100 protein-coding genes and 1 pseudogene (2 of these 101 cut by a window edge) are annotated in these 115343 nt (G+C 46.5%); 29 read left to right on the forward strand and 72 right to left on the reverse strand.

Annotation, left to right across the window (positions count from 1 at the left end; translation table 11 throughout):
* The 8 genes and pseudogenes from ACETMN_RS32200 to ACETMN_RS32235 form a co-directional block, all read right to left on the reverse strand.
* A pseudogene (locus tag ACETMN_RS32200) lies at nucleotides 1-38 on the reverse strand (carbohydrate-binding protein) (its annotated part extends 208 nt beyond the left edge of the window); the annotation flags it as partial.
* Between the two features lie 342 nt (nucleotides 39-380).
* Complete coding sequence (locus ACETMN_RS32205) at nucleotides 381-1445, reverse strand: pectinesterase family protein (protein WP_091012440.1); 1065 nt, start codon at nucleotides 1443-1445, stop codon at nucleotides 381-383.
* Nucleotides 1442-2554: a glycoside hydrolase family 105 protein gene (locus tag ACETMN_RS32210; protein WP_091012439.1), complete on the reverse strand. Its 1113-nt coding sequence runs from the start codon at nucleotides 2552-2554 to the stop codon at nucleotides 1442-1444. The genes ACETMN_RS32205 and ACETMN_RS32210 overlap by 4 nt, the downstream gene beginning before the upstream one ends.
* Before the next feature lie 71 nt (nucleotides 2555-2625).
* Nucleotides 2626-3594 carry a LacI family DNA-binding transcriptional regulator gene (locus ACETMN_RS32215; RefSeq protein WP_179198390.1) on the reverse strand — a complete coding sequence of 323 codons (969 nt, stop codon included), beginning with the start codon at nucleotides 3592-3594 and terminating at the stop codon, nucleotides 2626-2628.
* 39 nt (nucleotides 3595-3633) lie between these two features.
* Nucleotides 3634-5229 carry an extracellular solute-binding protein gene (locus ACETMN_RS32220; RefSeq protein WP_411735569.1) on the reverse strand — a complete coding sequence of 532 codons (1596 nt, stop codon included), beginning with the start codon at nucleotides 5227-5229 and terminating at the stop codon, nucleotides 3634-3636.
* A gap of 68 nt (nucleotides 5230-5297) precedes the next feature.
* Entirely contained in the window at nucleotides 5298-6179 is an 882-nt protein-coding gene (locus ACETMN_RS32225) for a carbohydrate ABC transporter permease (RefSeq protein WP_036612222.1), read from the reverse strand.
* 29 nt (nucleotides 6180-6208) lie between these two features.
* A complete protein-coding gene (locus tag ACETMN_RS32230; protein ID WP_036612224.1) occupies nucleotides 6209-7126 on the reverse strand; it encodes an ABC transporter permease in 918 nt (305 codons plus the stop codon).
* A 356-nt stretch (nucleotides 7127-7482) separates the two neighbouring features.
* Nucleotides 7483-8307 carry an AraC family transcriptional regulator gene (locus ACETMN_RS32235; RefSeq protein ID WP_091012434.1) on the reverse strand — a complete coding sequence of 275 codons (825 nt, stop codon included), beginning with the start codon at nucleotides 8305-8307 and terminating at the stop codon, nucleotides 7483-7485.
* A 96-nt stretch (nucleotides 8308-8403) separates the two neighbouring features.
* Here ACETMN_RS32235 and ACETMN_RS32240 point away from each other — a divergent pair, with 96 nt between their 5' ends.
* Nucleotides 8404-9630 carry an MFS transporter gene (locus ACETMN_RS32240; RefSeq protein WP_091012433.1) on the forward strand — a complete coding sequence of 409 codons (1227 nt, stop codon included), beginning with the start codon at nucleotides 8404-8406 and terminating at the stop codon, nucleotides 9628-9630.
* Between the two features lie 75 nt (nucleotides 9631-9705).
* The gene (locus ACETMN_RS32245; RefSeq protein WP_091012431.1) at nucleotides 9706-10488 is read left to right on the forward strand and encodes an ABC transporter ATP-binding protein; all 783 of its coding nucleotides are present in this window, start codon (nucleotides 9706-9708) and stop codon (nucleotides 10486-10488) included.
* Nucleotides 10489-10677: 189 nt separating this feature from the next.
* Here ACETMN_RS32245 and ACETMN_RS32250 read toward each other — a convergent pair whose 3' ends face one another.
* From ACETMN_RS32250 to ACETMN_RS32275, 6 genes are all read right to left on the reverse strand, one after another.
* Nucleotides 10678-11406, reverse strand: a complete 729-nt coding sequence (locus tag ACETMN_RS32250; RefSeq protein WP_091012430.1) for a class I SAM-dependent DNA methyltransferase — start codon at nucleotides 11404-11406, stop codon at nucleotides 10678-10680.
* A gap of 154 nt (nucleotides 11407-11560) precedes the next feature.
* Nucleotides 11561-12856 (reverse strand): glycosyltransferase family 2 protein, encoded by a 1296-nt coding sequence (locus ACETMN_RS32255; protein WP_091012428.1) that lies wholly within the window; start codon nucleotides 12854-12856, stop codon nucleotides 11561-11563.
* Nucleotides 12849-12992, reverse strand: a complete 144-nt coding sequence (locus ACETMN_RS32260) for a hypothetical protein (RefSeq protein ID WP_181155516.1) — start codon at nucleotides 12990-12992, stop codon at nucleotides 12849-12851. Before ACETMN_RS32260 ends, ACETMN_RS32255 begins: the two co-directional genes overlap by 8 nt.
* 18 nt (nucleotides 12993-13010) lie before the next feature.
* Nucleotides 13011-13886, reverse strand: a complete 876-nt coding sequence (locus ACETMN_RS32265) for a diguanylate cyclase domain-containing protein (RefSeq protein WP_411735570.1) — start codon at nucleotides 13884-13886, stop codon at nucleotides 13011-13013.
* 128 nt (nucleotides 13887-14014) lie between these two features.
* The gene (locus ACETMN_RS32270) at nucleotides 14015-15121 is read right to left on the reverse strand and encodes a glycosyl hydrolase family 8 (RefSeq protein WP_105600462.1); all 1107 of its coding nucleotides are present in this window, start codon (nucleotides 15119-15121) and stop codon (nucleotides 14015-14017) included.
* 84 nt (nucleotides 15122-15205) lie between these two features.
* Nucleotides 15206-15646, reverse strand: a complete 441-nt coding sequence (locus ACETMN_RS32275) for a MarR family winged helix-turn-helix transcriptional regulator (protein ID WP_411736452.1) — start codon at nucleotides 15644-15646, stop codon at nucleotides 15206-15208.
* Between the two features lie 224 nt (nucleotides 15647-15870).
* On the opposite strand from ACETMN_RS32275, the gene ACETMN_RS32280 reads away from it, so the two are divergent.
* The gene (locus ACETMN_RS32280) at nucleotides 15871-16311 is read left to right on the forward strand and encodes a GNAT family N-acetyltransferase (protein ID WP_091012423.1); all 441 of its coding nucleotides are present in this window, start codon (nucleotides 15871-15873) and stop codon (nucleotides 16309-16311) included.
* Between the two features lie 176 nt (nucleotides 16312-16487).
* Here ACETMN_RS32280 and rlmN read toward each other — a convergent pair whose 3' ends face one another.
* The 3 genes from rlmN to greA all read right to left on the reverse strand — a co-directional run bounded on the left by rlmN (nucleotide 16488) and on the right by greA (nucleotide 19876).
* Nucleotides 16488-17582 (reverse strand): 23S rRNA (adenine(2503)-C(2))-methyltransferase RlmN, encoded by a 1095-nt coding sequence (rlmN, locus tag ACETMN_RS32285; protein WP_091012421.1) that lies wholly within the window; start codon nucleotides 17580-17582, stop codon nucleotides 16488-16490.
* A gap of 179 nt (nucleotides 17583-17761) precedes the next feature.
* Nucleotides 17762-19117, reverse strand: coding sequence for a sodium-dependent transporter (locus ACETMN_RS32290; protein WP_076329216.1), 1356 nt, complete (start codon nucleotides 19115-19117; stop codon nucleotides 17762-17764).
* Nucleotides 19118-19399: 282 nt separating this feature from the next.
* On the reverse strand, nucleotides 19400-19876 hold the full coding sequence (greA, locus tag ACETMN_RS32295) for a transcription elongation factor GreA (protein ID WP_047840913.1): 477 nt from the start codon (nucleotides 19874-19876) through the stop codon (nucleotides 19400-19402).
* Between the two features lie 290 nt (nucleotides 19877-20166).
* Between greA and ACETMN_RS32300 the strand changes: the two genes are divergently transcribed.
* Nucleotides 20167-21039: an arylamine N-acetyltransferase family protein gene (locus tag ACETMN_RS32300; RefSeq protein WP_091012419.1), complete on the forward strand. Its 873-nt coding sequence runs from the start codon at nucleotides 20167-20169 to the stop codon at nucleotides 21037-21039.
* A 163-nt stretch (nucleotides 21040-21202) separates the two neighbouring features.
* On the forward strand, nucleotides 21203-21886 hold the full coding sequence (locus ACETMN_RS32305; RefSeq protein WP_411735571.1) for a 4'-phosphopantetheinyl transferase family protein: 684 nt from the start codon (nucleotides 21203-21205) through the stop codon (nucleotides 21884-21886).
* A gap of 167 nt (nucleotides 21887-22053) precedes the next feature.
* On the opposite strand, the gene ACETMN_RS32310 is transcribed toward ACETMN_RS32305, so the two are convergent.
* Together ACETMN_RS32310 and ACETMN_RS32315 are read right to left on the reverse strand one after the other, a co-directional pair.
* Nucleotides 22054-22800, reverse strand: coding sequence for a Bax inhibitor-1/YccA family membrane protein (locus ACETMN_RS32310; protein WP_091012415.1), 747 nt, complete (start codon nucleotides 22798-22800; stop codon nucleotides 22054-22056).
* A gap of 206 nt (nucleotides 22801-23006) precedes the next feature.
* A complete protein-coding gene (locus ACETMN_RS32315) occupies nucleotides 23007-23363 on the reverse strand; it encodes a nucleotide excision repair endonuclease (RefSeq protein WP_076213814.1) in 357 nt (118 codons plus the stop codon).
* A 673-nt stretch (nucleotides 23364-24036) separates the two neighbouring features.
* On the opposite strand from ACETMN_RS32315, the gene ACETMN_RS32320 reads away from it, so the two are divergent.
* From ACETMN_RS32320 to ACETMN_RS32330, 3 genes are read left to right on the forward strand one after another with little or no spacing between them, the layout of a single operon-like run.
* Complete coding sequence (locus ACETMN_RS32320) at nucleotides 24037-25488, forward strand: PLP-dependent aminotransferase family protein (protein ID WP_411735572.1); 1452 nt, start codon at nucleotides 24037-24039, stop codon at nucleotides 25486-25488.
* 12 nt (nucleotides 25489-25500) lie between these two features.
* Nucleotides 25501-26421: a D-alanine--D-alanine ligase gene (locus ACETMN_RS32325; RefSeq protein WP_091012412.1), complete on the forward strand. Its 921-nt coding sequence runs from the start codon at nucleotides 25501-25503 to the stop codon at nucleotides 26419-26421.
* Nucleotides 26418-26876: an N-acetyltransferase family protein gene (locus ACETMN_RS32330; protein WP_411735573.1), complete on the forward strand. Its 459-nt coding sequence runs from the start codon at nucleotides 26418-26420 to the stop codon at nucleotides 26874-26876. The genes ACETMN_RS32325 and ACETMN_RS32330 overlap by 4 nt, the downstream gene beginning before the upstream one ends.
* A 226-nt stretch (nucleotides 26877-27102) precedes the next feature.
* On the opposite strand, the gene ACETMN_RS32335 is transcribed toward ACETMN_RS32330, so the two are convergent.
* The 4 genes from ACETMN_RS32335 to ACETMN_RS32350 all read right to left on the reverse strand — a co-directional run bounded on the left by ACETMN_RS32335 (nucleotide 27103) and on the right by ACETMN_RS32350 (nucleotide 31260).
* Nucleotides 27103-28566 carry a GNAT family N-acetyltransferase gene (locus ACETMN_RS32335; RefSeq protein ID WP_091012410.1) on the reverse strand — a complete coding sequence of 488 codons (1464 nt, stop codon included), beginning with the start codon at nucleotides 28564-28566 and terminating at the stop codon, nucleotides 27103-27105.
* Between the two features lie 244 nt (nucleotides 28567-28810).
* Nucleotides 28811-30319, reverse strand: coding sequence for a copper amine oxidase N-terminal domain-containing protein (locus tag ACETMN_RS32340; RefSeq protein ID WP_091012409.1), 1509 nt, complete (start codon nucleotides 30317-30319; stop codon nucleotides 28811-28813).
* A 208-nt stretch (nucleotides 30320-30527) separates the two neighbouring features.
* Complete coding sequence (locus ACETMN_RS32345; RefSeq protein WP_411735574.1) at nucleotides 30528-30656, reverse strand: hypothetical protein; 129 nt, start codon at nucleotides 30654-30656, stop codon at nucleotides 30528-30530.
* Nucleotides 30657-30792: 136 nt separating this feature from the next.
* Nucleotides 30793-31260, reverse strand: a complete 468-nt coding sequence (locus ACETMN_RS32350) for a YfbM family protein (protein WP_091012407.1) — start codon at nucleotides 31258-31260, stop codon at nucleotides 30793-30795.
* 96 nt (nucleotides 31261-31356) lie between these two features.
* Here ACETMN_RS32350 and ACETMN_RS32355 point away from each other — a divergent pair, with 96 nt between their 5' ends.
* Nucleotides 31357-31821 carry a DUF4385 domain-containing protein gene (locus ACETMN_RS32355; RefSeq protein ID WP_047840920.1) on the forward strand — a complete coding sequence of 155 codons (465 nt, stop codon included), beginning with the start codon at nucleotides 31357-31359 and terminating at the stop codon, nucleotides 31819-31821.
* A gap of 104 nt (nucleotides 31822-31925) precedes the next feature.
* Nucleotides 31926-33233 (forward strand): VWA domain-containing protein, encoded by a 1308-nt coding sequence (locus tag ACETMN_RS32360; RefSeq protein ID WP_091012406.1) that lies wholly within the window; start codon nucleotides 31926-31928, stop codon nucleotides 33231-33233.
* Nucleotides 33234-33255: 22 nt separating this feature from the next.
* Here ACETMN_RS32360 and ACETMN_RS32365 read toward each other — a convergent pair whose 3' ends face one another.
* A complete protein-coding gene (locus ACETMN_RS32365) occupies nucleotides 33256-34071 on the reverse strand; it encodes an SDR family NAD(P)-dependent oxidoreductase (protein WP_091012404.1) in 816 nt (271 codons plus the stop codon).
* 245 nt (nucleotides 34072-34316) lie between these two features.
* Between ACETMN_RS32365 and ACETMN_RS32370 the strand changes: the two genes are divergently transcribed.
* Complete coding sequence (locus ACETMN_RS32370; protein WP_091012402.1) at nucleotides 34317-34976, forward strand: TetR/AcrR family transcriptional regulator; 660 nt, start codon at nucleotides 34317-34319, stop codon at nucleotides 34974-34976.
* Between the two features lie 151 nt (nucleotides 34977-35127).
* On the opposite strand, the gene ACETMN_RS32375 is transcribed toward ACETMN_RS32370, so the two are convergent.
* The 5 genes from ACETMN_RS32375 to ACETMN_RS32395 all read right to left on the reverse strand — a co-directional run bounded on the left by ACETMN_RS32375 (nucleotide 35128) and on the right by ACETMN_RS32395 (nucleotide 38383).
* Entirely contained in the window at nucleotides 35128-36171 is a 1044-nt protein-coding gene (locus tag ACETMN_RS32375) for an LLM class flavin-dependent oxidoreductase (protein WP_091012401.1), read from the reverse strand.
* 155 nt (nucleotides 36172-36326) lie between these two features.
* Nucleotides 36327-36713 carry a retropepsin-like aspartic protease gene (locus ACETMN_RS32380; protein WP_341129712.1) on the reverse strand — a complete coding sequence of 129 codons (387 nt, stop codon included), beginning with the start codon at nucleotides 36711-36713 and terminating at the stop codon, nucleotides 36327-36329.
* The gene (locus tag ACETMN_RS32385; RefSeq protein ID WP_074092774.1) at nucleotides 36710-36967 is read right to left on the reverse strand and encodes a hypothetical protein; all 258 of its coding nucleotides are present in this window, start codon (nucleotides 36965-36967) and stop codon (nucleotides 36710-36712) included. The genes ACETMN_RS32380 and ACETMN_RS32385 overlap by 4 nt, the downstream gene beginning before the upstream one ends.
* A gap of 109 nt (nucleotides 36968-37076) precedes the next feature.
* Nucleotides 37077-37889: a class I SAM-dependent methyltransferase gene (locus tag ACETMN_RS32390; protein WP_411735575.1), complete on the reverse strand. Its 813-nt coding sequence runs from the start codon at nucleotides 37887-37889 to the stop codon at nucleotides 37077-37079.
* Nucleotides 37890-38041: 152 nt separating this feature from the next.
* Nucleotides 38042-38383, reverse strand: a complete 342-nt coding sequence (locus ACETMN_RS32395) for a zinc ribbon domain-containing protein YjdM (protein ID WP_017691576.1) — start codon at nucleotides 38381-38383, stop codon at nucleotides 38042-38044.
* A 236-nt stretch (nucleotides 38384-38619) separates the two neighbouring features.
* Between ACETMN_RS32395 and ACETMN_RS32400 the strand changes: the two genes are divergently transcribed.
* Nucleotides 38620-39771, forward strand: coding sequence for a VanZ family protein (locus ACETMN_RS32400; protein WP_091012398.1), 1152 nt, complete (start codon nucleotides 38620-38622; stop codon nucleotides 39769-39771).
* A 166-nt stretch (nucleotides 39772-39937) separates the two neighbouring features.
* On the opposite strand, the gene ACETMN_RS32405 is transcribed toward ACETMN_RS32400, so the two are convergent.
* The 7 genes from ACETMN_RS32405 to ACETMN_RS32435 all read right to left on the reverse strand — a co-directional run bounded on the left by ACETMN_RS32405 (nucleotide 39938) and on the right by ACETMN_RS32435 (nucleotide 47219).
* Entirely contained in the window at nucleotides 39938-41395 is a 1458-nt protein-coding gene (locus ACETMN_RS32405) for a carboxylesterase/lipase family protein (RefSeq protein WP_091012396.1), read from the reverse strand.
* 279 nt (nucleotides 41396-41674) lie between these two features.
* Nucleotides 41675-42769: a metallophosphoesterase family protein gene (locus ACETMN_RS32410; protein ID WP_411735576.1), complete on the reverse strand. Its 1095-nt coding sequence runs from the start codon at nucleotides 42767-42769 to the stop codon at nucleotides 41675-41677.
* Entirely contained in the window at nucleotides 42769-43107 is a 339-nt protein-coding gene (locus tag ACETMN_RS32415; RefSeq protein WP_083684565.1) for a DMT family transporter, read from the reverse strand. Before ACETMN_RS32415 ends, ACETMN_RS32410 begins: the two co-directional genes overlap by 1 nt.
* Complete coding sequence (locus ACETMN_RS32420; RefSeq protein ID WP_256974900.1) at nucleotides 43104-43874, reverse strand: HAD family hydrolase; 771 nt, start codon at nucleotides 43872-43874, stop codon at nucleotides 43104-43106. The genes ACETMN_RS32415 and ACETMN_RS32420 overlap by 4 nt, the downstream gene beginning before the upstream one ends.
* A gap of 153 nt (nucleotides 43875-44027) precedes the next feature.
* Entirely contained in the window at nucleotides 44028-45401 is a 1374-nt protein-coding gene (locus ACETMN_RS32425; protein ID WP_091012393.1) for an ABC transporter substrate-binding protein, read from the reverse strand.
* A 37-nt stretch (nucleotides 45402-45438) separates the two neighbouring features.
* On the reverse strand, nucleotides 45439-46284 hold the full coding sequence (locus ACETMN_RS32430) for a carbohydrate ABC transporter permease (RefSeq protein WP_223199815.1): 846 nt from the start codon (nucleotides 46282-46284) through the stop codon (nucleotides 45439-45441).
* Between the two features lie 59 nt (nucleotides 46285-46343).
* The gene (locus tag ACETMN_RS32435; RefSeq protein ID WP_036671737.1) at nucleotides 46344-47219 is read right to left on the reverse strand and encodes a carbohydrate ABC transporter permease; all 876 of its coding nucleotides are present in this window, start codon (nucleotides 47217-47219) and stop codon (nucleotides 46344-46346) included.
* Between the two features lie 198 nt (nucleotides 47220-47417).
* Between ACETMN_RS32435 and ACETMN_RS32440 the strand changes: the two genes are divergently transcribed.
* A complete protein-coding gene (locus ACETMN_RS32440) occupies nucleotides 47418-47990 on the forward strand; it encodes a GbsR/MarR family transcriptional regulator (protein WP_091012392.1) in 573 nt (190 codons plus the stop codon).
* Between the two features lie 240 nt (nucleotides 47991-48230).
* On the opposite strand, the gene ACETMN_RS32445 is transcribed toward ACETMN_RS32440, so the two are convergent.
* The 3 genes from ACETMN_RS32445 to ACETMN_RS32455 form a co-directional block, all read right to left on the reverse strand.
* Nucleotides 48231-52259: an S-layer homology domain-containing protein gene (locus tag ACETMN_RS32445; RefSeq protein WP_091012390.1), complete on the reverse strand. Its 4029-nt coding sequence runs from the start codon at nucleotides 52257-52259 to the stop codon at nucleotides 48231-48233.
* Nucleotides 52260-52637: 378 nt separating this feature from the next.
* Nucleotides 52638-53795: a glycerate kinase gene (locus ACETMN_RS32450; protein ID WP_411735577.1), complete on the reverse strand. Its 1158-nt coding sequence runs from the start codon at nucleotides 53793-53795 to the stop codon at nucleotides 52638-52640.
* A gap of 3 nt (nucleotides 53796-53798) precedes the next feature.
* Nucleotides 53799-54233 (reverse strand): Lrp/AsnC family transcriptional regulator, encoded by a 435-nt coding sequence (locus tag ACETMN_RS32455; RefSeq protein WP_091012387.1) that lies wholly within the window; start codon nucleotides 54231-54233, stop codon nucleotides 53799-53801.
* 161 nt (nucleotides 54234-54394) lie between these two features.
* Between ACETMN_RS32455 and ACETMN_RS32460 the strand changes: the two genes are divergently transcribed.
* Complete coding sequence (locus tag ACETMN_RS32460) at nucleotides 54395-54862, forward strand: VOC family protein (protein WP_105600498.1); 468 nt, start codon at nucleotides 54395-54397, stop codon at nucleotides 54860-54862.
* Nucleotides 54863-54951: 89 nt separating this feature from the next.
* Here ACETMN_RS32460 and ACETMN_RS32465 read toward each other — a convergent pair whose 3' ends face one another.
* On the reverse strand, nucleotides 54952-55506 hold the full coding sequence (locus ACETMN_RS32465) for a hypothetical protein (RefSeq protein ID WP_036671746.1): 555 nt from the start codon (nucleotides 55504-55506) through the stop codon (nucleotides 54952-54954).
* 96 nt (nucleotides 55507-55602) lie between these two features.
* Here ACETMN_RS32465 and ACETMN_RS32470 point away from each other — a divergent pair, with 96 nt between their 5' ends.
* Entirely contained in the window at nucleotides 55603-56520 is a 918-nt protein-coding gene (locus ACETMN_RS32470) for a phosphatidate cytidylyltransferase (RefSeq protein WP_091012384.1), read from the forward strand.
* 107 nt (nucleotides 56521-56627) lie between these two features.
* Here the strand turns inward: ACETMN_RS32470 and ACETMN_RS32475 are convergent, their stop codons facing one another.
* Together ACETMN_RS32475 and ACETMN_RS32480 are read right to left on the reverse strand one after the other, a co-directional pair.
* Entirely contained in the window at nucleotides 56628-57203 is a 576-nt protein-coding gene (locus ACETMN_RS32475) for a hypothetical protein (RefSeq protein ID WP_105600502.1), read from the reverse strand.
* 407 nt (nucleotides 57204-57610) lie between these two features.
* The gene (locus ACETMN_RS32480) at nucleotides 57611-57988 is read right to left on the reverse strand and encodes a LysM peptidoglycan-binding domain-containing protein (protein WP_179198387.1); all 378 of its coding nucleotides are present in this window, start codon (nucleotides 57986-57988) and stop codon (nucleotides 57611-57613) included.
* A 304-nt stretch (nucleotides 57989-58292) separates the two neighbouring features.
* Between ACETMN_RS32480 and ACETMN_RS32485 the strand changes: the two genes are divergently transcribed.
* The 3 genes from ACETMN_RS32485 to ACETMN_RS32495 all read left to right on the forward strand — a co-directional run bounded on the left by ACETMN_RS32485 (nucleotide 58293) and on the right by ACETMN_RS32495 (nucleotide 60765).
* Complete coding sequence (locus tag ACETMN_RS32485) at nucleotides 58293-59345, forward strand: bifunctional transcriptional activator/DNA repair enzyme AdaA (protein ID WP_091012379.1); 1053 nt, start codon at nucleotides 58293-58295, stop codon at nucleotides 59343-59345.
* A gap of 77 nt (nucleotides 59346-59422) precedes the next feature.
* Complete coding sequence (locus ACETMN_RS32490) at nucleotides 59423-60196, forward strand: isocitrate lyase/phosphoenolpyruvate mutase family protein (protein ID WP_091012377.1); 774 nt, start codon at nucleotides 59423-59425, stop codon at nucleotides 60194-60196.
* 50 nt (nucleotides 60197-60246) lie between these two features.
* On the forward strand, nucleotides 60247-60765 hold the full coding sequence (locus ACETMN_RS32495; RefSeq protein WP_192135362.1) for a hypothetical protein: 519 nt from the start codon (nucleotides 60247-60249) through the stop codon (nucleotides 60763-60765).
* A gap of 119 nt (nucleotides 60766-60884) precedes the next feature.
* Here ACETMN_RS32495 and ACETMN_RS32500 read toward each other — a convergent pair whose 3' ends face one another.
* The 7 genes from ACETMN_RS32500 to ACETMN_RS32530 all read right to left on the reverse strand — a co-directional run bounded on the left by ACETMN_RS32500 (nucleotide 60885) and on the right by ACETMN_RS32530 (nucleotide 66955).
* Nucleotides 60885-61583, reverse strand: coding sequence for a hypothetical protein (locus ACETMN_RS32500; RefSeq protein ID WP_192135364.1), 699 nt, complete (start codon nucleotides 61581-61583; stop codon nucleotides 60885-60887).
* Nucleotides 61580-62455, reverse strand: coding sequence for an ATP-binding cassette domain-containing protein (locus ACETMN_RS32505; RefSeq protein WP_411735578.1), 876 nt, complete (start codon nucleotides 62453-62455; stop codon nucleotides 61580-61582). Before ACETMN_RS32505 ends, ACETMN_RS32500 begins: the two co-directional genes overlap by 4 nt.
* Nucleotides 62452-62832, reverse strand: a complete 381-nt coding sequence (locus ACETMN_RS32510) for a GntR family transcriptional regulator (RefSeq protein ID WP_036611682.1) — start codon at nucleotides 62830-62832, stop codon at nucleotides 62452-62454. Before ACETMN_RS32510 ends, ACETMN_RS32505 begins: the two co-directional genes overlap by 4 nt.
* Before the next feature lie 99 nt (nucleotides 62833-62931).
* Entirely contained in the window at nucleotides 62932-63102 is a 171-nt protein-coding gene (locus tag ACETMN_RS32515; protein WP_074092797.1) for an aspartyl-phosphate phosphatase Spo0E family protein, read from the reverse strand.
* Nucleotides 63103-63344: 242 nt separating this feature from the next.
* Nucleotides 63345-64727: a transcriptional regulator gene (locus ACETMN_RS32520; protein WP_091012369.1), complete on the reverse strand. Its 1383-nt coding sequence runs from the start codon at nucleotides 64725-64727 to the stop codon at nucleotides 63345-63347.
* Nucleotides 64728-64999: 272 nt separating this feature from the next.
* A complete protein-coding gene (locus ACETMN_RS32525; RefSeq protein WP_076213731.1) occupies nucleotides 65000-65917 on the reverse strand; it encodes an aldo/keto reductase family oxidoreductase in 918 nt (305 codons plus the stop codon).
* A 147-nt stretch (nucleotides 65918-66064) separates the two neighbouring features.
* Nucleotides 66065-66955: a diacylglycerol/lipid kinase family protein gene (locus tag ACETMN_RS32530; RefSeq protein ID WP_091012367.1), complete on the reverse strand. Its 891-nt coding sequence runs from the start codon at nucleotides 66953-66955 to the stop codon at nucleotides 66065-66067.
* Between the two features lie 381 nt (nucleotides 66956-67336).
* Between ACETMN_RS32530 and ACETMN_RS32535 the strand changes: the two genes are divergently transcribed.
* The 3 genes from ACETMN_RS32535 to ACETMN_RS32545 all read left to right on the forward strand — a co-directional run bounded on the left by ACETMN_RS32535 (nucleotide 67337) and on the right by ACETMN_RS32545 (nucleotide 71991).
* Nucleotides 67337-68854 carry a leucine-rich repeat domain-containing protein gene (locus ACETMN_RS32535; RefSeq protein ID WP_179198386.1) on the forward strand — a complete coding sequence of 506 codons (1518 nt, stop codon included), beginning with the start codon at nucleotides 67337-67339 and terminating at the stop codon, nucleotides 68852-68854.
* A gap of 308 nt (nucleotides 68855-69162) precedes the next feature.
* Complete coding sequence (locus ACETMN_RS32540; RefSeq protein WP_091012363.1) at nucleotides 69163-70503, forward strand: glycoside hydrolase family 30 protein; 1341 nt, start codon at nucleotides 69163-69165, stop codon at nucleotides 70501-70503.
* A gap of 318 nt (nucleotides 70504-70821) precedes the next feature.
* On the forward strand, nucleotides 70822-71991 hold the full coding sequence (locus ACETMN_RS32545) for an MFS transporter (RefSeq protein WP_411735579.1): 1170 nt from the start codon (nucleotides 70822-70824) through the stop codon (nucleotides 71989-71991).
* Between the two features lie 184 nt (nucleotides 71992-72175).
* Here ACETMN_RS32545 and ACETMN_RS32550 read toward each other — a convergent pair whose 3' ends face one another.
* Entirely contained in the window at nucleotides 72176-73138 is a 963-nt protein-coding gene (locus ACETMN_RS32550) for an endo-1,4-beta-xylanase (protein ID WP_091012361.1), read from the reverse strand.
* Between the two features lie 426 nt (nucleotides 73139-73564).
* On the opposite strand from ACETMN_RS32550, the gene ACETMN_RS32555 reads away from it, so the two are divergent.
* The gene (locus ACETMN_RS32555; protein WP_411736453.1) at nucleotides 73565-75694 is read left to right on the forward strand and encodes a 5'-nucleotidase C-terminal domain-containing protein; all 2130 of its coding nucleotides are present in this window, start codon (nucleotides 73565-73567) and stop codon (nucleotides 75692-75694) included.
* Between the two features lie 138 nt (nucleotides 75695-75832).
* On the opposite strand, the gene ACETMN_RS32560 is transcribed toward ACETMN_RS32555, so the two are convergent.
* Nucleotides 75833-76519 (reverse strand): hypothetical protein, encoded by a 687-nt coding sequence (locus ACETMN_RS32560; RefSeq protein WP_411735580.1) that lies wholly within the window; start codon nucleotides 76517-76519, stop codon nucleotides 75833-75835.
* 45 nt (nucleotides 76520-76564) lie between these two features.
* Entirely contained in the window at nucleotides 76565-77503 is a 939-nt protein-coding gene (locus ACETMN_RS32565) for a macrolide 2'-phosphotransferase (protein WP_411735581.1), read from the reverse strand.
* 430 nt (nucleotides 77504-77933) lie between these two features.
* Here ACETMN_RS32565 and ACETMN_RS32570 point away from each other — a divergent pair, with 430 nt between their 5' ends.
* Both ACETMN_RS32570 and ACETMN_RS32575 read left to right on the forward strand, forming a co-directional pair.
* Nucleotides 77934-78290: a hypothetical protein gene (locus ACETMN_RS32570; RefSeq protein ID WP_411735582.1), complete on the forward strand. Its 357-nt coding sequence runs from the start codon at nucleotides 77934-77936 to the stop codon at nucleotides 78288-78290.
* Between the two features lie 248 nt (nucleotides 78291-78538).
* Complete coding sequence (locus ACETMN_RS32575) at nucleotides 78539-79984, forward strand: DEAD/DEAH box helicase (protein ID WP_411735583.1); 1446 nt, start codon at nucleotides 78539-78541, stop codon at nucleotides 79982-79984.
* 79 nt (nucleotides 79985-80063) lie between these two features.
* Here the strand turns inward: ACETMN_RS32575 and ACETMN_RS32580 are convergent, their stop codons facing one another.
* Nucleotides 80064-81476: a DKNYY domain-containing protein gene (locus tag ACETMN_RS32580; RefSeq protein ID WP_411735584.1), complete on the reverse strand. Its 1413-nt coding sequence runs from the start codon at nucleotides 81474-81476 to the stop codon at nucleotides 80064-80066.
* A gap of 245 nt (nucleotides 81477-81721) precedes the next feature.
* On the opposite strand from ACETMN_RS32580, the gene ACETMN_RS32585 reads away from it, so the two are divergent.
* Entirely contained in the window at nucleotides 81722-83590 is a 1869-nt protein-coding gene (locus tag ACETMN_RS32585) for an AbfB domain-containing protein (protein WP_411735585.1), read from the forward strand.
* 177 nt (nucleotides 83591-83767) lie between these two features.
* Here ACETMN_RS32585 and ACETMN_RS32590 read toward each other — a convergent pair whose 3' ends face one another.
* The 5 genes from ACETMN_RS32590 to ACETMN_RS32610 form a co-directional block, all read right to left on the reverse strand.
* Nucleotides 83768-90862, reverse strand: a complete 7095-nt coding sequence (locus ACETMN_RS32590; RefSeq protein WP_411735586.1) for an InlB B-repeat-containing protein — start codon at nucleotides 90860-90862, stop codon at nucleotides 83768-83770.
* A gap of 514 nt (nucleotides 90863-91376) precedes the next feature.
* On the reverse strand, nucleotides 91377-92186 hold the full coding sequence (gene minD / locus ACETMN_RS32595) for a septum site-determining protein MinD (protein WP_091012343.1): 810 nt from the start codon (nucleotides 92184-92186) through the stop codon (nucleotides 91377-91379).
* A gap of 409 nt (nucleotides 92187-92595) precedes the next feature.
* Nucleotides 92596-93294, reverse strand: coding sequence for a response regulator transcription factor (locus tag ACETMN_RS32600; protein WP_091012342.1), 699 nt, complete (start codon nucleotides 93292-93294; stop codon nucleotides 92596-92598).
* 4 nt (nucleotides 93295-93298) lie between these two features.
* Nucleotides 93299-95443 carry an ATP-binding protein gene (locus ACETMN_RS32605; protein ID WP_411735587.1) on the reverse strand — a complete coding sequence of 715 codons (2145 nt, stop codon included), beginning with the start codon at nucleotides 95441-95443 and terminating at the stop codon, nucleotides 93299-93301.
* Between the two features lie 267 nt (nucleotides 95444-95710).
* On the reverse strand, nucleotides 95711-96286 hold the full coding sequence (locus ACETMN_RS32610) for a hypothetical protein (protein ID WP_143786450.1): 576 nt from the start codon (nucleotides 96284-96286) through the stop codon (nucleotides 95711-95713).
* Between the two features lie 245 nt (nucleotides 96287-96531).
* On the opposite strand from ACETMN_RS32610, the gene ACETMN_RS32615 reads away from it, so the two are divergent.
* The gene (locus ACETMN_RS32615; protein ID WP_091012336.1) at nucleotides 96532-97392 is read left to right on the forward strand and encodes a GNAT family N-acetyltransferase; all 861 of its coding nucleotides are present in this window, start codon (nucleotides 96532-96534) and stop codon (nucleotides 97390-97392) included.
* A 49-nt stretch (nucleotides 97393-97441) separates the two neighbouring features.
* Here ACETMN_RS32615 and ACETMN_RS32620 read toward each other — a convergent pair whose 3' ends face one another.
* From ACETMN_RS32620 to ACETMN_RS32635, 4 genes are all read right to left on the reverse strand, one after another.
* Nucleotides 97442-97996, reverse strand: a complete 555-nt coding sequence (locus ACETMN_RS32620; protein ID WP_256974896.1) for a hypothetical protein — start codon at nucleotides 97994-97996, stop codon at nucleotides 97442-97444.
* 184 nt (nucleotides 97997-98180) lie between these two features.
* Nucleotides 98181-98450, reverse strand: a complete 270-nt coding sequence (locus ACETMN_RS32625; RefSeq protein ID WP_091012335.1) for a CD3324 family protein — start codon at nucleotides 98448-98450, stop codon at nucleotides 98181-98183.
* Nucleotides 98451-98721: 271 nt separating this feature from the next.
* Nucleotides 98722-99645: an oxidoreductase gene (locus ACETMN_RS32630; RefSeq protein ID WP_091012333.1), complete on the reverse strand. Its 924-nt coding sequence runs from the start codon at nucleotides 99643-99645 to the stop codon at nucleotides 98722-98724.
* A gap of 60 nt (nucleotides 99646-99705) precedes the next feature.
* Nucleotides 99706-100614, reverse strand: a complete 909-nt coding sequence (locus ACETMN_RS32635) for a helix-turn-helix transcriptional regulator (protein WP_411735588.1) — start codon at nucleotides 100612-100614, stop codon at nucleotides 99706-99708.
* A 69-nt stretch (nucleotides 100615-100683) separates the two neighbouring features.
* Here ACETMN_RS32635 and ACETMN_RS32640 point away from each other — a divergent pair, with 69 nt between their 5' ends.
* Nucleotides 100684-101250 carry a dihydrofolate reductase family protein gene (locus tag ACETMN_RS32640; protein ID WP_091012329.1) on the forward strand — a complete coding sequence of 189 codons (567 nt, stop codon included), beginning with the start codon at nucleotides 100684-100686 and terminating at the stop codon, nucleotides 101248-101250.
* A gap of 118 nt (nucleotides 101251-101368) precedes the next feature.
* Here the strand turns inward: ACETMN_RS32640 and ACETMN_RS32645 are convergent, their stop codons facing one another.
* The 5 genes from ACETMN_RS32645 to ACETMN_RS32665 all read right to left on the reverse strand — a co-directional run bounded on the left by ACETMN_RS32645 (nucleotide 101369) and on the right by ACETMN_RS32665 (nucleotide 108738).
* Nucleotides 101369-102493 (reverse strand): SGNH/GDSL hydrolase family protein, encoded by a 1125-nt coding sequence (locus ACETMN_RS32645; protein WP_091012327.1) that lies wholly within the window; start codon nucleotides 102491-102493, stop codon nucleotides 101369-101371.
* Nucleotides 102494-102557: 64 nt separating this feature from the next.
* Nucleotides 102558-102884 (reverse strand): DUF4180 domain-containing protein, encoded by a 327-nt coding sequence (locus ACETMN_RS32650; RefSeq protein WP_091012326.1) that lies wholly within the window; start codon nucleotides 102882-102884, stop codon nucleotides 102558-102560.
* 68 nt (nucleotides 102885-102952) lie between these two features.
* Nucleotides 102953-104284 carry an ATP-binding protein gene (locus ACETMN_RS32655; RefSeq protein ID WP_411735589.1) on the reverse strand — a complete coding sequence of 444 codons (1332 nt, stop codon included), beginning with the start codon at nucleotides 104282-104284 and terminating at the stop codon, nucleotides 102953-102955.
* Nucleotides 104285-104439: 155 nt separating this feature from the next.
* Nucleotides 104440-107577 carry an ATP-binding protein gene (locus ACETMN_RS32660; RefSeq protein ID WP_411735590.1) on the reverse strand — a complete coding sequence of 1046 codons (3138 nt, stop codon included), beginning with the start codon at nucleotides 107575-107577 and terminating at the stop codon, nucleotides 104440-104442.
* A gap of 3 nt (nucleotides 107578-107580) precedes the next feature.
* Nucleotides 107581-108738 carry a response regulator gene (locus ACETMN_RS32665; RefSeq protein ID WP_411735591.1) on the reverse strand — a complete coding sequence of 386 codons (1158 nt, stop codon included), beginning with the start codon at nucleotides 108736-108738 and terminating at the stop codon, nucleotides 107581-107583.
* A gap of 177 nt (nucleotides 108739-108915) precedes the next feature.
* Between ACETMN_RS32665 and ACETMN_RS32670 the strand changes: the two genes are divergently transcribed.
* Nucleotides 108916-109413, forward strand: coding sequence for a DinB family protein (locus ACETMN_RS32670; protein ID WP_091012319.1), 498 nt, complete (start codon nucleotides 108916-108918; stop codon nucleotides 109411-109413).
* A gap of 248 nt (nucleotides 109414-109661) precedes the next feature.
* Entirely contained in the window at nucleotides 109662-110732 is a 1071-nt protein-coding gene (locus ACETMN_RS32675) for an SDR family oxidoreductase (protein ID WP_411735592.1), read from the forward strand.
* Nucleotides 110733-110791: 59 nt separating this feature from the next.
* On the opposite strand, the gene ACETMN_RS32680 is transcribed toward ACETMN_RS32675, so the two are convergent.
* From ACETMN_RS32680 to ACETMN_RS32700, 5 genes are all read right to left on the reverse strand, one after another.
* Nucleotides 110792-111166, reverse strand: a complete 375-nt coding sequence (locus tag ACETMN_RS32680) for a winged helix-turn-helix transcriptional regulator (RefSeq protein ID WP_047840975.1) — start codon at nucleotides 111164-111166, stop codon at nucleotides 110792-110794.
* Nucleotides 111167-111197: 31 nt separating this feature from the next.
* Nucleotides 111198-111617, reverse strand: coding sequence for a MarR family winged helix-turn-helix transcriptional regulator (locus tag ACETMN_RS32685; protein ID WP_411735593.1), 420 nt, complete (start codon nucleotides 111615-111617; stop codon nucleotides 111198-111200).
* A 66-nt stretch (nucleotides 111618-111683) separates the two neighbouring features.
* A complete protein-coding gene (locus tag ACETMN_RS32690; protein WP_091012312.1) occupies nucleotides 111684-112418 on the reverse strand; it encodes an SDR family NAD(P)-dependent oxidoreductase in 735 nt (244 codons plus the stop codon).
* A gap of 354 nt (nucleotides 112419-112772) precedes the next feature.
* Nucleotides 112773-113738 carry an SMI1/KNR4 family protein gene (locus tag ACETMN_RS32695; RefSeq protein WP_411735594.1) on the reverse strand — a complete coding sequence of 322 codons (966 nt, stop codon included), beginning with the start codon at nucleotides 113736-113738 and terminating at the stop codon, nucleotides 112773-112775.
* A 214-nt stretch (nucleotides 113739-113952) separates the two neighbouring features.
* Nucleotides 113953-115343, reverse strand: partial view of a rhamnogalacturonan lyase B N-terminal domain-containing protein gene (locus ACETMN_RS32700; RefSeq protein ID WP_411735595.1) — the 3' portion only. Its footprint extends 235 nt past the window's final position; only the last 1391 of its 1626 coding nucleotides appear in the window; the start codon falls outside the window, past its right edge; the stop codon is at nucleotides 113953-113955.

The raw sequence follows: 115343 nt of genomic DNA on the forward strand, positions 1-115343 counted from the left end.
TTCAAGCAAAATCCCTCCTGTACTAAGGATACGTTCACCTTGCAAACAAAACTTCAATAGTCCACCTGCATCTGATCTGTGATCGATTAGAGCCAGCCTCATTCAGCCATCTGATGTTGCGTGTCACTTCACTCCCTTCCCTTACCAAAATGGACCTTCCCTCTCGTGTTCTTTTTTTGCAGGTACCATCCAAATTTTACAGGGAATTTACAGATCCTCACCCTGTATTTAATCAGTAAAATGCAAAAGAGATAAGGGATAAAATAGTTCTATTGGGGGCGAAAAATGTAATATAGCGCACAAAAAAGGTTTTCGTTCAACTCCTTAGGAGAATTGAAAGAAAACCCTTGTTAGATATTGCGCAGAGAAGAGGACGTATCTTACTGCCGCTGCTCCCCTCTCCCTTCAAAAGGCTGCCATCCATCCACGCCGGACAGAATCAGAGGTACAGTGTACTCGGCCGCTTCCTGTTCGGTCAGCATCTTGGCCCAAGGCACACGATCAGCAGCACATCCGGCACCAGGACCGGCACTGTTATATTCCGCATACTGAACGGTCTGCTCTGCATCTGTCTTGTTCCAGTTATGCCATCCCTCTCGCTTCACATGAGCGCCGATCCAGCAGTTCAGAAAACATACTTTGGCATGATGACGCCACGGTCTGCCCAGATACACCGACTGCGGCGGAGCATTGCTTGTCAGATCACAGTCCAGAAATACATAGCCGTAACGCACATCCTCTGGCGTAGATGCTGCGGTAATCCAACCGTTCACTTGCCCCTCCGCAGCCTCCGCTTCAGTCAGACGATTCTTCGTAAAGATCTCGCAGCCCTTAAATACCACCGTAGCCGAGCCAAAAATAAAATCGATATCGCCTTCGATGTAACAGTCCTCGAAATACTGCCGCAGTCTACGCCGCTCGGCACCATCGCGTGGCCCGCCAAAGTAACTGCGATCCATGGGCTGCTCCGGCAGCGGGCCGGTGAAAATCGTATCTTGGTGACCGATCAAACGACAGCGACGAAAGGCCGCCCGGTCTCCATCTACGTAAACGGCCAGCGCCTGACCAACCTCCTTGCCCGGCCCGGCAGCATTTACGAAGGAAATCCCCTCTGCCGTGAAATCATCGGCACCAATGAAGGCTGTATAGGAATGAAACGTATGATATGGCGACCCATCCGGGAACTTCTTGAGTGCATGATCATCATACGTAATGATCGTCTGCTCTGCCCCCTCACCAATCAGGTGAATGCCCGGCTTCTCCATATGCAGCTTCTCATGATACACGCCGGCTTTCACTCGAATCGGAACGTTTCCGATGCCATTCTCCGGCAGCGCATCGACTGCAGCCTGAATCGTCACATAATCCCCCGTCCCGTCTGAAGCAACAGTCAGACAGGGAGTCGATGATTCCAATGCTGTATTCGGCAATCTCTGCTGTGTCATGGCAATCGCTCCATTTCCAGTGCTGCCAGCAGAAGCGGAGCCACACCCATAAAGGAATCGCTTACAACCGCTTCGCTTACATAGTAGTTGTACGAGCCATCCCGATCCAGGCTTAGTCCTGCGCCATGACAGATCCCCTTTAACCGAACGCCGTCAGCCGTCTCCTCCACCAATCTGGAGGACAGTCCTTGCCATCCCTTCTCCGCCGCAGCTCTGAAATGCGGCTCCAGATACCTTAGCCGCACACCCTTCGCAAGTGCATATACAAACATGCTTGACCCGGATGCTTCCAGATAGTTGCCTTTGCGGAAGCCCTGATCCAGTACCTGGAACCATAACCCACTCTCCTGCTCCTGCACGCGCACCAAAGCATGACACATCCGTTCGAAGATACCGATGATGGTTCCGCGCTTTGGATGATTCACGGGAAAATGTTCCACGCTGTCCACAATCGCCATGGCATACCAGCCCATCGCCCGGCTCCAGAAGTGTGGCGAGCACCCTGTCGATGAATCGGCCCAGACCTGCTCCTTCGATTCATCCCAACCATGATAGAGCAGTCCGGTCCGGGGATCACGGGTCTGGCGTTCGATCAGCAGAATCTGGTGTGCCACTTCATCCCATAACTCGGGGTGATGAAATGTCTTCGCATACTCGGATAGAAAGGGAGATGACATATACAGGCCGTCCAGCCACATCTGGAATGGATAGATTTTTTTGTGCCAGAAGCCACGCTCCGATGTTCGAGGTTGCCCTGCAAGCTGTGCGGCCAAGAGATGCGCTGCTTCTGCGTAACGCTGATCTTCAGCACCATTCAGCAATGCAAACAGGTTTTTTCCCTGATTAATCTGATCCAGATTATATTCTTCCAAAGTATAGGTGCCAATAGAGCCATCCGGCTGGATATACAGGTCCATATGTTTTTTCATAAAATCAACATACTCTTTCTTGCCATAATATCGCCCAGTTCGTGCCATCGCCATCAATGTCATACCTTCCACGTATGCCCATCGTCCCGAAGGGAACGCATGATAACCGTCCCCGTCACATTGCTGGATGATCGTTGCTGCAATTCGCTCAGACCAGGATAACTGCGTCTGTACCTGCATAAGCAATTCCTCCTTGAATGTTGTATCCACCTAATACATGTATGACTAACGGATAACCACTTCACTCTTGCTTACTGTCGGCACATTGCCGTTGAATTGCGAAGGTTCAGCTTGGGCTGAATGACTACCGGAACGTCGATCTGTTCATCACGGATTAACGAAACAATCAGCTCGGCTGCCTGCACGGCCAGTTCATCCAGAGACGGGCCAATCGTCGTTAAAGCTACTTCAGCATACTGCATATCCGGCAGATCATCATACCCGATTAACGAGATATCGCGTGGAACGCTATAACCTGCCTCAAGCAAAGCCCGGAGCGCACCTCGGGTGACCAGGTTGTTCAGCCCAATAAACGCTGTTGGCGACTCCGGCCCAAACGTATGATTCCGTATGGCAAAATACCCGTCTTCCCAGGAGGAATACGCTGGCAGCACATGGTCTTCATTAAAAGCCAGACCCGTACGCTGCAACGCTTCCCGGTATCCCTCCAGTTTAATATTCTGCGAGTTGCCGATGAACCCGATTCGGCTGTGACCCAGCGATTTTAGATGCTCGACTGCTTTGAACAGCCCTTCTTTGCGATCAATCTTGATGTATGGAGAGTTCGGCGCTTCATCTGTACCTAGCACAAAACACGGCATGTTAAGTGTCGCGAACTTTTTCCAGAACATCTCCCGATTGTCCAGTGCATAGTCCCACAGAATACATCCGTCCACACGCAGCTGGCTGAAGACATCCACACCATCATCCGCCACAACCAGGATCATCTGATATCCCCGCTTCTTCAGTTCGGTGTGCAGACGGCCGGAGATGTTCGAGAATAACGGATTGCTCAGCTCATCCAGCACAAAACCGATGATGTTGCTCCTGCCCGTGGAAAGCTGCCGAGCCAACATATTTTTCCGATACTGGTGTTTCTCCGCGACCGCAAGCACCTTCTGCTTTGTTGCCGGTTTGATTCGGGGATCATCATTCAGCGCCTTTGATACTGTGCTATAGCTCACCCCCGCCAGTTTGGCAATGTCTTTAATGGTTATCAAAATCAATCAACACCTCTCATACGCCTAGAACCCTATTTCTTATTTCTGTGCAGATTTATAACGATCATATTGTGCCTGTCTGCCCGAAATAACCTGCTCTATGTTCATCTTCTTCAACGTCTCAATATAACTGTCAAACTGGTCCAGACTGGCATCACCGCTAATAAACTTGAAATTCATCTCTTCCACATAGGTGGTGATGTCAGGCATCGCCATGCTCTCCACGCTCGCTTCATCCGGCAGGGCATAGACAAACGGGAACGGTTCACGGACATACGGCTCCAGTTCTTTATCCATCTTCGCATGCCAAGGGGCCACGACGGAATCGGCGGAATCGGTGGATTGGATGTTCGGCAGATTCACCGGACCAATGCCAAGCTTCTGAATGTATTCATTGTCCTTGCCTTTGTCCGTAAATGTCTTCAAGCCATTCTCTTCCGTATACGTGTCATCCTTGATGCCCCACGTATAATACGTCTGTGCTTCCTCACTTACGGCATAGTCCAGGAAACGGAAAGCAAGTTCCGGATTCTTACTATCGCGTGTAATGCCAAAGATGCCACTCACTGGTGTACGACCAATGTAGAACTGATCGCCATGCGGTCCTTTCAGTGGCACAATGCCTTTGATGATTGGCTCTTCCGGATTGTAATCCTTGAACAGCGGGCTGTAGACCATCGACATGTACCAGCTAAAATTAAATGTTGCTCCCGTCACATCCTGAGAGATACGCGATGTGACCTGATCACTCGTAGTACTCGCATAATCCACCCCAAGCAGACCTTCCTTGTACAGTCCATTCAGATAGGTCAGGTATTCCTTGTACGCTGGCTCATAATAACTGAAATGCACCTTGCCCTGATCGTCTGCATAAAACTGGTTGGACAGATCGAGACCAAACGCGGGGCCAAAGGCCATTGACACAAATTTTGCTTCCATGGACAGCGGAATCTCATCGGCTTTTCCGTTGCCGTTCGGGTCGTCTGTCTTGAACTTGCGCAGCATCGCCGTAAATTCATCCAGCGTGGTTGGCTCGCTTAATCCCAGCTTATCAAGCCAGCGCACATTAACCATAAATACCGGCATGTAGTTGCGGGTTAACGTCTGCTGCGGGATATAATACATTTTACCATCTGGTGTTGTTAAACTGGCTTTGACCGAAGGCGACTTTTCATATATTTTTTTGAGATTCACGCCGTACTTCTCCACCAGATCATTAATTGGAATGAACAGACCGCTGTTAATGTACTTCATCAGCTGATCCTGATCCGGCAGGTACACGATATCGGGCAAGCCGGTACCGGCAGCCAGCCTCGGATTGACGGCATCCGCATAATTCTGCGGCGGAATCAGATCCCAATCCACCGTCACACCGGCATTGCTCTCAATTTTCTTCACAATGGCGGCGGTAGACAGATCCACATTGGTCGTCCATGCGTTGGTTCCGAGAACAGACAACTTGGCATCCGTCTGATCCGTTACCGGTCCTGCTCCGGTATAATTGAAGGCTGGCTCCGAAGTGGACGGGGTACTCCCCGCATCGGTTCCCGCCCCTGTTCCGCCGCTACATCCCGCCAGGCTGATTGCCAGTATCGCTGCGATTACACTTTTTCTTCCTGCCCCTTTAAATCTCATCCATCATTCCTCCTTGGTATGAACCATTCTGAACTCCCTTGAATGACATGACACTTAAGCAATAAAAGCTATCCTTTCACGGCTCCGAGGGTAATTCCCTTAACGAAGTACCGTTGGATAAACGGGTAGATCGTAACAATAGGCAGAATGCTGACCACAATGGATACATAACGAACCTGAAGGGAGGAGACCGCCAGCGCACCAGATGTCATCGTACCGCCCATCTTCTGCATCACTTCCGGCGAAGCCATGATCAGCACCCTTCGCAGGAACATCTGTAAGGGCTGCATATCCTGTTTGCCCAGATATAATAGGGCCGTGAAAAAGTTGTTCCAGTGGAATACCGCATAGTACAGCGTAAGCACAGCCAGTGTTGGCTTGATGATCGGAACCGCCAGACGATACAGCATTGTCATCTCATTGGCCCCGTCTATACTGGCACTTTCAAAAATCTCATTCGGAATGCCTTCAAAGGCCGAGCGGCAGATCATGACGTTAAACGTAATCACCAGCACAGGCAGCACCATGACCCAGCGGGTATTGTACAGCCCAAGCGAGGTAATCAGCATGTAGACCGGAATGAGTCCACCCGAGAAATACATGGTGAAAGCGATGAAAAAGTTCAGCTTGCGACGCAAGAAAAACTGCTGTCTGGATAACGGAAACGCGGCAAGACATGTTGCCACAATATTCAACAGTGTACCTACAACGGTGTACCAGAGGGTGTTGTAGAACGATACCCATAACTCCTTGTATTGCAGTACCATTTGGTAACCTGACAGGGTAAAGCCGACGGGCCACAATACAACTTTTTGTTTGTCGATGGCATCCACCGAGCTGAATGAAATGCTGATGACGTACAGAAAGGGATACAACGTGACAACAACCGCCAGTATGGTCAGCAGGTAGACACATCCGTAGAACAAACGGTCACTTCTCGATTTTTGCATACAGGTCTCCTTTGGTCCGGGTTATAGTCTTACCAGAGTGACATCTTGGTCAGGCGGCGGGTCATGGAATTGGCAGCAAACACAAGGACAAAGGTGATGATGGAGTTGAACAAGCCGACCGCTGTGGCGAAGCCGTAATTCTGGCCCTCAATCCCCATCCGGTATACATAGGTGGACAAGACATCAGCCGTTTCGTAGGTGGCTCCGTTGTAGAGCAGATATACTTTCTCGAAACCTACACTCATAATGCCGCCAAGCGACAGAAGCAGAAGAATGACAATGGTTGGTTTGATACTGGGAAGGGTCAGGTGCCATAGCTCCTGGAATTTGTTGACGCCGTCAATTTTGCCGGAATCATACATCTCGGGGTCGATCCCCATAATGGCTGCAATGTAGATGATGGAGCTGAAGCCAAAGCTCTGCCAGATGTCGGAACTTGTGAAGATGGTGCGGAACCAGCTGGCATCCATCATGAAATTCACTTTTTCCATGCCAAGACTCGCGATGAGGGTGTTCACGATACCGTCTGTTGGTGAAAGGAAGTTAATAATCATACCGGCTACAACAACAGTGGAAATGAAGTGAGGAAGGTACGTAACCGTCTGGGCAAATCGCTTGAATGTCCGATTCTTTATCTCTACGATGCAGACTGCGAACAGAATGGGAATCGAGAAGCCAAACAAGAGTGGCAGAAATGCAAGCAAAAACGTGTTGCGCAGCAGCCGCCAGAAGTAAATGGAATTCACGAACTGTTCGAACCAGCGCAGCCCCACCCATTCCCCGCTGAGCATGCCCTGACCGGGCAAGAAATTACGAAATGCCAACAGCACGCCAGGCATCGGAAGGTACATGAAGATGAGGTAATACAGAAAAATAGGCGAAAACATCAACAGCAAGTACTTATCCCGTCTAATCAGGCTGAACAGCGTAGACATGCGTTTTTTCAACGTGAGACACTTCCCTTCGCTACATAATTACAACGTTTGAATTTTCGAATAAAAATGAACTGTCATTTCACTGACGTATTTGTTATTCATTCCATCCACGTTTTGTAACAACCTATAATATTCTGCGTAAAACGAGATATTTGCTCGAATTAGTCCTCCTTACACCGTAGTTCTGTCTTTTCAATAATTTCTAAAACCATAATTACAACGTTGTAATTTTAATCTAAATGTATACGCTTACATAAACTTTTTTTCCCATCTTAGCAAAGTCTCCATCGTTTGGCAACAACAAAAATCAGTGTCATGCTGTAACGTACTAAATACAGTCTCGCATACGCGAGACTGCCCATTAAAATCTACACCTGATTCCGATATTGCATCGGTGTCATAACATACACTCGCTGAAAGGCTCTATATAACTGGCTGACGCTGGAGAATCCCAGATCATAACTGATTGTGGTCACTGAATCTGTTGTAAGGCGGAGCCTTCTGGAAGCTTCTTCTACGCGCAAATTCAGCAAATATTGATACGGGGTGGTTCCCGTAAGAGCCTTGAAAGAACGCATAAAATGATGCCTACTCTGATGCGCGACCATCGCCATCGAATCAATATCCATTGGACCTGTATAGGCACTGTGAATGTACTCCAGCACCCGGCGGAGATGAGGGTCCATACATGTACGATTATCTACAATCGCTTTTCCATTTTCCTGCCCCATCAACATGCGCCTTAGATACATCTCGACCGCCAGTTCTGTTTCCTGTACTTGGAGCGAATCCGGCATGTCATCTACCAAAATGGAGTTCCAACCTCGGAACAGACTACTGATCTCCGTTGGATCAAAAGTATGGGTGGGTCGAAACTCAGCTTGTCCGCTACTAATCTCCCCACTCGCGTAACTGCCTAATGGCGGTTTACGGAACTTGATCACGATGACAGCCGAATCCGAACCTATTTCAAAATAATGCTCGGTCTGGGGATGAGCAATAATCCCCTTGCCTGCGTTCAGAGGGTATGCGTGCCGTTCCTGTACCAGATGACATTGGCCTCTGATCGGCAACGTTAGTTGATACCAGTCATCATGCACATGAGGTTCATTCGCGAACCCTCCGGTAGCTTTCCATAATTCCAACCCATTTAACGTCATGTTTAATTCCATCGTTTCCTCACCTGCTGACATTATAGCAAATCGTGCTCACTTTCCAAGCACTTTTCACAAAGACAATGCATGACCGTATCTTTTATCATAGAAAAAAATAATTCGAGGTGATCTCCCATGGCTCAGGCTACTTTAAGCAAAATGCAAATCAACTCCTCCGCCAATTGGGCACTTGCCGGAGTCAGCTTCGCCCATCTGCTGAATGATGCGATGCAGACCGTGGTTCCGTCTGCTTTCCCATTATTCCAGCAGACCATGCAGCTCAGTTTCGCCCAGATGGGCTGGATTGCCTTCACCCTGAATATTACCGCATCCGTCCTTCAGCCACTGGTCGGTTATATGTCAGATCGCAAACCCATGCCGATTCTGCTTCCCGGAGGCATGTTATTCTCCCTGATCGGTGTGCTCGGCTTAGCCTTGTCTTCCGAGTTATGGATGCTGCTTGTTTCTGTAGCACTGATTGGCATAGGCTCATCCATCCTACACCCCGAGTCCTCACGCGTGGCTCATATGGCAGCAGGCCGTGGACGTGGAATGGCGCAATCGATCTTCCAGGTGGGAGGCAACACAGGACAGGCGATTGCTCCATTACTGGTCGCCTTCATCCTGCTGCCGCATGGGCAGCGTAGTTTTCTATGGCTGATGGGCTTTGCCCTGATCGGCATCTTCATTCAATCTATTGTCAGTCGTTGGTACAGAGACAAGCTTGCCGAGACTCGCATTCGTCAGCAACAACCTTTAAAATCAAGCAGCGCAGAACCAATAGCTCGACCTATGAGCAGGGGATTCATCGCTTTTACAATGGGAATTCTTATCCTGCTGTTATTCTCCAAATTCGTATATATTGCTGGCATGACTGGATATTACGCCTTCTATTACGCGGATGCATATGACTTGCCGCTCTCCCAGGCACAGATCTGTCTGTTTATTTTGCAATTTGCAGGCATGATCGGAACCTTGCTCGGCGGCCCACTCGCTGATCGTTATGGTCGTAAACCGATGATCTGGTTCTCCATTGCAGGTACTGCACCGTTTTCGCTATTCTTGCCTTATGCAGGACCCGTCTTGTCCATGGTATTGTGCGGAATGATTGGACTAATCCTGATGTCCGGCTTCAGCGTCATCATTGTCTATGCACAGGAATTGCTTCCTCGGCATATTGGAACGGTATCCGGGTTATTTTTTGGCTTGTCATTCGGAATGGCTGGACTTGGCTCGGTTGTGCTGGGTTCCTTAATTGATGTGACCAGCGTTGCATTTGTTATCAAGTTATGTTCGTTTTTGCCACTGCTTGGTGTGTGTGCCGTATTTCTGCGCAAGGACCAACCAAGAACAACAGGATAACCGTTGAAACCTCACTGATGTTGTGACTACAATACACCTAGGACAATCGAGGATAACAGAAGGAGGGAATAACGCATGATTATTGATGTACAGCATGTCACTTGGAAAAGGGGACCTCTTACCCTGCTGAACGATGTAAGCTGGCAGGTTAATGACGGTGAACACTGGGCGTTGCTTGGCCTGAATGGCTCTGGCAAAACAACACTCCTGAACATGATCACCGGGTATCTCTGGCCGACCGAAGGCAAAATATCCGTGTTAGGCCATGAATATGGGGATGTGGATCTGAGGCAGCTCCGCAAATCCATCGGCTGGGTCAGTTCATCTCTGCAAGAGAAATTGTACGGCACGGATCGCACACAATATGTCGTAATCAGCGGCAAACATGCCACCATTGGCTTGTATGACAAGCTATCGGATGATGATCTGGATCAGGCACAGGAATTGATGCGAACACTGGGCTGTCAGCACCTGTGGGATCGCGAATATCGTACCTGTTCTCAAGGGGAGAAACAGAAACTTCTCATTTCCCGAGCACTCATGGCCAATCCACGCGTACTCATTCTGGACGAGCCTTGCAATGGGCTGGATCTGTTCTCAAGAGAGCGATTGCTGGATAGCATCCGTGAATTATCACAGCGTCCAGATACCCCTTCACTCATCTATGTCACCCATCATACCGAAGAAATATTGCCCGTGTTTAGTCACAGTCTCTTGCTTCGTAGGGGTGAAATCGTGAATAGCGGACTAACGAGCGAGCTGATGAACACCGAAGTGCTGAGCAACTTCTTCGAGGCACCTGTGGAAGTTGATCGGCATGGGGAACGTGTCTATGTCAGAGCTGCGGCGGATTCATAATTACGTGGTTATACACAGCACACGCAGCATAGGTGCAGTAACTTAACAGTAAAAGCCCAAAATCTTATCCACATGTGGATAGATTTTGGGCTTTTCAATGCTATATCTAGTGTTATCCACCGTTTTCTGTGTAGAACTTTCTACTTTTTGAGTATAACTCAGCTATTCCATCTGTTTCTTCTCCGCGATCTATTTCCGGGCAGCCAGGAACAGAAACAATGGAATGCGCTGCCTGCGCAGATAGGTTTCCTCGTTTACAAAATAAGCACGTTGTGGTGCTGACTCGCGCAAATGTTCTACACGGAACCCTGCCCGCTGCAATGCCATAAAATACGATTCAATGGAACGATGCATCTTTTTTACAGAACCGCCCAGCCACTGCTGCTCACGAAATCCTTCTACAAAATACTGATCAACCACCCAATCCGTTCGTGTCCCGGAAGGTTGCAATGTGGACGTGATCACAGGATGTTCTACCGAGAACACAAATGTCCCGTTCTCTTTCAACGTATTGTATATGTTCCGGAACAGGCTCTCCACATCCTCAATATAGTGAACAGCCAGTCTCGATATCACCAGATCGTACACTTCGGCCGGGTAGGTCCAATCTTCCATGAACGCTTGCTCAATCCGGGCATTCCATCCTTTTACGGATTCGTTAGCTGCCTGAATCATATTCACCGAACCCTCAATTCCCGTATACGTCGCACCTTCGCGCTCCCTGCTCAGCAATTCTGCGGCGAACCTTGCATCCCCGCAACCGAGGTCTAGTATATTCTTGCCAGCAACATCTCCGATCAACTCCAGCATCACCGGCTTTTCCAGTGTATCATTGGCGTTCTCCTGCCACTTGCGACGTTCCATATACTTCTCAAAGTTCGCCTGATCATCGTAAAAATCCGATCCTCTATCCTTCATTCGGTGACCCTCCATTTCGAGATAAGAATGATCCTCTTTACAGCCTGTATGAGTATACAGAATATGGATGTGCGTGGCTATAACAAAAAAAGCTGTTGTCTGGAGTTATCCAGCAAACAGCCTTGCTGCCTTACACTTCTACAATTTTCGCCGCTTAGCCAAAACGTTCTGTTTTGTACCATTTGCTCTCGCGTTTCCGAATCTTGTCCATAATCAAGGAGTAGAATGCCTTGATCGAGATCAGGATGAACAGCTGTGCATACGTGAAGTAGGACACGCAGGCATAGATGAAATTACGGGTATTGCTCTGTCCAATATCTGCGGCAAGTGCCAAATTGATCTGCAACACGTAAATAAAGTACATGAGCGCCCAACCAATGACCAGGAACACATATGCATCGCCGGCAAACTGGAACGGTGAACTTACCTCTGGTTTAAATATGGCAATGACCTGATAGACCAGATTCACGAGAAATATAATATCCGATACAATAATCGCAAGCATAAACCAGAAATAACTGACGGCATAATAGATAACCAACAACTTGTTACGCCAACTGGAGCGGTTAAACAGGTTATGGATATTATCCAGTACCACCTGGTAGTTCCCCTTGGCCCATCGTTCGCGCTGCTTCATGTATACACTAAGCTGTTCCGGCTCCTGCTGATAGGCTTCCGCTTGCGGCGCCAGTGCCACAAACTGTCCGCGATTCAAAATCTCGAATGATAGTGCCGTATCTTCTGTAATGGCTGTCACATCCCAGCCGCCAATCTCCCGGATCAACTCGGTTTTGATAATGTAATTCGTTCCCGGGATGGAACCCAGCTGGAACAATTCCCACAGGCCCGTGTGATACACACGTTGCGATGTAATAATCTCCAGATTGATGCATTTGGAGAGGAAATTCTGCCCTCTGTTGCGTGCTTTGTTTCTGCCAAAAACCACGCCATATTGTTCAGGGTTCTCAAGCGATTTTTGGGTCAAAAACATTAATGAATTCCGTTCAGGTGCGGCATCTGCATCGAAGATACAGATCCAATCGCCCGTGGCAATTTCCAATCCGTCATTTAAAGCCCCGGACTTGCCACCTGTTCCTTTACGCTCCATTACTGTCACATTGCGATGCATATAACTAGTCTGACTGAGGAATGATCTCAGCTTCTCTGCGGTATCATCTGTACAGTTATCCGCTATAACGATGACCTGTACCTTGTCCTCCGGATAATTCAACCGCAGGATGTGCTCTACCGTCGCAACAATGACCAGACCCTCGTTGTGCGCAGGAACCATGACCGTAACGGTTGGATAATGGTCCATATCTTCAGGGATCTGAATCCCTTTTTTGTCCTGTTTATTAATAAAGCGAATTGCACCTGCCATAATAACAATCGACTCGAATACGGCAATCCAGATACTGAATATGGATAATATTAATATAAAATCAGCCACTTACCTTCCTCCGATCATACTTGCGAATAACTCTCGATCGAAAGCGAAGGGTTGCAATCGTTAACCAAATCGTAAATACCGCAAATATACCACTGACGGCGATACAGATCGGGATGAACCAGGACATATAGTCCACTGTGTATTCTCCTTCCCGTTATATATACTCTCCGATAAGATCGGTCTCTGTGTTTCGTTCTAGAGCTGCAATCACCGCATCAATATCATCGTATTTGCTGAATTGCTCCTTCTGAAATACCAGAGCACCGGAGCGTATCACTGTTTGCAGCTCATTTCCCTTTTTATCAATAATTTGAAGATCCATGATGGCTTTTTTGATCCGCTGTGTCAGAAGTGGAAGATATTCCACATTCACCATTGGACATATGATGACAAAACGCCCACGATCCACGAAAAATTTGTAATCCTCATACCGAATCTGCTTCTGGATCGTACCCGAGATTTCAAGCAGAAACTGTGCATACCGGACTGAACCGAGAGATTCCATCACCAATGGCAAGAATTCAATCTTGAACATGGCAATGCTGAATCCATACTTTTCGGAGTATCGACGCGCAAGGTTACTATGTTTGATTAACGTATCTGCCAGAGCTCCTTTATTCCCAAGCGAGGTATCCAGATCGATTTCAGGGTTACGATCCTGCATATCCTGGAGACGCTCCACTACACGCGCACTGCGCAGCAGACTTGCCTTGATGAACGCAGCCACGGCAACGTTGGCCGGGATGAGCAACCACCAAGAGAATACAAGCACATTTGCATCAGCGTAAGTAACAAGCCACACAAAATATGAGACCAGATATACAAACCCCGCCACGACGGATACGCCAACAGGCAGAAAAAGACCAAAAACCAAGGCACCCAGCGACACCATACTAAAAATCATATCCCCTGTAGTGTAGCTCTGATCCATGTACACTTTAAGATAAATCATCAGTTGCTGCATGAGGGCTAGTCCAATTAAAAGGGCATATCCCCACGCAATACGGCGAGTAGGTGCTTTATTCTTCATAGTTCCTTCTTTCCGTTGAATTTTTAGGACTCTTGTACAACCTCACTTCTTTTATATTGCAACAATTAATGACATGATTAGACAAAACTATGCTAACACATTCCAGAATTCATTAAATGACAAAATCATTACTTTTTAATGCTTTTCTGTAAATTAATTTCTCCCAACAAAGGAAACAGATTATCAAACAGATGTGTGTTACCGTCAAATACATATCCACCTGAATAACGAGAGTCCTGACTACGCAATGTAATCATATGGTTATACAGCTGTTTGGCCCACTTTGGATCACCTGAACGTACAGCCAGTAAGATGGCCAGGCCGTATACCGATGAAGATTCATACGAGACGGCAGGTGTGTGTGATTTTCGCTTATACTGTCCGGGCAGCTGATGCCGGGTGCTGAACTCCTTTTTCAAAAAAGAAATGAGCTTGTCCGGTTTGCGGTCGGTCACCGTTAGATGATTCGCCACGATTAACTGGTCGATCAGATTCACCGTATCATCATACGTATATTCTTTACGGACCACATCGTAGGTCTTCGGATAGAACAATTCATCCTCAGGCATCTTCATCAGTATTGCTTCGTATTTCGCGTAGGTTCCGGGCTCCACCACTTGATGTTTTTCCATCGTCTGAAGAGACGGGAGATCAACATAAACCAGGCTTAACGTATCTGTGGAATGACCACTCGCAAAATCGTGGAAATCCACCAAATATCCTCGCTGCTGAGCCGACTGTGTTAAGGCACGGGAAATGGCGGCTGCGGTCGTAAGCTTCGTCTCTCTCCCTTGCTCCCACTGATCTGCAGCCTGCAATAGGGCACCAATGATACGAAGATCATCGCCAAGTGCATTGGTCGTTACATGGGATTCACCTTTGGCATCCAGCTTCCAGGCTATATAAGGATCTGGCGGCGTGAGAAAATAGGTCTTCAATTGCTCGTAGCTCTGCTCAAACAATACCTGATTATCACTATCTACGGCATACTGCATCCACAAGCCAAGGGACTCGGACAATGCCTCTCTGCCTGCAACAGTATCTGCCTTCTCTGATGTTGCATCCTGCAAATACGTTGCCAGCGTACCGTTCGGGTTGGTCATATGATCTTCAATAAAAGAAACTGTCGGGGATACTCCATTCATCAGGAAGCGCTCCCTTAGTAACAATATGCTTGCCACTGTAACAGTAATCAGCAGCAACACCAGCCATGTTCGTTTTTTTCGGAATATCATCCTAACGCCATTCCTCCTGCTTGTGTACGACAAAGAAACAACAACGCCCCTGGTTGAGGATTTCAACCTATCTAAAGTGTGCACTTATTCTTCACTATCCATGTACGATCTTCGTCCACCCTTTTTGACAAATTTCCAGTCCACCTCGATATTATGGCGCATTCGACGGAGAAGCATGACCGCGGTCTCGATCTCTTCCTCGGTCAGACCATCCAGGGTCACCTGATCCGAATGCACACCTTCTTTTCGAATAAATTCCCATGCTTCAAGCCCAGCTTCGGTGGGATACAACACCTTATTCTTCTTATTACCCATTGCTGGCTGTTTAATAATGAATCCATCGGATTCGAGTTTGCTAATGGCTCTGGCCGCCGTTGTACGATCCACTTTGATCAGTTCAGCAAGCTGATTCGGAATGATGCCCGGATTCTCACAGATTCGATACAGATAGAGATATTGTCCACGGGACAGGTTCAGATGCTGAAACTCGACATTACTGATTGAATCCAGACAGCGGGCAATCATACCAATTTCACGCAGCACTTCTTTTTTCTCAGTCAACACGTTCACTCCCCTATAAAATTGTTGCATTCGCAACATAATTGATGGTATAACTACAGTTGAATTGGTTTCAATTTTAAACATATAGCTCAAACCGTATACATGGAACGAAAATCGTTCCACATTCCTGTTATGTACCAGTTTATCACGTCAGGATAACATTACGATCACCCAAAGGAGAAACATTCATGAATACAACCATTGTTGAAGTTAATAATCAGGAATTGCTCGATGCCTGCTTCGCCATCCGTACCGCTATTTTCGTCGAAGAACAAGGCGTGCCGGCAACGGATGAATTCGATGCTTATGATACATTAGACGCGGAGGCGCGCCACATTCTGCTCTACGTGGACGGTGTGCCTGCTGCTTCCTCCAGACTGCGCATTGTGGAACAGGTCGCCAAATTGGAACGGATCTGTGTCATGTTTGATTACCGCAAACACGGCCTGGGCCGCGTGCTGATCGACAAGCTGGAGCAGATGGCTGTTGCTGATGGTCTTGAGAAAGCAAAGCTGCACGCACAGGTACAAGCTTCCGGTTTCTACGAACGTCTCGGATATGCACCAGCGTCGGAAGTATTTATGGAAGACGGCATTCCCCATCTGTTAATGACCAAAAAACTTAAATAATGACACTCCAAAAAACGCCTCCGTCATCACTTCTCAGTGATATACAGAGGCGTTTTGCATTCAGGCAACACATTCATTCATTAGTGAATCAACAACGATAAATGGCACGTACAAAGTACAGGCACTAATTATAACAACCAAATATCCTAACTTAATTGCCAGATCCGAATTGTTTCTTATCCCAGTGCCAGACGGCCTGGCTCGGATTCGGCAGCGTTGTTCTTCATTTGTTTACTGCGCAACTGTCCGCAGGCAGCATCGATATCGGTACCGTGTTCCATACGTACAGTGGAGTTGATGTTGTTCTTTTTGAGCGTATCATAGAAGCCCAGAATTGATTCTTCTGTACTCCGTTGATACTGACTGTGCTCATCCACCGGGTTGTATGGGATCAGATTCACACTGACCATACTTCTGCGACTGGACAACAGTTCAGCGAGCTCCGCGGCATGCTCACGTTGATCGTTAACATCACGTAACAGGATGTACTCAAACATGATGCGTTTGTTCGTTGTAGCCAGATAATAATCCACCGCATCCATCAATTGCTCAATCGGGAAAGCCCGGTTGATCTTCATGATGTGTGTACGCAGTTCATTATTAGGTGCATGCAGAGAGATCGCCAGGTTGACCTGCAGACTGCTGTCTGCAAATTCCTTGATTTTGTCCGGAAGGCCGCTCGTGGATACAGTAATCCGTTTGGCGGCAAGTGCCAGCCCTTTGCGATCCTTGATGACTTCGATGAAATCACTCATGTGCTGGAAGTTATCGAATGGTTCACCAATACCCATTACTACCACGTTGGTTACCCGCTCTTCTTGACCCGCTGCATCCAGATGTCGCTGCACATGCATAATCTGCTCCACAATCTCTCCAGCTGTCAGGTCACGGCTCTTCTTGATCAGACCGCTCGCACAGAAGCTACAGCCAATATTACAGCCCACTTGTGTGGTCACACAGACAGTAAGTCCGTATTTTTGCCGCATCAATACCGTCTCAATCAGGTTGCCGTCCTGCATCCGAAGCAAAAATTTCACGGTACCATCTGCCGATTCCTGCTTCACATGTTCGCTCAGCGAGTTCATTGTGAAATGCTCAGAGAGAACGTCCAGACATTCCTGACGGACATCGGACATCGCGGGAAAATCGTGTACACGCTCTTGATATAACCATTCCCAGATCCGGGATGCACGGGATTTTTTCTGCCCATGCTCCGGTAGCCAGGAACGTAATTGCTCTAATGTTAATCCATATATGGATGATTTGTTCATTGTATAATCCTCTTTTCGCAAGAAAGCATATGGCTTATCGGTCCTACCCAAAAAACCTCTACTCCGTATTGTCCCAAAATTGACGAGGGAAAACAAGGGCTTTTGCATTTCTTCCAAGAGGTTTTATCCATGGTAAATCTGCACAACAGACCATATTTCACCCTATCGGGCCTTCACCATTAGAAGTGAATGATACCGGATGTGTGCAGTAGAACCAGCAGAACCAGGATCGGAGCTACGTAACGCAGCATGAACAGCCACACCCGGAACCATCCGGAACGCAGGCCGGAAGCTTCCGCAGCCGTTTTCCAGAAGTATCCGGCAAAAATCGTTACAAGCAGTCCACCGACAGGCAACAGGATGTTGGATGCTACAAAGTCCATCCAGTCGAACACACTCTTCGATCCAATCGTCCATTCAGGCAGCAAGCCAAGCGACAATACCGAAGGGAGTCCCACGATGAAGACCGCTAGTGAAATAACCCATACCGCACGACTGCGGCTCCAGGACAAACGTTCCATGAAATATTTCACCGGAACTTCCAGCAAGGATACTGCTGACGTCAAAGCTGCAATAGCCAGCAGGATGAAGAACAATCCGCCAAACAGGAATCCAAGAGGCATAGCTGAGAAGGCTGCCGGAAGAGCCACAAAGATCAGTGACGGTCCTTGGTCCGGTGCAATACCAAACGAGAATGTTGTTGGGAAGATGATCAGACCCGCAATGAATGCATAGATCAGGTCACCTGCACCAACGGCGACGGTTGCCGCACCGAGGGATTGATTTTTATCCACATACGAACCGTAGGTTACAAGAATACCCATCCCCAGTGACAGGGAGAAGAAGGCATGTCCAAGCGCAACCAGTGCGGATTCCGTTGTAAGCTGCGAGAAGTCCGGATTCAGGAAGAAGGAAACCCCAGCTCCTGCACCCGGCAATGTAACTGCACGAATCATCAGGATAATGAGCAGTACCAACATCGCTGGAATCAGAACTTTGTTGAATTTCTCGATTCCGTTGGATACCCCTTTGGCTACAATCCAGCCTGTAATTAGGACCGCGACCAGTTGCCATACAATCGGCATATAGCCACCTATGAAGGAGTCGAACTGTCCGGCATAATCCGGATTGTTAAACAATGTTCCACTGAATGACGTAATTGCATATTGCAGGGTCCAGCCTGCAATAATGACATAAAAGGACAGGATGATAAACGGCGTCAATACTTGCAACAAACCGGCTGCGAGCCAACCTTTATGTCCACCTGCTTTGATAAAAGCCGTAGCTGCACTACCCCTGCCACTGCGACCAATCGCAAGTTCAGCGAGAAGAACTGGCAAACCAATCAGCAGCAAACAGACGATGAAGAGCAGGAAAAACGCAGCCCCTCCGTTCTCACCCGTAATGTACGGGAATTTCCACATGTTGCCCAGACCAACCGAACTACCAATGGCCGCCAGGATAAATCCAGCTTGGGAGAAACGTTCTCCTTTGCCAGCGTTGTCTTGATCTAGATTAGGCTTACTAAAATTCATCGTATCTACTCCATCACTTTAAAGTTTTCCCGTAATTATATACTACTCACCTTGTCAGGTCATTCGAAATTCGAAATTTGTCGAAATGTTATTTTTTTACATATAATACACACAGAAATCTTTATCTCATAAGTTCCTTAAACACAGTATGTGATAAAGTCCGTTAGTCCAACCGTATGAAGTTTCAACAAATCCATATTCCCAACCGTTCAAAGCCCAATAGAATTAAAAAGAGGTGTCCCCTCAGCCACTTGGATGACTGGGAGCACCTCTCTTTTTAAATTACACTTTAATTTGAAGTAACTCGTACTTGATAACGCCCATCGGAGCATTGACATGAATGACACTGCCCACTTCTTTGCCCATTATCTCTTTGCCCAGCGGGCTCTCGTACGAAATTTTATTATTCGCAACATCCGCCTCGGCAGGGCCAACCACTTTATATTCAATCTTCTCGGCGAACTCAATGTCATTAAGCAACACCGTCGATCCAATGCTCACTTTGTTGGAGTCTATATTGTCTGAAGAGATGACTCTTGCTTTTGTCAGCATCTTCTCCAAGATCAAAATTCGGGTCTCCATAAAGGCCTGATCATCTTTGGCTGAATGATACTCACTATTTTCCTTCAGGTCACCGTAACTGATCGCGAGTTTCAGACGAGCTGCCAATTCCTTACGCTTCACCGTCTTCAAATCCTTCAGTTCGTCCTCCAGCTTTTCCAAGCCTTCCTGTGTCAAAATCACTTCATCATTAGCCATTTTTCCATCTCCTAATCCTGCTATCTATCTATATTCTAACCTATATCCACTCCAAAGGGTTAGCATACCCCGGAAAAAGAAATAGCCCAACCATATATTGTATTTCAATGAAATCAGAACCATGTCCATCTCTTGAGATGAATTTCAAGACTTTGTTCAATAATTGTACCGTTACAATTGACTCAATTGATTATGTTGTTTTCATCCGTTCACTTTTACAATGAACTCAGGGCAGCAGAAGTTTATAAAGATTTGGGCTGCAGCCCACTATATGACGTGAGGTGATCTGTATGAATGAACTATTGAATACAGCTGAAATACAGGCCTATCTGAAACGGATCGGCATAGATGATATAAAGGAACCTACACTGGAATTCTTATTTGAACTCCAGCGAGCACATGTACAATATCTATCCTGGCAAACGGTCGATATTTTTGCAGGTCGTCCTGCGGGAATCAGTCTTCCAGATTCAACTCAGCTTATATTACAGGGACGCAGCGGCTACTGCTTTCATCTAAATGGTGCATTTAGTGTTCTTCTCCGATCACTGGGTTATACGGTTGATTGGCATCGCGGTGGAGTACAGCCTCATGGGGAACAACCCCGTGTGAACTCATTCCATCTCGGTCTGTCTGTGCTTCTGCCGGATGCTGACCCGACAGTTGAACGCTGGATTGTAGATGTAGGTCTCGGCGGAATGCCCTTTGAACCTCTGCCACTTCGTTATGGAACCTATGGTTCAGCTCCGTTCACGTACCAATTGATGCCATCATCTGTTGTGGCGGGGGGATGGCGGCTTGAGTACGAGCCGAATGGGCCAAGTGAAGGTGTGGACTATGCTCCTGAAGCAATTACCAGCCTGGAAGAGTTCATTCCCAAACATGAATTCTACAGTCGGGCGGCCGAATCACCTTGGCATAACGCATTTTTGCTTCGTCAGCGAGATGAGATCCGCAGTCATGAACTACGTGGATGTATGCTTCGAACACATGATATCGAAGGAATCCGGAAAACGGAGATCCAGAGCTATACCGAATGGCGTAACGTATTAACTGAAATATTCCATGAACCATTGGTGAACTACAGCGAACTGGAATGCCAGGACATGTGGGAACGAGTTCAGGCTGCGCATACGGAATGGAAACGAGTACAGGAAGCATGAAGAGGAAGATGCAGAACCTGAGGCCTTAACATGAAAAGCGAGACAACCGGCTTGCTTATTAGGGGCATCCGTATAGTGATGATTTGGGAGGAAGAGTTGAGGGGTCGTTCCATATAAAGGAAAGTTACTGAACAGCGCCGAATACGTATTCAGGTGATAAATGATGATAACTATTCGTGTGCTCCAAATTCCAGAAGTATTGCCCGAGGCGTACTGGGACCACTTTTTGTCGCAAGTTTCTGCCGAGCGACGTGCTCAGGCTTCGCGTTTTTTGCGTCAGGCTGACGCGTATCGCTCCGTGCTGGGAGAGATATTGACTCGTGTGACTTTGAGCAAGTTGACTGGACTGAGACCTGCTGAGCTTTCTTTTACCCATAACTCCTATGGCAAACCTTCGCTCATTCACCATTCGGATGTACAATTCAACGTCTCCCATTCTGGTGATTGGATTGCGCTGATCTCTGGCAGTACAGATGAACTGGGCGTGGATGTGGAAAAAATAGCTCCAATTGACATGCAGATTGCTGAGCGTTTCTTCTCTCCTAAGGAGAGCCAGTTCTTGGCTGCCGAGCCTGACGACCGGCGGCTGGAGACCTTCTACCGTCTATGGACGCTGAAGGAAAGTTATATCAAGGCAGTCGGTATGGGCTTGTCCATACCGCTGGACTCCTTCGCCATCCTACCTAATGAACGGAAGGAATGGCATTGCAAACAGGCCGGGACATATCTCTTTCTCAGTCAGCGACTGGATGATGGACATATGCTTGCAGCGTGTTCAGCCGGGGGAGAGCTACCGAGCCAGCCCGAAATCACCACCTTGGAGGATCTGTATAAAGAGTTAGTATAGAGTGGTGCTGGGCCTCAACGAGTTTGGATCAGCTGAGTTTTGTAAGAGGTTAACATCGAACATGCCCTGGCTAATGTTAATCAAAAAAGCTAACGACGTGAGTATCACGCGTTAGCTTTTTAGCTTTAAATCCACACTCCGTTTACGTCTCTGACGTATGGATAGGACTAGTCCCGGCTCCGCAATTTTCCAAGCAGACGGATGATCTCAATGTACAGCCATACCAGCGTCACCATCAATCCAAATGCACCGTACCACTCCATGTACTTGGGTGCCCCACGTTCAGCACCACCCTCGATGAAGTCGAAATCAAGGACCAGATTGAGGGCAGCCACAATGACGATAACGACCGAAATACCAATGCCGATCAAGCTGTTATCATGCAGATAAGGAATCGAAATTCCGAAGAAACTCAGTACAAAGCTCAGCAGATACATGATCATGATACCGCCGGTTGCAGCCACTACCCCAAGCTTGAAGTTCTCCGTAGCTTTGATCAATCTGGTTTTGTATGCCACCAGCAGAGCGATGAATACAGCCATGGTCAACAGGGCCGCCTGCAAGGTAATTCCGTTATACAGTGACTCATAGGTTGCTGAGAGTGCGCCCAGGAATAGCCCTTCTGCCACAGCATAGACCGGTACCAGATAAGGTGCCGCTACGGGTTTGAACGAAATCACAAGTGCCAGAATGAAACCAACAATTAATCCGCCATAAGCAAGCGGCATTACTTGTTGTCCGTTAAAGAACATCATCCAGGTTGCAAATGCACTGCCCAGTAGAATCACAAGCGTAATAAACGCTTTGTTCACCGTGCCGTTGATCGTCATGTAATTCTGATACCGATCTTCTCCATATCCTCTGTTTTCAAACGTGCTGTCTTTAAGTGTAGGGTTACCGCTACGACCGATCAACACAATCACCTCTTCATATGTATTTGGTATATCTGTGATACTAAGTTTGGGTTACTACGTTTCAAATTCTACAAGCTACTCCCTCAAAAAGATCGGGAGGCACCAGAAGGAATCGGATGCAATCCTTCGATTACATCCTTACCTACTGGCGCAACACTTAGGACATATGTCCCAGACATTGCATGTTCATGTGCTTTTTAAGCGTCTTATTTGTACAAGACTTTATCTACATTGTATTTCGCACGCATCGTGTTGATGATATACGTCTCATAAATTTCACGATCTACCGGATCTTCAACCAGGCATACTTCAATCTTCGTTACTTCTTCGCGGTGATTCTTAATTGGTGATACCGTGTCTTCAAAATGCTTTTTGATACGTGGTCTTAATTTACGTGCTTTCCCGACAAACAACAGCTCTCCAGCGGCATTGTAAAACATGAAAATCCCGCCCAGTTCCCGGGTAATCAGGTGAAAATCAGTGAATCCATAAATGTGGCTAAGCTGTGGATCAACCTGCTTGGTAATGGTTACATCCGGTGTTGGCACGGTAATATTAATCAATAGGCTCACTTCCTCATTATCTATAGGTTTACATCCTATCACATATTATAAAGGGACACCATTTCAATCTATATGAAGTACAATTCACGCAATTTTCGCTATTACGACAAATATTTCAAAAAAAAGGTTAACTTCCCTGATTCAAAGTGGTACTATAGGGGTATGAGGAAGAAATTGGGCACTGAGACATACGTCTTTATATCTACCTCCGTCTATTGTACCCTATGATTGAAACTCTTTTTCATGCTGAATTCTGTTAAGTGATCACAACAAGAGTACAGTTAGCAAGAACCTTAGCTTATAGATTGTAGATTCATCATCTAATCGACCCTTGCAGCAAGCAAACGTAGAAAGACCTAGATTCATGATTTCACTGTAGATTTTAAGTATCACCTAGAAAGCCTGCAATTATAGTCGTACTGAAGTTAATAGACACACGTAGAAGGTCAGATAGCTATCGATCCTAGAGAGACTAGTCATGTAATGCAACTGTAGAGTTATAGCAGCAGTACTATAGAAAATGGATCAAGTTTCACCACCAGGCCCCGGCATACTGCCAGGGCTTTTTTGCGTTTGTGCGTACAACCAACCACATGCTCAGGGAAACAGAGGTATCGTGGTTCTTTCTGCTGGGTTTATAATATGGCAAGATACCAATAGAGGGAGTGATGGGATGTATTCCGATCTGCAACTGACGGAGGACCGCCCTGTATATATACAAGTCAAAGATTATATGAAGCGATTGATGCTCAAAGGCGGCCTGCAAGCCAAACAAAAGCTGCCCTCGACCCGTGAACTCAGTACACTCATGAAGGTTAGTCGCAGCACGGTCCTGCTCGCTTATGCCGAGCTTGAAGATGAAGGTCTGATCTATGCAGTCAAAGGCAAGGGCAATTACGTCATTGCCTCCATCGAAACACCTGAGGCAGCAGCGAACTGGGAACTGGACTGGACGACAGAGGTAAGCGAGTATGCCATTCAGGCAGAGCAGTACGATCTGATGAAGCATGGCTCCGGTGCAGAGCGCGGTGAGATCTCATTTACCAGCATAGCACCGGATGAAAAGCTGTTTGATCTGCACAACGTAAAGCGGGCTTTTCTGGATCGCATGTCACTTGAAGGCGAAGTACTGTTGAATTACGGATATGCGCAAGGATACAGACCGCTGATGAACTATTTACTACGATATATGGAGAACAAAGGGGTCGACCTCCGTGGCAAGGACATCCTGATTACTAACGGATTCACGGAAGGTTTCGATCTGGTGCTTGGAGCGTTGCGCAAAAAAAGCGGAAAAGCGCTCTGTGAGAATCCAACGCACCACACGGCGATTAAAAATCTAAAATTACACCAGTTTCAACTGACCGGTGTGAATATGGAGCCGGATGGCCTGGACTTGAAACAACTGGAACATGAACTCGAGGCAAGTCCATATGATCTGGCGTATCTCGTGCCATCCTATCACAATCCAACCGGGATTGTGACGTCCCCTGCAAAACGGGTAGAGATCATCCGGTTGATGAACAAGTATCAGGTACCCATCATTGAGGATGGATTCAACGAAGAATTACGCTATTCCGGTTCCCACGTATCTCCCCTGATTGCCAGCATGGGCAAAGGCAATGGACTGGTGTATCTGGGCAGCTTCTCCAAAGTCCTGTTCCCAGGCCTGCGGGTAGGTTGGATTATTGCGGATGCGGCGCTGATTGATTATCTGGAGAGTATGAAACGGGCACGCAGCATCCATACCTCCACGCTGGACCAATCGTTATTGTATCAATATCTGAGCAACGGTAATTTCGAGAAATATTTGAAGCGTGCTCGCACAGAGTATAAGCGAAAATATGAATTGGTTGTGCGTTGCCTGAAGCAGCATCTGCCAATGTGCCGGATTTCCGGTGCGGGTGGTCTGCATCTGTTCGTGCAGTTCCCGTCCGAATACAGAACCCGTGAACTGCTGGCTGCCTGTAAAGTGAAAGGTGTAACGTTCACACCGGGGGATACCTTTTATCTGGAACATGGTCAGGGTGTAAACACGATGCGTCTGGGTTTCTCCAGAGTCAGCGATGAGAATATACGTAAAGGCATTCGTATCATTGGCGAGACAGTAGCTCACATGAGATAAGGAGGATTTCACATGAAAGTTGGCGTGATTATGGGCGGTACATCTTCAGAGCGGGATATTTCCCTGCTCACCGGACAGGAGATGATTGCAAACCTGAATAGAGACAAATACGAGGTTGTACCCATTGAGCTGAATACCAAACGCGATCTAATCGACAAGTCAGCGGGGATCGATGTGGCACTGCTTGCCCTGCATGGCAAATACGGCGAAGACGGTACGGTTCAAGGCACACTGGAATCGCTGGGTATTCCCTACACAGGATGTGGTGTGCTGGCAAGCAGTGTATGCATGGATAAAGACATGTCCAAACAACTCATGCAGCATGCAGGTGTGCTTACCGGAGAATGGCTGCGGGTGAGCCACATGGAGGAACTATCCTCTATTGCTGTTCAACAATTAACGTACCCCGTGGTGGTCAAACCGAATTCAGGCGGTTCAAGTATCGGTACCCAAGTGGTTAAGGAGGCATCCACCCTCCCCGCCGCTGTAGAGGCTGCCCTCGTCTGGGATGATACGGTGATGATTGAACAGTATATCGAGGGTGAGGAGATCACCTGTGCCATTCTGGATGGTAAGATGCTGCCGGTGATCTCCATCCGTTCAAACGCTGCGTTTTTCGACTATGCTTCCAAATACGATGACCACGGGGCCGATGAGCAGGTTGTAAAATTGCCTTTAGACCTTCACAATCGCGTCGAAGCAGCGGCCTTAGCCTGTTATCAGGTGCTCAAATGCAGTGTCTACGCTCGTGTGGATATGATGATTCGGGAAGGCATGCCGTATGTGCTTGAAGTGAACACGCTGCCGGGTCTTACCCGTAACAGTTTGCTGCCCAAAAGTGCAGCAGCTGCAGGCATTTCTTTTGCAGAGCTGCTGGATACCATTATTGAACTTTCATTGAAGGAAAGACCCAAGGAGGATACAACATTATGAGCCTGGATGTGACGATTAGACATAGTTCCACTACCGATCTGCAGGATATGGTCATTCTGATGGACCAACTCGGTTACCCAACCACATACGCGGAGATGGAGGAGCGTTATGCCCATATCTCTGCGGACCCAAACTTTACTACACTCGTTGCTGAAGCACGAGGCCGCGTAGTTGGACTGATCGGATTACAGACGTCTTATCTATATGAAAAGAACGGAAGACACTGCCGTATCTTGGCATTGGTTGTACACGACCAGTTCAGGGGCTCAGGCATCGGCCGTCAGCTTATTCTTGAAGCTGAGCAATGGGCAGCCACGCATAACGTGGATTCCTTGTCTCTGAACAGTGGCAATCGTCCAGAACGTGAAGCTGCACATGAATTCTATCGCCAGATGGGCTTTATAGCCGGGAGTACCGGGTTTAGCAAAAAGCCACAAATTCTACAGCACACTTAACCTGCGGGATACGTGATACGCCCCCTTGAATATCAAAACAAAAAAAGAACGCCCCAATCCGCACATTGGCGAAAAAGGGCGTTCTTCAGTATATATCTATGCTGCATCGATGTGCTGTTGATGATTATGGGATCAATATTTGGCTGACTGCGCACCATCAATCGGAATAATGGCTCCATTGATGAATGGTGCTTCGCCGGACAGCAATAAGGCAACGAGGCGCCTTTCAGGACTTCATAGCTTTATAGGCTGCAAGTAATTTCTCTACTTCTACTCCGTTGATCTTCATCCCGTTCACTTGACACTCTTCCAACTGAACCCCAGATAGATCGCAATCGATAAAACGACTTCCCCCAAGATCACAATGCACCCACTGCATGGGTACACGGTCAGATCCAAGGTGTGTGTCCTGGAATTGAACGCCATCCAAAGCACAGAATTCAATCTTGCTGTCGGTTAGGCGTAAATCAGCTAGCAATATATTGGTCATATTTAGATTGGTAAATTTGCTTCCACTTAAGTTGCAGTCGGTTATCCGACTATTGGTCAGATTACTGGTGCTGTAACGAACCGAGTCCAGATTAGCTTGAACATATTCAACCACTGACTCACCCGAGTCCTTGGCTAATGTCTCATCACATGTTGGATCAAAAGAATCAACGGACATGTTCTTCTCATATACAAACTCATCCTCAGATGCATAGATACAAACATATCCCATTTTTTCGTAAAAATGATGATTATCCAACTGCCGACCTGAGGTCTCCAACTTCCAGATTTCAATCTGCGGAAATTCAGCCTCAATAAACCTCATGACTTGAGTTCCCACACCACGGCCCTGGAATACGGGATCAATATAGATCTTATCGATCCTGGCATGTTTTCGTCCAAGCACGTTAACACTCACTCCGCCAATAGCGCATCCATCTGATTCTACAACATAATAATCCCATTCACGGATCACGTAACGATGCATGCGAACTGACGAATAATCAGGCGGGCATAGATTGCTATCGATATCCTTCTCATTATCCGCCCAGACTTTTATGACATGATCAAAAGCACGAGTGCAAATCTCTGTAAGTACAACAGCATCTTCCTGCTGTGCTCGTCGTAAGCGAATTTCAGAATGTATCTGCTTCGGTTCCACTGGTTCGGTCTTTACTTTGAGCAGTTCAAAATAATCGTAGCACTCCTTGTCCATAAGCATTCTGCGAGAGATATAACGAAAACCCGCATGCTCCAGAACTTTGCGTGACGGCTGATTGGAGGGCTTCACAATGCCCACAATTCGATCCAGCAAGGTATGCTCAAATAAATATGCTGTTAGGGCTCGAACTGCCTCTGTAATGTATCCTTTATTCCGGTAATCCCGGGAGATGGCGTAAGCCACCTCGCGATCAGCCCGATCCAGCATGTCATTTGAAAATACGCCACACCAACCGATGATACGCTGATCTTCATTGTGTACAACGGCAAGCAGGATGCGTACATCTTCCGGGTTGAACTGTTCGTAACTGCCAACGACAAATTGTAAGAATTCGCGCAACTGCTCCTCGGTCATCTTCCAATCTGGCAGGACATCTGTGATTTCAGGTTGTTGGGTTAATGCATACACGGCAGCCTGATCTTCAAGCATAAATGGACGCAACGTAATGGAGTTTGAATGGATGAATAATTGACTTTTCATATATAACACCTCTGGGGATTTATTTAGGATGACACAACAAAGAGGAGCACCTCCAATAGAGGCACTCCCCGATCCGTTTCATCATTTCAGAAACGCCGAAGCTCCTCGTAATGGGTCAAAAGGACACACGTATCCCGTTCATGATCAAACGGAATTTTTGCGGTGTTCTTTTCACGATCATTACGAGAAATCTGGCATACTCTGAAATCCCCTCTCATACTAAGGCTTACTTACAACGTCTCACTTAAGGACGGTCAATGTAAATCCAGCCTGTTTCTTGTTCCTTATCTACAGTAGCTCCAAGGGATTCAGCCACAAAGCGCAGCGGCACATACGTCTTGCCGTCCTTGCCTACATAAGCGGATTCCACCATGGTTACTTCTTTACCAGCAACGGTTGCCTTCTTGGAACCTACGGTCAGGACAATCTCATCACCAGTGATGTCGTCAATGACAACGATTTGGTTCGAGCCTTTGGTCCATTTCACTTCAGCATCCAATTCTTCAGACACGTAGCGAAGCGGAACAAATGTTGTGTTCTTAACAGTGATCGCCCCAGCGTATTCATCATCCGGGAAGAGCACTACACTTTTACTCGTGATCCCAGCTTCATCTTTCAGCAATTGGTATGCCAGTGAATTGGAATCAAAATTGCGCAGCATCTGTCCAGGCGTAATATCATCCTTCATCAGATCCATAACACCGCGGGATACATCCACTTCATCAACTGCAACTGTGCCACCGATATTCCACTGTTCACTGTTTCCACTCACGGTTACAGCGTTCACCGGCAGATCTTCGGAAGCTGGCAGCGCTACTTTCAGTTCAAAGTTTTGCTTGCGAATATCCAGCTTGCTGTCGAGATAAAAATCCATTTTCAGTTTGGTTTCTGTGCCAAATACCGTTTTGAATTCAGGGGTATCATTCAACAGGTTGGTCAGCTCCTGATCATAATTGACCAGCATAGTGTCCAGTCCCACTTTGATCATGGCATACAGTGAGGCCACGGCTTCATCTTTCGATTCAGGAACGATCGAATTCAGCGTGTCGTCTCCCCCACCTTCTACCTCATTCACTGCTTCCAGTACAGGGTAGAACACATCGTACAGATCGCCAATCAGGTCTTTCAGTCCTTGCTCATCCTTCGAAATACTCGTCAGGAACGGTTTAACCATGGCAAGCATCTCTTCACCACTAACTTCCAGATGCAGCTTGGAGAGGCTAAGTGCTTCGCCATTCACGGATTCCTGTACCGGTGTAACGGAGATGTTCTTCGGATTGGACAGATGCTTCAGGACAAAAGAGAACAGTTTCGGGGAAAGTTCCTCGAGTTGTTTCTCCAGAGCCTTCGTATCTACCATTGGAAGCGCCTGTGCATCCTGGAACGTATCCAGAGACATGTACAGCGGTTTCTGGGCTCCGTCCAGATCAATGACCAATTGGGACTCATTCATGGACAGGTGGAAAGGTAACTTCGTTCCCTCCATGCTCAGTGTACCTTTGATCGATGCTGTCTTCGCATCTTTCATTTTGGCTTGATCAATATCCAGGGATATGGAATTAATGAGTTCGATCATTTCAAGGTCTTTTTCTGTAGCAAATTCCTTAGCCGGTTCTATGTTTATATTCATGGATTGTCTGGATTCACCGGACTTGATACTCGCGCCATTGGCCATTGCTTTGCCAACGTCTACTCCACCCACAGCCTGACATCCTGTAAGAACAACCATTAAAAGTACTAGTGGCACTGCCATCCATTGGACTAACTTCCGATTCGTAATATGAACTCCTCCTTAGAAAAATATGGTTCATTTCCATTATGAAGGTATAGGTAATTCTTGTAAACGGATACGCAAAAAAATAAACCAAAAGGCCGGAACATGTCCGACCTCTGGTCTATCTATATTTCAGCATATCGTATGTTTCGATAAAACATCCTGCTTCATTATGCAATGCTGGGAGTTATTCTTGCTCCTGATCTTCTGCGAGTTTCTCATCCCTTTCTTCATCTTCCGCAGTTGCGGGAGTCTCGAATTGATCCGGCTCGTCCTCTTGAATCGCTTTGTTCTCTTCGTTCTGATCCTGTGTCATATCGCATTCCCTCTCTTCTACCGGATTGTCATGTCATCAAGGCCTGAGCCTTGTGTCTATCAATAACCCGAATAGGCACAGTTCAAACCTGCCCCAGTGTCGGCCATAGAATTCCCCTCATAATTTTAGTGCTCATTTAGAAAACATAAAAGATGATCCCGTTCCCACTTGCAGCCGTGGCCTGAAACAAGGCCTGAATATCATCCACGGTCTGAACAATCTCCTGAAATGTCTCTTCCGCGTCCCAATCTTCCATGACAGGATAGACACCTTCAGCGATCATTTGGTCCAGATTATACCGCTCCTTTAATTCTTCCGGTGTGAGCTGCTCCAATGCCATATAGGCTTCCAGCACCTGCTCGTTACTAAGCAAAAATAGATCCATATCCGAATAGTTTCCCACGTATTGCTCACCTGCGAGAGGCACCACATATCCCAGGGGAGGCTCCCCTTCTACCAAGTTACCGTTCAGCGTGAACTGCAGCATCTGCCACGTTTTATCGATATCCAGATCCACTGCACAATCATGCACACTGATCTCACCTGACTTGATGGATTCAACTAGCTCCTTTGTTACCACAAGATATCTGCCGGACATTCCCATACCGCTACCCCTCCTGTGTAATTCCTTCTATTGTTCCCCATTAACCGTGCTTGTTGATTCAGAATCGGGGTAATCCCTATCAAGGAGGGTGTATACATGAAAAAATTTGATTACAGTCTCAATTATGATGAGTTGGATCTGCGCAAACATCCTGAGTTGTACACCGTAGGCCGGGGCGAGCAGGGTGTTCTGATGGTAGAGCCGTACAAAGGCGAGATTCTGCCACACTGGCGATTCAAAACACCCGAGATTGCGACAGAGTCATCGGAGAAGATCTATGAGCTATTTTTGGAGTATAAGAAAAAGGGAGATTTCGTGGGTATGGATATGGCTCGCAAATTTCTCCAGATGGGCTATACACGGGCCAGACGGTATACAAATCACAAAGGAGGACGCAAATACTCAAAGGAGGATGGCTCGATCCTGCCCTATCAGAATGATAAGGTGAAGGCAGAAGCCGCGGCAATATTCAAAGCACAATGGGAGATTGCGAAGACGGATCCAGACTATGTGAAAATGAAGAAGGAGCATCGGGAAAAGTACGAGTCTGATGAGGCGTAGGATCAATGGTGAAAAGATTGACTTATGGAAACATTTGTCTCAGAATCGATCTTATTACTGTACATTTTCAACCACTATATTGGAGAAGAGAGGCGCATCCAATTATGACAGATTCGTTCATTCACTTAAACACAGGCCAGAATATCAGTATCAACGAATCCACCCAACTTCAGGTAACCATTCAATGTACATCATCTCCTTCTCCCTTGGATGTTAGCTGCTTTATGGTGAACGAAGAGGGAAAAGTCCCATCCGACGACTATTTTGTTTTCTATAATCAGAAGGCCGATCCCCATCAAAGTGTGCTTTTGCAACAGGCAGAGGAACTGAAATCCTCTTTTGTACTGGATACAAATCAATTACAGCAGGCCCCTGTGGAAAAATGTGTGTTTACGGCTACTCTGGATGCGGGAGGCACCTTCGCCGATGTTCAGGCGTGTCAGGCGATTGTACAAGCGGGTTCCCAGCAGATCACCTATGAGATCACACAGGTCACTGCGGAAACAGCACTTATTCTCATTGAAATCTATAAGTATCGTGACGGGTTCAAAGTTCGTGCGATTGGGCGAGGTTTCTTTGGTGGATTGCAGCCGCTGGCGGAGTCATTCGGTGTTGAAATTGAGAGTAACGACACCTCGGAAGCCGAACAGGTTCTTCTCACCGCACAAGCTGAAGTAGCAGCGACCTCTTCAGAAGTCTTGGTACCTGTTGCTGCACCAAACACGAATCATGCACCGCTGAACCTGACCAAGATCGATCTCCTTAAGCGTAAAGTAACCCTGTCTCTGCAAAAGAAAAAGATCGAACCTATACAGGCACGTGTTGCCGTTGTATTTGATGCATCAGGCTCCATGTACCATCTGTATCGCAAAGGCATCGTGCAAGAAGCCTTCGAGCGTATCCTGGCGATTGCATCAGCGTTTGATGATAACGGAGAGTTGGACGTCTGGTTCTTCGCCAAAGACTTCTTGCGTGCACCTAGCGTCACCGCCAGGGACTTCGAGAATTATATTGAACGCACATATACGCTGGGAAGCAAAGGCGGTACCAATAACGAACCTCCTGTGATGCAGGATGTCATTCGCAAATATACGATCGAGGAACCCGATGTGAAGATGCCAACGTATATTATCTTTTTTAGCGATGGCGGGGTCAGTCAAAAAGGGAAAATCATGCGGCTTATTACCGAAAGCTCAACCAAAAATCTGTTCTGGCAATTTGTTGGCCTAGGCCAAGCCAATTACGGTATTCTCGAGAAACTCGATGACATGACAGGACGTTTCATCGATAATGCTGACTTTTTTGCTCTCGACGATATCTCCAAGATCAGCGATGAAGAATTGTACGATCGTCTCCTCACTGAATTTCCAGGTTGGATAAAGGAAGCTCGGGCCAAAGGTATTTTGGCCTAAAGCTTTTACTCTATACCCCTAATCAGGCTTGTACTTTTTCTGCTTTACCATCCTTGGAACGTGGACGGAGCATACTTCCTACGATTCGCAACATCAACTTGCGTGGCACGAGACGGGTGAACTGCGCTGTCCAGTAATTACCGGCCCCCGGCACAGCATAAGGTTTGCCTGACTCGAGTGCTCTCATGGCCACCGCCACGACATGCTCAGGTGTATCACGTTTACCCACCGAGGCTTCATCAGCGCCCACCACATCAAAGAACGAAGTCTCGGTTGAGCCTGGGCATAATGCCAAAAACTGAACGCCACGCTTCCTGTTTTCTTCATATAACGCCTCTGTAAAAGAAAGTACAAATGCCTTCGTTGCTCCATACACAGCCATATACGGATCAGGTTGAAAGGCAGCCGTAGACGATACATTAATGACAGCACCATTACGCTTCTGTAACATGCCTGGCAAGAAAAGATGCGTCATGTTTGTCAAGGCGAGCACGTTTAACATAATCTCGTCCTGTTGCCTTGAACCATCCACCTGTTCAAATAATCCATGGGTAGCAAATCCCGCATTGTTGATCAGCATATCGATGTGTATTCCCCGATTCTGACATTCCTCATATACCCTCTGAGGTGCATCGACTTGAGATAAATCCGATACGATTACCTCAGCCCTTACTTGATATGCACGTTCTATACGTTCTGCCAATTGATTCAGTTTGGATTCTGTTCTGGCCACCAGCACAATATTTTTACCCTTGGAAGCCATTTCGAGTGCAAAAACTTCCCCAATACCTGAAGAGGCACCTGTAATAAGTACCCATTGACGCTGTTCCTTTATCATCTCTCATCCATCCCCTATGCATAATTCGAACACTTGTTTTCACTTGGAAACATTGTTTCTTTATAGAATCATCGTAACCAAAATTCATGACGCTGTCAAATACATTTGTTAAATTTGAATCTAGAACGGGTTCTTACTTATTAAATTCGGATTAAATTGACGTCATCCGGCGTAAAACAGTAGAATGACCATAAAAGGAAACGTAGTTTCTGTTCAACAACAATACGGTTACGAGGATGAAATCAATGAAGGATCTTAATTCAGGTTCCACAGAATCTGCACATACGGTAACAACCTTTCAGGAAGCCAGACTCCAGCACTCGGATAATCTGCGGCAAAATATTGTGCATGCTGCTGCTGCTTTACTGCAAGAGCATGGACCGGAAGCAGTCACGGTACGCCGTGTAGCTGAGCGCATGGAGTGCTCCACCAAAATCATATATAACCTCTTCGGCAAAAAAGAAGGGTTAGCCAAACATCTGTATTTAGAGGGATGCTCCCTCATGGCCCAGCGTTTTGAAGCTATGCCCCGGCAGGCATCGTTCGAACAATATTTCCGTGATCTGGCCCATGTCTATTGGGACTTCGGCATTTCTCAATCCAGCTTCTATCAGCTGATGTTTGGAGGATCTTTTTCCGAATTCAAACCAGATGGAGAGACCTTACAGGGAACAGCAACTGCTCTGAAGCAAGTATCTGCTTTGGTGGAGATCGCCATTGAACAGGGAATGCTTCAGGTGCAGGATCCCCTGCTTGCGGTACGAATGATCTGGGCTCCCTTACACGGTGTTATTCATCTGTACCTGGGAGGCCATATTGAGAGCGAAGAAGCTGCCAAAACTCTCTATGATCATACGTTGTCTATGGTTATACACTCCCTTGTAAGTACATCTGCGAATGGATAAGCATTAAATCTGTGCTGTTTTAGATACTTTTAGAAGATAAACGAAAAAAGGAGCAGACCCATTGGCGTAATACGCCTAGGGCATGCTCCTTTATTTGGTTGACTTTATCTAATTCCGTAACGGTTTCAGTCAATTAACGGGCCTCTTCGTTCTAAGCTTCCCAACGTGCAATTTCTTTACGCACGATTGGAGCGACTTCTTTCCCAAGCAGTTCGATCGCTCTCATGACCTCGTTGTGCGGCATGGTTCCGAGTGGGGTGTGTAACATGAAGCGTGTAATCCCGACTTCTTTGCGCAGGTAAATAATTTTCTGAGCTACAGTATCCACATCACCTACATACAATGCACCTTCCAGACTGCGCGCCGCATCAAATGTCGCACGACTGTAGTGTCCCCAGCCACGTTCACGGCCCAGTATGTTCATGACGGCTTGAGCTGGCGGGAAGAATTTCTCCACAGCTTCGTCAGTTGTATCGGCAATGAAGCCGTGAGAGTGAGAAGCAACGGTCAGCTTGGAAGCATCATGTCCCGCATGTGCAGCTGCTTTCTTGTACAGCTCCACCAGTGGTGCGAATTGCACCGGACGACCACCGATAATAGCAAGCACCAGCGGCAAACCGAGTAATCCTGCACGAACTACGGATTCCTGATTACCGCCACTGCCAATCCATACCGGAAGTTTTTCCTGTACCGGGCGCGGGTAGATGCCCAGATTGTTAAAGGAAGGACGGTGTTTGCCTTCCCAGGTAACTTTTTCAGAATCACGCAGCTTGAGCAGCAAATCCAATTTCTCATCAAATAACTCATCGTAGTCGTTCAGATCGTAGCCGAACAACGGGAAGGATTCGATAAATGATCCACGCCCTGCCATAATCTCTGCACGTCCGTTCGAAATGCCGTCCAGTGTCGCGAAATCTTGGTATACCCGTACCGGATCATGCGATGACAGCACCGTTACCGCACTCGTCAAGCGAATATTCTTGGTCTGTGAAGCTGCTGCCGCCAGAATGACAGCTGGTGATGAAGCGGCGTAGTCAGCACGATGATGTTCTCCCACGCCATATACATCAAGACCCACCTGATCTGCCAAAACAATCTCTTCAACAACATCCCGAATACGCTGCGCATGACTGATAAGTTCTCCTGTTTTTACATCCGGGTTTGTCTCCACAAATGTACTAATTCCGATTTCCATTGTCTGTTCCTCCCTGGTATGAAGCGATCCGTTGTTCATCTAACCTATTGTAAGTAGATCACCTTTTGTTATGTATCTTAATATTGAACTATTTTGATGAAAAACACAAGTACCCTCTGTTTCCAGAGGGCACTTTTATGTTTATTTTCTATAGATTACAGCTTATCTATACTTAGTTCCATCAGGTTGGCATTAATTACAACTCCGGTCTGTTTCATAAAATTAAATCCCAGAATTCCGTCAATCTCTAAACCGTAATCCATATTTCCTATTTCAACTTGAAAATCATTAATCGTTGTTCCATCTACAGTTATAGAATCGAGCGACTTGGTATAAACATACTCTATACCGCCTACACCTCTTATAATATCAACGAGATCATCCTCTTCAGGAACCATTCCTACTTCCCGAACTGCATCTGCATTCAGCAATGTACTAGCTGATCCGGTATCCAAAAGGACTTTTTCTAATTGTAGTACTTCTCCTCTAAATTCAAGTTTTATGCTTATGAAGGGTAGACCATAAATCTCTGAAATTTTCATCGAGGACCTCTCATGCCAACATACCGTTCTCTTGCCACAACTTCTGGACGTGAAGTGTGAAAAAAGCAGTATTCCCGTCTGGGATCTTCTTGATGCAATTCACCATAACGTTTTAGTGCCTTTGTAGAATCATCAAATGAATCAATCACTGCCATCTCTTCAATGTAACGCTGGCCTTCTCTAGAGTACGCCTTGGTTGCCTCAAAAACGACCCATTCGTTAGGGAATCGCTCCTGAACTTCCTTCCATTGCATAGTGACACCTCCAGACCATAAGATAGAAATATTATATCATGTGGAAACAGTATTCCACGGGCTGACATTCTAAAATACATAGATTTTTAGAGCATTGCCTGTAAATCTATTATTTCTTCCTCCCGATGTACAGCAAATGCGACGAGATTCCCAATATGGAAGGGTCTTTGGCGGCTTCAATCATATATTGCATGAGTTCATCATACTCGCCACGCTCTTTCCAGTATTGCTGCTGCTCGTCCGTGAGCATCGCTCTAAGGCTGGATGAACCAATCAAATCAATGGTTTCAAATCCATGTTGCTCCATGAAGGGCGTAACGTCCTGAATATTAAAATAGTATGCTCCCGTAAATCGTCCTTGATCCCGATGATCGAAAATACCTTTTTCCACAAAAGAAGAGATCGCTGCCATATTATCATTCGGCTTCCAATGCTGCGGGGATTGCAGCGAATTGATACTCATGCGCATTCGGCTCTGCATGGCTACAAACACCACGCCCCCTCGCTTGGTCACACGGTACAACTCCCGTACAGCAGCCGTGCGCTCTTCGTCTGTCTGCAGATGATATAACGGGCCCAGCATAAGGGACGCATCATAAGTCTCGTCAGCCACACCGGAGAGAGAAGTGGCATCGAGTACATGGAACCCATCGAATTGCTGTGCCAAACCAAACTCCTGAGCCTTTTGCCTCGCAGTATCCACGGAGGAAGGTGTCAGATCCGATAAAGTGACCTGATACCCCAGCTTCGCAAGCTCCATGGCATACTTTCCTGGTCCTGCGCCATTATCCAGAATACAACCAGTAGCGGGGAGATGTTCCCTGATGTAATGCATGTTAATGATGAATTCAATTGGTTCCCGCTCCAGTCTGCCCCACTCATCAAACCCGGAATAATATTCAATAATATGATCTCTCTTCATCGCTCTGACACCTGCCTTTTCTCATATGTAGACTACTCTTCCATGTTCAAAAAATTAAATTCCAACCAGTATATATCCACTAAATATTTCCTGTCAAACAAAAAACGTTCAATTCCCGTTGAATGCGGAACTGAACGTTTCTCAATCATATCTTATATCTTTTTCACAAACTCAGACTTCAACTTCATTGCACCCAAGCTGTCGATCTTGCAATCAATATCATGATCCCCATCAATCAGGCGGATATTCTTCACCTTGGTGCCCTGTTTGACCACAAGCGAACTACCTTTTACCTTCAGATCTTTAATGACCGTAACGGTATCCCCATCACTTAGCACATTTCCGTTGGCATCACGGATTACTTTTGCATCCTCAGCGTTATCATTGTCTGCTTCCAAAGACCATTCATGCGCGCACTCCGGGCAAACCAACAGGTTACCATCCTCGTACGTGTACTCTGAATTACATTTGGGGCAGTTAGGCAAATTAGACATATGTATTAAACTCTCCATTCTACGATTGGCATTCCCGCAAGTATACGGGATTTCGGCCGTATATTCCATACGCTTGGTCACTGCATAGATGGATTTAAACCAAATTTAAGGTTCATGCATCCCTCACTTTAAGGGTAACTACTTATGATGTAACTAATAGATACGCACTACACATACATGAATTTTAATGTCTCTATGAATTGTTATTATATTTAATACCAAAGGAGTTCCTGCTCATGTCCTCATATGTTTTCCCTGTGCAAACGGCTTTTTTAATCTTTGTTGTTGCGGCCATGTTTTTGCTGGTACCGTGGTTAATCTATGGGTATCGTAAAGACGGCTTCTTTAGCTGGTCACGGTTTGGCATCAGCTTTTCCTTTATCTTTTATATTCTGGCCGCCTATTGCCTCGTCATTCTCCCTTTTCCGACTACGCGAGATACCTGTGCGCAGCAAGCCGCTGACACGATCTACTACAATCTGGTTCCATTCACTTTTGTCAAAGACATCATGAAGGAAACACCCATTGTATGGTCTCAGCCTTCCAGCTATCTGAGCATGATTCAGGGCAGAGCCTTTCTGCAAGTTCTATTTAACGTCCTGCTTCTCATGCCGCTGGGTGTATATTTCCGTTATTTTTTTCAAAAGAGATCATTCTGGAAGTACGCCCTGCTTGGTGGATTAGGGCTTTCCCTATTCTTCGAGATCACTCAAATCACCGGATTCTACGGGTATTACAATTGTCCTTACCGCCTGTTCGATGTAGATGATCTGTTATTGAATACTTCGGGAGCAGTCATTGGATTCTTCACAGCGCCCATCCTGCTTGCTTTATTCCCATCACGTGCAAGCATTCAGGCGAAGAGTGAACAGATCGTGGAGCAAAACCGAGTGTATGCTATGCCTCAATTGCTCGCGTTAATTATGGATGGAATCATTGTTGTCTTCCTTTCGAATCTAATCTCCATCTTTACAGCGTCTGATGTGATCAGTGATGCGCTAAGTACATCCATTGCTATGGTCATTGTGCTGTTCTTCATACCTTGGGTGCGAAATGGGGTAACTCCAGGCTCGGCCATCTTGCGATTCCGCTATGTGAATCGTCAGACCGGCACACCTACCAGTGAATCGTTATTCAAAAGATTTGCCGCACTTTACACGCCTTGGTTCGTGATTACAATCATCGGCTGGGTCAATGATTATGCCTTCACCAGTAATGAGGATGTTATGCTCCGGCCTTATCAAATATTGCTTTCCCTAGGAACAGTCGGTGTCTATATGTTGGTCTATGCCGTGCTCTTTATTCATATTTTGATCGTGCTTTTCTCCCGTGGAAAACGTTCCTTCTACTTCGATGAGGTGTCCCGCACACGTGCCTCTCGTAAATAATATTGGAGGATAACAAGGTATAATGTACCTCTAATTCGTGCTTACGTTCTGCTTACTTCGTTAGTCAGATTACAAAAGGAGGACGTTCATTCTGAGAATGAACGTCCTCTTTTGATTAGGCGCATAGCAGATATTTAGAGTATTCAGACACAACAATCAACCTGGATTATAACCCCAACAGCTCTCGCTTGGCTGCATCCGGATCATGTACAACCTCAATCTCATGGTTGAAGATTAGTGTCGCACGATCCTGCTCATATTCAGGCCAGTTCACACCTGCAACTTCAGGTTGGCCATTCTTGGCAAAGGAAATCCAGGCATCCTGTACCTTGAGAGCAAGTGCCGCCGCAGCTTCATCCGGCTCCGCATTCATGAATTTGAGGACATGCAGTGTATTAAACACAAAGAACATTTCGATGCTGTGAATCGCTCTTTTTAACAAGGGATGTTCCGGCATCACCCAATCAAATCGATACATCCACACCGGGGCGTATTTCTGCTGTGCCGCAGCATATTGTAGCGCTGACCGCCAGAAGAACATATCGGTCATCACTTGGGCTTGTCCATCTGCCGTTTTTGGATAACTATCCGCGATGGCTACCCGGTTCTCCAGATCTGGCGTCATAAAGTCTACGCCCTGAACCATATCGATCTCTTTTGAATAAGGCACATGTGGCTGGATGAATAATGCACCCTCGTGTAATGTCGTACCAATCAGCACCGGAATATCCTGCGCTGAGCCTTCGCTCACCGCCTGAAGTGGCACCTGTGGTAATGTATGCCCATCCAATACAGGTTGGAACAATAATGCCATCCCTGCCCCGCTCTGCTGTTTGACCTTTTCACCAGCTGCAATAATCTGCTCTACAGGAATTGTATTTAACTTCTGCAGGTTGTCCCGGTCCACCCCAAGAATCTTTAACATCCCTTCCCGCAACGCTGAAGCTTGCTCTGCCGGCATGAACTGGGATGCACCGCTCTCCATAATGGCACGTTGGAAAAGTCCTTTGGCCGCTGGCATCGCCATCAGTGCTGCAATACTCATGCTGCCTGCTGATTCGCCGAACACCGTAACTTGATCCGGGTTACCACCAAAAGCAGAGATATTATCCTTCACCCACTGTAATGCCGCAACCTGATCCAGCAGACCTGCATTGGATACATATGAATCACCTAATGGAGCCATATGAAGGAATCCCAAAGCTCCTAATCGGTAGTTGATCGTCACAACGATGACGCCCCCCCGAACCGCTAACTGTGTACCATCATACATCGGCTGGCTACCTGAACCTGATACAAAGGAGCCGCCGTGAATCCATACCATGACCGGCATTGGTGTTGCCCCTTTTTCCTTAGGTGCCCAGATGTTCAGATATAGACTATCTTCTGACTCATTCGGAATTTCTGTCTGGCCTTCTGGTTGATGATTTCGAGGTTGTATATTCTCAGGTCCAAATTGAGTGGCCTGTCTGATTCCATCCCATGACTCGGGCTGTACCGGAGCCTTGAAACGCAGCTCACCTACCGGGGGTTTCGCATAGGGAATTCCTTTCCATACGCTTGCATCGTGCAAAAGTTCGCCTTGAACGGTACCATATGTCGTTTGAACCTGAAGTTCTCTCATGCCGCTTCTACTTCCTCTCCGTAAATAGGTTGAATTAACGAGTAAGTGCATATCATGTGTACTTATTTGAGTATAGTTTGTTGTCATACCTATTTACAACTTTACCCAACTCTAGCCTCCCCTGCTACGTTTCACGTGGAACTTTATCGGTGGATGATCTGATACATACCTTTAAGATGGACACCAAAAAGGCCACCCTTTGAGCAATGTCATCAAGTTTAACTTGTCTTAATGGCATTGACCCTTAGCATGACCCTTTCCCGTTGACTATCCAAATAACTACCCTTTTACAGGATAACGCACCGTAAACTCAACACCCTCGATCCATTTGCCCGCGACAAAGTCCCTTCCCTTCACAACAACTCGATCCTTATAAACCTCCACATGAAGTCCATCACTGCCCTCCAGATGCTCATCCTGATCTGTCCAGAGATAACCTACAGACGACGCATTGAACATCGTTGGCATCTGGCCTGCACCATCGTACATCGTATGCTGCGCCTCCAGTTGCCAATGAGTGTGACCCGAGAAGAGGATCGCTTGCGGGTATTGGGCCAGAACGGCCTTCAGTTCTGCATCCTGATTCACACCATACCAGCCTTGTTCCTTCATCGATCCTGCCACCGTATCCATAAGCGGCTGGTGCAAGAAAATGAAGATGGGATGTTCTGGCGTTGCACGCTCAGACAATTTGGCATCCAGCCACTCCAATTGTTCAGCCGACATATCACAATCCTTCGGATGAGGTTGCTCGGTGCCCAGGAAAATATAATGATACCCATCAATCCAGTGATCGTGGTATGCGCCCTTCATACCTGTTGTCCCTTCAAAATCACTTAATCGACGCTGCCATAACCCTGCGACTGTAATGGGGTCCACTCCTGAAGAGATCCGTCCCCCATCCTGACCCTCCTGCTCCGAAGGTGCAGCAGACAACGTATAGGTTCCGCCGGATAGTTTCTCAATTAGTGCAGCTGATTCAGCAGCGGTTTGTTTAGTGACCAGCTCCATATCTGCTCCCTGCTCCAACAACTCGGCTACTTCATCCTCTTTCATCTCAAGCAAAACGATCGGCGGATCTTGCCATACCACGGCTCCAATATCATGATTACCTACCGTGTACCGAATGTCCGGCAAGCTCTCCGCATGTTGCTTCCATATGCGTTGCAACTCACGATATTCGCTCGGCAGCCCCCGATCCGTTACATCACCCACATGCATAATTCCGCTGCTCCCCTGACTGAATGTAGCTATGTCGGCTAATGCTTGGTCCAGATGCCGGTTATGAATATGGTCTGCCTCATCTCGCACATGTGTGTCCGTAATGACCTGGAAGCTGGCAATAGGTTGCTCCGGTGTATGTTCATTTTTCATCAAGAATCACTCCATTTCAGTCCAATAATGCCAATCAGAATAAAACCGATCCAGACCATCGACGTGAGCCGCAGACGTTCACCAAAAAAGTAATGCCCCACAACGCCAATGAGCGTAATGCCCACCCCAGACCAGATCGCATAGGCTACAGCCAGCGGCATATACTTCACTGCAAAATTAAGAAAGGTAAAACTTGCGCCATAACAGACAAACATCAACACCGAAGGCCATAACCGCGAGAATCCATCCGATACCTTTAGCAAAATGGTAGCACTCAGCTCCAGCCCGATGGCCAGTGCCAACAGTACCCAGCCCAGGTAGGCATGACTGTTCGTCATCGATTCAGCCCACCATTCAGCAATTCATGGAAGGATTGAATCGTTCTGTCCGCCAAGCGGATTCTTCCCGGTTCTCCAATCCCAATCCGGTATCCTGCACCAGCGGCTCGTGCCATCTCCATATCTCCGTCCGTATCTCCAATGACCACCGTATTCTGCACCGATACACCCAACCGTTCACAGGCAAGCAGTAGCATATCGGGAAAAGGTTTGCCCCGCTCCACCAGATCCGTACCAATCACCACGTCAAAGAAGGAGTCCAGCCCCATCCACTGCAAATGTTTAACCGCACTTGGTGTATCATCTGCTGTCACTACACCCATAACCATCCCTTCCCTAAGGCACTGTTCAAGGAATTCACGAACGCCCGGTAACGGATGTGCCGGACGATGCTGCTCCATCTCTTCCTCCGCTCGCGCCAAACACTCCCGGACCATAATCTTGGATTCCGCCCAGCTGAGACCCGCACGATATCCATGCCAAGTTAGTACGGCATACACTTCATCCATCGTGCCCATCGCAAGTGGCCCACGCACATCATACCCATTCATTCGGCCTTGGTCATCGTGGAATGTACCCCATATCTGTGGGAATTCATCTGTGTCGATACGGAGTCCTCTGGTCGCTAACTGTTCTCTGAAATCGTTCAACACACAATCGGTCCAGAATCCCCACATGCCTGTAAAATCCAGCAACGTCCCGTCCTTGTCGAACAAAACGGCCTTAATCGGATTTAGTAATTCATCCATATACGATTCATCTTGCATCGGTTAAACTCCTTGTCTGCGATCTTTATGAACGGAAAGGACGGTACAGCATATGTACCGCCCTTTTCGCATGAGTTACTTATAGCAATACGTTTTGCTTGTTAGTCGAGCTGCTTCTCGACCAAATCACGTGGAAACCGTTCATCACTATCATTATTTCGTTACACGATCCAGTTCTTTCTGGGCTTTTTCCTTCGCTTCCTTCAGCGCCTGCTCCGCTGGCATATTATTGATCTGCACCTGATCAGCTGCATCTTTCAATGCATCATTGATCTTGCCACCCGTTGGATCCTGGAATGGAGCCGAAGCGTGAGCTGCCTGTTGCAGTGGTACAGTGATCTGTGGATTTTCCTCACTGAATTTCATGAACTCTGGATCTTGTTGAGCCGATTGACGAACTGCAATATATCCAGTGTTCATGGACCATGAAGCTGTGTTTGAAGTCTCAGAGAAATACGTAAGCCATTGGTATGCTGCCTGTTGTTGTTCAGGCGTTGCAGCTGACGGAATACCTGCCGAAATGGCACTTGCTACCGGTTTTCCTTCACCAATACCTTCCCAGCCTGGTTGTTGCATTGCAGCGACTACGCTGAAGTCCAAGTCACCTTGGTCACCACTAGATCCGGTGTAACCTGCTGCTTTATTTTTCATCACATCATCAATCGTTTTGTACCAATACTCCCAGCCCTGACCTCCATAATGAATGCCCATAATCTTGTCTTCGTTAATCCATTTACGGAACAGTTCCCATGTCTCGATCCATTCCGGGGAATCAATCATGACGGTTTTGCCATCGGCGCTAAGAATCTGTCCGCCCTTACCCAGCACGGCATCAATCATATTGTCGCTACCCCACATCGGTTCCCAACCGTAGAAGGTGGTCTTGTCATTCTCTTGCTTGCTCATCTTCGCCGCAGCCTCAGCCAGCTTCTCCCATGACGTCAGAGTTGCTGGGTCGATTCCGTTCTCCTTGAACGTATCCATGCGGTAATACATGATCTGAGTTGTACCGTACATTGGCAAAAAGTATTGCTTTCCATCCACCTGTCCCTGGTTCAGGAATGTCTGAATGAAATCGTCTTTCTTAAAATTCGGATCAGCGGCAATCATCTCATCCATGGGTGCATAATATCCTTTGCGTGCCCAGTCTATATTGGAGCTGAGTACAGCGGCTGGAACCTTCTTGGAAGCAATTGCTGCTTGCAACTTCTGTTCCGTTTCCGTGTAATCTGCTTGTACAATTCCTTTTACAACGACTTCGTTCTGGGAGGCGTTGAACGCATCAATCGTCTTTTTCATGTTATCGCCCAGATTACCACCCAGACCATACCAGAACTCAATCTCCACCGGATCTTTCGCCTGAGCTTCGGTTCCACTGGCAGCAGCCGTCGTGCCTGATTCTGCGGGTGCTTGTGTTCCACAAGCGGTCAGCAGTGCAAAGCTGGTCGCGAGTACCAGCGACATGCCACCCTTCCAGTTCAACCTCAATCTCTTTTTCCATGTCATGCTTGCTTGACTCCAGTTCATTGTCGTTCCTCCCGTTTTAGGTGAATGGTAATTCATATCAGTTCTTGTTCACACCCGCCGTAATATTCACGCTCTGCATGATGGTCTTCTGGGTGAACAGGAAGAGAATAAGTAGGGGGGCGATGGTAAAGGCACTCGCAGCCATAATCTGTGGCCAAGCAAGTCCATATGCCCCACCTTCTACAAAGAAACTGCGCAGACCCGCCGATACCAGCTGCAAGTCAGGGTCTTTGGTGATGAGCATAGGCCAGAAATAGTTGTTGTACTGTTCAATAAACGTAATCAGAACCATCACGGCAAAACTTGAGCGAACAAGCGGCGTGATAATTGTCCAGAGAATCCGGAAGTGGGAAGCACCGTCGAGCTGTCCAGCTTCCACCAATTCGTGAGATACCTGCATGAACGCCTGCCGGATCAGGAAGATCGAGAACACGCTGACACAGTTGGATACAATCAAGCCTGTATAGGAATCCAGCAGGTTAAGTTCACTAAGTACCAGGTAACTAGGCAGATACACGGCTGTGCTCGGTATCATATAACCCACCAGAATCAGGGATGTCAGTACACCTTTGAGACGAAATTTCATATGTGTCAGGGCGTACGCCATCATACTGGAGTTGACGATCTGAAATAGACAGATGGCTAAGGCTACCCCGGTACTGTTCAGGATGTAACGGGCAAATGGTGCCGCATTCCAGGCGTCTACATAGTTGCTCCACAGGAACGTCTCCGGCCAGAAGGTCGGCGGGAACTGCCAGATCTCATCATTGGTTTTGAATCCGCTAATGACCATCCAATAGAAGGGAAAGGCTGTACCCAACGCGATAATGGCTAACAGAAGGTAGCGAATCAATTTACTTATTTTAAAATTCGGTTGTGACACGTTCTGCAACTCCTTGCGCTTCATCCGTTTAGACTTTTTGTTGGGCAATGTCATTGTCATTAGTAGTGCACCAGACGTCTGCCAAGCAGGAAGGATACTCCCGACAGCAGCACGCAGATCAGAATAATCACAACGGCGATGGACGAAGCTTCACCTACGTTAAAGGATTCGAATGCAGACTGGTAATACATGTACAGCAACGTTCTCGTTGATCCCGCCGGTCCACCCTGCGTCATGACATTGATCTGGTCATAGGCTTGCAAGGACTGGATGGTTAGAATAATTGAGAGGAAAAATGTCGTTGGTGAGATCAGCGGCAGTGTGATACTTCTGAACTTGTCCCAACCGTTGGCCCCATCAATTGAAGCTGCTTCGAGCAGATCGGACGGCAGATTTCGTAGCGCAACGAGATAAAATACCATCGCCCATCCAATCGATTTCCAGAGCGTAACGATCAGAACGGCAACCAGTGCCCAGTCTGCATCACGTAACCACCCGATCGGAGATACGCCTACCCAGCCGAGCATGAGATTGGCAAGTCCCACTTCGGGCTCGAAGATCCACGACCATGCAATGGACACCGCAACCGTCGGTGTAACCCAAGGTGAGAAGAGTAACGTCCGGAAGATGCCGGATGATTTGATCTTGCTATTCATGAGCATCGCAAGTGCCAATCCGCCCACAATGGTTGGGATTACACTTCCAAGTCCGAATAACAAGGTGACTTTCAATGACCGATAGAATTCAGAGTTTGTCAGCAGATAACTGTAATTGTCCAACCCAACGAACAGCTTGTCCGGGCTCATGAAGTCCCAATCGGTGAAACTGAGATAAACGATATATCCCAGAGGTCCCAGCCAGAAGATCAGCAACGGGATTAGAGCTGGCAGCGTAAATAGGACCGCCTCAGACTCCCTCCATAGTTTTAAACGCAAATCCCCCACTCCTTACTGTCCAATTTTTCTTTAATGATTGGGAATTTTTGAGTATAATCAGCTTTATATTTATTCTGTACAAAATTGATTGTACACTCGTATTGAAAATTCTAATTCCGGCTTATGTTAAAATTGGAGCAAGTCATGTAAAATATGAGGCAGCTAGTGGGATCGCTATCATAAACCAGAGGTGACATTGTGGGAAAAGAAACCGCCGGGAACCCGAATCATTCTTCGTTACCTGATCGGCATGCGCTGAGGGAGAGAGTTATTGAGGCCATCGCCAATACGATGGATCTATACGGGGTTAATCATACGTTTGGCAAATTGTACGGCATCATGTATTTTGAGGATCGACCGATGACACTTGAAGAGATGAAGACCTCGATGAATATGAGCAAGAGTAACATGAGCTATGCGGTTCGTTCGCTTACAGAATCACAGATGATCTATAAACTGGAGGAAAAGAAGGATCGCCAGGATCAGTATCTGGCTGAGACTGACTTTTATCGCACATTCCAGAATTTCTTCGGAGCCAAGCTCCAACGGGAAGTAGATGTCATGTTAGAAGGCATTCATGAGGTCATTCCTGACCTGTCGGCAATGATCCTTTCGGAACATACCTCTTCTGAAGATCGAGACGATGCACTGCGTGATCTGCACAAACTCCAACATGCGGAGCAATACTACGTCTGGCTACAAGGATTTGTGGATCAGTTGCGGGACGGTAAGTTTTACGAGAATGCTGCACACACGCCCGATAAAGAGTAGTACAACTGCGTAAACAGAATAACTAATGGGTGACCCAGGCGCTAACGAACCTAGACGATCTGACGTACCAATGTTGAGTCACACTAAACCGCAAAAAGGAGCTGTTCCTAGCCAATGTATGGCTTTTGGAACAGCTCTTTTTTTTATTCTATCTATTGTATTGTCATATCCTATCCGTCATTAGGGGTTCTTTTTTTCTATGCTACTGCGTTAATGCCCCCTTTTTTTCTTTTAAAAATATTACTTTTGCGCTGCAGCTTCGATATCTGCATATGCCCAGTGTGTAGCTGGTACATCACTGAACGTTGGCGTAACTGCACCAGTTAGGGGTGTGCGGTTGAACAGCACGTTCAGCACTTTCACCGCTTCAGCACGGGTCAGCTTACTGTCCGGTTTGAATGTACCATCGTTGTAACCGACCATCAGACCAGCAGATTGCACGTATGCAATCGCATCTGCTGCCCACAGATCTGCGGATACGTCTGTGAAGGAAACTGCTGGACCATTCACGGTTGTATAACTCGCTTGTTGCTGCATCCAGCGATACGCAATGGTAGCCATCTGTGCACGGGTGATCGAACCTTCCGGTGCGAATTGAGTGTTGCTCATGCCATTCATGATACCAGCGGATTGCGCTTTTTGAATCTCACTTGTTGCCCAGTGTGTCGCAGATACATCCTTGTAGCTCACACCATTAGTAGAACCTGCTGCCGGTTCAGTTGGAAGATTGCGAGCAAGCATAGCTGCCATCTGTGCACGGGTTACGAATGCATCTGGACGGAAGTCAGTACCGAAACCTTGGATGTACGGTTGATGTGTACTTTGTGAAGCTTTCAGTCCATCCACAACAACGAGGGTGAACGTACTGAATTTGGTTACGGTAAATTCGATGCCTTCGCTGTTATCCGCGAGTTTCACCAATTTGCCTTGAATCAACTCTTTTGTGCCGTCACTGTGTTCGATATAGATCGCCAGGTTGTCCAATGCTTGCTGACGAGCAGTCGGATCAGTTGGCAGACTGTCACGCAGTGGCAACGTGAGTGTCACTTCGCGGCTCTGCATATTCGTGTCGATCTCTACCGGACGAGCCAGTACGCGAACATTCGTGTTTGGAGCAATTTGTTGAATCAATTGCTCTTTCTTCGCACGTTCTTCAACTTCTTTGCGCTCCGATTCTTTTTTCAGTGGAACCACACGGAAGTACAAGTCTTGATCGAATCCAGCGATGGAACTCGTCGGAACGGAAATCACTACATTTTCAGTAGAGATTTCAAGTTTCAGCGAACCATCATTCAGTTCTTTTACCGCTGCTTTAGGCAGTTCAATACGTGTCTCGGACACGGAATCTTTGGTATCTGGAATAACAATGCGTGCGGTGTTCATATTCAATTGCTTCGCTTTTTCAACAGATTCCTTGGCAATCGCTTCGGTCATTTTCACCAGATCTTTGATCGTGCCGTTGGTTTCAGTTGTACGGGTAATCGGCGTTTTGGTCAGGTTGGTGCCGTTTGTTCCATTAACGTCAACCACGATCTGCTCTTGTTTCTTTGTTGGTGCAGGTGTAGACGTTACTGGTGTGGTCGTGGACGATCCACCACCTGTGCTACCACCCGGGTTAGGCGTTGGAGTATTGCCATTATCTGTGCTGCTATCACCATTCTGTGTAAAGACAAACTTCACAGCGCGGCCTGGCAGTTCATCGCTGATTGCTTTGTAACGAACCCATACCGTTTTGTTGCCGCTAAGGTCCATTTTTTGAATGAAGGCAACATCAATCCAGTGCAGCTTATTGTCAAAGGATATCTCCATCGTGCTGTCCAAGCCCATTAGGGTGTTATTGATATCATTGCCCTTCACATCTGGAGCCGTAAAGAATCGGTTAAATACATATTGCAGATTCCCAACATCCTCGTAACTGTCTTGTTCATTTAGGACCCATTCAGCCAATTCCTTCTGGCCTTCAGGACTGAGTTCTGCCCTTTTGGATAAATCAAGAGCGCCTCTAAGATTAAATTTGTATTTGCTGAAGAACGTTTCACCTGTAAGTTGATCTTTCATTGCTTTATCAAGCCATTGATCCATTCGCGGTATAGAGGTAGCTTGCTCAAATGAATCGATAGGCATAGAGAGGAGATTCAGAACAATATCAGGATCAACAATATCCCCTTTAGACACTCCTTCCAACCTTTCGAATGCGACTAGATGCAAGTAATTGAATGCTAGTACACCTTTATCTACTTTGCTAAGTTCCAAATGTTGTTGTCCAAGGCTACGTAACACATATGTCTGTTGGTCATTAAAGTGATTAGGTCCATTTACTAATTGCTGAGCGAGCAGATCCAGCTTATTCCTAAGAACACTGAGTTCCCTCTGCTCCCAAACAGATTGTGCCAATACACCAAGTTCAATCATATATTGGACCTGTTCTTTATTTTTGTAATCTTTATTTACATATTCAATCAAGAATCCCGCAATGAAATCTCTAACCTGCAAAGACAAGGCACCGTATCCATTGGGTAAAGTAATACCCAGATCAGGATCTTCCATAGCCATTCGCATTGCTTCTATATTACTGTTGCTCTTTGCAGTATTTAAGACAGTCAATGGATCGCTTTCGTTATCATCTGGGAAAAATTTATTAAATGCAGTCTGAATTGCTTCGAAACTTGCATATCCACCAAGTGGTCTCTCGCTAAGCATATGGTCTGCCAGTTGTTCTCGTTCCTCGTTTGTCAGATCGTGCACTTTACCTACACCCAAAGGAAAACTTCCAAGTGGGTTTTCCGGGTGCTCGGAGTTGTATGACTCGACATCTGATTGAATGTCATACATTTTGTACAACGATTCCAACATACCTTCTGTCGTTTCAACTCTATTTATAAATGGAGTATCATCCACTGCTGTTTCCATATAAGAAAGAATTTTTCTTATTTCAAGGTTTCTTCTGAGTTTACTTTCAAATAAAAAAGCGGTCATACGTCTATCAATCACGTCAGATTTGAGATACAGGTTTATACGTTTATAGTATCCATCTTCGGTACCAGGATAATCAAAATGCTCTATCCGCTCTGCTAGTTTCCCATAAAACTCATCCAGCACTTCTCTTGAGGCTGATCCCCCGATTTTACGAGGAAGTTCAAGTGCTTGCAGAGCCAATTGCACCATATATTGAACTTGTTCCTTATTCTCATACCCTTCACTAGTCGGTGGATCTATACGCAATAAATATTCTATGATGTCCTCCTGATCCTCGTCAGACAACGATTTGAAATCGGGATCAGCTATGAAATTTTTGTTACTAAGTAACTCGATTAGTTCAGGTGTGAAATCCGTATGCTCACCTTGATCCTTTCTTTTTTTAATTTCGTTATACTGCTCCAACAAGGCTGAACTATTGGGTTCGAAAAACGCATCAAATTCTTTCTGAACTTCGGATACCGTTTCATAACCGTTTTGCGGCTTATGATCAATCATCCATTGAGCCAGTTCTTCTCTCTTTTGATCATTTTCTTCAATGGCCTCCATTTTCTCCATCTGAACTGGAAAAGGGACTATACTGGAGTCCATGGTACTCATCATTCTGGTCATTCGATTATGTTTCATCATGGAGTTTAGTGCTTCGTCCATATCCGATACATTGTTAGGAGTATTAATTGGTCGATATTCATCGATTAATGTTTTCATAAAATTAAGCTGTGAACCGTAAGGTACAGAATCTTGTGATCTGTTTATGGAAGCCCCAAACATAGCAATATTCATATACATTGGTTTATCGACACCGCTCAACATGTTATAGACAACGCTTGCCTCAACCATTGGCTGTGCTTCGTCATACGGTAGAAAACCTCCCGCCTGACTATACAATCCATATACCTCATCCAAAAGATATTCTGCATTATTTGAATTCATCACTTTAGGCATTTTTAACAAGTTATATAGGAGTGCAAAAACATACTCAACTTGGCTTTGACTCTCATAATCTACCTCCCGTGGTAGCAAAAGAATTATTCCTCGAGTCAGTTCTTTCTTTTGCTCATCATTCAGCAGGTTATAGGTGGTGGAAATATCGGTCATATCTATCAAACTGCCGCTCTCCAACATACCCTGAACTTCTGGAATAGCTACTTCAATATCCTTATCTGAACTTCTGATTTGGTTAAGTTGGTCCAACGGAGTAAATGGGTCAGCACTTGCAATCCCACCCACGCTAACCACCTGTAATAACAAAACAGCAATTAAAAGGTAGCTTATAAGCTTTTTGTAAACCATGTAATCTGTTCCTCCCTATCTCATGTTTTTTACATATAAATTCAATCTATCTGATACGTAAGACCTATTGTAGTGCACTGCAATAAACAGAATCTAAACAAAAAAAGTAAATAAAAGGAAAAGGATCCACCCTGTAGTGCAAAAACAGGATAGATCTCAATTTTTTTCGCCAAAATTCATCATTTTATTTTTAAAAAAGTATTCTTTTGGACCTATATAACTCTGGCTCTTAAATCAGGGTGTACCCGCCATCCACATACAATGGAACTTCACAGCAAAAAAACGAGAGACAGATCACCTGATATCAGGCATATCTGCATCCCGTCTTTGTCACATCACATTCCAATCTGACCCCATACGATCTCAATGGTCGCCTACCTAAGAAAGTAGACCCAGCCTCAGTACTCTTGCAATATTCTCGATGGTACGTTCCACATTCTCCGGGCCTTCTCGCAATAGTCGATCCAGATCTGCTGCCCCAGGCACAATACCAAATATGGCATCGATGCCTTCCGCGTAGAGGGTGTCGATCCCTTCGCCCACATAGCCTGCAAGAGCAATCACAGGTTTACCCGCTTCCTTGGCTGCCCGAGCAACACCATAGGGGGTTTTGCCAAATTTCGTTTGGAAGTCGATACCGCCTTCGCCCGTAAATACCACATCCGCAGCAATCAACTTTTCACGCAACTCAGTATATTCAATGACAATCTCAATCCCTTTACGTAATACAGCCTGTGTAAAAATCAAGAGTCCTGCGCCCAATCCACCCGCCGCTCCCGCTCCTTGTACATCTCGGATATCTTTGTGTAGCTGCTGTTTCACCACATCTGCATAATGGGACAGATTCACATCCAGCTGTTCAACCATCTCTGGAGTTGCCCCTTTTTGTGGTCCAAACACCCTTGATGCGCCATGCTCCCCACATAGGGGATTGGTCACATCACAGGCCACAATGAACTCCACTTCCTGCAAACGCTCATCCAGACCGGATACATCAATCTGAGCCAGTTGATCCAGAGCCCCGCCACCACGCGCAAGCGGCTGACCCTGTGCATTCAGAAACTTCGCACCAAGTGCTTCAGCCATGCCAGCCCCACCATCGTTGGTCGCGCTACCACCAATGCCAATGATGATCTTGCGTATGCCAAGGTCTAGACATGCGCGAATCAACTCGCCTGTTCCATAGGTTGTCGTCCGGAGCGGGTCCCGGGTGTCCTTGGTAACCAAGTGGATGCCACTGGCCGATGCCATCTCGATGGCCGCCGTTGTTCCGCCACCCAGAATGCCATACTGTGCAGTGACTGTCTGGCCCAATGGTCCGCTCACCTCGTGCTGGTGAAGGACCCCGCCGGAAGCGTCCACAAGGGACTGCACCGTACCTTCCCCACCATCTGCCATAGGTACATGAATATAGCTTGCCGTCGGGTATATTTTACGCAACCCTTTTTCCATTGCGATACATACTTCTTTCGCTGTCATGCTTTCTTTGAACGAATCCGGTGCCAGAACAAATGTCTTCTCTCTAGTCTCTCTCATATCCTAAAGGAGAACACGGTTTTCCATAATATTTTTCATGCTGATATGGGATTTGGAGGGTCCCAGCTTCACCAGTGAATCCTGAAATCCGGCAAGTTCTTCAATGGACGCCGTCTGTACTTTGATCAGATAGTTATACTCACCGCTAATTCGATAGACATCCGTGACTTCGATAGCCTGTTCACAGAACTGGACCAACTCGTCGCAATGCTCTGTTTTGAGCAAAATAAACGTCGTGGTTCCACGGTTTAATTGGGCTAAATTATAGATGGTTGAATATCCTGTTATCACACCTCTCTCCTCCAGTTTCAGGATTCTTTCCTTAACCGAAGGTTGGGACATGTTAATTTCTTTGCTTATCTGTGCAACGGGGATACGTGCATGATGTTGCAACAAGCGCATAATCTGCTGATCGATTTCATCTATCATGTGTTCCATTTGTAAGACCTCCGAATCGTTGGCTTATTTAATAAGGTTTTCCTGATAAATTAGCTAAAAATAGTTGGATTTCATCTCATTATATCCTTTGATATAGTATGGTTCCAATGCGATATTAACCCTATACTTTAGAATACAATCTGAAGAAGGAGCGATGTAATGTGAGTGTTATTGGACTTGCACATGTAGCCATTCAGGCTCGTAATTACGAAGATACTCTGGCGTTTTATACAAAAGTATTGGGATTCAAGGTCGGTCACTCCTGGAGCTTGCCTTCCTTCCACATTACCGAGGCATGTATGCTGATCTCTCCGGATCAGCGTACCTGTATTGAGGTATTTGATCCAAAAGCAGTCATTCCCGCCGAGGGTGAACCTGCCACCTCTCCTGAAGCGGTCCGGCACGGCGCACTGTTACATTTCGCCTTTTACGTGCATGATGTAGAAGATATCTATGAGCGAGCGCTCGCCCATGGAGCCAAGTCCTATGTTGAACCGGATTGGATATCGCTTGGCGAACCTGCACTTCAGGTTAGAAATGCGCTTGTTCACAGCCCCAATGGTGAAGTGATCGAATTCCTTGAAGAGATTAATTTCGACAGATCCTCATCCTCACCATCATCCATATGAAGTACACAAACAGCCTGTTGCCTCATCATCCGTGGCAGCAGGCTATTTCATGGTTGAGTTTCCTTGGAGCATCAGCATACGCACCTACCCTACTCCTGCTCTGTATTCCCCAGTGTATACTCGCTCAATTTCCCTTCATAGACCAGTTGCAATCGTTCACTCTGGCGAAAATCATCCGGTGTCACCAGCGCCGGCAGCTTGTTCCACAGTTTGATTCCCGAACGCTGTAGAATTTCAGCTACAAATTGGGAGCAGAAGTAGGAGTTGCTGAACTCCACCGGTTCCTTGAGCGTAATACCAATCACGCCAAGCAGATTGTACATATATTTCTGGCGGCTGCGGATGAAGATGTGCAGGACACGTTTCATCTTTTCCACTTCACGATCCGTCACCTGAAGCTTGTATATGACACATGTGGTATTGGGATACTTGCTGTATGTACCTGTCTGAATATTTTCCTTCACAAACCCGCCATTCAGCGGATTACTCGGATGCTTGCGGCCGAAGCTGTACAGCTCGGTTAACTCCCGGTCAAATGAGATCGATGCGTGATTATATGGCGCTCGGGTATAGCTCTGAATAACCTTGGTAAACAGCGTTCCTGTATTCGTAAGCAGGATATAGATGGAGCGTTCATCTGTCATAGCAAAATTTCCCCTTATCAAGTTGGCACTATTCCTTCATAATAACATAGGTACCCTATAATGGAATCTTACTTTGAATAAGCAGGTGATCGGTACGTGAGCAGTTCACTCTTTACACTAACGTTAATCTTCACAGCTTTACTTCTGATACATATCGTGTACAAAATTATTGCAAAGCTTCAGCCAAGCAAAGACTATTCAGGCATCGGCCAAAAAATCAAAACCTGGTGGGGTATGTTTGTGATCTTCTGCCTCGCCACCCTTTTTAACCCCATCGTGTCCCTCATCTCCCTCATGGTGCTTGCATTCTTCTCACTCAAAGAATACTTCTCCATGATTCGCAGTACACGCAAAGCCGACCGCAGACTGTTCCTGTGGGCGTATCTGGCGATTCCGGTTCAGTTCTACTGGATCTATATTGGATGGTATGGCATGTTTATCGTGTTTATTCCCCTATATGTGTTCCTGGTGTTGCCCTTGCCACGTCTGATTAACAAAGGTACGGTCGGTTTCCTGCGCAGTGTCAGCTCCACACAATGGGGACTAATGCTGATGGTGTTTGGACTGAGCCACCTGGCCTATTTTCCATTTGCCACACCGGAGTACGGGTCCAAGCTGGTGTTGTTCTTGGTCGTGTTAACACAGCTTAATGATGTGGTGCACTATCTGGTCTCTCTCTATCTGGGCAAACGAAAAGTGGTGCCTACCGCCAATCCTTTTGTCACCTGGGAAGGGTTCGCATGTGCGTTCATTGTAACGACAGCAACGTCTTATTTTATCCATCCCTACCTGACGCCATTTGATTGGAAATTCTCGCTGTTCATCGGGGTGTTGATCAGTCTGGCCGGATTCTTCGGCAGTCTGACGGTGTCTGTACTGAAGCGCGATCTGTTAATCGGGGATGACAACAAGTTTGATTCGCTCAAAAAAAGCTACCTGAGCCGGGTCGACAGCCTGACCTATACCTCTCCGGTTATGTTTCACGTGGTCCGTTATTTCTTTGACTTTATGTAGCAACAGATAGATCGGCGATCTTGTAATTAAGTATGTCAAAAAAAGCAGCCACTTAGGCTGCTTTTCCTGTTCAACAGGCCCTAGACGGAGCCTTCATAATGTGCCTGCTACTTCAACGTAATTTCTTTTTCGGACATGATTTCGTTCCCCTCATCATTTGTGAAGACAAATGTGGCCTTGCCCCGCTCGCCCTTCATCTCATCCGAGTAGATAAAGCCGGAGAATTGTCCATTGCCGCTAAAGTAAAACCCCTCTTCACCATTCCCACCATGTTCAATGGCTTCCTGTAGTGAATTCACAATCGTCACCGTGTTAGACGTCCATCGCATCTCCGTTAGTGCATAACCCTTCGGAACCTGTTTAATTCCAAAATCAAAGCTGTTACCCTCGCTCGGTTTCTCCGACTGGTCAATGACGATATCAATCTGCTCAGACGGTTCAGTGGATTCCGATTGAGCCGTAGGCTTGCCCTCATCACCACTGGCACTGCCTTGGCTATTGTTATTCTTCGCATCCGCATTCGGAACAGAGTTTTCTCCGGCTTCCTCTACAGGTTGCTTCGATTGCGGATAGGCGTGCTCCTGAACAGATTCATTATTATTCTTGGCGCCACAGGCACTGACGAATAGCGAAATACAGAGCACAGACATGCAAAGTACAGATTTCTTTATATTCATGATCATCATCTCATTCTCCCTTCATCCATTTACAGCACATATATCTATGTCAGTTGAACTAATCATTTACACGATAACGGAGAGGACAGAAAAAACCTGAAAAAGCGAAGCGGTCGCCTAAAAGCTTTCTGAAAGAAAGCTACATCGGAAGCATACGCTATCCCCGGATTTTCCCTTTAAGAAAGGGGAATCAAAAAATCTGGGGATAACAGCGATTGGAAGGTTATTCTGTCATCGTAGTGTCAGTGTAAATATTCTTTAGTTCAACTTATATAGCACACCACTTACTAATCACTACACCATATCGTCCCACATGAAGCTCCATTATATGTAAATGATTAATAAATTCAATATGTAACTGCACCTCGATGAGTAAAAAAGAACTCTATTCATGACGTCATGCACCGTCTATTTTATCGGTCAAACCCAGGTAAGACCAACACTTGTCCAATCTGAATGGCGTTATGCTCAATCTTGTTCACTTTCTTGATAGCTTCTACATACACACGAGTGTCCATCTGCTGAGGTTTATGTGCCAATGAAATGCCCCACAGTGTATCTCCCTGAGATACAACGATCTGGTCCCCCGATAATAATTGCTCATCCCCGGCAAATGCAGTGAATACAGCACTACACCCTATGATTATAATTAGAGTTATAGTGACGATCTTCATTAGCCAGGTTGGCGTCTTCACACGCTGCATGAATTGATCTTTAACATACACGGTGGGAGACTCGGACGTTTTGGTATAAACGGATTCATAAATACTTTTGTACGTAGAATATCTCATTCTAGTCGACCTCCAGACTTTCATTCCGCTAATCTTTAATTTCATGTTTACCTATGTATTTTTCCTATAACAATGAATGATCAATAATTCAATCTTTCACTATATAGGTATCTTTGCCTAAGTGTCCCTAGCCTGATAGGTCTATACTACCAGTTCACTCTAAACAAATTCTGAACAACCGAATTTCAATGTTATATCCGATTTAATCTATCCAATATTCATGCCTGATTTTCGGCGATGCTTGCTGCAACGTTTTTCTATAATAGGTATAGACAAAGATTCTAATGAGTAAGGACGTGCCCCCATGATTTCTGCTGATCTAAAGGAACAATATTACGAGGCGCTTGTGGCCAAGGATTCGGAATACGAGGGTTTATTCTATGTTGGAGTCCGAACCACGGGTGTGTTCTGTCGTCCCACATGTCCTGCGCGAAAGCCAAAATTTGAAAACTGCGAATTCTATGAGACGGCTCAGCAGGCACTTCTGGCCTCTTATCGCCCTTGCCAGCGCTGTCGCCCGCTCTCTCACCCTAACCAAGTATCCGATGTCGTTCGCATATTAGTGGAAGCTGTGGAGAAAAATCCGGAGAAACGCTGGAAAGGACAGGATTTCAAGGCCCTCTCCATCGACGAATCCACTGCTCGCCGTCAGTTTAAGAAGCGGTTCGGCATGACCTTTGTTGAATATGCTCGCGCTCGCCGCATGGGACTTGCCCTGAAAAATATTCGCTCCGGCCGCACCGTGATTGATAGCCAATTATCTACCGGATATGAATCAAGCAGCGGCTTCCGCGATGCCTTTTCACGGATCATGGGAGCCGCCCCTACACAAGTCGATGAAGGACATATCCTGAAAGCGTCCTGGATTGACACCCGCCTCGGCCCGATGATGGCCATTGCTGATGAGGAGTCGCTATATTTACTGGAATTTGTAGACCGCAGAGGTCTGGAACGCGAAGTTGAGCGTCTGCGTAAACGAACCAAATCAGCGATTGTGCCCGGCACTACAGCTCCCATCCAGTCCATTGAGCGTGAACTAAACGAGTACTTTCAAGGTATTCGGACAGCATTCGACACACCGTTGTTCTGTTTAGGAACACTATTCCAAAAACTTGTGTGGGAACAGCTGATGGCCATTCCGGCTGGTGAAACGAGGTCATATCAAGAGATAGCAAATGCACTGGGAAAACCGACTGCGTGCCGAGCTGTAGCACAGGCAAATGGGGCCAATCAGCTTGCGATTGTGATTCCATGTCACCGTGTAATCAATGCCAGTGGTGAGCTGGGCGGATACGGCGGAGGATTAACTCGCAAAAACTGGCTGTTGACTCACGAGAAACAAAAAAAGGGTAGCTAAAAAACAGAATGAAGTAATGAAGTACGCATCAAATATCCAAAGAAATGCATGATATAACAAAGGAGAGTCAACATAATATGAGTAACTTAGAAGAAAAAGCAGCGTTGTTCCAACAATACCATGTGAAAGGAAAACCACTTGTTCTGGTCAATGTGTGGGATGCCGGAAGTGCGCAAGCCATTCAATCCGCTGGAGCAACGGCCATTGCTACCGGAAGCTGGTCCGTTGCTGCGGCCCACGGTGAACGCGATGGTGAAGCCATGCCATTCCATCTGGTGCTTGCCAATCTTGCACGGATTACAGCAAGCGTGGATCTGCCTGTAACGATCGATATAGAGGGAGGGTATGGGAGGTCTGTGTCAGAAGTGAAGCAAAATATCCTGCAAGTCATCGATCATGGTGCTGTAGGAATCAACATGGAAGATCAACTTCCCGCTGGCTTGGGATTGTACACTGTGGAGGAGCAATGCCCGAGATTGTCCGCCGCCCGGGAATCTGCGGAGCAGGCAGGCATCCCGTTGTTCATTAACGCCCGCACAGATATTTTCCTGCAACATGCACCTGAACACCATAACCACTCTCTCCTGGAGGAAGCACTTATACGTTCGAGCCATTATGCAGATGCAGGAGCCAGTGGTCTGTTTGTACCCGGTTTGCAGGATCACCAACTGATTCAGGAATTGTGTGAGCGTTCACCGCTGCCAATTAACGTCATGGTTACGTCTCCTGAGCCTTCACCAAAACAGCTTGCCACACTGGGTGTAGCACGTGTAAGCTATGGGCCATATCCCTATCTGCAAGTTATGGAACACCTGAAAGAACTGGGGAGAAACATTTTATCGGGAAATTAACAGGAGGGCATGTTATAATCACCTCTATTGAACATTTACAGGAGGCAATTATGCTTAACGTGGAACAAAAGCTTGAAGTGCTACAATCGTATCCCCAACTACAACGCAAAGATGTTTCTCTCGGTCGTGTTAATTTCCACTACGAGGATAGTGCGTATGATAAAAAGATTGTTGCTCTCCATATTCATCCTAACGGTAACGGTTATATCTATGCAGGACTACTAACTAACTATGAGACCGATGCTAAAGGATTCGTCAATATTCGTGATTACTCCGAAACAGATCTGCGCACATTGTTAGATGAAACGATCCAAGCGATGTCTCACAATCCCAACGCAGTTGAATTTAAAGAACCAGAACAAGTAAAAGCTGCTGCTCCTGCATTGTCTACAACCTCTACGAATGGCGGAACGTGGATCGATGAAGATGGACATACACTGACTTTAAAATACGAAGATGACATGTGGTATGTGTATTCCGGTGATAATCTGGATATGGCATTTGAAACGCGTAGCGAAGCTGGCGAGTATCTCAAAGACGAAGGATTCAAACCGCAGGCTCAGGCTTAGCGCATACAGATTCATTTTGGATTGCAGAAAAAACACGAGGCGTGTTCGCACTCGTGTTTTTTGTATTACAGGAAGTTTCGCTTAGATTCCTTGCCCAGTTCCTTTATAACTGTTTCCTGTCAGTCTTTTTTGGATTTCATGGTAAGCGGTGCATTCTTCATCATCGGGTACGTAGACAGAAGTAGCGCACCGCCAATGCATCCCAGAACGGTGAACAATGTCATGCGATTGATCCTAGCAATCCACAACATAAACTCACCAAGATCGCCCAATGTAATGATCAGCGTAAAGACCAAACCAACCCCAAAGAACATAATGAAGAAGTTACGCATCCCCAAGCGCATCCAACAAACCGTTGGGAAGACTGAGATTCCCAGTACGAGAAAGCCGCACATCAGATCGATCCACAGATAGGATAAGAAATGATATTCGCTTGAATACAACATGCCCGGTTGATAAAGGGTTACGCCAACAATTCCTTTTTCCTGAAGCAGGTGTATGAGGAAATACGCCATATGCAGAATGACCATGGTGCCTGCAACCATCCATACCGAGTTCATATAGAAAGATTTCATGAATTGAATTCGTGTACTGCCCATACCGATCGCAACCGGAAACAGTGTAATAATTCCCCCGATTGCAAATGTACATATCCCTCCGTACATTGGACCAAACAGTTGCGTAGCATACGAGACATCAAATATGAAGCCAATGGCCAGATATACAACGGCGAGCATTAGAGCGATGGATGAAAATATGCCCAGATACAAACGCATATCATCGCGAATCAGTCGGTTCGTACCTTTTACTGCGTTCATGGTTTAACCCCCTCTTGATTACGGGTCCTATTAACCAAATAATCTTGTAGTGTCGCTTTCTCAATGGAAAGCCCCTGCGAATGAGCGATATCCTTCCACATTTTCGAGTAGGGCTCATCAATCATCACTTTCACAGTCGATCCCATCTGGGAAGACTCTATAACTTTAACACCTGCTGTGACTCGGTTGATATCGTCAATTACCCCTGTTAGAAGAACTCCTTTTTCGCGCATCTCTTCCATCGGTTGATTTAACAACACCTCTCCAGCTTGCAAAACGATAAGGGACTCACATAAAGGCTGAATCTCCTCAATATGATGGCTGGATATCAGAATCAGGCGTGGGTTATCTTCATAACTTTCCAGTAGCGCATTGTAGAAGAACTTACGCTTCTCAGCATCGAGCCCATTGGTAGGTTCATCCAGAATGGTTATCTTTGCATTACTGGCAAGACCTAATATAATCTGGGTGGCAGTCTTCATGCCTTTCGAAAATTTAATGATTTTCTTCTTCTCCGGTAGTTCGAACACATTGATTAAACGTTCCGCCAAATCCTGATTCCACTGCGGATGGAAATACTGCCCCATTTGAACCATGTCACTAACCGTCCAGTTTTTCCCCAGGGGATGATTCTCCTGAATGTAGCACAGATGCTCTTGGGCAGCCAGATTATTATAGGGGTCTTGACCCATGATCTGAACGGTTCCACTGTCCGGGCGGTTATGCCCTGCCAGTAAACTCATCATGGTTGTTTTGCCCGCTCCATTTCTTCCCCAGATTGCACTAATGATTGGCTCACTCTCATGTAGCGTAACCTGGTTCAGAACGGGCGTCTTCTGGTAGCTGTAGTTGACCTGCTCCATATGAATCATAACTCACTCTCCTTATCCTTCTTGCCGCGAATCAGATCAATAATCATGTCTTCATTCATGTGAATCCGTCTGGCTTCTTCAAGTAAAGGCTTGATGTATTCTTCATAAAAATCTTGCTTCCGTTCAACGAGCAATGCTTCTCTTGCTCCCTTTGCAACAAACATTCCAACACCTCGCTGTTTGTATATAATCCCCTTGTCCACGAGTTCCTGCAGTCCTTTGCGGGCTGTAGCCGGATTGATATTGTAGAAGCGCGACAGTTCATTGGTTGAGGGAACCTGTTCTTCCACCTTCAATCTGCCTTCCACAATATCGTCCATAATCATCGTAGCAATCTGATGAAAAATAGGCTGAGATTCATCCAAAGTCGATTTCATGTGCCTCCAACTTTCATACGTATTCATTAGTGAGTTAGTCGGTTAGTTACTCATGTAACTAACTATAGTATACAAAGACGCAAATGTAAATAGGCGAACTTAATTCATCGCCTTTCCTACCTTGACTCTGTTGTATTGATTAATAAGCCCGTCCAGGACTACGGATTGCTGGATCACTTCCGGATGAAGCAGACTGCCGTATTCCATATGCATGCGATATAACAACTGTCTGGCATCTTCGATCCGTGATATCAAATCGAGGCGATCCATAGTACCCCTCCTTTTTGTCATATTTTAGTGTATTATGCCAATCATAAGCGCATGTGAGATACGACATACTTATTCTTCCACTTTGATACACAAAAAAAGAACGCTTCTGATTTATTCAGAAGCGTCCGTTGGTTCAGGCTTATGTCCCTAAACCGTGATCATTCGTTCGGTAAATTGAAGGGTCTGGATTCTCCACAGTCGGGACAGGTCCAGTAACAGGAGCTACAATGCTCACCACTATACTACATGTAACTATCAGCAAAGCCAGCTTTCTCTTCATTGAGTTTCTGCACCTCACCAATCAAGATTTTGTACTGCTGTATAGCTGTGTCAGACGCATATTCCCTGTATTGCTCAAACAGTCCGACACCTCTAAGCATACCTCGTCCATCGCTAATTTCAATAGAAAATCTCAAGCTGTTCAGTACAAAATCTAATCCCTCCACAAACCTGTCTTTTTTAAGACAATACGTGCCTAATCCAGCCAAAAGACGAACGTAGCGATCATCGGTTACCTGCTTGCTTACTTTCCCAATCCGATTTCTCTGTTCATGATAAGTGAAGTATGGCTCATATTGATTGAGTACATGATCTATGTTCATATCATAACGGTTAGCGGCCGTTACAATATCACAAAGCGCTGGAAATATCTCATTTTCCTTCGTTGAGATATACGCAAGGTAGTCAGGTAATACTTCAAACTGCCCAGCCATTAATTGATATATATAACGATTACCCTCAGCCCATTCCTGAAACTGATGAATAACCACTTTTTCTTCAGGTTCAGGCTCTTTCACCCAACTGTAATCGGAGTATAATGCAACATACTTCAATGCCATTTCATAGTTGTTCAAGTGGAAGTGGGCACTCCCACAGGCTAAATACGCATACATAATATAAAAAACGATAGGTCGTTTGGTCTCTTCTTGTTTCCTTCGGCCATTCATCTCATAATGGATGGCTGCTTTCACCTTCAGCTTTTCAGATAGTTCCTGAACTTTGCTCCATCTGTGAAGTGATGCAAATGCATTAATCAGTTCGTTAAGCGCATCCAATTGATAGCGTTCATCCAGCCGATCCACATAGTATTCGAACCGAGCTGCAATAATCAGATTCCGCTGCTGATCATTGGTTAGCCCCAACCTGAACAGTCGATACTGACAGAGTGCAAGCCGCTCGGAATGTTGCATTTTCTCGCTTTCAGCAATGTTTTCATATAGAAGAATGGCTGGTTTGAATTTACCCGCTTGGTAGAATTCTTCAGCCACATCAAATAACAAAGGAATATAGGATAGATTATCCATCATCAGACGAATAACCTCTTCAATACAGTCCAACTTGTCCAACTCGGCACAGCGATGAAGGAAGGGTCCCAGTCTTCGCCAGTCCGGGGTCGCGTGTACAAAACACTCGTCTATGTATAACTCATAGAAGTAACCTTCTTCCAGTCTCATGGCGGAAGTGATGCGATCCAACTGCTGCATGGCAATAGGCCGATTTTTATTCAAAATATTGCTGAGCGTACCCGAATTAATCCCTGACGTTTCCGAAAAATGACTAATGGACATCTGTTCACGCTTCAGATAACTTTCCAAGTGATCGCGTATCGTGGTTGTCGACTCCAAACGAACACCACCCTCCAAAATAAAAAACATAAACGGGATTATCGGTATGCAAAAGTAATTATATGTAATTAGAAAGTATCGGTCAATATAATAATTTCAACTAATTTGTATTAAAACCATTTTAATCCTTTTATAAAACGGACAATCCTATCCTTATTTTATATCGGAAACGCGCCTGACATCAAACCTGAAAATAGGCAAAAAACACGAGCCATTCACAGGCTCGTGTCCTCAACTGACTCAGCAGTCAGCTTTCTCACTATAACTTGGATTTAAGGCAGTATATTGCCTGCTGCACGGTAAATTTCATACCACTCTGGACGAGTGAGATGAACATCTCCTGCTTTTACACAGTCTTGCAGACGTTCAATATTCATCGTGCCTGTCACAGGTTGCATCTGCGCAGGGTGACGAAGCAACCATGCGATTGCAATCGTTGTATTGCTCACGTCATATTTCGCAGCAATCTCGTCAATCTTTGCATTCAATTCCGGGAACTTGTCGCTACCCAGGAATACACCTTCGAAGAATCCGTACTGGAACGGGGACCACGGCTGAATGGTGATATCATGCAGACGACAATAATCAAGGATACTGCCGTCACGGTTAACTGCAGCATCGTTCTCCATGTTCACGTTGATGCCACTGTCAATCATCGTGGTATTGGTAATACTCATCTGCAACTGGTTGGCTACCAGTGGCTGTTTCACGTATTTTTTCAACAATTCGATCTGGTTCGGATTCTGGTTGGATACCCCGAAGTGACGCACTTTACCTTCGCGCTCCAGTTGATCAAAGGCTTCAGCCACTTCCTCCGGCTCAACCAATGCATCAGGACGGTGCAGAAGCAGAACGTCAAGATATTCCGTTTTCAGACGTTGCAGGATACCATCGACTGAATTCAGGATGTGCTCTTTGGAGAAATCAAACATGCCTTTGCGGATACCGCATTTGGATTGAAGAATCATATTTTCACGAACTTGGGGATTCATCTGTACCGCTTCGGCGAAGATTTCCTCACATGTTCCTGTACCATAAATGTCGGCATGGTCAAAGAAATTCGCGCCAACCTCCATTGCAGAACGAACAAAATGTTCGGCTTCCTTACCGTCTAGTGAATTAATCCGCATACAGCCCACCGCGACTACAGGTACTTCTAGTGCACTGCTGCCCAATTTAATCGTTCTCAAGATGTTTTCCCTCCATATTCGAATATTATCGTGTATCTTACCTTTGATTGTGACATATATCTGCAATCGGTTTCAATAGCTTTATCCTACATTCATATGGAGAAATGATAGGTTCTACATTCCAGCCTATATATCCAAAAGAATAAGTTATACTTCTTCAGGTATGATAACCTCAATGTGCCTTGGCAGGACACCGATATGAATCGGCAGGGCAGGACCTTCTTCCCCATCTACATTGGTGCGAATGGCTTCGTCTGAGCGAACATGAACTTCTTTGGCTGTAAAATAGTCCACGTCCTTATGGTCTTTCAGACTACCAAAGAAAAGGGAAGTGCCAAGGGTCAAACTGTTGAACACACTGATATTACGAACAACAAAACAATGTATCAAACCATCGTCCACCTCTGCATCCGGGGACAACTTCTCGAATCCTCCGACCGAGTTGGTCAGCGCCGCCAGAAAAAGTGGCGATTCCCCCTCCCAGAACTGTCCGTCATATTCGATGGTTAGATGATTGGCTGGTGTATTCACCAGGTCTTTCAAGCCTTCTTTGAGATATGCGAATGATCCCAACTTCGACTTCTCTTCCGAGGATACGGAGAACAAAGCTTCTGCCAAAGAACCCGCAGCCACAACGTTGGCAAACAGGCGATCATTGATTTTCCCCAAATCCACGAAATGGGTCTGATTCGAACGTAACTGCCTAATGGCTTCTTCCGGGTCAAGCGAGATATTCAGCGCACGTGCAAAATCATTCACCGTACCTAGCGGTACCACGCCCAGTCGGGGACGGTGATCCTGATCCATCATGCCGTTAATCGTCTCATGTAGTGTACCGTCGCCTCCGATGGAGATGACCAGATCACAGCCGTCTTTGCAGGCACTCAGACAGTAGTTGGTCGCATCACCTTCCCCAGCCGTCTCATTAACAACCACCTCATACTGCTGTGACTCCAGAACTTCTCTGACTTGGGACACATACTGCTCGGCCTCTTCCTTACCTGACGATGGATTACTAATGATCATGGCTTGGCGCATACTCACATCTTCCCCTCCAAAATGGCATCTTTACTTCATCTTTACCCGTTTCAAGGGTGGGTTGAATAGGGTCTGCGGGGGATGTTCCATTTTTTTTGATAAACATGTCTCTGAAGAGTGCAGAGCAGGGTTTGTTTCATATAGAATAGAAGTAGACAAATACCCATTACGAAATTTCTTGTTCCTTTTCCCTATTGACGGGTTAATAACTATAGATGTGCTTTGAGCCGAACCTACATATGTTAAACTCTTCAATTCACACTGAACACTCCGTGGGCAGAATAACCTTTCGGTCGCTGTTATCGTGTAACTACTATACTTATCTAACTCAATCTGTTCGGATTATTTTATAATTCTAAAAAATCGGAGGGAATGCATGCAATGAGAAGAATGACGCTACTATTTCTAGTATTCATCCTGAGTCTCGGGGCATCGGGGCAAGCCATGGCTTACACCACTACAGACTTGGGCGAGGGAATCATTGAAGATCCAGCTTTGGAGGACGGACTGAAGTTAATCCTGAACAAACCTCTGGATGTGCCATTAACTTCAACGGATCTGGAGCAGCTTGAGGTGGTGGATCTGAGCAATGCAGGTATTCACAGCCTCTCCGGTCTCGAATATGCAACCAATCTGACTCACCTCCGATTATATGGAAATGAGATTGAGGATCTCACACCGCTGGAGCACCTAACCCAGCTTCGGGAAATCGATGTTCGCAATAATTACATTACATCCATAGACGCACTTACTGAATTGAAAGACTTGGGACGGCTGTATATCAGCAACAATTCCATTTCTTCCATAGAGGTTGTACGTGAGTTCAACCGATTACATACGTTCCACGCCAGCGGTAACCAGATTGCCAGTCTTGCGGCCCTCTCGGATGCGGATGCACTGAAGTGGCTCGAGATCTCGAACAATACCATTAGCAATCTGACACCGCTCATGGGTAAAACTCGGCTCCAACAACTCAATGTATCGAATAACCAGATTCAAACGCTGGACGTACTGGCTGAATTGCCAAATACACTGCGGAATCTGAATGTGGCAGGCAACCAAATCACGGATCTGACACCACTGGAGCACATGACACGCCTTCGGACACTTGATATCTCTGGTAACCAAGTACAGCATCTCAAGGGGCTTGAGGGGCTGACTGGGCTGACGGAGCTGAATGCAGAGTCCAATCAGATCTATGATCTGGAACCTTTACGGCAGCTTTCCAGCCTGGACGTATTAAAATTATCCAACAACCGGGTGTGGGATCTGACACCAATCGCAGGTTTTACGTTTACCCGTGATCAGTCAGCGACAAATGCTATACAGGATATATCGGCGTCTACCTCGTTATCCTCCGGTATTCAGACTTCTGTATCAGAGGTTGAGCCTGCCGGACTCACGGTGCAGAACAATTATCTGGATGTTGTGAGTGGCAGTCATACGATGCAGCTTCTGAACCGGATGAATGTGCGGGAGCAGAAACGAACGCCGCAAGGCAGCTTCCAGCGTCTGATTGAAGGGTCAACCACCGCCTATGTCGGGGACCGTGCTTATGCACTGGATGCTGCACCTTTTATCGATGAGGGCCGGACCTATGTGCCTCTGCGTTTTGTCTCCGAGCAGTTAAATGCCCGTGTGAACTGGAACAGCGGTACGCGCGAAGCTGTGATCACACAGAATGATAAGACCATCCGCTGGAGCGTGGGCAACAAACAAGTTGTTGTGGATGATACGCTTGCGATCAATGATGCTCCTCTTCTGATGAAAAATGGTAAAGCTTTTGTACCGGTACGCTTCATCTCGGAGCAATTCAATACGACGGTTGGTTACATCCGAAGCAGCAAAACGATTCTGATTTTTGAAAATAAACAGCTTGGTGAGAGTGTGCAGCCTTAAATAGTGTCTCACGTTCATTTCCAGCCATAAGAGAATATGAGAAACAAGCAAAGTCCCCGTCTGAACGATCAGCGGGGATTTTGTTGTGTCATGACAGTTGTATTATGACATTGGATAATGGTATATGGACATCGCCGATCACAAACAAATACAGCATATAATCTGTCTATTCGGATACGAACTCGTGATACTCCATCTTCGATTAGGGTAAATTTTACACGGTTTAGCATATCTTCTTTTACAGCGGGGGTTGTTATACTGAACGTAATATATATGACAACTGAGGTTCAATCGAGGAGGAAATTCATATGACATTCACGTTCACTGGTTATTCCACAACCCAAGACAGCTCGTGGAGAGAGCTATCTTTTGTGCCGACTAATGAAAGCGCTAACTTAAAACTGACGGGTGAACAGTACCAACTTGTGGAAGGGTTTGGTGGCTGTTTTAACGAGCTTGGTTATATGGCTCTGTCCCACTTGAATGAGGAGCAGCGCCATGAGGTATTTCACTCTCTCTTCCATCCAGAGGGTGAGCACAAGTTTAACATCTGTCGCCTGCCGATCGGCGCAAGTGATTATGCAGAGCAATGGTACAGCCACAACGAAGTGGACGGCGACGTGGCCATGGAACATTTTTCGATCAAACGTGACTTCAAATATCTGATTCCTTACATCAAGGAAGCTCTGAGTTATAACCCGAACCTGCAATTCTTCGCCTCGCCATGGAGCCCGCCAACGTGGATGAAGTCGCCCAAAGCCTATAACTATGGGACACTGCGCTGGGAGAAAGATATTCTGGAGGCCTACGCCCTGTATTTTGTGAAATTTGTACAGGCTTACCGTGACGCAGGCATTACCATCCATCAGGTGCATGTGCAGAACGAAGTGATTGCAGATCAGAAATTCCCTTCTTGCATGTGGACAGGCGAGCAGCTTCGTGAGTTCATCGCCGATTATCTGGGCCCGGCTTTTGACAAACACGGTCTGGATACGGAAATCTGGCTCGGAACGATCAACGCCCCTGATCCATGGGAGGAATTAATCAAGAAAAAAACGAATGACTTCGACGAATACGCCGGACTTGTCCTGAGTGATCCAAAGGCGTATTCCTATATCAAGGGTGTTGGATATCAGTGGGCAGGCAAAAATGCCATTCAACGTACCTCGGCAAGTTATCCGGAGCTGCGTTATATGCAGACCGAGAACGAATGCGGTGATGGCAACAACTCATGGAATTACGCCAAATATGTATATAACCTCTACCAGCATTACTTCAGCAACGGAGTGAACGCGTACATCTACTGGAACATGGTTCTGGAACCCAAAGGCCGCAGCACATGGGGCTGGGAGCAAAACTCCATGATCACCGTAGATCCGGACAATAAGGAGGTTACTCGGAACCCGGAGTATTATGTGATGAAACACTTCGCTCATCATATTGTTCCTGGTGCTCGAAAAGTCGGTCTGTCAGGCGCCTGGAGCGGGAAATCCGTCGCTTTCCGCAACCCGGATAACAGTCTCGTCATTGTCATCAACAACCCATTCCAGGACCGTCGTGACCTGTATCTAACCCTTGAAGAAGGACAGACCCTACACATGAAGTTGGAAGCCGATTCGTTCAACAGCATGGTTATTCAACCGAAGTAACTAATCCAATACCTCGTTAGAAACGCGGACATCAATAGCGTCAGGCTCCAAAGATTCCCCGGGCCGGCGCTATTTTTTATGGGCCAGACCAGGCTTATTTTCACCATTATTACTCCTGTGAAACACAAGCCGAAGGCAACTTAAAGATATGACGTTCCACCTTTTATATTTACAAATCTATAAATCTAGATATAATGTAATCCAGAGCTTACTCTCATGTCCATCACATTATAGGAGTTATAGGAGGCAAGGCAGATTCATTTCGACATAATACATCTATTTTTCTGTATATCTAAATTCACTGGAGGTACGCTTTACATGAAATCACAACAGGTCAACCCGCTGCTTATCCTGATTCTGGCACTAGGTGTATTCGGGATCATTACAACAGAAATGGGGATTGTGGGGGTGCTGCCTCAGGTTGCGCACAAATTCGGTATCTCGGCTGCACAGGCAGGTTGGCTGGTCAGTATATTTGCGCTGGTCGTAGCCATCGCGGGTCCCTTTCTCACCTTGCTGGCGTCTGGAATTAATCGCAAAATCATCCTTTTAGCCGCTGTGCTGATGTTTGCCATTTCGAACGTCGTCTATGCCTACGCCACAACATTTGATACCATGCTTATCTTCCGTATCATTCCCGCGTTATTCCATCCCGTCTTCTTTTCCGTAGCCCTGGTCACCAGTGCCCAACTCGTTCCGGCAGAGAAAAGCAGTCAGGCCGTCGCCAAAGTATTCACCGGAGTTACCGCGGGCTTTGCCTTTGGCGTGCCACTGACATCGTATCTTGCTGAACGCCTATCCCTCGAAATCGCCTTCCTGTTTGGAGCGATGGTCAGTGTGGTCGCTTTGATCGGCATATGGATCTGGTTACCCTCGATGCCCGTGAAGGAAAAGATGTCCTATGGCAAGCAACTCGGTATTCTGCGCAAACCTGGATTATGGCTGAATGTTGCCGCAGTCATTTTTATATTCGCCGCCATGTTCTCCGTATACAGCTATTTCGCCGAGTATCTTGGACAGGTCACCCAAATGAGCGGATCATGGATCAGTGTCATGCTGACTGTCTTTGGTGTCGTCATGATCATCGGAAATTTGGGGTTTGGACAGTTTCTGCGTAAGAGCGTGGTCCGAACTGTCCTCATGTTCCCCCTGCTGTATGTAGCAGCTTACGCACTCGTCTATTGGGCCGGTCCCCACTTCATGTGGATGGTTATTGTAGTCATCCTCTGGGCATCCGTGCATTCAGGAGGATTAATTGTAAGCCAAACCTGGTTAACCGCTGAAGCGCAAGATGCGCCTGAATTCGGCAACAGCTTGTATGTATCCTTTTCCAACCTCGGTATTACCCTGGGTACTGCTATCGGCGGCTGGTTCATCGCAAACCTGGGAGTACATCAACTGGTCTGGAGCGGAATGATCTTTGCACTGATCGCTTTTGTATTGATATGGATTAAAATCAAATGCTTCTCCTCACGCTCGGTTGCTTAAAGTTCAGAACGACCATCATTCGGATTCTTGACTCCTCGCACCAGTGGTTGATCAAACAGGGAGACAAAATATTCGCACATCAAAAAGCGCCATGTCCCCATACTCATCATGTGGGACAGGCGCTTTTTGATGTGATATCATTATCGAATTTCTACGAGATGCTCAGCCACATCAATACGTAAACTTAAGGATTGTTTGCCAGGTAATTTCTCAGCCATTGCATAGCCGGACGTTCTGTACCGTTGCTATTGACCAAGTGGGAGCCAGCCTGCCAGGTTTGATTCTGGTTGTAACCCCACAGCGTCACACCTTTAACAGCAGAGTGTTTCCACAGCACAGGGAATTTCTGCTGATAACGTTGCAATTGTGTATTATCGTCACCTGTCATATCCAGCTCGGATACATAGATTGGCAACCCTGTTGCTGCAAGCTTGTTCAATACCGTGTTCATCGTGCTCACAGAAACGTTGTCCATATTGAAGTAATGCGCCTGGATTCCAATACCATCAACTAGACCTCTGTTTTTCAAAAGGTTGATAATCTGGATATATTGGTCCGCTTTAGCAGGATCACCGATAATACCATATTCATTAATTAACAGTTTGGAGTTAGGGAAGGCTTGTCTCGCCTGTTGGAATGACCAGATAACCCAATCCCAACCCGTTGCCCCATCTCCACCAATGGCATTGCGATAGGATGGTTTCGCATGCAGAGGTTCATTCACCACATCAACGAAGGCAGACTTCGAATACCGCTGTCCTGCAGCTTTAATCCATTGTGTCACTTCAGCCTTCTGATCTGCGGCTGAGAGACTGTTAATCCAATTTGGCTGTTGATTTCCCCATACGAGCGTATGGAATTTGAACGGAAATCCGTTGTTGTTAGCATAGTTGTAGGCCATATCCGCCTGGCCCCAATTCATTACGTTGCGTGTGCCTTCAATAGCATCCCACTTGGTTGAGTTCTCCGGAGTTACCTGATTCCAATATGGGCTAAAATTCGAAGGAACCTGGTTGGCAATAATATTGCCCAGAAATTTGCTACCTTTCGCCAAACCAGCACTCACACTACCAACCGCAACAGAAGCAGCGAGAATCCCTACCAATGCCAGTGAGCCGACTGTTTTAAACCACTTAGACTTAATCAATGATTTTCCTCCTTAGTATTCATTTTTTGTAAAGCGCTTACAAAAACCATTTTACTGGATAATTTTGGTTTTTAACACCTGTCAAATTATAGTATTTTATTGTAAAAAAATAGAATTTAGTGGTTTTTCTGAGGCTAATTATCGATTCAATCTCTTAAATCCAACATAACTCTTACATTGGAGTTTACATTCACCAGATGTTTATCTAGTATGAAATGATACATATCTTTACACACACTAGATAACAAGGGAGATTACAACATGCGCAAAATTTCAACGAAACGCTTCGCCGGATGGCCTTTATCTTTCCTCTTATGTGCCTCCATTTTGTTCGCCCCTTTTGCTTCCACTCCGGTTCAGGCTGCTGAGGCAGACAAGGAGACCAAGATCACGTTGCTGGGTACATCGGATATACATGGTCGATTCATGCCGTGGGACTATGCTTTGGATGGTCCAAACCCAACCGGAAGCATGACACAGCTCTACACCATTGTAAAAAAAGTGCGTGCGGAGAATCCCAATACGATCCTACTGGATGCAGGAGACATGATTCAGGATAACTCGGCTGAGTTGTTCAATGATCAACCCCAATCTCCCATGATGGTTGCAATGAACGAAATGAAATATGACGCATGGGTTATGGGTAACCATGAGTTTAACTTCGGACTGGACGTACTGGAGAAGATCTCTTCCCAATTCAATGGACAGCCTCTCGTGGGTAACATTTTCAAAGAAAACGGCGACCGCTACATGCCTGCCTATACGATTATTGAGAAAGACGGCATCAAAGTCGGTGTTATTGGAATGAACACACCTATGATTACCGAGTTTGAGAAAGGTACGGATCACCTGGACGGCATCATCGTCAAAGATCCTGTGGAAGAGACCAAGAAGGCCATTGCTGAGCTAAAAGGCAAAGTCGATGTCATGGTTGGACTCATGCATATGGGATTGGACAACGAGAACGGTAATCCGGGAACCGGAGTGACGGATATCGCCAATGCCAACCCGGAGCTGGCTGCCATTTTTGCCGGACACATGCATACTTTGATTGAATCCCAAACGGTTAACGGCGTATTGATCTCCGAACCGAATAAATATGGCTCGCATATCTCTCGAATTGACCTTACATTTGAAAAAGATGGCGACAAAGTTGTGCTGAAAAGCAAGGAAGCTCAAGCTCTCGCTGTGAAAGCAGCAGACGGAACATATGAAGTCTCCGATCCTGCGCTGGAAGAGACTTTGGACCCATTCCACGAGTTCGCTCGTGCCGATGCCAACATTGAAGTGGCTGAACTGAAAGGAACGAACCTGGTCCCTGCTGATGAGATTAAGGGTATCCCTGCGGTGCAGATCCAGGAAACACCTTTGTCTGATTTCTTCACAGAAGTGATGTTGCATTACAGTGATGCCGATGTGGTCGCGCACCAGATTGATAACGACAAGGCCAAGCTGGATGTAGGCCCGATCAAGAAAAAGGATATTGCGTTCAACTACCAATACACCTTTGGTGAAGTGACCGTATATGAAGTAACCGGACGCGATCTGATGGATTATATGGAGTGGTCTGCGGGATACTTCAACTCCACACGCCCTGGTGATGTGACCGTCAGCTTTGATCCGAAACGACGCGCTTCCAAATACAGCACCGATGATTTCTTCGGCGGCGTAACGTATGAGATTGACCTGACCAAGCCATACGGTAGTCGGATTAAAAATCTCAAGTACAGCGATGGGTCAGTGGTCAAAGAAGACGATACGCTGAAGCTCGGTATGAATGCCTACCGGATGGAAGCGCTGATTGCCAAAGGTGGCGCCATGGAAGGTCGCAAGTTCAAGCAGCTCTGGTCCTCCAAGGATGCCTCGGCATTTGGTGAGATTCAAGGCACAATTCGCAACCTGTCCATCGCCTATCTGAAAGATGTTATGAAAGGTGTCTACGAACCGAAGATTCAACATAACTGGAAAATCACCGGCGTAGACCTGACTGCACCGGAACGTGCAGATGTAGTGGAGTTAATTAACGACGGCATCATGTCTGTCCCAACAACGGAAGATGGCAAGTACACCAACATTGCCTCCATTAACATTTTGGATACGGTGACTCAGGAAGAGATTGATACGTTATCTGCCAAAGCAGATGTGAGTGCGGCACAATTCGCAGGCGTGAAAACCAAGGGAGCGTTCTATCAACGGCTGAACAAAGCTCGCAAAGCAGTAGGTAGTGGTGAGGGAGCAACTACTCCTACACCTGAGAAGCCGACAACGCCAACAGTACCTAAACCAACACCAACTCCAGGCACATCGAAACCTGGTAAACCATCAACACCAAGCACTGGTAAACCAGGAACTGTCACCAAAGGCCAACAAGCCAAGGTCACTGCAGCTTACCTGAACGTACGCGCTGGCGCTTCATCCAAGGCCAAAGTTGTTGCTGCAGTACCAAAGGGCACTGTGCTTGAGGTGATCAGTACAGACAAGTATGGCTGGGTAAAAGTGAAGCTGGATGGACGTGTAGCATTTGTATACGGGAAATATGTGAGTATTTTGAAATAGGTACAATCGTGACGTACCACGCTTAACGAAAAAGAAAAAGGGCGATCCCTCCCATGGATATCATGGAAGGGATCGCCCTTTTTTATGTTAAAGAACATTTATAATAATTGCTATAACTGCTCTATGGAAAAAAGTCATTTAGCGTTGTGGCAGGTTCTTGATTTTATCCATAAAAGCGTCCAGTTGTATACCATTCGTTTGTTCCGTAAAGTAACGTGATTCCTCCGATTCACCCTCATAGGTGGCAAGTACGTAGTCACCATCAACAATATAGTACGTGCCGTAGCGGGTGAACGAATATCCTCCCAGCTGTTCTCCAGTCGTCCCCTTTTTGACTACAGCGATAATCTTCATACCTGGTTTAAGTTCAGGCTCCACACCTGCAAATTCAGCGTTGTAAAATAAAAAAGTGTCCTCGGGTACATCATCTCCTGTTACCACTTCATGTACCCTCACCCCATAGGAGATGAATTCAGGTTGATAGGGTGTCGTTCCAGTAGCCCGATCCTTATCAGCCATCTTTCGCTCAGGCGTGCCCGGCTCAGTAGTCAACTCCACACGAAAACTCGGCAAAACATTCATAACCTCTGCCACAACGACCCCATCCCCATATGTCATGATCTCTCTGAAGCTCACTTCTCTCATGTTAATCGTCGCGGGAACGCCAGTGGATAGCGGATATTCCTTGCGGAGTTCATTCATTCGCTTTTGGGAGAGCACGTTCTCCGCACGATCATCTGAATTGACAAACAGAGTTGTACATCCCGTTAGACTAACCAGCAATGCAATACCTGTTAGCCAGCATATTAGTCGGATTCGTGCCATACATCCACCCCTCACCCGGTATGGTTGCTATATATACTTTAATACTCAACCTCTCTTTACATCCCAGTTCGCAAGCATGCCTCTCGCCATCTCCATGTCCGACTCCTTTCCTGTAATCAGTGCAAACTTGGCAACAATTGCAGGATAGGCTGCCCACTGCTCTCGAATATGCTCCATCATCCGGGGCCATGTTCTTCCCCCTGCCTTCTCATAACGTCTCAACAGTTCACGCAGTCCTTCCTCCTGAAAGAGTGCATAGTAAATGACGAAGTCCTTACCCGGATCTGCAATCTCAGCTTCCGTCCAATCAATAAGTCCAGTTACTCGCTGGGCATCATCGACAATTATATGTGGTGGATGCAGATCACCATGGATGAACGCCGAGTGCTGAGGCCAAAAGCTATTCATAGAAAGCCATACCGTCCAGCGTTCAACTAACTCCGTTGGCACCGTAAAGTTCTGCTTGATCTCCTCTATATTGGCTGCAAATTCATTGCGGGCCTCCATTGGAGTCTTGACCCTCACTCCGCCTTCCTTTGCCTTGTCGGGATCAATATTATGCAGGGCAACGAGAGTCGTAGCCAATGAATCCAGGAACGCATCAGATAAGTTTTCCTGAGGGAATCGCCATACATACCCTCCCCCTGCGGGATCCACAACTGCGATCGGATCACCCTCAAGTAAAGGATAAGCGATCAACTCTGGCGTGCAGATTTGCCAATCTGGTACCTGTGCAGGTATATTTTCTCGGACCACATTCAGCACCTTTCGCTCATTCTCGGCTCGCTCCCAGACGTCTTCGCGTCGCGGCTGGCGCAGAACCCATCTGCGGCCTTCTTCATCCGTGGCGAATGCTACACGAAAATCCATACCCGACTCGTTGATGTCCAAGGACTCTTCAACGATAAGAAGTCCATTCTGATTTGCTAAAGATAGTACTTCCTTTTGAATTGCCAAATGTTCATTCGAGTTCGATTTTGTCATATCAGGTACTCCCCTTTTCCTGGATAAACTAAAAAACACAGACATATTCGCCTGTGCAGTTCATTTTGGATATCGGCATACCTGAATGCTCACAAAAAATAGTAGTACATCAAAGAACCACTTCACAGAGTGATTCTTTCACGACTAGCGGCATACGTGTAACATGGCAAACCAATCCCGATGAGCTGCACACAGGCAGAAAACAGCAAGCATAAACAAACATCTCGCCATATTATCTCAATCGGGAAAAATTTAGCACACGTATCCCTCCGTTCAATAAGTTACCCATATGCTAACATATTCCAAATCCCAGTTCCAGACTGAATGGAATTTTTTTGGTTCTTTTTATTGATATACAGGAACTTGGGCGTCTCAGGTAACGTCCATAGTTTGTAGATGTAATTAAAAAGAATGAGAGGTGAGCACCCCAATGTCCACTGTACGAAAGTTATCCTTATTACCAGTCATCATGCTCTTGTTAACTCTTGGATGCACAGAGAAGTCCGTAGAACAAGTGAAAGAGAAGCCACATGTGCGAGGAATGATTACGGATTTTGAGGAAGAAAGAGGTCAGGTACTCATAGAGAATAAAGAAGATGGAGGTGTTGAATCAGGACCGATTTGGATTTCGCTCAGCAAGAACGCCGAACTCATCATCGAAGGACAGACTGTCACCGTCTCTTTGGATGAGACACTCGTTGGTCGAAGTGCAGAAGTATGGATTGGTGGAATAATCGCTCAATCTTACCCTCCCCAAACCCAGGCTGTAAAAATGGTCATTCATTAACACACAGCAATATTCACCGATACATTTCGTTTCACGTGGAACGTTATGATACACATTTCAGAAATTAAGAGTATTCGCCTACGAATAGCAAGGGGTGGTTGCTCCCTCAAATCAGAAATCATGAAAACAATTTACACACTTGAAGCATTTACTCCGTTAGCCTGCCTGCATATAGAGTATAATGAAGAGGTATACGATAAATGTACGGTGCAATAATTGTACAAAAACTAACGCAAAAGAGGTAAACGATGAGCGAGCAACAATTTAAAGATTATGGACTAGGTGAAGAGATCGTAAAAGCACTAGACAGTCTGGGCTACGAGACACCAACCGAGGTTCAAACGAAAGTTATTCCGGTAGCACTAGAGAACCAGGATCTTGTGGTCAAATCACAGACAGGTAGCGGTAAAACAGCCGCCTACGGTATTCCGCTCTGCGAGCTGGTGGATTGGAATGAAAATAAGCCACAGGCTTTGATTCTTACACCAACCCGGGAACTGGCTTTGCAGGTTAACGAAGATATTACAAATATCGGCCGCTTTAAGCGTATTAAAGCAACCGCACTATACGGACAGTCCCCTTTTCATATCCAAAAAGCCGAGTTAAAACAAAGAACACATGTCGCTGTAGGTACGCCAGGTCGGGTACTGGATCATATCGAACGCGGCACGCTGCCACTCGAACGGATTGCATACCTTGTTATTGACGAGGCCGATGAGATGTTAAATATGGGCTTCATCGAGACGGTACAAGCGATTATTCAGAAGTTGCCGCAGGAGCGAGTAACGATGTTGTTCTCCGCTACGTTCCCTGAAGATGTAGCCAAGCTGTCACGCAAATACATGAACAAGCCGGTGGAGATCGAGATCAAAGCAAGTGGACTGACAACAGCCACGATTGAACATGCTGTGATTAACGTACCAGAGGTGAACAAAACCGCGCTGCTTCAGGACTTGTTCATTGTGGAAAATCCGGATAGCTGCATTGTGTTCTGCCGTACGCAGGAGAATGTGGATAAACTGTTCCGTGTCATGGCTGACCTTGACTACCCAGCAGATCGTATCCATGGTGGTATGGAGCAAGATGAGCGGATTGAAGTGATGAACGCATTCAGACGGGGACAATTCCGTTATCTGATCGCGACGGATGTAGCCGCACGTGGTATTGATATCACCAATATTACTCATGTCATCAACTACGATATTCCTTTGGAAAAAGAGGGATATGTTCACCGCACCGGCCGTACGGGTCGCGCAGGCAAAACAGGTAAAGCCATTACGTTGATTACACCGAAAGATGGCAGACGTCTTGCGGAGATTGAATCCTATATCGGTTTCGAAATCCCTATTGTGAAAGCTCCTTCCGAGGAAGCTGTAGATCGCCGCAGAGAAGATTTTGAGAAGCGATTGAAGATCGTGCCTGAACGTAAAAAGGACAAGCGTGAACAGTTGAACCAACAGATCATGAAGTTGAACTTCAACGGAGGCAAGAAGAAGAAACTTCGTGCCGTTGACTTTGTAGGTACTATCGCCAAGCTTGAAGGGGTTACTGCTGACGACATCGGGATCATTACGATTCTGGATAATGTAACGGATGTAGAGATCCTGAACGGCAAAGGCCCTCTTGTACTGGAGCTCATGCAGAATACAACGATCAAAAAGATGCAGCTCAAGGTTCGCAAAGGCCATAAATAGTTTGGTAAACACGGTCAAATAAATAGAAATTTAAACAGGGATAGTGGACTCTTTTCTAAGTCTACTATCCCTGTTTTCATTACCTCTTCTTTTTCCGCACTGTACCCCCTTCCACCGTATACCGAAATAACGCATCCTCCGTGCCCCCTGTATCATCCGTAACTTGAAACGTCGCTGCGTCCCCCGACTTATATACACTTCCCGTCACAAAGCTGAACACCACACGGTCATCTTTGCCCCAATATTCATTCAGCATGACAAATGTACTGCCGTTCACACCCTTTACTGTGCGTTTGCCATTGGCATTATACAGACCATTCTGGTCCATTGCCCAACTCTGGGGATCGGCATCGAATAGATGTGTAAAGCTGGCTCGATCGATATGTTTATTCGGTTTACCCCACAGATACACCCGATCAGCATCCACTGCCCAGCTCCCGGAAGGTGTTATTAACTCAAACGTTGCTGCGTCTGCCCCCTTAATGATCTGAAGCACATCGTCAGGATGACCGAAAGGCTGACTCGTCCGAGCAACCTCGGCACGATATACATGTTGCAGATCCTTGGAAAATCCAAGATGCTCCGTCCCGACAAACGCTACAAATTGCAGAGCATCTGCCTCGTCGACACGGTAACCGTTGTAGTACACATGTTTGCCATCACATCCGAACGGTCCACCTAGTGACTGGAACGTATCCGGGTCTGCTCCTTTTACAATACGCCACTGAAAATAAACACGTTCACGGTCCCGTGCAAACTGCTCGTCCAACGGTTCAAAGGTAGGTCTGTCCGCTCTACGAACAAGGTTAAATACAGCTTTGGCTTCTCGATGCGGGTTTCCGCCCCATTCGGTTCTATAAAAAATAGACGACGACGTCTCAACCCAATTGCCTGTGATCTGCGTAGCGCCTTCTGCACTGTGGGCATAATGATCACTCCACCAGCCAGGTACGTCGGGATGATGTTCTTGCAGCCATGCTCTCACCTCATCCTTTTCCCCATTCGCATAACGAAGAGAGCTGGACAGATGGAACAAGTGGTCCTTGTCGGTGCAATAGTCGTGATGAGCAATCACAGGGTTCATATCGATATCCTCAAATAGATGAAAATGCGTGCTGCTCTTTACATATAAATAACGTTGGTCCTGAGCAAAGTAGGGCGTGTCCGGCAACAGCCGAAAGCTGTTCGGATTGGAGTCAAGCACAGCCTGATCTTCCAGATAGACGTACTGGGAGTCGCAGCAGTAATCTTCATCGATCACACAAAAAGCTTCCGTATCCCGACTGAACAAACTAGCCTTGTTCTTGCGGGCATTGAACCACCATATTCCCTGATGATCACGCAGATAGGCGAAGGTCAACCATCCCTTTCTATACGTAGAGATGACTTCAAAATCCTGAGCGGTAATACCTCCTTTAATGGGAGTGCTCGCTCCATCTTCTTCATTTTGCAATATCACCTGAAGGTCTTCATCTACAATAAACTTGTCCATGACGGTTCACCCCCCAACCCTGTTGTGAAATCACTCTCTCCTTATTTTAGCGCGTGTACCTGGTTCTCTCCACATCATCGCACATGATATTTAAGGACAATTTTCTCGCTCTCACCGCTCAAGCTCGATGTAATGCCGGTTTGTTCAGCAATGGATGGATTGTTCACTTGAAAAAGAGTCTAGCCGAACTAAAATATAAATGAAAGCGCTATAATTAATCTGATATCTTTCGGGAGGTGTATGTAATGGGTAACAGGAAAGCGGTTTGGTTTCTGGTCTTTGCACTCACGTTCACCCTGTTTGGACTTCATCCTGAACAAACAAGCGCAGCTAGTGTCACGATAACCAATGGCACCGATTGGCTCGACACCGCAGGCAACCCCATCCATGCGAACAGTGGCAACATTCTGCATGTAGGCTCGACGTATTATCTGTACGGTGAACATGCAGTGGGCGGCAGGTTCGACAGTGTGAACGTCTACACCTCCACCGATCTGAAGAACTGGACTTTCAGCAACGCTATTCTGACAAAAGATTCCGCAACCGAACTGGCCTCCAGCAAGATTGAGCGCCCCAAAGTCATCTATAACGCCTACACCAACCAGTATGTGCTCTGGGCACACTATGAGAATGGAACGGACTACAACCTTGGGCGTGTAGCGGTCGCAACAAGTAATACCCCGAATGGAAAATTCACCTATGAGGGCAGCTTCCGACCGCTGAATTATGAATCCCGTGACATGACCGTCTTTGTTGATACCGATGGCACGGGTTATCTGGTTACGGCTTCACGCAAGAATGGCGGCGCCAATGATACAATGGCTGTTTTCAAAATGAATGCAAGTTACACCGGAATACAATCCTTCGAGGGTTGGCTGTTCGAGAATGCTTATCGTGAAGCGCCTGCTGTTGTGAAAAAAGGAAACCGTTACTACCTCTTCACCTCCCAAGCCGCTGGCTGGTATCCGAATCAGGGTGCTTATGCTACAGCAACTTCCATGACGGGTACATGGACTGCGCTTACGCCATATGGCAATCCATCTGCCTTTGGTTCGCAGATTCATGATATTGCCACGATTACAGGCAGCAACACCACATCCTACATCTACATGGGGGACCACTGGAATCCGATGAACCTGGGAGAGCACAAACATATTTGGCTGCCGCTAACCTTGAATGATTCGAACGGAACCGCATCACTGGAGTGGTATACAACGTGGAATATCGATGCAGCAACAGGTGCGGTAACACCGCCTGCTCTCGTCAATCATGCCCAAGGCAAAACAACTACCGCCAGCTCTACAGCCTCCAGCTCGTCCGCATCCAATGTCAATGATGGCAACTACCAGACTTCATGGGTAGCTTCCTCCAATAGCTGGCCTGCCTGGTGGCAAGTAGACTTCGGTTCACCGAAGACGATCACCGAGATCGACACGTCCTGGTTTATGTATAAAGGTTCCGAAGGATACTACAAATACAAAATTGAAATTAGCAACGATGGAGTCAATTACTCCACCTTGGATCGCACCAACAATCTGACCTATGGCTTTACAACGGATGCTGTGCATTTCACAGCTCGTTATGTACGGATCAATATGGTAAACGCCGTCTTGTGGAATAATCCGGGGAACTGGTACACCCCAACCCTGCACGAGGTCAAAATGTTGGGCCCTGCAACACCGGAAGCCACAGGTTACAGCCGGTTCAGTTCACACAACGTTCCGGATCGATACATCCGTCATGCCAACTACACTGCTCGCGTGGATGCCAACGTCTCACCTGTTCTGGATTCACAGTTCCGCGTCGTGCCGGGTCTTGCCAGCTCCATGGGAATATCACTGGAGTCCATCAACTTCCCGGGCTACTTCCTGAAGCGCAACACCAGCAATAAAATTGTACTTGAAGCTTATGCCGACACCTCCGCATATAAGGGAGATGCTACGTTCCTAAGCAGTCCTGGTTGGGCTGACAGCACCAAAGTATCCCTTCAATCGTACAGTCAGCCCGGATATTACATCCGGCATTATGATTACGTGTTACAGCTCGATGCCATCAACGCATCCAGCAACTCGACAGTGAAGAGTGATGCCACGTTTGGGCGAACCAATTTCTAAGCAAAATAATTGGAGATGAGGATTAGCCAGGTTTGGTGGGTTGTGCGAAACAATGCGGGTGCATAACGTGCCGGAGACACAAACGCTGCATGAATTACAGTGAATTATGGAATATATTCAAAAAAAGCCTACTCCGATGGGAGTAGGCTCTTCTGTCAGTCTGATCTGTCAAGGTTATTACAAGTTCGGATCATACTTCATCATAGTCATTTTACCTTGTTTCTTATAATTCACATAAATGTGGTCAGTGCTGTCTATGAAAATATCTAGCTCAAGAGCGTCATCAGTGGAGAATCCGGCATGCCCTACGGGTCTCCAATCCAAGTTCTCGTATTTCATCACAGTCACCCTGTTGCCATCTGCAGCATCTCGATATGCAACGTAAGGCGTGCCTTGGCTGTCAAAGGCCATATCCATGCTTCCTCCTTTAGACGAACCAACCGAGAATCCGGGAGTGCTCACCTTCTCCCATGCTGTATTTTCTGACGGAATGGAGTGCGGATATTTCCACATTTCAACACCATTGGAGCTGCTATGATAGATCATATAAGGTACGCCAGATGGATCAAGCGCGGATGCAGCATCCATATTCGCCGATGCTGGATATGAAGATTGTTTCGGATCTAATAATTCCCAAAATTTATCCTGTCCAGATAAGCTATCTGATAAGCTATATCCTAATGCCGCATAACTACTGGATGAATAAGATGAATAAGATGAATAAGATGGAGCAAACAAATACATGCCATTGTTTGGTAACGGTGCGAGGAATGCTCTTAGACCTGCGAATGCCTCTAACCTCGCTTCTTGTTTCCATCCACTACCTTGATGATAACTCCATGACATGAGCCTTGACGGTTCTGCAGCGTTACCGACCAAAACACCTCTAAACATCAGAAAAGGATTATCATCCTTATCAAAGGTAATGAAGAAGCTGTCTTTAACTGTATCCACTTTTCTACTGTTCTTTCCGTCATTCCAATAAAAATCAGGGTAAGCAGTTAATGGTCTCCACCACTTATGTTCATCATTGTAATTCTTAAAGCTTACTTGTCCTGAGCTATTCTTATAACCAACATAAATCTTGTCCTTACTGTCTATTCCGAGCGATATAGCTGAGCTCCCCAATCCTCCCGCTTTTTCAAGATCGCTCTGATTGCCCACGGACTGCCACGTGCCTCCCTTATATTGCACCACAGATACTTCGTTATTGTCCTTTATATAAGCCATGTAAGGCGTCCCTTGACTGTCAAAGACGATATTGGACTTGCTATTCAATTCCAGCTCGTCACCCACTTGCAGCCAAGATGTCATCGTCCACTTCGCGAAAAGCGTGATGTCTGCCGTCACCGGCGTACCGAAGTCGTAGACGATCTCCAGATCACGATCGCTGTACCAACCTTCAAATCGATATCCTGCCCACTTCGGCGCAGCAGGTGCCACAGCTTGGTTGCCAGTAACCACCGTCTGACTACCTACTGCTGCCCCACCGTTACTGTCAAAGTCCACCGTGCGGCTGTTAAATGTCCACTTCGCGTACAGCGTGAGGTTACCCGTCACCGATGTCGTGAAGCTGTAGGCTTCATTCAGTCCGGCGTCGCTGTACCAACCGTTGAACGTGTAACCATCCCTTGTCGGTACGGCAGGCTCCGTAGCATTACCGCCGGTTTGCATATTCTGGTCAGCCACCAGTGATCCGCCGTTACTGTTGAAGGCGACCGTATATATAGCCGTCCACTTCGCGTACAATGTGAGGTTATTCATCACAGGTGTCGTGAAGCTGTAAGATTCATTCAGACCAGCATCACTATACCAGCCTTCAAATACATGCCCTGCACGTGTCGGTGCTTCAGGAATCGTTGCCGTTTCACCTTCACTCACAGACTGATTACTCACCGATGATCCATTGTTACTGCTGAAGCTCACTGTGTAGCTATTCTTCGTCCACTTCGCGTACAGCATTACATTCGCCGTTACACCTTCCGTGAAACCATAAGGTATCATCAATTCGCTATCGCTATACCAGCCATCGAACGTATACCCTTCCAGCATCGGAGCGCCAGGAGCAGTAGCCACGGCACCTTCATTCACACTCTGTTCTGTGACTACCGATCCGCCATTACTCTCGAAAGTTACGGTATAAGTATTCGGTACATAAACCGTCCACTTCGCGTACAACGTGAGGTCTCCCATTACCACCATAGCCGTGAAATCGTAGGCGTTCATTAGCTCGCTATCGCTGTACCAGCCGCTAAACACATAGCCGTCTTTCGTCGGAGGGGCAGGAGCCATAGCCTTGACGCCTTCATTCACTGTTTGGGCATCTACTACCGACCCTTCATTACTCTCGAAGCTTATCGTGTAAGGGATCAGCCACTTCGCATACAGTGTGAGATCCGCCGTCACCGCAGCAGCGAAGTCGTAAGCATTCGTCAACGTGTTATCACGATACCAGCCGCCGAATACATAACCATCTTTCGTCGGTTCAGTCGGCGTACTAATCGTAGCGCCAAACCCTACAGTCTGAGCCGGCACTTCTTCGGACCCACCGTTACTGTCGAAATTTACGGTGTAGTCGTTAATTGCCCACTGCGCGGTAAACTGGACATCCTCGGCAGGCATCGTGGTCGGAGGTGTTGGCGACCAACCCGTAAAGCTATATCCCTGCCATGTCGGAGTGCCCAGACGCAACAGCATCGTTGCTCCGAAAGGAACATTATCCGTTTTATTTGCTGCTCCAGAACCATTATAATCAACCGTCATTTGGTATACATCACGCTTATAATATACCTTCAGCGTCGTTTTACCGTTGCTCGTGATTAGATCCGTCAGTACCGAAATGCTGTCGTCCCGCACGAAGCCATCATAGGATCTCGGCTTGACGTCCGCCAAACTCGCCTCGGTACCCGTAACTCCACGATACGATTCCGTATCTGCAACCGTATATGTGTCACTTCCGATATTTTGCAGCAAGTACACGACCTGATAAGGCGTACCCTCTCTCCCCGTCCACTTCGCTGTATACGTAGTATCCTCAATCGGCATCGTACTTGGAACTTCTGGCGACCAACCGGCAAACGTATATCCCTGCCTTGTCGGTACAGGTATACGAGTAGCGATGTTCTTGCCAACGGCTTCTGTTAGCGAGATTTGGGGCGCACCGGCATAACCCCCAGCGAAAGTCATCTTTCGATTTTCCGGATAGTAATTAACTCTTACGACTGTCGAGCCGTCGCCCTTGATTAATACGCCGCTTACCGTTCCGGTCGCATAGCCTTGCTCCTTAAACCTGTCGGAGCTGATTCGAATCTCCGTGTCCGTTGTTCCAGTCCTCTTTTCCGTATCCACAGGCGGAGCCTGTATCCTGCTGTTCGGGTCTAGCACATAATACTCAACGGTATACGGCGTATTCTTATTCGCAATCCAGTGCGCGTACAGTTTCCGATCCTCCGCAGCCATTCTGCTCGGAATCGTGATCTTCGTGCCGCCGGAAGCGGCCGTATACCAGCCGTCAAAGGTGTATCCTGGATATACCGGGGTGACCACGCTGATTGGCGCGTTATACGGAGCCGCCACTACCTCGGTCACTCCGCCGTTCTGCGGATCTAGCTGAAGGATGTAGTCACCCACTCTGGCAAGCCAGCTTAAATGAATCGTACGCTTGAGTGGATCGGACGTGAACGACCCCGGCGACCCCTTCCAGGTGATAACCAGATTGCCCTCACTCACCTGAATCTTCTCGTCCACCACTTCAATCATACCGTTCACTGCGTCATACTTGAAGTTCGGATTGTCCACCTGAATATCGAAATTCGAGCGATCATAAGCCCGTGTATCCGTAGCGCCTGTCTTCAAATCAAAGGTATTCATTGTGACCCACAACTCCGGTACAGCGATGGATGACGCAGAACCCGCCATGTTCACTTTGAGCGACTTATCCTGTGGATAAGCGAAGTCGTAGACGTTCTGTTCTTCTCCAATCGTATACAGTGGCCACTCTTCATCGACCAGCTCCACGCCGCCTGAGAGCGCTCCATCTCCTAATTGAGCGCCGAGTTCCACCTCCAAATAGATGCCAATCTCAACGAAGAGGGCGCCTAGAGACTTCGTACTCTCCACCCCGCTAATATTTTTCAATTGATAATAGAAGTAGCCCCACAGATTCACATACACACCGGGTTCTACAGCAAGCCCGATACTATTCAACTTGACGCTTCCAATCCCCGCTTTGACCTCCATATGAATACCAGCTCGTAAACCGATCGTCCCCATCACATAGAAGGTAAATTGGTAATCTCCGTCTCCCGGCAAGCTGACCGTATTGCTCGAACCACTGAAACTCAATACGCGCAAGCTAACCGAGTAACGCTTGGCCATCTTATAGTAGAAATCTGCCCCCACCGTCAGGTTCACCTGGGCGCTGACCACAAACTCCGCTTCAAATTTGACTTCCACAATACCTAAAGCCACGCGTACGCTCTTTTCAAAGAGCTCCTTCTTGATTAACGGAACCCATTCCGTGTCTTGCTCCAACATCTCTTGATACTTTTCCTTCAACGATTCGGCATCTACGGCAGTATCCTGCACGCCCGCCATTACCGCTTTAATCTGTGTCGCAATGTCCTGAACCTTTCCCAACCTGCCAGCGTTCTTCTCGCCCACCCAGTCATTCAGTGCATCATTTAACTTATCGTGTTCAACGAGAGCTATCTCTGCCGTGATGTTCATCCCGGTATAGCTATAAGCATCCAGATTCGCCGTAATTACATAATCATCAATGCTGTACCAGTAAGGAATTCCCCACTTTTTCAGCCAATGCCCTTGCATATCCCCATTAATACCGAGATCCAGGCTCATCTCCTGAACGAATGTACCCGTCATATGGATAACAAGGTCGCTGTCTTCATTGATATTAACAACAATATCGGCACCCACTTGTAATGTAGCGCTTACGCCTGAGGTTCGGCCGTCAATATTCTTCAGCCTCGTGCCGAGTGAAGCAACAACGGTCAGATTCTCCACACTTACCCGGCTCCCTTTACCGGACGCAAGGGAGGACTGAGCCTTGATCTCCTGAATTTCCTTCGTCTCCATGGCGATGTCAGACAGATAATCCGCGGCTTCATTGACGAATCCGCTGTCCCTCGCTTGCTGCTCAATTTGCTCTTCGAGCTGTGCAATCTGTTCTTCCGACAACAGATCGTCGCCGTCAATGGCTTGCTTCTGATAGATGTTGAAGACATTCTCAATATCTTCAATCGTGGCATCAGTATATTCGATGATGTCCATCTCTGCTATAGGCGTAATCGAAGTGATACGTCCATAACTGACAATTCGAGAACCTTCTTCAGCAAAGATGCCCTCATAAAAACCGATAAAGTCACCCACATCCACCGTGGTTAACTCATCCAAGCCGAAAGGCTCATATAGGCTGTCGCTGTAATTCATTTTGGTATGCTCAACTGTGATGGATTTGTTATTCGGATTTCCATCTGTGTCTGCTTCCACACTCACCGGCAGAACATCCGGCTTGAGCAACACTTGCTTGGTATCTGCATGGTCATAGGTATAGGTGTTTCCGTCTACCTCTGTGATCTGGACATAGGCAACATCGCCATCGTCTTCACCCGTTGTTGCTAATGTACGCAGATCAGGGCGAACCCCTTGATAGATGGCGACTGTATTGCCCACTTGAATCACGGTGCTGCCGGAATATACGAACGTTCCGCTGCTTGCATTCGCTTCGGCAAGCGCATCTTCGCTACCGCCCACCGTCGTGGTAACTACCGGAATCGATGTTGAACCCACAGCTGCACCATCCAGCATCATATTCGTTACATCCGTAAACCGAAGGTAGATCATGTTCGGGTTCAGCGGAATGTCCAGAACCTCTTGCTTAGCGACACTAAAAACATAAATACTCGTTGTCGCATCTTGGCCTTGGAAGGACAAACTGTCATCCGTCAACGTAAGTTGATACGTATTGCCTTCAACGAATTTTCCGTCTTCAGCTGCGGACGCTACCGTGAAAGCACCGTTCCCACCAGTGACGGTAACTCCAGCAAAGTCGGGATTCGCCGTGTCTGTGAACGTCATGCCCGCTTGAACCTCGGATACTGTCAGGTTTCCTGATGCATCGTGTACCGCGATCGTGAAGTCTGGTGCCACATCCAGCACCGAATAGCTTGGTGTGCTCTGTACGGCATTATCTATGCTATCCGTATACTTCGCATACAACTTCGTATCCGCAGTCAAGGTAGTGCCACTTGCGAAGATGAGTGAAAGGTCACTATCCACAAACCACCCTTGGAAAATGTAACCTTCCTTTGTTGGGGCAGGCAGAGTACTTAGCGCTTGGCCTTTCTGCACTTTCTGCGCGTCAACTGGCGTACCTCCGTTGCTCTCGAAGGTGAGTGTGTATGTAGCCTCACCGGTGTTACCGCCTCCGCTGCCTCCAGACGTTCCACCACCATTATTACCGCCAGTTGTCGGCGTTGGCGTCGGTGTCACCGTTGGTGTTGGTGTTGGAGTAGGTGTAACCGGCGTTTGATTCTGATTTTTCCACGCCTCTACAACCGCGTTGTTGCGCATGAAGAGAACCGCTGCTTCCGCGCGAGTCGCTTGCGCACGCGGATTGAAGTTGCCCTTGGCGTCCCCGGTGAACACACCGGCTTGCCACAGCTTGATGACCGCTTCAGCCGCCCAAGGTGATACATCCCCGAGATCGCCCGGCTCTGTCGTGACCAGATTCTCGGTCTGATAAGGGATCTGTTCGCTTTCGAAATACCGCAACGTCATCGTCGCCATTTGCTCCCGAGATACGGTAGCATCCGGCGAATATTTCCGATCCCCCGTGCCATCGGTAATTCCCTTCTTAACCGCCCATTCGACATATGGCGCATACCAGCTGCCCGCCTGTACATCAGCAAAGCTCGATGTGGAGTACGCCCCCGCATCGACTCCGGCCATCCGTCCAAGTGCCGTTACATACATGGCACGTGTCATTGTCCCCTTAGGAGAGAAGCTACTCGCGTTCGTTCCGCTGAATATGCCCTTTTCCTGCACATGGACGACTGCATCATAGAACCAGTCGGTGGGACTCACATCCTGGAATCCAGTGGATGTGGTTACTTTTGTCTTCTGCATCGGCAGTTCAGCCGCTACTGCCGATTGCGCTGGTAATAGGGGCACGGCAGAAACTATTAAGCTGATCACCAGCATCCACATCAGGATCTGCCGGCTCACCTTCCATCCCTGTATTACTTTCTTCACTTGTATTCATCCCTTCTATGTATAGATCAAACTAAAAAAACTATCCAAAATTGGTTTCTAACCAAGCTAATCACCAAAGCCAGACTAATAGCGGAAACCACTGACCCAGATCGGGATCATTGGTCTCCTGCGAGTCAGTTCGCTCGGCACGTGGAGATCAAGCGAGGAAAAACCTTACATACAGAGATCCGACTGCTTTAAGGTACGATAATGCTAACTTTACAGATTGAATTCGTTCACCGACCTTTCTGATCAGTCGCAGTCGAATTGTGACACCGACACAGCAAATTATGTCGTTTTTTCTTCCGTATTTTATCATGCGAGATAGGGGCGCTTGTGAATTATAAAGAAAACTTTAAGTAAGCAACTACTCGCAAGCGAGAACATCAATGACATCAAAAAATAGTGGCGTAGGGAAGGTAACTCCCACACCACTATTTTTCATGAATTCTTTAGCTAATCTGCAATCCATTCCAGATGATTCTCTTCTCAACGATTCATCTACCAGAATCGACTATAACGAACTGCTCTTCCCCCAACGCAGTCTTGGAGGAAGCGAAAAAACACTAATATGCCTCTTGGGTTTCAATGAGATAAAAGGCTCCTGCTGATTCTTCGCCACATTGTGGGCGATATGCCTGAAGCGCAGTCCGCTTTCGAACTCGGGATTAAGCGCAATCGGAATGCCCTTATGTACGGAACGTATAATTTGTACATCGGCATGGATCACGCCAATCACACCAATATTGAGAATATCGATAATATCCTGCATCTTTACCGTTGCCGAACGGGCTTCCTGTCCGTCGGCCATATTAATGATGAGCTGTGGCGGAGCCGGAATCATATCTTCTAATAATCCGATTACGCGATCCGCGTCCTGAAGCGATGTACGATGAGGCGTAGTAACGACAATAGCCTCATCTGCTGCCAAAGCCGCATTCCAGAATCCATTTTCAATGCCTGCCGGCGAATCAATCAGCACATAATCATAGCCCTGGGCTATTTGCTGTACAACCTCGCCAAAAACTTGCGGATCATCGTGATGCACCGCGTCGTTACTACAGGAGATAAAGGACAAGGTACTGATTCGCTTATCTTTGACGATCACTTGATGTAAAGCACATTGACCCGTCAGAAAATCAGAAATATGATACCCTACCCTATTACTCAAACCAAGCGGAATATCCAGATTTCTCAATCCAAAATCAGCGTCGATCAGGCAAACGCTGCTCCCCGATAAGGCAAGGGCAGTCCCGAGATTAGCCGTGACCGTTGTCTTGCCAACTCCGCCTTTCCCTGATGTGATACATATAACTCGTGCCATCGGAGCCACTTCCTTCTCTTCAAGTACTAATGCGGGACAGCAAGACAACCATTTCTTCACGTATTATCGTTTGATCCGGCTTGAATGTAACGTCCTCGTAGCTAATAATCAGTTGCAATTTGATGAAATATGTCGTTATATCGACCACAGTGATTTTATCATGATGGATTAACCTACTTGAGAAACCTAAAGAAAACTTTAAATCCGTGCGTATTGGATCGTTTAATTCTTCGGAGAGATGGCACATCATTTTGACGAGGATGGAAAAGCGCAGACTGGTGTTGAGGGATTCAATATCTTGAGTCGGTTACGAAGCTAGTGGAAAGGACAAAAAATGGGCCAATAGCGTCAGGTACTGCTCCAACGCCATTTTCCCATTTATAATAGACTACCACCCTTACTGCTATATTCATGCTTGTGACGTACTATTAGAAACCAGCATATATCCGCTCCCCCGAACCGTAATGATTCGCTCAGGGTCGGCAGGGTCAGACTCAATTTTTTTGCGTAAATTACTGATATGTACAGCAACCGTTCTTGTATCCTCCAGACTTTCCATTCCCCAGATGATTTGAAACAACGTATCGACACTGACGACACGATTCACGTTTTGTGCCATATAGGACAGCAGACTGAATTCTTTTTTCGATAAGGAGATAGGTATACTCCCCATGTTGACGGACTGCGTGTAGAAATCCAGTGTCAAACCCGGTAACTCCAGCAGTTGTTCCCTTCTACCCGTCGACACTCTGCGAAGGTGAGCCTTGATCTTGGCCATGAGCACTCCCGGACTGAACGGTTTGGTCACATAATCGTCCCCGCCATAGGATAATGCGCTAATTTTTATTTCGTCTTCCTCTTGACTGCTCAGAAACACAATCGGCGCACTGGTGAGATTACGCGCATTCCTGCACCAGTCAATACCGTTTTCATTAGCCAGTAATATATCCAGTATAATTAAATCCGGCTCAAACGATGCAAGCAGCTCCATCGCTTCTGACCCGCTATGACTGCAGGTGGAGACAAATCCCTCCCTATCACAATACACCTGCACAATCTCGCATATATGAGGATCATCATCAACGATCATGATTTTGTGCGTGTCCATCTCATCACCCCTTTCCTTCAATCACCGTACAAGGAAACGTTATATAGAATGTCGCCCCCATCTTGCCGTCGCTCTCCGCTCGAACCATGCCTCCGTGCGCTTGTACGATTTCCCTGCAAATTGCCAGTCCCAGTCCACTGCCCTCTATGCCCATTCCCGGCCGATCGTATCTGTAATTACGTTCGAAGATTTGCTCAAGCTGATCCGGAGGAATCCCCATACCAGAATCCTCTATGCTAATAACTGCATGAGGAGCATGATTCACCATTTCCACAACTAGTGCAATACGCACCAGCCCCCCGCTGGAGGTGAACTTCATGGCGTTAGATACTAGATTAAATAAGGCCTGCTCTATTCTTTTCGCATCCATCTCGACAACTGGCAAAATAGATCGTCTATCCTCGGTATCTCCGATGTCCAGTATGAAGTCTAAACCTGCATCGCGCACTACCAACTCATATTGTTCAAAAAAACCATGCAAGAAGGGAATGATCTGAACCGGCTCCATTCGGTACGAGACCTGTCCGGTCTCCAAATGAGACAAGAAGGACAACTCCTCGATCATACGGTTAATCCTTATCGTGTTCTCCCGGATGTACTTCAGATATTGTTCATTGCGTTCCGGCTTGACCCTGTCCTGTATAGCTTCTACATATCCGAGCATACTGGACAACGGCATACGCAGATCATGCGTAATATAAGCAAGTAACTTCTTCCTCCCTTGCTCGGAGTGAAGCAGTCGGTCATACGAGGATTGGAGATCATCATGCACTGTAGATAAGGCCTGTGTTCGCTCCTGAACGGTCTGTTCCAGATTCATATTCATTTCAATCAGCTTGTCATTAAGGTCCTGTAATTCACGTGTAATTCTCTCTTCGTTCGATGCCGTCCTCGTAGATCGCGAAGACAGCAGAATCAACTGCGCAATCGTAAATATCAATAACCCAAGCGGAGATGTATTTCCAATCGGCGACCATCCGTTAAAATATAAAAAATCGTTGACAACCGTGAATAAAGTAATCACCGACACCAACAGGAAGATTAAAGCTCCCTCCAATCGTCGCACAGCCGAGTAAACCAGCCCGATCATCAGATAAACCATATGTAGTACCACCATTACACCGATCATCAGCATAAATTTTGAATATATAAGTGCAGGAGTTACCACCACAAGGACACAGAATGCGCCGGTTGTGATCAAGCTAATAAGACGAAACCATCGTGATATGTAATTGGGAAAAATGCTATCAAAATACATGCTGATGATATAACCACTGACACAAAGAATCAGATATTCAATCTTGAACTGCAATTCCCAAGGAAACTGAGGCAACCATTGTGTAAAGATAAGCTCCCCGTTGAACAAGGATCGAATACCAAGCAGTACAGTAAACAGGCCAAAATATAACGGAGCCCTATCCTTACGTCGCAGCATGAACAACAGCAGATTATACAAGCCGATCACTAGCAAACTTGCCGTGATGAACATATCCCTGGCAAGATTCAGATTGGTCTTGGAAGTTAGTACGTCACTACCACCCAGCTCGATATCCTTGGTAATGCCGCCACGCTTATGATTGAAGTTGGCTACTTGCATAACCAGCTCTATCGTATCGTTTTTAGGCTGAAAATACACCAGTTTCGTCTCCAGATGCGGGGTCACGGAGCTCTTGTCCTGACCCACCTCACCAACTTCTTCTAGAAGATCGCCATTCACCCATAATTTGTACGCATGAAAAATGCTCGGCAACCGCAGAGTAAGCTGCTCGTTTCGATCGTTCTCACTTAGTTGTATGACCAGTCGAAAGGTTGCGTAGCCTGTACCACTCAGCCGCTGACCTTCTAACGGATAGCCAAGCCAGGAGCTTGGGATGCTGATCCAGTGGTCCTGATTTCCTTCCCTTGCCGAACGAACCCGTATGTCCTCAGGCGACAGTAGCTCTTGCCAGTAGAACGACCACTCCCCTGTTAACTTTTGCGGATTCGTACTGAGCTGAACCTGCCTTAAATCCAGAATACCTTTTTCACTTTGGAACTTAGGAGAGTCCGGCTCAGAGAGGACGACATAGCCTGCAACCAAGCCAACAATAACGGCAACAACGATATAAAACCACACCTTACGAGAACCGACTCGGAGAATTCCCCTCATGATGAATCCAACCCCAATCTCTAAAAGCGCAATAAGTAAGTTTATTTATCCAAATGATATCATCATTACAGGAGAATGTACCCTGCAAATTTCTAGGAAGAGACAAGAACAATCATCACGATGAAGCCCTTTTGACGACGCACGCTTAGCTGTACACACCCACAAAAAAGTACGCACTCTGAAGTGCGTACTGATATGAAAGAACTTATTCGTAATGGTTAATTCGAGCACAATCTGCATGTGCCAGATTCACAGACACTCCATCAACTACAGTGAATTATTAATGATTTCTGTGAAGGGCTTCATGTTGTACGTATCATCCTGAATGCGCCATTCTCCCTGATCCTGCAAAAAGGTGATATCGCCCGATAACGGAATGGACTTGAACTCTTTGCCATCCTTATCCGTAAATTTCAAATCGAGCGTGTATTCCACAAGAATCCAATCACTCTTGCTATCTTTGATCTTGGTTTGTATATTTTCAGGATGCAGCAGAGCCTTCTCTTTGTCTGCTACACGTAAAGGAATCTTGTTAAATCGCGCATCTATATTGGATTCGAAATTCCTTTCTGTCAAAAATGGTCTGATTACTTCTGCTCTAGCCAGCAGACCCTCCACAGTTAACGTATCTTCATAGTCCTTATAATCAACAGTCAGTTCGGTTGTTTTATAATCCAGCGACATTTCGAGGGCCTGCTGCTCATCTATGGCTGACGCCTTCTGATTGCTCACAATACTCGGCTGATTCGTCGCTGGTGGAATGGTCTCTTTAACGTTCTCGGCTGACTCAGATGGGATGCACCCCATTATCATGACAGATGAAAGAAACAACGTACTCATCATATAAGCTAACTTACGCGAGGTGATCAACTCCTTTCTCTCCTTATTACTCTTAATTATTCCTTCAATAGGATATAATGTCCAGTTACTGGGCACATCTGAACAGACATCCAGTGAATTACATCCATTGAGTGTCATCTTCATCATAGATTGTGTTATAGTCATCGGGAAGTGAACCAACTCTTGAAGGATAGCGCCTGCGGGTCCAATAACTGCGTGTTTCCTTCAAAAATGAAGGTGTGAAAGCTATGTCAACTTATCAAGTCATTCCCATGGTCTATAACTCCAAGGAACAGATTGATGCTATTTTTTTGCTCGAACAACAATGTAAACAACTGGATTCCGTCCATCTAAAGGCAGACCTTGACCATATCAGCAAAAAAGACGGAGACCATGCACTCCTCTGTTATCGACACGGTGATCTGGTAGGACTCCTCAGTTGGTATCCATCCGATGGCGTAACCGGGAATATTAATGCCATCGTACACCCAGATTATCGTCGCCAAGGTGTGTTCAGCAGCCTACTGAAAAGGGCCATCCTGGATATGAAACCACAGGGAATCAACCAACTCAGTTATCGCGTTCCTCAGGGCTTATCTCCGGGCCTTCTTACTGCCCAATCCCTCGGAGCCATTTATGATCGTGCGGAGTACTCGATGCAACTTGTGAATGAGGTCCTTTCGGTTGTGGAGCCGCCTGAACTAACGTTGTCCGTGGCAGAAACCGAGGATATGGAGTTTATGGTCACTTGCTCCTCCCAAGCCTTTGGAGATTCGGAGGACTGGACACGCGAGTACTTTATGCAAACAAATGAACCCAGCCGAGTCACCTATATTGCATGGCAGAATCAACTGCCTGTTGGGCTGGTACGGGTCAACTCCATTAATGCAACTACCGCATTTATTCATAACTTCTGTATCTTGCCTGCTTATCAGGGACAGAAACTGGGGCGCACTGCGCTTAGCACCCTGGTTGATCTCCTAAGGAAACAAAGTTACACAGATATTCGCCTATCCGTTGTTACCGAAAACAAACGCGCTTTGAATCTGTACCGCAGTGTTGGTTTTGAAGTGAATTCCGAGTATCACTATTTAAACGGTAGTTTATAAAAGGCAGTGGAAAGAGATCGTTTCCCTCAAAGGGAGACGGTCTTTCTCTTTATATATTGGAGAATTGGAAAATCAATTTATAGCCATCAAACGTATGCCCGTACATTTCCCGATAGTTACCTTCGGTATAATTAGCCACTGTTTTCCGCCAGAAAGATTGGCCAATCTTATTTTTCTCCGATGGATTGGTGAACAACTCCCAGTTTCCTTTAAACATTCCGAAGATCGTGGATGCCGCGTGTTCAGCAACGCCTACACCTCGAAACGGCTGCATCAGAAAGAAGTCATGTACAAAGAAATTCGTGCCTTGTGAACAATGTGGCGGAGTAGCTATGAACGCAAAACCTGCCGGTATGCCATCCACAATCATGAGGAACGGATAAAGACACTCCGGTTTTTCCCACCATATGTTCTGGACGTTATACTGATCCTGCAAAGTTATATAATCAGGACTTGGCTCATAAATGCCATGTTCGTTCGGGGTATGCTCTCCACCCAGACCATAATGTCCGGATAGATCATGAAGGTATAGCGGGTACATATTTTTAATCACATACGCCTCGTCTTTATTCGTTAATTTCACTTCTATATTCATATTATTCATATTCACCAACCTTACCAGATGATTTAAGGAGTTACTTCATGAACTCTCACCGCATAACCTTGTACCGTCAAATGAATTGTACGCGTAATTAACGACCTCGAATATGTAAAAAAGCTTTAATAACCATTCTTTACTCTTACAGGAAAAAGCCACATTCGATTGCTCGAACATGGCTTCTATAGTTTCATCCCTTTTTGCGATACACAATTTTCTTGATGCTATCGATGGATAAACAGTACTGGTCCGCAAGCTGATCAATGGTTGTTCCCGCAGCAAAAAGCTGGCGGATCTCGTCGTTCCGCTCCCGGACAATCCTTCTGCCGCCCGAGTTCTCGCCCCATTTCTTATAGGCATCCTTGGGCCTCGGAATATAGATCAGGCCTCCGGGGATATGACGCTGTATTTCTTCAAGCAATTCTTTCGGGAAGATTGTATCCGCATTAATATATTTCACGTTGCTCCACTCCTTAAAAGTTAAAATCTTTAAGGCAGCAGAGTCGTACAATGAACACATTGGATATGCACTACAATGATATGGCGGAAAAGAATTTCAAGCTCTATGCAAACAACCGCCGTTGTTCATCACATGGACTCTGCATAGAGCGGGTCGTTAAATTTATTATGAATCGAATCATGGTAGCCCCCCATTCAGTTAATCTTATTCGTGCTGAAGAACTTTTAACTATCCATTCCATAATAAGGTTTACTTTCCCAAATGGCAAAATCTACACGTCAAATTGGTAATACACCCCTGTTAATTCTTCTGAAACGCTCCATAGCTTGTTTGAAATATCAGCATTATATAATTTTTCGATAATCTTAGCGGTCTTGGGATAGCCCTTAGTACCGCCAATACCGCCAGGAGCTATATACTCTCCTCCCATAATCGTCGGATCTGTTGCAGCGTACAAGGTAGGTAATGCCCCCATGTGTGCAGGTTGACTAATGATTTTCAGAAGACTCCGCATGAATATATTCGCCTGTTTCCCCGAACCGAAGGAGAACAGATTGGTATTCGAAATTCCTGGATGAGCAGCGATACTCATAGAATCCATATGGGCGGAATTAAACTTATTCTGCAGTTCTCTTGCAAACATCAGATTGGCTAGCTTGCTTTGACTGTAGAACTTCATGGGATTATATCCTTTGGAGCCATCTAAATTATCAAAATCAATTGCACCATTACCAGCTGCCAAACTGCTTAGAGTAACCACTCTCGATTGCGGAGTAGAAATTAATCGAGGCAATAGCAGGCCCGTAAGTGCAAAATGCCCTAGATGATTGCTACCAAACTGCAACTCAAAGCCATCCTTCGTTAACTGGAACGGAGGGTTCATAATTCCTGCATTATTAACGAGAATGGACAAAGAATCATATTGCTCAAGAAAAGCGGCTGCGAACTTACGGATACTAGCTAAATCGCTGAGGTCGAGCTGCATAACGATTACCTCTCCAGCTACATGCACAGACTTTATTTTATTAGCTGCCTTTTCACCTTTTTCCAGATTACGAACTGCAAGGATAACTTTTGCGCCTTTTTCAGCTAACGCTAATGCCGTCTCATACCCTAATCCGCCGTTCGAACCTGTCACAATCACTACTTTATCGGATACAGTCGGGATGATGTCTTTAGTCCAAACTTCGCTCATTTGTCTACACACCTTTCTTATCTCTTCCTTGATACCCTAATATCCAGCGTTTGAAAGCTCTTATCCCCCACCATACTGACTTAAACTCCGTTCCAGCATTCCTCTAACCTGCTGTTGCAGTTCGAGCGGAGACACCACCTTCACTTCCGGCCCATAGGAGAGTAACTTTCGCGCTGTAAAAGAGAACTCCTCAAGCGGAACAAGTCCGCGCCACTCATGGCCTTCAACCGACTTGAACAACACATCTGACGCAGCAATCCTTGCTCCAAATTCCGTGAATTGCAGCACCACTTCTACGCTTGCTCTATCTTCTTTAGCATCTAGCCACGCCTTCAGGCTCGGAACAGATGCATCCACTGATTCCATAACCGTCAACTGCTGCATGCGATCCACCCGATACAATAATACGCGGTCCTTATTACGGGCTGGCATGTACCAATGTCCCTGCTCATAGTAGATGCCATAGGGGAAGACCTTGACTTTTTTACGCCCACTGCGGGCATGATACATAAATTCGATTTCTCTTTTTTCTACCGCTGCACCCAATATCACTGTTGTTAAATGCTCTGCATGCTCACCGGGATGCTGGACAAAGGTGATATGCTCCCTCATTCGCATAATCAGATCCTGTACATCTTCGGGCAAAGTAGAGAAATACTGCTCAGCCAGATGTTCACGCATCGATCCATACGGAAAATCCGGGACCTGCTGTAGATATTCCAGCATCATAAACAGCCCTAATGCCTCCTGCTGCGTGAATTGAAGAGGTGGCAAAATTCGATTGGGCAACACCCGGTATCCACCGTTCACGCCAACTTCTGTGTACAAAGGAAAACCCAGCGCCTGCAATGCATCCAGATCCCGCTGGATCGTACGAACCGAGACGTCGAACCGTTCTGCCAGTTCCCGAGCAGTGAATTTCTGTCTGGAATCCATCAGACGCATGATAGCCAGTTTCCGATGGTTCATGAATTCAACATCCTAACTACGTCAACTTTTGTCATAGTTAAAGTGTATCATACATTGTAGAAGGGAGCGATGAACATGTCTGATAACAAAACAATTTTGTACATTGCTATGAGTTTGGATGGATATATCGCAAGACTGGATGGTTCGGTCGATTGGTTATTTGATGTGGAGGGTGACGGAGGAGATAACGGATATGCTGCCTTTTATGAAACGATCGGTAGCGTTGTTATGGGACGTTATACGTATGAAGAGGTGCTCACACTTTCCGAAGATTTCCCCTATGCGGATCGGCCAACATATGTGCTTTCTCGCTCGGAACAGCCGCCCGCTCCACATGTACAGTTTACAACCGAGACAGTAGATACGCTCATTCCCCGGTTAAAGCAAACTTCTGATGGAGACGTGTGGGTTGTGGGTGGCGGAATACTGGTTCAAGCTGTGTTAGCAAAAAAATTGCTGGATGAGATTGAAGTCGCCATCATTCCCAAAATTCTTGGTGAAGGCATTCCCTTATTCCCGAAAGGCACTGTGCCAAGCCAATTCAAAATGATCCGAACCCAGACGCTGGGACAGATCATTTCAATTCGTTATGAGGTACAGAACAGCGGCACAACGGACACACCCTCGAATGTCTAGATAAGTAGAAAAGGAAAAAGACCATTCTTATGATGAAGGGACCTCATAAAGTTAGACACCATCTAACTATTCGGGTACATTTCATGAAAGAGTGGTCTTTCCATTACTATATTTCAAGCTATCCTATCATTCCTCGTACATATTCCGCTAACACCTCTGCCGTCCTACGGTGAGATAACTCGCCTGGATGGGTGCGTGCCCCTACCGTCTCTTCGGTTGTATCAGGAAGCTGGATAATCGTAACCTTACGATCTCCTGTCCCCTTTGTATACGCATCAATCGCACGGTAGATGGCGGGCATCATGGGAAAACCAAGCATGCCATAAGCCCATACGAGATGTGCCGCCGGATTGTTTTTCCGAAGTTTGAACAGGAACTGTTCCACCGCTTTCTCAAAAGCAGCCAGATCCTCTTCATGATACGTACCGTCTTCGTTCAAACGTTGCTTGTACACCTTGCCCGTGTCGGGGTCTTTCCACTCAGGTGACTGAAATGCACCCCCATCATTGCTGCCCAGGTTCACGACTACCACATCCGGCTGCCAGGAACCAAAATCATGCTGATCTCCTGCGCCTAGCGCATCGTTACGTTCACCAGTAAGCAAGCCACAGACCTGTTCGTAATACTCGGGGATGTTCCCTTTTGGATTGTTATCCCAACTTGTCAGCACACCCCAGCCACTTTGCGAGATGACCCGATATTCTGCATTTAATGCCTCTGCTGTCATAAACGTATAATTATGTATGGCGCTGAACCACATCGGAATCCAATCTTCCTCCGCTTTTGCTCCAATCGCACCTTCGCCAGATGTAATACTGTCACCAATGAACTCGATCTTGTACGGTTTTTCCTGCACAGGCAGGAACGCTCCATCGGATTTCACCGCATGAATCTGCAAGGCACAACCCGGGTCACCACTCATCGCTTGAACATCCTTTACGATCCGTACATTCTTCACCACATCTGCGTTCATGCCCCGGAATACACAGACCCAGTACCTTCCCACCGTTAACATCTGTCTGCTCACCGGAACACCGTTGATCAGAATGCTGATCCATGACTCATACATGTCATACTGTGACTCTACTTCAACCCATAGTTCGGAGCCCTGTACATTGAGTTCGACTGCACTCCCCGTCCAAAATAACGTCAACGGCGATCGCTCTTGAGTCGTTCTACCATGTACTTTAAGATTTCCGATCTTAGGCAGAGCATATACCTTTAAATTCTCATTAGATATCACGGTGCAAACCTCCTACGTTTGGCTCAAATTATAAGCAGGCTCTCTACATGTCTCGGATGTACGCTTAACTGATATTATGCAACTTTTGGAGCGCTTCCTTTTTGTTTTTCAAAAAGAAAACATGCTTGCCATTGTTGCACTCATAGATGAAATCTCTCAGGCTCTTGCTGTTATGTTCTTCGAAATCTCCCACAATAGCAAGCTTAACATGATAGTTCACGTACTTCTGCAAAATCTCGCCTGCAAGTTTGGTTTTCAGTTCGAAGAACTCTTCCGTGATGTTCGATTTGTCGATAATGAGTTTATCAGCATCATCGGTATACCTTACCGAAGCCATCAAATCCAGTGCATCTTGAGCATTGTTGATGACGATGCCATCACTTTCAATAATGGCGACCTTGGAATTGCCTTATCGTCTCCATATAGAACACATGCAGCACACTCCGGCTTACCACATCATCATCCACGATCATGATAGAAAGTGTCATCGACATCGGCCCCCTTGATCAGATTCATTTTGGGAATAGCTATAACAAATGTTGTCCCTGTCTCTCCCGAAGACGCCGACTCTACCTTAATTTGTCCCGCCAACGACTGGACGATATCACGCACATGGGACAGGCCAATGCCCGTCGCGGCAATGCCAACTTCATTGAACTTGGTTGTGTAGCCCGGTTCGAAGATGACATCCCGTTTGGCTTCAGGTACACCTTTTCCAGAATCCATCACGACGCAATACACGTTTTCTTCCTGTTCATACACACGAATTCGGATCGTCCCGTCATGCTCAATCGCTTCTACCGCATTGGCAATCAGGTTATTCATTACCGTGAGAAGAGGAATGTAATACGGAGACTCACAATCATACTGTTGCTCAATATCGATCTCGACCTGCTTATGCAGCATTTCGCTATATTTTCGATTTGCTTTGCTGGCAAAGTTCAGTACTTCAGACAGGCTCATGTTAACCGCTTTTTCGTTATCATACAGCTTCAGCAGACCCGCGAGAATACGTTGTGAATCCTTCTTCACTTCATGAATCTGTTGAGCGATGCCCAGGGTACGCTGACTGTATTGATTCATGTCCTGCTCCCGGAGATCGCGATATAGATCATAGCTGTCTGCCGTAATGCCTTCGATCGTATTCATCGCTTTCTTCAGATAAAAGACCTCGCTATACAGACCCGAGTTCACACTCAGCATCTGCTCCATCCGCTTCTCCTGCTCTGCATGTAAAAGCCGCATCTGCCTCACCGCAATGCTGTTATATAGCCCAATCACAAAGTAACTTCGCAGACCACCTACCACAAGCAGATACAACCATTCCTTCATATAAAAGATATTGGTCCCGCTTAACATTCCGCGAAAAAGAAGCTCAACAAGATTAGAGGAGAAATCGATACATGTGATTAACCCGCCGAGCAGAAGAGGCTGTATCTCATGGAATCGATGCTTGAATTTGCTAAGCCCATAGGCAAAGACCACATAATATACACCTGCCCCCAGATTGTCCCGCATGCTTTCCAGTATGGAGACGGTCTGTACATGATTGATGAGATCTGCCGACTGAAACAGCAAATTCGCGATGCCTGTCAGGATCCCTGTCTTCACATAAGACAAGTGTGGCATGATCATCAGCAGAAATAAAAGGATGCTAACCCCCAGCCCAATTCGGAAGTAATCTTCCCGGAACGGATTTATCTTGAATTGCGCCCCTACCGCTGTGGCAAAGGCAATGGCCGTCATCTGTACATTTTCATTTTTGACCCAATTGCGCATCGATCTCTTCACCCACTATAACAACGTTTAGCGCCTACCGCCGGAACCCGCGCTTCTAATGTTAAACATACTAACATATGAAAGATGCATTAGAAATAATTAAAAATAAGGACTGGATGCGCAAGCAAAACAAAAGGCCGGAAGTCTTCACTTCTGCGGCCTTTTCCTTATATCTTATCCGGAATATCAAATGATACCATCGTGCCCTCACCCGGCTCACTTACGATCGACAATCCCCGACCATACCGTTGCAGCAATCTGCGGTTTGTATTCACAATGCCTATTCCGCCTTTTCCACCTGGCGTAGCATGTAGCAGTTCTGCAACCTTCTCCGGTTCCATACCTTTGCCATTATCCTTCACCTCAATACGGGTATAACCCTCATGACGAGTGATGGATAGGCATAACGTACCGCCTACATTGCGGCTTAATAGACCGTGTCTGACGGCATTTTCAATCAAAGGCTGAATTGATAACGGCGGGAGAAGCAACGGAAGGTCCGGCTCTACGTTTAATACCACCGACAATCGATCTTCAAATCGTGTTTTTTCAATATAAAGATAGGCTTCAACGAGTTCCAGCTCATATGATAATTTCACCAGTTCCCCTGTGTTGAGATAGTTGAAGCTGATCCGTAAATAGGATGAAAAAGCTTCACCAAGCTTTCGCATATGCTCTGTATCAATATCACTTAAGACCATAAGTGAATTCAGCGTATTGAACAGGAAGTGAGGCTGAATCTGAGCCTGCAAATAAGCGGCCTCCATGCGCAGGCGCTCTTGGATAGACTGGTTTAACAAGGTCAATGCACGTATCCGATATTTCAGTTCCACCGCATCTACAGGCTTCGTGACATAATCATTGGCCCCGGATGCAAACCCCGTGTAGATATCTGGCGGCTGACTTCGTGCCGTCAACAGCAGCACAGGAAGCTCAGACATCGAGAACTGTTCCCTCACCTTCTGGGTTAACTCATAGCCAGACATATTGGGCATCATCACATCTGTAATGAGCAGATCCCACTGACGTGTGCCGAGCAACTCCATCGCTTCCTGACCCGAACCTGCTGTAGTTATATCATATGGTTCCGTCGAAAGAATGCTGACCAACACATCCAGATTCACCGGATCATCATCCACAGCCAGAATGGTAGCTCTCCCCTCTTTTAACAACGGAGCCATCTCTGCCGTCGCCAAGGCTTCCGCGTCCCCCATACCTTGGCGGGGTAACAGGAATCCGCCAGGTGCATCTTCCATCATCTCGGCGGCCTGTTCCCATATCAGGGGAAGTTGTGACTGAGCCTGATCGGCGGCTTCATCCGCGAGTGGCAGATCGAAGCTGAATACCGAGCCCGTTCCGAGTTCCGAGCGAACCGTAAGTGCCCCGCCGTGCAGTTCTACGAGCTCTTTGCAGATGTTCAGTCCAAGCCCGATGCCTTGTCCATCACTGATTCCATACGACCCTTGTTCATACGGAAGGAAAATACGCATCCGTGTATCCTCATCCATGCCAATGCCTGTATCCGTCACATGAATCAGAGCATGTCCTTCACAAATTTCGGCACTTACGGTTATCGTTCCTTCCTCTGTATGTTTAAGCGCGTTATGCAGCAGATTATACAAAATCTGAACGAGCCTTTCTTCATCAGCCATGACCAGTGGGAACGATTCCGGAATCTCCATATGAAGGTGGACTGGTTTTCGTTCTGCCATGAATTGCAGCATGGCGATAATGCCAGGCACAACCGACTGTATGGAAAGAGGACTCTGACGCAACACAATGCGGTGCTCCTTCAGTCGGACTACATCCAGTAGATCACCAAGGAGATGCGACATCCGTCGACCGATCGTAACCAGCAACTCCATATCCTCCAGGCTCCGTTCATCCAACCGGTTTTTCTCTCGGGTGACCACGTTGTGAGCGATGTTAATGATCCCGTGCAGTGGGGTCCGCAGTTCATGTGATGTATTCGCCAAGAATTGATCTTTAATTTTGTCACCCTTCTGCAGTTCTGTATTCAGCTTCATATTCTCTTTGGCATTCCTGAAGTATTTCTTGAACCAATAGGCGGAGAAGCCGGTAATGGCAAAGATGATGTCAATAGGGTAATAGACTGTTGTCACATCTCTGGCTGTCTCGGCCACACTCCATAACAGGTTGGATGTAATACCTCCTGCAGTAAGCAGCAGAAAAACAATATCCCGGTCTGCCTGTTTCCTGAAGATCATCGTTCCGACAATATATAGAAACCAGATCAGGGATACAAGAAAGAATAGGTTAATGAAGTTGTAATGGATCATGGCATATGTAATATGAATGGGCACCACCACAATCACGGCCGTATAGATCAAGGTCATGACAACATGCCACTTTAGCCATGCCTTTCGTAGATGAACCATCGTTAATCTCTGGAATAACAGCAGGATACAAGCATTTTGCAGCAATAATGAGATCAATCGAATTTTAATGCCCCAGGTATAATTAATTGGAAGCCATAACATCAAAATATTATCATGACCCATCGTAACCGTGATGCCAACAGTTAAAGTTAATACGGCTCCAACCAGCAAGGATCGTTCCTGCCGATTAAATGCGTAAAGAATACAGGCATACATGCCGTGAAGGAGCAAAATCAGAAAGATGACCAGCTGAAAACCAATGGAGTACCACCGCGAGTAATCAACAGCTGCCTGTGAGCCAAAGCGAACAGGTTTGCTAATTCCACCCATATACGGGCTGTCGTAATTGGCTACGCGAATCAGTAGTTCAATGGAGGTTGTTCCTTCCTGATCGTAGGTCACTGTATATGAAGTACTCCCGGGTATATATGTAATGCTATCCGAGGAGACCTCACCTGTGCCCCCGTTGGCGTCTCCGTTCAACTCAATCTCGGATGAACTTCGAATCCCCTTGAACCAGAAGGTAACGGGCGTCTGAAGTGGGTCTGTCAAAATACGCAATCGATACGTTCCATAACCGTACGAACTCTCATGTTCCTGATTCTGTGCACTCCCCCAGTCTCCTGGGACCTGAACACTCTTCGCACCGCCTTCCCTCTTGGAAATATCTTGCAGGGTCAGTAATTTGTCCGGGTAAAGTTCCCATTCCCCGTTCAAGTACATAACAGGGGACTGATCCAGATCCACATCTCTCAGATCAAGCACCCCGTTAACGGCGCGATGCTCATCTACTGTGTTGAATAACTCTGACCATACCGAGCGCATGCCAAGTAACACTCCAAAAATGATTAGCATGATGATCAAATATTTGTAACGGTCCATACGTTTTGTTTGAAGTAATTTCATTAATTATTTTTTCATGACTTTGGTTAAACCGAGCTTCCAGTCCTGATACCATTCGGTAATGTCCTCACTGATCGGTATCTCCAAATCTTGCTCCATTCTGGTGGTTAAGAGACGATACTGCTCCTCTACACCGAGATCGTTGTGCATTTCATCATATAACTTCATTAGCATATAATAACTTTCTTCTTCATCCGGAAGCATATGCTGGATACGTTGTGTACTCTCGATCACTTTTTCCACCAGCCCATGCTGCTGGTAATACAAACTTAGTTGTCTCATATGATACAGCCACAGATAGCGTAATCTTTCCCGCTCAGGTTCAGCCCACATGTATTCATAATTGCCAAGATAGGTACCCTTATATAGATGAAGCGCTTGCTCATAGGCATGAACGGTACTTGCGTCTACAACTTTCCATTGCCTGATTTCCCGTTCCCACTGCTCACTATCCAACTGAGCCTCACCCAATTCGAGTCGATAGCCTGCCTCCAGGTGTCCACTCTGAATCTTGATCATATCCATATTGCAAGTTTTCAGGGTTTGGCGGACATGATAAATCGCAGTGTAGAGTTGGTGTGCCGTCTTTTCCTCTTCCATTCCCGGCCACAGAAGCTCCAGCAGAACACTGCGATGGACGACCTGGTTCCGGTGGTGAAGCAAGTATGCAAACAGCTCCTGCGCCTTGCTTGTACGCCATTTGGCAACCTGGATATCCTTTCCTGGAAGCTTAAACTGAATCTGATTAAAACAGCAAATTAAAGGTGCGTTTGTATCCTTTGAATGCTGCTCCCGTTTTACGCTCAGTTTCTCTCTTACGCGGCTTACCGTCTGCTTCAATCGATCCTTTTGGATGGGCTTCATCACATAATCCAAAGCCTGTAATTCGAAAGCATGCACCGCATATTGATCGTAACTGGTCACAAATATAATTTCGGTGCCCGGTGTTGCCGTCTGAATCTGTCTTCCCAGATCCATACCATCCATCTCCGGCATATGAATATCCAGAAATACAACATCAGGACGGTGCTCCACAATACCCGCCACAGCCTCTGTTGGATTCATATATGTAGCAATAATTTCAATGCCGCTTACTTCTTTTTCTAGTGATTTTTGAAGGCCTATCAACGCTAGACGTTCGTCGTCAACCAATATCACTTTCACAGGAGCTTCCTCCTCGACCCTGAGGCCTTGAGATGTATTTTTTCACTATTATATCATAGGCATTTTAAGTATTTAGCGTTCTTAGTTATCCATTTTTAATTTTTAGCAATTTAATTGTATAATACTAAATAGAAGACAGGTTATCAGATCCGGTCTTGGAAGAGAGGAAGGTACCATATGTCAGATGTTAATCAAAGCTTTGCGCAAGCCCTTGTCAAATCATTAGTAGGGGAACGTGGCCACATCCGCATCGCCCGTGCTCTACCCGACATCGATGTCACACTTGCTGCTCGTACGCACGATGCCATGCCATATACGATCTATCAGTTGGTGAAGCACATGCATTATTGGCAGCAATTTATGCTCGACCACTTGGAAGGACGCAAGCCACAGCTCCCTGCTAACGTGAGTGAGAGCTGGCCTGAGGAGAAGGGCCCACAGGATGAAGCCACGTGGAAGGCAGATATTCAGGCATTCTTGGATGGGGTTGATCAAGCCGTAGCCATTGCAGAAACGGCACAATTGGATGATCCACTGCTCTATTTCCCGGGTGAAACTAAAGCAGGACTTCTGCGCAATATCGCCTCCCATAACTCGTACCATCTGGGTGAGATTGTTCTGCTGCGTCGCTTCTACGGCGCATGGCCGCCTCCAGGTGGCGGATATCCGGCGTAAACCATCTCCACAACAGATCTATTGAACGAATATACAGACACATCTAAGCTGTGAAAGGACGATTGTTCCTTTTACAGCTTCTTGTGGTTATAGGCAAGTACCATCCATTGAAGTGCCAATTATAATGCTCATGTCCTGCTCCAGGCTCATATATTACTTCAAAGTACGTATATGACTTTGAGGTGCGTACTTCTCATCCTTCTTTTTCTGACCCACAATATGAACAGAAGAAGAGAGGAGCATGTCCATTGAAACCCGAACAATCCGTTACCCGTTACACCGCACTTGTCATTGGTGCTGGAGGCGTCATTGGAAGAAACCTTATGGATTATCTGATGACACTTCCCGAGTGGAATGTCATTGGTGTATCTCGCCGCGGAGGGGAAGATGCCCCTAGGTTGCGTTATATATCAACTGATTTACTGAACGAAGCAGACACACAAGACAAACTGAGCCATTTAACGACCGTTACGCATATTTTCTACGCCGCGTATCAGGATCGTCCAACCTGGGCCGAATTGGTACAGCCCAACTTGGCCATGCTCGTCAATGTGGTGAATACCATCGAATCGATCGCTCCAAATCTCCAACATATTAGCCTAATGCAAGGTTATAAAGTGTACGGTGCACATCTGGGGCCATTCAAAACACCTGCCAAAGAAACGGACGCATATCATATGCCCCCTGAATTCAATGTCGATCAGCAACGGTTTCTCGAAGATCGGCAACCCGGAAGCAGCTGGACCTGGTCCGCCCTGCGCCCTTCGGTGGTATGTGGCTTCGCTCTGGGTAATCCAATGAACCTTGCCATGGTTATTGGCGTATATGCGGCTATCTCCAAGGAGCTTGGTTTACCACTTCGATTCCCTGGGAAACCAGGAGCGTATCATTCGCTGCTTGAAATGACTGATGCCACATTGCTCGCTCATGCAACCGTATGGGCAGCAACCGATCCGCGATGTGCCAATCAAGCATTTAATATCACCAATGGCGATCTGTTTCGCTGGAATGAGCTCTGGCCCAAAATTGCTGCATTTTTCGAATTGGAAACCGCACCTCCACTCACCCTTTCACTTGCAACAGTGATGTCAGATAAAGAAGACCTTTGGAATTCCATGATCGAAAAGTATGGTTTGGTAAACAACCCTTATGATGATGTCTCTTCCTGGGCATTTGGTGACTTTGTCTTCTCGTGGGATTACGATTTCTTCGCAGATGGTTCCAAAGCTCGCCGCTTCGGATTTCATGATTTTATTGACACTGAGGCTATGTTTATGGATATTTTCAGAAATCTACGTGATCGCAAGATCCTTCCGTAACTTAGATAAATGCAGAATAAGCCGATTCCTGAATTCCAGAATCGGCTTATAGCAGTCACTCAACGGTCCGTAGTCGTTGGCGGCTTAAACAGAATTTTTCCTCGATCACCATAAACATTCTCCACGTGTATATCGCCCCATCTACACATTAGATGAAGAATCTCTTTAAGACTCCACCCATACGCTGTTAACTCATACTCCACTTTAGGCGGAACCTGGTGATGGGAAATTCGGACAATAACCCCCGCCTCCGTTAGTTCACCAAGTTGCTGCGTCAGCACTTTCTGGGTGATCGCAGGGATCAGTTTCATCAGCTCACCATTACGTTTCTTGCCAAAGGTAAGATGGAATAGAATAACAGGCTTCCACTTTCCCCCGATTACCTCAAGAAAAGCTTCAACTGCGGTGTTATATACTTTGAGCGGTTCCTCCATATCACCTTCGGTCTCCCTTCGAGTCTATTGCTCAATCTTCCCGATTCATCTTCTCAAAAATATGGACTAGTTGCGCTCGATCCTCTTCGTTTAATTTCTGGAATAAATTCTTACGCAGCTGCTGGCCCTCCAATATGGCTCTTCCGAGGACTTCGGTCCCTTTATCCGTAATGTTCAAATAAATAATGCGGCGGTCCGCTTCATCTACCATTCTGACGACTAGTTCCTTGGCTACCATCTTGTCCGATAAATAACTGAGTGTAGGCGGCGTGAACCCTAACATTTTTGCAATATCCGAAGGTCGGCTTTTTCCATTTTGATGGAGATGGCTGAGCACAAGCACATGAGAGACACCGAGGTCCTCATTGAATGATTTGTTCCATTGTATAATCAATTTGTTAGTGAAATTATCCATGTTGTGTATAAGCTCAAAAATGTTCTGTTCTTCCATTAGATCCTCCTCGAAAAAATAAACAACAGCCCTCATTTAACTTAAGGGCTGTCATCATTTTACACGCTATTGGGCTGAGTAGCCACCATCGATCACCAGTTCAGATCCTGTAATGTACGAAGAATCATCCGACGCCAGGAACAATGCGGCTCTGGCAATATCGATAGCCTGGCCCAGACGCTGCAAAGGCGTTGCCTGAATTAATCGTTCAAGCAGTTCCTTAGATGTGTTCAAGGATTGGGTCATTGGTGTTTCGATGATCCCAGGAAAAAGAGCATTCACCCGAATACCTTGACGTCCGAAGGTGGTCGCAGCAGCTTTGGATAATGCACGTACCGCGCCTTTGGACGCCGAGTAATGGTTAAAGCCTTGTCCAATCAAAGCGGTATATGATGAGATATTGACGATAGAACCTTTTTTCTGGGCTGCCATATAAGGAGTGACATGTTTCATGCCAGCGAATGGGCCGTAACCGTTAATGGAGAGCATTTTCTCCCAATCCTGTGCATTGATTTCCTCAAATGGCTTCTCCGAAGAAATGCCCGCATTATTGACCAGAATATCAATTTTCCCAAATCGTTCATTCACTACTTTCGCCAGTGCCTGCCAATCTTCATCCGAAGATACATTCAACTTCATTCCGTACACATTCTCTTTTTGGCTTACTCTCTCCAGTGCTTCCTCATTAATGTCTGCAGCAATGACGATGGCGCCTTCCTGTGCAAAAAGATCTACCATGCCCTCTCCGATTCCCGAGGCTCCGCCAGTAATAATAGCTACTTTATTATCTAATTTTCCCATGTGAATTGCTCCTAACGTATTTTATTTATTTGTAAGTAACAAGGGCTACTTTGTTTTTCATTCTTAACATGATGCGTAGCCCTTTCTTGAAGAAACCAAGGTATTTAGATATATAATATTTAGATGACTAAATATTATATATCTAAATACTAGCAAAGTAACTGCCTTAATGCAACGAGTACAGCTCTATATACTTATTTTGGATATCTTGGCGAAGCTAACGCAGTTAGTAAAAGCTCGGTTTGGGTGACATTTCCGACTTATCGCGCATAACTAGGCAACAAAAAGACTGCATCCGTCATGACGGATGCAGTCTTTTCAACGTTTCGTATAAAAAGAAGCCCATACCTTTACTTACAATGCACCTTTAAGGTTTGCAGGTTGATTTTCCTCATTCACCAGACCTTGAATAAAGGTTTCAAAATTGGGTGCAAGCCACGTAATCTTGTAGCTTTCTTTTTTATCCACATGAACAACCTCGGGCTCACCAGCATTGCCGGATTCACGATAATCCAGCATCACCACCTCCGAATCGGAAAGGCACTCACAGATAACAACACCGATTTCGGGGTAACCCCCCTGCTCGATAATAAACCGGCTGCCAGTTTCACCACCTAACGAATGTGCTTTCTCACGTCCAATTCCCAGTATTCCCTTGACCTCAACGCGGACTTTCTTGGCAGCCTCTGCTTGGCTAACCGGAAAATGCCTATAGTGGGGGACACCGCCATTATGTAATTTCATCATGTTAATATAGGATGTTGGCAGCTTAAACACCAACTGCTCCTCCACTGACTCGACCTGTTCATCGGTAGGCGGGGCCAACACATATTGATCCACGGCTTCAGCACTGTCATTCCAAAAACCTGTTGGTTCCAGATGGCTAACACTAACAGGTACGGTTGAGATCTCAGTAATAGATGGGACGGTATCCACCGATTCGTCTACGGATTCCTCTGAGGGTTCCTCCTCCATTTTACTTCGAATCCATTCCAGAAACTCCAGCGTATCTTCATCCTCAGGGTCCAATTCATCCGCTCTTTCGAACGCTTGCAGCGCATGCGCATATTGCTCGAGATAATAATAAGCCAGTCCAATCCGATAATGCCAGAGTGGGTCACCTGTGCCCTCTTTAGCAACCGTCAGGAATTGCTCAACCGCTTCATCATACCGTTCCAGGTTATTTAACGCTCGTCCCAAATGGTTAACCAGCTCATAATCCCTTTCTTCCACAGGAATCGCTTGAATTGCATCCACAATTTCCTGAAACTCATCTTCTTCATGCCACTCTTGCAATTGAACCAACAGATCGTCTCTCATTCTCTTTTCCTCCCCGTTCATTCACTCATGATTACGTATTGAAAATTATACCACTATCCGGATCACCATCTCCAGCAAAGCAAGATCCTTAGGGATATTATGAATTGATATCTTTTCATTTCCGATGACAAAGCTAAAAGAGGTAACCTGAACCCTGTTAAGAAAACCAGGCAGGTTACCTCTTTTATTCCTTCCACGATATTGCATTCTTCATTCAATTCAGTAACTCCACACAATCGTAAACCCATCCTGCACTTAACCAGTTCCCCAAATCACTGGAACCACTGATCGGCGTAATCTTGATAGTATTGGAACCATTCACGAAGTAAGATGCCGGGACATTCCAGCTGAACGTTGTGTTGTTGCCACGATAGGTACCAATCGTGAAGCTACGAGAATTGGGCTGTGAAGATGCAGCAGGATTGGTTAAAGCATGTCCATTAACCGTTACGCTAGGTCTGCCATTATTGTAAGCTGCGGTAATACCGATGTTGAGCGTATGAGAAGATGCCGCTTGAGATGCATTCACATTAAACGTTATTGTGGTTGGAGAATTCTGACCACGGAACTGGATTGCCGGGAATCGATTGGTCGCGCTACCGGTGGCATAGGTGACAGGTCCCCAGCTTGGGTTACGACTATCGGACGGGTGACGGATCGGAATGGTCTGTCCATTCAGGAACTCCCGTGGTGTACCATCCCAGTTGCCGATTCGCCAGATGTTGGAGGCTTGACTCGGATCATTGTTGATCGTACGTGTATTCAGAGTCGTCGTTTGGCCTGCCGTGACATTAACCGTTTCCGTATATACCGCCAGTTCTCCCTTATAGGCTGTCATGGTGTATGTCCCTGGGATCATGCTATATTTGGCGGCTGCCCCACTTGAAGAGGTACCCACCCAATACTGAGCATTACTATTGGCGAACCCAATTGTATATGCATAACCCGTATCCATTCCGGAGAGACCATTAAGCACTACGTTCCCTCGACTGGAAACCCAACCCTGCAAGTTCAGACCAGACATCCAGCTGAAGTCGGGTACACTTGGGGTACCACCTGTGGTGAAGATCAAAGCGTACGGCCCATGCAGACCCAGGCGCCAATTTTCCGTCTGTGCATGTCCCGAGTTCATATAATTATAGACTTCCGTCTCTGTTCCACTTTGGAACTGAATGTCACGGAAGAATGGGCCGCCAGAGCTTTTTTCCCGATTGCCGTAGGCCATAAATACACCGACGCCATTCCCCGTCACCCCACGAACAGATAAGTCTTTGGCCTGATCATTACCATAATATTTGGAGGCCGACTGTCCATTTGCAAACCCGAACACATCCTGACTTTCAATTGCTCCAGTGTTACCCCGGTTATTAGAATTCGCCGGAACACCTGTCAACACACTACCATTACCACGGAAAATGTACCGTAACTCTCCAATCGAAGGTTGAGCCGTGATATGCGTTGCCATGTATATGATGTTCTCGCCACCACGCGAAGCATAATAGTGAGTTAATGTGCTTGTAGATACCGTAATTAACACGGTCGATCCAGAAGGAGAGGTATTCCAAGTCACATTGGCGGATGAACCCAAACCTGACCCGATGTGCG

Source organism: Paenibacillus sp. M2, assembly GCF_046713495.1.
Lineage (GTDB): Bacteria > Bacillota > Bacilli > Paenibacillales > Paenibacillaceae > Paenibacillus > Paenibacillus amylolyticus_B.

Excerpts from the sequence above, each read along its gene's own strand:
- ACETMN_RS32420 (WP_256974900.1), bottom strand. The coding sequence starts at position 43,874 with ATGCAAGATGAATCGTATATGGATGAATTACTAAATCCGATTAAGGCC.
- ACETMN_RS32605 (WP_411735587.1), bottom strand. The coding sequence starts at position 95,443 with ATGAGGGGAATTCTCCGAGTCGGTTCTCGTAAGGTGTGGTTTTATATC.
- ACETMN_RS32320 (WP_411735572.1), top strand. The coding sequence starts at position 24,037 with ATGTATTCCGATCTGCAACTGACGGAGGACCGCCCTGTATATATACAA.
- ACETMN_RS32485 (WP_091012379.1), top strand. The coding sequence starts at position 58,293 with ATGATTTCTGCTGATCTAAAGGAACAATATTACGAGGCGCTTGTGGCC.
- ACETMN_RS32660 (WP_411735590.1), bottom strand. The coding sequence starts at position 107,577 with ATGAAATTACTTCAAACAAAACGTATGGACCGTTACAAATATTTGATC.
- ACETMN_RS32380 (WP_341129712.1), bottom strand. The coding sequence starts at position 36,713 with ATGAAAATTTCAGAGATTTATGGTCTACCCTTCATAAGCATAAAACTT.
- ACETMN_RS32450 (WP_411735577.1), bottom strand. The coding sequence starts at position 53,795 with ATGAGAGAGACTAGAGAGAAGACATTTGTTCTGGCACCGGATTCGTTC.
- ACETMN_RS32425 (WP_091012393.1), bottom strand. The coding sequence starts at position 45,401 with ATGAACTGGAGTCAAGCAAGCATGACATGGAAAAAGAGATTGAGGTTG.
- ACETMN_RS32510 (WP_036611682.1), bottom strand. The coding sequence starts at position 62,832 with ATGAAATCGACTTTGGATGAATCTCAGCCTATTTTTCATCAGATTGCT.
- ACETMN_RS32670 (WP_091012319.1), top strand. The coding sequence starts at position 108,916 with ATGTCAGATGTTAATCAAAGCTTTGCGCAAGCCCTTGTCAAATCATTA.
- ACETMN_RS32545 (WP_411735579.1), top strand. The coding sequence starts at position 70,822 with ATGAAATCACAACAGGTCAACCCGCTGCTTATCCTGATTCTGGCACTA.
- ACETMN_RS32685 (WP_411735593.1), bottom strand. The coding sequence starts at position 111,617 with ATGGAAGAACAGAACATTTTTGAGCTTATACACAACATGGATAATTTC.
- ACETMN_RS32345 (WP_411735574.1), bottom strand. The coding sequence starts at position 30,656 with ATGACACAGGATCAGAACGAAGAGAACAAAGCGATTCAAGAGGACGAG.
- ACETMN_RS32585 (WP_411735585.1), top strand. The coding sequence starts at position 81,722 with ATGGGTAACAGGAAAGCGGTTTGGTTTCTGGTCTTTGCACTCACGTTC.
- ACETMN_RS32495 (WP_192135362.1), top strand. The coding sequence starts at position 60,247 with ATGCTTAACGTGGAACAAAAGCTTGAAGTGCTACAATCGTATCCCCAA.
- ACETMN_RS32555 (WP_411736453.1), top strand. The coding sequence starts at position 73,565 with ATGCCGTGGGACTATGCTTTGGATGGTCCAAACCCAACCGGAAGCATG.
- ACETMN_RS32600 (WP_091012342.1), bottom strand. The coding sequence starts at position 93,294 with ATGGACACGCACAAAATCATGATCGTTGATGATGATCCTCATATATGC.
- ACETMN_RS32570 (WP_411735582.1), top strand. The coding sequence starts at position 77,934 with ATGTCCACTGTACGAAAGTTATCCTTATTACCAGTCATCATGCTCTTG.
- ACETMN_RS32385 (WP_074092774.1), bottom strand. The coding sequence starts at position 36,967 with ATGCAATGGAAGGAAGTTCAGGAGCGATTCCCTAACGAATGGGTCGTT.
- ACETMN_RS32575 (WP_411735583.1), top strand. The coding sequence starts at position 78,539 with ATGAGCGAGCAACAATTTAAAGATTATGGACTAGGTGAAGAGATCGTA.
- ACETMN_RS32480 (WP_179198387.1), bottom strand. The coding sequence starts at position 57,988 with ATGAGATATTCTACGTACAAAAGTATTTATGAATCCGTTTATACCAAA.
- ACETMN_RS32610 (WP_143786450.1), bottom strand. The coding sequence starts at position 96,286 with ATGATGAGTACGTTGTTTCTTTCATCTGTCATGATAATGGGGTGCATC.
- ACETMN_RS32445 (WP_091012390.1), bottom strand. The coding sequence starts at position 52,259 with ATGGTTTACAAAAAGCTTATAAGCTACCTTTTAATTGCTGTTTTGTTA.
- ACETMN_RS32535 (WP_179198386.1), top strand. The coding sequence starts at position 67,337 with ATGAGAAGAATGACGCTACTATTTCTAGTATTCATCCTGAGTCTCGGG.
- ACETMN_RS32210 (WP_091012439.1), bottom strand. The coding sequence starts at position 2,554 with ATGCAGGTACAGACGCAGTTATCCTGGTCTGAGCGAATTGCAGCAACG.
- ACETMN_RS32680 (WP_047840975.1), bottom strand. The coding sequence starts at position 111,166 with ATGGAGGAACCGCTCAAAGTATATAACACCGCAGTTGAAGCTTTTCTT.
- ACETMN_RS32635 (WP_411735588.1), bottom strand. The coding sequence starts at position 100,614 with ATGAACCATCGGAAACTGGCTATCATGCGTCTGATGGATTCCAGACAG.
- ACETMN_RS32530 (WP_091012367.1), bottom strand. The coding sequence starts at position 66,955 with ATGCGCCAAGCCATGATCATTAGTAATCCATCGTCAGGTAAGGAAGAG.
- minD (WP_091012343.1), bottom strand. The coding sequence starts at position 92,186 with ATGGCACGAGTTATATGTATCACATCAGGGAAAGGCGGAGTTGGCAAG.
- ACETMN_RS32390 (WP_411735575.1), bottom strand. The coding sequence starts at position 37,889 with ATGAAGAGAGATCATATTATTGAATATTATTCCGGGTTTGATGAGTGG.
- ACETMN_RS32515 (WP_074092797.1), bottom strand. The coding sequence starts at position 63,102 with ATGGATCGCCTCGATTTGATATCACGGATCGAAGATGCCAGACAGTTG.
- ACETMN_RS32415 (WP_083684565.1), bottom strand. The coding sequence starts at position 43,107 with ATGACGAACAGTCATGCCTACCTGGGCTGGGTACTGTTGGCACTGGCC.
- ACETMN_RS32370 (WP_091012402.1), top strand. The coding sequence starts at position 34,317 with ATGAAGGATCTTAATTCAGGTTCCACAGAATCTGCACATACGGTAACA.
- ACETMN_RS32410 (WP_411735576.1), bottom strand. The coding sequence starts at position 42,769 with ATGAAAAATGAACATACACCGGAGCAACCTATTGCCAGCTTCCAGGTC.
- ACETMN_RS32360 (WP_091012406.1), top strand. The coding sequence starts at position 31,926 with ATGACAGATTCGTTCATTCACTTAAACACAGGCCAGAATATCAGTATC.
- ACETMN_RS32245 (WP_091012431.1), top strand. The coding sequence starts at position 9,706 with ATGATTATTGATGTACAGCATGTCACTTGGAAAAGGGGACCTCTTACC.
- ACETMN_RS32305 (WP_411735571.1), top strand. The coding sequence starts at position 21,203 with ATGATAACTATTCGTGTGCTCCAAATTCCAGAAGTATTGCCCGAGGCG.
- ACETMN_RS32455 (WP_091012387.1), bottom strand. The coding sequence starts at position 54,233 with ATGGAACACATGATAGATGAAATCGATCAGCAGATTATGCGCTTGTTG.
- rlmN (WP_091012421.1), bottom strand. The coding sequence starts at position 17,582 with ATGAACAAATCATCCATATATGGATTAACATTAGAGCAATTACGTTCC.
- greA (WP_047840913.1), bottom strand. The coding sequence starts at position 19,876 with ATGGCTAATGATGAAGTGATTTTGACACAGGAAGGCTTGGAAAAGCTG.
- ACETMN_RS32540 (WP_091012363.1), top strand. The coding sequence starts at position 69,163 with ATGACATTCACGTTCACTGGTTATTCCACAACCCAAGACAGCTCGTGG.
- ACETMN_RS32355 (WP_047840920.1), top strand. The coding sequence starts at position 31,357 with ATGAAAAAATTTGATTACAGTCTCAATTATGATGAGTTGGATCTGCGC.
- ACETMN_RS32330 (WP_411735573.1), top strand. The coding sequence starts at position 26,418 with ATGAGCCTGGATGTGACGATTAGACATAGTTCCACTACCGATCTGCAG.
- ACETMN_RS32225 (WP_036612222.1), bottom strand. The coding sequence starts at position 6,179 with ATGCAAAAATCGAGAAGTGACCGTTTGTTCTACGGATGTGTCTACCTG.
- ACETMN_RS32395 (WP_017691576.1), bottom strand. The coding sequence starts at position 38,383 with ATGTCTAATTTGCCTAACTGCCCCAAATGTAATTCAGAGTACACGTAC.
- ACETMN_RS32300 (WP_091012419.1), top strand. The coding sequence starts at position 20,167 with ATGAATGAACTATTGAATACAGCTGAAATACAGGCCTATCTGAAACGG.
- ACETMN_RS32615 (WP_091012336.1), top strand. The coding sequence starts at position 96,532 with ATGTCAACTTATCAAGTCATTCCCATGGTCTATAACTCCAAGGAACAG.
- ACETMN_RS32490 (WP_091012377.1), top strand. The coding sequence starts at position 59,423 with ATGAGTAACTTAGAAGAAAAAGCAGCGTTGTTCCAACAATACCATGTG.
- ACETMN_RS32220 (WP_411735569.1), bottom strand. The coding sequence starts at position 5,229 with ATGAGATTTAAAGGGGCAGGAAGAAAAAGTGTAATCGCAGCGATACTG.
- ACETMN_RS32250 (WP_091012430.1), bottom strand. The coding sequence starts at position 11,406 with ATGAAGGATAGAGGATCGGATTTTTACGATGATCAGGCGAACTTTGAG.
- ACETMN_RS32400 (WP_091012398.1), top strand. The coding sequence starts at position 38,620 with ATGTCCTCATATGTTTTCCCTGTGCAAACGGCTTTTTTAATCTTTGTT.
- ACETMN_RS32325 (WP_091012412.1), top strand. The coding sequence starts at position 25,501 with ATGAAAGTTGGCGTGATTATGGGCGGTACATCTTCAGAGCGGGATATT.
- ACETMN_RS32365 (WP_091012404.1), bottom strand. The coding sequence starts at position 34,071 with ATGATAAAGGAACAGCGTCAATGGGTACTTATTACAGGTGCCTCTTCA.
- ACETMN_RS32630 (WP_091012333.1), bottom strand. The coding sequence starts at position 99,645 with ATGAGCGAAGTTTGGACTAAAGACATCATCCCGACTGTATCCGATAAA.
- ACETMN_RS32475 (WP_105600502.1), bottom strand. The coding sequence starts at position 57,203 with ATGATCATGAATATAAAGAAATCTGTACTTTGCATGTCTGTGCTCTGT.
- ACETMN_RS32690 (WP_091012312.1), bottom strand. The coding sequence starts at position 112,418 with ATGGGAAAATTAGATAATAAAGTAGCTATTATTACTGGCGGAGCCTCG.
- ACETMN_RS32265 (WP_411735570.1), bottom strand. The coding sequence starts at position 13,886 with ATGAAGAATAAAGCACCTACTCGCCGTATTGCGTGGGGATATGCCCTT.
- ACETMN_RS32405 (WP_091012396.1), bottom strand. The coding sequence starts at position 41,395 with ATGAGAGAACTTCAGGTTCAAACGACATATGGTACCGTTCAAGGCGAA.
- ACETMN_RS32620 (WP_256974896.1), bottom strand. The coding sequence starts at position 97,996 with ATGAATAATATGAATATAGAAGTGAAATTAACGAATAAAGACGAGGCG.
- ACETMN_RS32240 (WP_091012433.1), top strand. The coding sequence starts at position 8,404 with ATGGCTCAGGCTACTTTAAGCAAAATGCAAATCAACTCCTCCGCCAAT.
- ACETMN_RS32350 (WP_091012407.1), bottom strand. The coding sequence starts at position 31,260 with ATGGGAATGTCCGGCAGATATCTTGTGGTAACAAAGGAGCTAGTTGAA.
- ACETMN_RS32340 (WP_091012409.1), bottom strand. The coding sequence starts at position 30,319 with ATGGCAGTGCCACTAGTACTTTTAATGGTTGTTCTTACAGGATGTCAG.
- ACETMN_RS32235 (WP_091012434.1), bottom strand. The coding sequence starts at position 8,307 with ATGTCAGCAGGTGAGGAAACGATGGAATTAAACATGACGTTAAATGGG.
- ACETMN_RS32280 (WP_091012423.1), top strand. The coding sequence starts at position 15,871 with ATGAATACAACCATTGTTGAAGTTAATAATCAGGAATTGCTCGATGCC.
- ACETMN_RS32290 (WP_076329216.1), bottom strand. The coding sequence starts at position 19,117 with ATGAATTTTAGTAAGCCTAATCTAGATCAAGACAACGCTGGCAAAGGA.
- ACETMN_RS32695 (WP_411735594.1), bottom strand. The coding sequence starts at position 113,738 with ATGAGAGACGATCTGTTGGTTCAATTGCAAGAGTGGCATGAAGAAGAT.
- ACETMN_RS32375 (WP_091012401.1), bottom strand. The coding sequence starts at position 36,171 with ATGGAAATCGGAATTAGTACATTTGTGGAGACAAACCCGGATGTAAAA.
- ACETMN_RS32335 (WP_091012410.1), bottom strand. The coding sequence starts at position 28,566 with ATGAAAAGTCAATTATTCATCCATTCAAACTCCATTACGTTGCGTCCA.
- ACETMN_RS32560 (WP_411735580.1), bottom strand. The coding sequence starts at position 76,519 with ATGGCACGAATCCGACTAATATGCTGGCTAACAGGTATTGCATTGCTG.
- ACETMN_RS32465 (WP_036671746.1), bottom strand. The coding sequence starts at position 55,506 with ATGACAGATGAACGCTCCATCTATATCCTGCTTACGAATACAGGAACG.
- ACETMN_RS32205 (WP_091012440.1), bottom strand. The coding sequence starts at position 1,445 with ATGACACAGCAGAGATTGCCGAATACAGCATTGGAATCATCGACTCCC.
- ACETMN_RS32505 (WP_411735578.1), bottom strand. The coding sequence starts at position 62,455 with ATGATTCATATGGAGCAGGTCAACTACAGCTACCAGAAGACGCCCGTT.
- ACETMN_RS32580 (WP_411735584.1), bottom strand. The coding sequence starts at position 81,476 with ATGGACAAGTTTATTGTAGATGAAGACCTTCAGGTGATATTGCAAAAT.
- ACETMN_RS32270 (WP_105600462.1), bottom strand. The coding sequence starts at position 15,121 with ATGATATTCCGAAAAAAACGAACATGGCTGGTGTTGCTGCTGATTACT.
- ACETMN_RS32500 (WP_192135364.1), bottom strand. The coding sequence starts at position 61,583 with ATGAACGCAGTAAAAGGTACGAACCGACTGATTCGCGATGATATGCGT.
- ACETMN_RS32640 (WP_091012329.1), top strand. The coding sequence starts at position 100,684 with ATGAACATGTCTGATAACAAAACAATTTTGTACATTGCTATGAGTTTG.
- ACETMN_RS32565 (WP_411735581.1), bottom strand. The coding sequence starts at position 77,503 with ATGACAAAATCGAACTCGAATGAACATTTGGCAATTCAAAAGGAAGTA.
- ACETMN_RS32275 (WP_411736452.1), bottom strand. The coding sequence starts at position 15,646 with ATGATTGCCCGCTGTCTGGATTCAATCAGTAATGTCGAGTTTCAGCAT.